This is a genomic window from Amycolatopsis sp. NPDC034160, from assembly GCF_055575355.1.
Genome location: NZ_JBVISU010000012.1, coordinates 87,271 through 202,613, shown reverse-complemented (window position 1 = coordinate 202,613; position 115,343 = coordinate 87,271). Strand labels below are relative to the sequence as shown.

The following is a 115,343-nucleotide window of genomic DNA, read 5'->3' as shown; positions in this document are numbered from 1 at the left end:
GCCACCCGCGACTTCCCCACCGAGCGCTTCAGCAGCTCGACGGCGTGCTCCTGCGGCAGGGGCGCCATGTCGACGAACCGCGCGCCCTCCGCGTGCAGGCCGTCCAGCCTCAGCCTGCTGGTGACCACCACGACACAACCCGACGAGGCCGGGATCAGCGGCCGCACCTGGGCGGCGGAGATCGCGTTGTCCACCACCAGCAGCAGCCGCAGTCCCGCCGTGATGGTCCGGAACAGCGCGGACTGCTCGGCCAAGCCGACCGGTACCCGTTCCGGCGGGACACCGAGCGCGCGCAGGAACGCGCCAAGGGCGTCCTCGGGCGGCACCGCCGTCTCCGGCGAGAACCCTCGCAAATCCGCGTACAGCTGGCCCGCCGGGAAACGCTCGGCGTTCCGGACCGCCCAGGTGACGGCGAGCGCGGTCTTGCCGACTCCACCGGGGCCGACCACGACGGTCACCGCGGGCGATCGGTCGACCGGGTCGCCCTCCTGGCAGGCGGCAGCCGAGTCGAGCGCCTCGAGTTCGGCGATCCGGCTGGTGAAATGCGCGGGCACCGGAGGCAACTGCCGGGGGACGGGGGGACGCGAAGGTGATAGTACGGCGGTTTGCGGCGACACCGTCCCGATGTCATCCCCCATGGCCGCGCCCCGAACGGTCGCCGGCCGAATCCGATTTGCGCGGCCGCCATTCTTCCCGAAGCGACACCGCATTCAGTGATGGCCGAAACAGCGGTTTTCCGGATGGCGCCCACACTGAAGAACGCATGCTCGTGATCCCCCCACACGGCCGTATTCTTTTGTCCCTGCAACACCCGGACACGGATCCACATCGTGCCGTACCGCCACGCCTCATCCGAGAACTCCAGACAAATCCTCGAACCTCCCTGTCTACCTCGCCAAGCGGGACCTTCCTCCCCGAAACCGGTATATCCACCCGAAAGAAGCAAGACTTGTGCGCGATCGGAAGGGGCGGATACCGCTGAATGCAGGAGCACCGAGTGGTATCGCCACGTACTGTGATCTCGCACACTCAGTCCCCTCATGCATGCTTCCGCGACCGCCAATACCTGCAATCCGCATCGGCGGCGAGCCGAATATCAGCCAAAAAAGGGACGGTACTGGATCCTTTTCCAGAAGCACTTCAGGACAGGCGAATGATTCCCTTTTACGGGGGATATTCCGCCCGAATACCCGGCCGCGGGGTTCAGGACAGCCGGACGCACGACATAGGCGGACTCGTGCCGCTGTCGCAGCACGTCGGCTACTCGGCCATCTACTCGCCCAAGATCGTTTCCGTTGCGTTCATCCCTCGTTCGGGGCAATTCGGACATTGCCCATGCCCCGGAGTAGCCACTTGTGTGACCTCTGTATGCTCCGCTCTCGCTCGATGGGATTACTCATCCCCTGTTCGGGCGAGCCGTTGCGGTCGGGGCCTGTGGTCGCACACGGCACTGACATACGTGGTCCGTATTCGGATGGGAGACACATGCACGGCAGGTCAGTTCTGGTTCGCGGCGGGATCGCGGTGGCTTCCGCGGCCGTCGCGCTGACGATGGCCGCTCCGGCCGCCCTCGCCGACGACGGCGCGGCGCGTGGCCGGGTCATCGACGGCGTCGGCCAGAGGGGCTACAGCGTCAACTTCGGGGATCCCAAGCACTATGTCCCGCAGTTGTTCGAGCTCAAGCTCTCCGACGGCAGCAAGCTCAAGATGTACTGCGTCCAGGTTGAGGTCGGCATGCGCACCGACCAGGACATGATCGAGCGCCCGTGGAACAAGTACCCGGACGCCGCCTCACCGTTCAACAAGAACAACGCGAAGATCAACTGGGTCCTGCACCACGGCTACCCGGCGGTCGCCGTGAAGTCGCTCGAGGGCGCGCTGGGCAAGAAGGACGTCAAGCTGACCGACGGCCTGTCCGTCGGTGAAGCCGTCACCGCGACCCAAGCCGCCGTCTGGCACTTCAGCGACGGCAAGAACCTCGACCGCGAAAAGCCGCTGATCGACGCCGACGCCAAGTCGTCGGCCGACGTGCTGGCCCTCTACGACTACCTCACCGGCAAGGACAACGCCGGTATCGGGCAGCAGCCGAAGCCGACCCTGGACATCGGCCCGGCCAAGGCCTCGGGCGCGACCGGCACCCGGATCGGCCCGTTCAGCGTCGCCACCACCGGTGACATCACCCAGCTGACGAGCAAGCTGCCCGAGGGCGTCAAGGTCACCGACGCCGACGGCAAGGAGATCAAGGCCGGCGCCATCAAGGACGGCACCAAGGTCTACGTCGACGTGCCCAAGGACGCCAAGGACGGCTCCGGTTCGTTCGCGCTGAAGGTCAGCGGGCACCTCGACACCGGCCGCCTGTTCGTGGGCGAGAACTACGCCAAGGTCCCCGCCCAGTCGCTGATCGTCGCGGAGTCCGAGAAGACCTCGGTCGTCGCGAACGCCACCGCGAACTGGAAGCAGGGCGGCGCGCCCGCCACCGACACCCCGGCCCCCACCACCACCCCCGGTGGCGCCGAGTCGGGTGGCGGCGACGAACTGGCGAACACCGGCGCTTCCGCGGCCCTGCCGCTGACCATCGGCGGCGCGCTCCTCGGCGCGGGTGTGCTGATGGTGCTGCTGGTGCGTCGTCGCCGTAGCGAGGCGTAAGAATATCTCGACGAAGAACGGGGTCGGTCCACAGTGGACCGATCCCGTTCGTCGTTCACCGGTCGTGATGCGTACCCGGCGTATGCCCGAAGGCGCGGCGGAAGACGTCGATGAAGGCGCTGGTGGACGCCCAGCCGCAGGCATGCGCCACCGTTCAATGACAGGCGGTCACCGCAGGAACAAGGCGGGGCCGGACGACTGGAAGTCGTTCGGGAAACTGTCGCTGGCCGTCGTCTTCCACTCGATCGTCTTCATCGGACTGAGCACTTTTGTCTCGCTTTACGCCCAGGAGCGGACCGGCGGCGGGACGACGACGGGCAGCGCCGCGCTGTTCCTGCTTTTCCTCGGCGGAGCCGTGGGTACCCTGCTGGGCAGCAGGCTGGCGGAGCGCTGGGAGCGAGTCGCCCTCGTGCGCTGGTCGTACCTCGGCGCCATCGTCGCGGTCGCCGGAGTCGTGTTCGTCCCCGGCCCGGGCTTCTTCCCGTTCGTCCTACTGGCCGCGGTGGGCCTGTACATCCCCTTCTCCCTGCGGATCACGTTGTCGCAGGATCTACCTGCCCACCCGGGTCGGCACCGCCAGCGGCGGCACCCTCGGCCTGACGGTCAGTATCGGCGGCCTCGCGAGCCCCGTCATCGGCACGATCGCCGATCACACCTCCCTGCGTATCGCGCTGATCCCCTGATCGCACTGCCGCTTTTGTGCTGGATCACAACGCGGACCCTGTCGGAGCCGTGCTCGGCCCAAATCGGAATGCCGCGCGTGGAAAACCGTCAAATTCCCGTCGATAAATCATGTACGCCTCTGTACATCATGAGTTACCGGCTGGTAGGTTCCGGATCATCCCACTGTGATCCACTTCATGATTCAAAGGGGAGTCATGATCCAAAAGCCCGCACGCCTGCTGGCCGTCGCGATCGCGTTCGTCCTCGCTTTCGTCGCCGCGCCCGCCGCCACCGCCGCTCCCGGAACCGATTCCTTCTACCGCTACGACGGCAGTGAACCGTTGTCGTCGTACAGCCCCGGAACAGTGCTCAAGACCCGGACGCTGAATTACCACGTCATCGGCATTTCCACGCCGCTCAAGGTGACCCAGCTGCTCTACCGGACCACCGACGCGCTGGGGAAACCGTCCGCCAACGTCACTTCGGTGCTCCGCAGCCTCACCGGCGACAGCACCAAAGCCGTTTCGTACCAGTCGTTCTACGATTCGCTCAACCCCGAGCACGGGCCGTCGCGCGCGATCGCCGGTGACGTCTCGCTCGGTGGCCTGATCGCGAACGCGGAGTCGCTGCTCATCGCACCCTCCCTGCTGCAGGGTTACAACGTCGTCATTCCCGACACCGAAGGACAGGACGCGAACTTCGCGGCCGGGCCGGAATACGGCACCAACACGTTGGATTCCATCCGCGCCGCGACCCGCGCCCCGGAAACGGGAATGAACGACAAAACGCGCTTCGGTCTCCTCGGTTATTCCGGAGGCGCCATCGCGACCGGCTGGGCGGCGGCACTCGCGCCCGGTTACGCGCCCGAGGTCAACAAGAATCTCGTCGGCTTCACCGAAGGCGGGGTGCTCGTCAAACCCTCGCACAATCTCAAGTACGTCAACGGAAGTGTCGCGTGGACCGGCGTCATCCCGATGGCGCTCATCGGTATCGCCCGGTCGTTCGAAATCGATCTCAAGCCGTACGCGAACCCCTATGGCCTCCAGGTGCTCAAGGACATGGAGAAGGCGTCGATCGTCGACGCGATCGGCCGCTATCCCGGGCTGACGTGGGAAAAGTTCGTCAAACCGGAATACGTGAACCCGAATACCGTGCTGCCGTACGTCGAGGCCGTGAACAAGGTCAACCTCGGTTCGGCGCCGACGCCCACCGTCCCCGCCTTCATCGCGCAAGGCAACAACGGCGTCCTGGAGGGCACTTTCGGCAATCCGCCGGGCATCGGGACCGGCGACGGCGTGATGGTCGCGGGTGACGTGCGCGCGCTCGCCCGGCAGTACTGCGAAACCGGCAACAAGTCGGTCAAGTACGACCAGTACAACACGCTGAGCCACGTCGGGGCGGCCGTCGTCTGGGCGCCGCTGGCGATCGGCTGGCTCAACGACCGGTTCGCGGGCAAGGCCGCGCCGTCCAGCTGCGGGAAGATCGCGCCCGGGAACTCTCTCGCGCCGGAGGTGCCGGTCGGCTGAGGCGGTCCACTGGTCGTGAGTGGTAATGACGGTTCTAACCGTCATTACCACTCACGAGGCTCTGGATCGGTACCGTGCTGCGGGTGACCGAGCGAGACCCCGCCGCCCTTCCGGCGCGCCGGAAGCTGCCCAAGGGGCCGCACAACCTCAGCCGCGACGAGGTCGCGGGCACCCAGCGCGCCCGGCTCATCGACGCGGTCCTGGAGAACACCGGAACCCGCGGCTACGTCGCCACCACCATCGGCCACATCACCGCCACCGCGGGGGTGTCGCGAACGTCGTTCTACGAGCAGTTCACCGACAAGCAGGACGCGTTCCTCACCGCCTACCGCCAGACCACCGCCGAATTCATCGCGCAGGGTGTCGCCGTGGCTGCCGAAGCCGCGACCCCCTTGGCCGCGGTCACCGCCTGCTGCGACTTCCTCGTCGACTACGTGCACCGCCGCCCGACGGCCGTCCGCGCGGTCCTGCTGGAGATCTACGCGCTGGGCGACGCCGGGCTCGAAGCGCGTGAAACCACCTTGCGCGCGGGGGAAGCCGTCTTCGAGCGGACGGCGAAATGGCTGCGTGCCACCGATCCCGCGCTGCCGGCACCGCCGCCGTTCACCGCGCGGACGGTCGTCGCCGCGACGATCGAGCTGATCACGCAGGCCATCTGGAACGGCACCGAAGACGCCTACGGTCAGGCGCGGGAGGCCGTCCGCTACACCTGGCTGCTCGGATTGTTCGGGCACCAGGGCATCGACGCCGCCCGGCCTTGATCACGAGCGGGCGAAGCGCCGCCGTTCGAAGTCGACGATCAGCTTCGGGTAATGGCGCGGGAACAGCCGGACGAGCCTGTCGACGAGTTTGGCGTCGTTGCCCACGAGCACCCGCGGTTTCCCCGCTTCGACACCGTCGACGATGATGCGGGCGGCCCGTTCGGCCGGCATCTTCAGCAGCTTTTCGTTGTACAGCCGGACACGCTCCAGCTGCTCGGCGGTGGGCTCGATGCCGCGGGCCTGGGCTTCTTTCAGCGCCGACGAGGCGATGCCGGTCTTGACCCCGCCCGGGTGCACCACCGTCACGTGCACGGGATGCCGGTCGCGGATCATTTCGGTGCGCAGCGCCTCGGTGAAGCCGCGGACGCCGAACTTGCTGGCGCAGTACGCGGTGAGCGTCGGCTGGGCCATGAAACCGTTGAGGCTGGAGACATTGACGACGTGTCCGTCACCGGAGTCGATCAGGTGCGGCAGGAAGGCCTTGGTGCCGTTGATGACGCCGAAGAGGTTGACGACCAGCGTGCGGTCGTAACTCTCCCAGTCGGTTTCGAGGATCGTCTGACCGCCGCCCGCGATTCCGGCGTTGTTGTAGATCTGGTGCACCACCCCGAATCGCCCGGCAACCGCGGCCGCGTACGCCACGAAGGCCGCCCGGTCTCCGACGTCGAGCGTCGTGCCTTCTACTTCCGCTCCAAGGGCCTTGACCTCGGCGACCGTCTCGGCGAGACCGGTTTCGTCCACATCGGACACCGCGAGCCGGGCGCCGCGCCTCGCCAGTTCCAGCGCCAGCTGCCGTCCGATTCCGGAGCCCGCGCCGGTGACGACGGTGACCTTGCCACGAACGGTGTTCATCGGGCTTCTCCTGTCGGGTTCGAGGCCAGTCCGGTGGTGAGCTCGACGAGCCGATCGACCAGATCCGGGGCGATGTGGTGGCCCATCCCGGGGATTTCCACGTAACGAGCGCCCTTCACGGCCTTGGCGGTCGCGCGCCCGCCGCTGTGGTGGACCATGCGGTCGCTGTCACCGTGGACGACGATCGTCGGGCAGGTGATGCGGCCGAGTTCGGCGGTGCGGTCGCCACTGGCCTGGATCGCGCCGATCTGGCGGGCGATGCCGCTGCGGGCGCGCCGCCCGCCCGCCCGCTCCCACAGGCCGGTGGCCCAGGCCGTTTCGACGTCCTTGTCCAGCGGGAACGAGGCCGAGCCGAGGTGGCCCATCATCGCCAGATGCCCGACCACCGATTCCTCGACCGTCCGGGCGGGCCGCCTTGCCATGCGCAGCAACGTCGACCGCGCCGGCTGCCCGACCCTGCGGTGCCCGGTGGTGGAGAAGATCGACGTCAGCGACAGGACGCGGCCGGGGTTCCTGGCAGCGACGGTCTGCGCGATCATGCCGCCCATCGACATACCGACCAGGTGCGCGCGCTCGATGCCCAAATGGTCCAGCAGACCGACGGTGTCGGCGGCCATGTCGCCCAGGTCGTAGGCACCCGGGAGGGGTTTGGCCAGCAGTTGCCGGAGTTTGCCCGGATTCGGCGCCTTGATGCGATCGGAGCAGCCCGCGTCCCGGTTGTCGAACCGGACGACGCGGAATCCCTGGCCGGTGAATCCGTCGATCATCCGCCGCGGCCAGGAAGTGAGGTCGAGCCCGAGACCGGCGATGAGCACCAGCGGGGTGCCGTCGGCGGGCCCGTCCTGGCGGTAGCAGATCCGCGGGCCGCCGGGAAGGTCGGCGAACTCGTCGGTCATGAGTTCACCGGTTCCCGGACCTCGGCGCGGGAGAAGTGCAGCTCGGGATCGGTGATGTCGTCCGCGCGCAGCAGCTTGATGTCGGAGTGGTAGCTCATCGAGGTCAGCCATGGCATGCGGTCGCCTTGGCGCGGGAGCTGGTCGAGGGCGCGCTGGACGTATCCGGCGGCGAAGTCCAGGAACGGGCGCGTCGGCATGTCCGGGTCGGCGGGGACGGGACGGCAGACGTCGTGGCCATGGGCGTCCATATGCGCGAGCAGGCGGCAGAAGTGCTCGCACAGCAGACCGATCTTGAGCGTCCACGACGAGTTCGTGTAGCCGATCGCGAACGCCAGGTTCGGCACGCCCGAGAGCATCATTCCCTTGTAGGCGACGGTTTCCGAGAGCACGACCGGTTCGCCGTCGACACTGAACGAGGCACCGCCGAACACCTGGAGGTTCAGCCCGGTGGCGGTGACGATGACGTCCGCCTCCAGCTCCCGTCCGGATTCCAGCAGGATCCCCTTTTCGGTGAACGTGGCGATCTTGTCGGTGACCACGTCGGCGTCACCCTTGCGGATGGCGGCGAACAGGTCGCCGCCGGGCACCGCGCACAGCCGCTGGTCCCACGGGTCGTACGGCGGGTTGAAGTGCTCGTCGACCGGATAGCCCGCGGGCAGCTGCTTCTTGTTGACGTAGCGGATGAGCGAGCGGGCGAGCTTGGGGAACTTCTGACAGAACTGCCAGACCGCGAGGCCCTTGCGGATGTTCTTGCGGCGGGTGAGCGCGTAGGCCCGCTCCTCACCGAGGATCTTGCGGAGGCCGTTGGCGATCTTGTCCTCGCGCGGCACCGGCATCACGTAGGTCGGGGTGCGCTGCAGCATCGTGACGTGCGCCGCGGTTCCGGCCATCGCCGGGATCAGGGTGACCGCGGTGGCGCCGCTGCCGATCACGACGACGCGCTTGCCGGCGTGATCGAGGTCTTCCGGCCAGTGCTGCGGATGAACGATCGTGCCCTGGAAACGGTCGCGACCGGCGAAGTCCGGGGTGAAGCCCTCGTCGTAGCGGTAGTAGCCACCCGCGTTGAACAGCCAGCCCGCGCTCAACCGGGTGCGCTCACCGGTGTCGGTCCGTTCGATCTCGAGCAGCCAGTGGGCCTCGTCACTCGACCAGTCGGCCGAGACCACCTTGTGGTGATACCGGATGCTGGGTTCGAGGCCGTTCTCGGTGACCGCCTCCCGCAGGTACGACAGGATTCGCGGTGCGTCGGCGATGGACTGCTTGTCCCGCCACGGCTTGAACTCGTAGCCGAACGTGTGGAGGTCGGAGTCCGACCGGATGCCGGGGTAGCGGAACAGGTCCCAGGTGCCGCCGGACGCGCCGCGGGCCTCCAGGATGGCGAACTTCTTGCCCGGGTTCTCGGTCTTCAGGTAGCGCGCGGCCCCGATCCCGGAAATCCCGGCACCGATGATGACCACGTCGAGGTGCTCGACGGGTGTGCTCGTCGTCATGCGGTACTCCAGCCTCGTCTCGGTTCCCTCCACGATGAGGGTTCACCGAGGGATTGCGCTAGTGCTATCTGCACCACCATCATGGGCCCATGGTGCACAGTGCCGCAGCGCGATGGCCCACCCTGTCACCGGAGGCGCGGGATCTCTTCCGGCGCGGGGCGGAGATCGTCCTGCATCCGCGCGCCGAATGGATCGAGGAGCTGCACGAAGCTTCGCTCGGCGGGGACAGTATGCGCGCGGTCGCCGAAGACCCCGTGCTCACCGAGGGGACCAAACGCGCGAATCTGGCGAACCTCCTGCACTGGGCGGCCGCCAACGTGCAGCATCCGGGCAGGCGGGTCCCCGCCAACCTGAACCAGGAAGTCCTCGACGGCGCCCGCGACATGGTGCGCCGGGGCTTCGACTCCGGCGGCCTCGACGCCTACCGGCGCGCACAGGGCGTGGCCTGGCGGCGGTGGATCGAGATCTGCTTCGATCTCACCGCCGACCCCGTCCTGCTCCGCGAACTGCTGGACGTCTCGTCGCTGTCGATCACCACCTTCATCGAGGACACCGTGGCGGCGGTGTCCGAGCGGATGGCCGCCGAACGCACCGAACTGACCCGCGGCGCCCACGCCGAACGGCGCGCCGCGGTCACCCTCCTGCTGGAAGGCGCGCCCATCAGCCGATCGCGGGCCGAAGCGCAGCTGGGCTACCCGCTCGCGGGCCCCCATACGGCCGCGATCGTCTGGAGCGGCTCGGCCACGCCGTCGTCCCAGCAGCTCGAAACCGCCGCGGAAACGCTCATGCGGGCCAGCGGCGCTTCGCACCGGCTGACCGTCGTCGCCAGCGCCGCCGCCCTGTGGGTCTGGCTGCCCGGCCGGACCCCGCCGCGAGCGGACCGGCTCGCCGAAGAACTCGCGCCGCACCCCGACGTCCGGGTGGCGCTGGGACGGCCCGGCAGCGGCATCGACGGCTTCCGCCGCAGCCATCTGGACGCCGCCGCCACACAGCGGATGCTCGCCCGGCTCACCTCACCGCAGCAGATCGCGCGGTACCAGGATATCCAGCTGCTCGCCCTGCTCACCGGCGATCCGGCCCAGGCGGGCGAATTCGTCGCCGACACCCTCGGCGAGCTCCGGCACGCCGACGCCGAAACGCGGGAGACCGTCCGGTCCTATGTGTACGAACTCGGCAACACGACACGGACCGCCGAACGGCTCTACACCCACCGGAACACCGTCGTGCGGAGGCTGGCGCGGGCCGACGAGCTGCTCCCCCGGCCGTTGGCGGAGAACGCGGTCAACGTGGCCGTCGCACTGGAGACGTTGCGGTGGCTGGGAAGTGGGGCTTGAGGACCGGAACCGCGGTGGCCGTTCGGTACCGGTGGTCGTGAGTGGCGATTCGGGTTCTAACCCGAATCGCCACTCACGACCCGCGGGAGGTCCAGGTTCCGCAGCATGGCACGTTGTTCCTCCGTCAACTCAGTCTCCACCGTGATGGTGAACGGTGGTGTTTCGTTGCGGGAGAGCAGAAAATTGCCCCAAGCGATGCCGAGGTTGGCCAGGCCGGTCAGGGAGCCGATGGACATGCAGATGACTTCGAAGGCTCCCATGTGGCCCGGATGCCGCGAACCCGCGGTGCCGATCGTCGCGGTCCGGACCACGTCCGCGTCGTCGCGAAGCCAGTCGTAGAACTCTTTCAGCGCTTGTTCGTCACCGCCGGCGTTGATGGTCAGCTCCACGGGACCTCCACTCGAACATGACTTTCCTAAAGGTCGCCGTCAGGGCTCGAGGCGTAACAAGAATCCTGTCCTGAGACCTGACGGTGATTCCCGTCGACCGGCTCGGCGTCCTCGCGGCGGCGTCGTGGGCGGCGCTCTAGATTGGAGACATGGTTTCCACCGCCGACAAGGCCACCCGACTGCAGGAACTGCACGCCGCCCCCGATCTGCTGCTCGTCGTCAACGTCTGGGACGCGATCACCGCTAAGGTCGTCGCCGAGACCCCCGGCACTCAGGCCCTCGCCACCCCCAGCCACGGGATCGCCGCCGCACGCGGCTACCCCGATGGCGAGAAGATCCCCCGCGACGAGATGATCGCCGAGGTCGCCCTCATCGTCCGCACGGCGGGCGATCTCCCGGTCACCGCCGATCTGGAGGCAGGCTACGGCGACCCGGGCGGCACGGTCGCCAGGGCGATCGAGGTCGGGGCGGTCGGCTGCAACCTCGAAGACCAGATGAAGCCGCTGGACGAGTCCGTCAAGGCCGTCGAGGCCGCTGTCGCCGCCGCTCAGTCCGCTGGTGTCGACTTCGTGCTCAACGCGCGCACGGACGCCTTCCTCAAGGCGGGCGACCGCGACCCCGAAGAGGTGCTCGCCGAGGCGATCACCCGTGGGCGTGCCTACTTGGACGCGGGCGCGTCGAACGTCTTCGTACCCGGCGGCTTGACGAAACGCAGGTCGGCAGGCTGGTCGAGGCGCTGGGCGACCGCAAGGTGAACCTGATCGGCATCCCCGGCTCGATCCCGCTGGCGTCCGCGCGGGAACTCGGCGTCTCCCGGGTCTCCTACGGTCCGTGGAGCCAGAACGTCGCCCTCACCGCGCTGGCCAAGCTCGCCGAGGACGTCTACGCCGGTGGCGGTCTGCCCGCCGACACCCGCAAGCTGAACTGACCGGCTCGTGAGTGGTAAGGACGGTTCTAACCGTCATTACCACTCACGAGACCCTCCGGCCGCCAGAGGATGTGACGAACCAGCGGCGATCTTCACGTCGCTGTAGGGTTTTTCCATGGTGCGCGGAGTCGGCCGGACCGAGGGAACGCTGCTGGCCGGCGTGGTGGTCGTGGTACTCGTCGCGACCGGGCTCCAGGCCGGCTCACCGGGCACCTGGTTCATGGAAGTCGTCTGGGTGCTGATCGGGCTGCCGCTGGTGGTGGCGCTGCGCCGCCGTTTCCCGTTGACGCGGCTGCTCTGCTGGCTGCTGGTGCTGCACGCGATCGTGCTGTGTTACGGCGGCCAGTACACCTACGCGGAAACCCCGGCCGGGGAATGGGTGCAGCACCTGCTGGGCACACAGCGGAACAACTACGACCGGTTCGCCCACGTCGTCCAGGGCTTCGTCCCCGCGGTCGCCGTACGCGAGGTACTCCTGCGCCGCACACCGCTGCGGCCCGGTGGGTGGACCGGGTTCCTGACCGTCTGCGTGTGTCTGACGATCGCCGCCGGTTTCGAGTTCGTGGAATGGTTCAGCGCACTGCTCGCCGGGTCGGGCGCGGACGATTTCCTCGGCACCCAAGGAGATGTCTGGGACACGCAGTGGGACATGTTCCTCTGCCTGTGCGGCGCGGTGCTTTCCCTGCTGGTCTGGCGCCGGGTACACGACCGGCAACTCGCCGGACGGTAGCGGTCCGCCCGTTGCGCCCGTCGTGGATGATCGCGCGGGTTAGAGTGGCTCGCGAGCTTTCGGCCGGGTGACGGGGGAACTGTATGGCGCCGCGGGTCGGTGAGGACTTCGGTGGGTTCCGGATCGACGGGATCATCGGCCGCGGTGGCATGGGCGTGGTCTATCGCGCGTGGCAGCACCGCATGCGGCGCCCGGCGGCGCTGAAGGTGCTGCCACCGCATTACGCCGAAGACCCGGTCTACCGCGAGCGGTTCGGCCGTGAGGCGGCCGCGCTGACCCGGCTCGATTCGCCGCATGTGGTCGCGGTGTACGACCACGGCGAGGTGGACGGCAGCCTGTACCTGGCGATGCAGCTGGTCGACGGCCCCGATCTGGCCAAGGTCCTCGAAGCGGGTCCGATGACTCCGGATCGGGCGCTGACGGTGGTGGATCAGGTGATCTCCGCGCTCGGTGACGCGCACGCGATCGGCGTCGTGCACCGCGACGTCAAAGCCGCCAACGTGCTGCTGCGGCCCCGTGCCGCGCACCACGACAAGGACTTCGTCTACCTGTGCGACTTCGGCATCGCGCGCTCGACCGAGATCGACAAGGGCGCGGAGACCAGCGGGGTGATCGGCACCGTCGGTTATCTGGCGCCCGAACGGCTTCGCGGCGAACCCGCCACGGCCGCGTCGGACGTCTACGCGGTGGGTTGTCTGCTGTGGGTGACCCTGACCGGCGAACTGCCCTATCGCGGCAGCCAGCCCGAAGTGATCGTCGCCCACGACAGGGCGCCGATCCCGCAGCTGGTGGTCGACGACCCGCGCACCGCGGCGGTCAACACTCTGCTGAAGTCGTTGCTGGCCAAGGATCCTCAGGACCGTCCGACGGTGCGCGAAGTGCGTGACCGGATCCGGCTCGTGCGTGCCGACGCGCCTGCCGACGCTGTCGCCGTCGAGGCGCCTCGACGGCGCCGGACCGGTTTGGTGGCGGGCTTGGTGACCGGCGCCGCACTGCTCGTCGCGGCCGTCCTCGTGGCGATCTTCCTGATTTCGCCGGGGGTTCCGGCCACCGACCGCATCGGCCGCAGCACGCCCGCGGGGCTCACGTGCGCGCCGGTGACGGCTGCCGACGAAGGAGTGCGCGCGCAGGTCGTTTGCCAAACCGGCGGCGAGACCGGCGAACTCCGGATCTCCGCACTCGACGACACCGACGCGGCCGCCGTCTACCTGCGCACCGGGGCGGGCACGGACCCGGCCGGGCTCACCGCGGGCAAATGCCCCGGAGACCTGCCCGCCAAGCAGTCCTGGTCGCGTGACGGGCACCAGGGCACGCTCGTGTGCACGGTACTCGGCACGACCACCCGGTACGCCTGGACCGACGACGAGCACGCGACCGTGTCGGTGCTCGACGGCCGGGTCGGCACGCCTTATCCCGCCGATTTGCCCGCGGTGGAGGAATTCTTCGCCGCGCTCCGCTTCAAGTGATTCACCGTGAGCCGCGCTGCCAGCGTTCCAGCAGCGCCTCCGGCGAAGAACCCGGTGCGCCGAAGAACAAGCCGTAGACCAGTCTGGCGTCGTCGTCGAAATAGATGGTCGGACTGTGGTCGTCCGCCGTGACGAACCGGGAGAACTGCCCGACGACCGGACCACCGAGCCGGTTCCAGGTCCGTACCTCGACACTGCCGGGGACCACGCCGCCGTTCGAGGCGTTCTCCGTGCGCAGCTTGGTCAGCGCCTCGCGGTCGGAGGCCGTGCTGAACACCAGCATCGCGCCGTCGGACAGCGGGCATTTGACCGTCTCGGCCGTGCCGGTGGTGGCGGGGACCGCCTGACATTTCGCCGACTGTTCGTTGAGCACGTGTGCCTGCGCGAAATCCCACAGTGTGCCGGAGGAGAACGCCACCCCCGGCACTTCCGGGCGTTCGAGCACCCCGAACCGCCGCGCGTCGTAGAACTCCACCAAGGCCGGGAGACCGGTCTTCTGCGCCGTCAGCGTCGCGCTGACCGGACGGGGACTGTCGACGTCCCAGTAGACCGTCGATTCCCCGGAGGGGAGTTCCCGCATCGCGAACGCCGCGCCGTTACCGAGGTTGCCTGCCGACCGCAACGCGCCGGCGGCGCTCGCGAGCTCCCTGGACCGGGTGAGCCTGCCCGGCACGTCATAGGTGACGAGGGTGAGCGCGTACAGCCCGGCGTCGCAGCCGACTCGTTCCGTCTCACCGGGTTTCGCGGGCTGCTGCGCGCACCGGACGGCGCCGTCGAGCAGCCGGGCGCCGAGTGCCCGGTACCGGACGGCGACCTGGTCGAGCGCGTACCGGTCCGGCGGTGGCGCCGGGGTCTCTTCCTTGCCCTGGACGAAAAGCACCACCCCGGTCGCGATCGCGGCCACCAGCAGTACCGCCCCGCCGAGGAGCCACCATCTCGTGCGTGCGCGCGAGGGAAGCTGCCGCGTCGGGCGGTTCTGACGGTCGCCACTCCAGGTGAGCCGGTTCTCCGCGAGCGTCGGGTTCAGCGGTGGCCCGGTCGGTTCGGAATCGCGCGGCAGCGCCGCTTCCAGCGTTCCCGAATCCCGCGACCGGGCTACCAGCGCGTCGATTTCTGCCGCGCTGAAGGCGTTTCCGGATTGTCGCAGCGCGGAGCGCAGCGCCACCGGATCGGTCAGCGCGTGCCGCCCGAACCGGCGCGCGACTTCGGCGAGACGAGGGTCGTTGTCGTCCATCACGCGTCCGGATCCGCCCAGAACTTGCGGAGCACCTGCTGGTCGTCGGTACTCGCCTGCATGTAGACGGCGACCCCGGTGGCGTCCTCGTCGAAGTAGAGCCGGGCGTAACCGTTTTCCGGCTCCAGGAAGCGGATTCGGGTGCCGTGTCCTTCGCGCGGGGTGCCTACCGGGATGCCCGCGCGGATCCCCGGCCGTCCCGGCACGTACTCCCAGCGCAGCGTCCGGATCGAACCGGGCCGCGCACCGTCGTTGTCGGTCTGCAGCACCTTGCGCAGCGCGGTGAGCTGTTTGGGGAAGAACAGCACGCGGAAACTGGCGATGATGCCGGAGCCCAGCTCGCAGTTGACGGTTTCCCGGACGCTCACGATGGATTTCGCCACCTCGCAGCGAACGTCAGGGTGATCGAGGTACGGCTTCGCCGCGGCGAGCAAGCTCGGATCCTTGAAGGCCGCGGCCGCTTCCTGGGGAACCGGAGCCGAGGAAGGTTCCGCCTGGGGCGCCGACCCCATGGGCCCGGAGGGGAGCACGGACGACGACGGGGGCTGCTGCGTGCTGGGCGGTCCGCCGGTGGCGCTCGGTTCGTCGTTCCTGGTGAGCGCGATCGTCACGCCGGTCGCGGCGACGGCGGCCACCACCACAGCGGCACCGGCGAGCACGGCGATTCGTTTGCCGCGCTTCGGCTTTTCGCTGGTCAACACGGTGGTCAGTGCGGTGGTCGGCTCCTCGGACCCGGTGTCACGGGGAAGATAGCCGAGGGCCGCGCCGAGTTGCCCGCACGCCCGTTCCGCCTCGGCACCGCCGCCACAAGCGACCGTCGCGGCCCGATGCGCCTCGGCCGGAGTACCCCCTCTTCGAGTACGGCGCGCATCCGCTCGGCCGCGCCCGCACCCGCCGCCGCGGCGAGTGCGCTGATCTCGGCATCGGAGGGCGGGTCGGGGAGACTGCGCAAAGCCCCGGTGAGCACGATCGGGTCGGACAGCGCGGAGCGTCCGTGCCGGTCCACCACGTCCTCGAGTGCGGTCACTGTGGTCATGCCGGTCAGTTAAGCCCATCGCGCTTCAAGATCGCTTCAAGCCGCTGGAAGAACCTGAGATGATCGCCTCCGTGACGGTTGAAGTGCGGTTGCTGGGGCCGGTGGAGCTGACCGTCGACGGCGTGTCCGTCACCCCCGGCGGGCTGCGCCCGCGTGCGGTGCTGGCCGTGCTCGCCGCTTCCGGCGGGGCCCCGGTGAGCGCGGGCAAACTGGCCGAGGCGATCTACTCCGACACCGGGAAACCCGCGTCCCGCTCCACCGTCCAGGTCCACGTGCACCATCTCAGGCAAACCCTGGGGAGATACGGAGAATCGTTACGGCACGGTCCAGCGGGTTATCAGCTTTCCGGCGTCCGTGTCGACGTCCGCGAAGCAGAGGACGAGATCGGCCGCGCAAGAGCCGCCGAACAGGCACGCGACACCCTGGCCGCGGCGGCCGGATACCGGCGGGCACTCGAAGTGTGGCGAGGTCCGTTCTGCGCCGATCTGCCCGACCACACCGCGCTCGACCCCGCCCGCACCCTCTACGCGGAAATGCGCTGGGAGGCGCTCGAGGCGCGGATCGCCGCGGATCTGCGCGCGGGTGAGGTACCGGGACTGGTACGGGAACTCGAGGAACTGGTCACGGCTCATCCGTTGCGGGAACGGTTCTGGGGTCAGCTGATGGTCGCGCTCTACCGGGAAGGACGCCAAGCCGAGGCGCTGGACCGTTTCCGGCAGGCACGCCGGGTACTGGCCGAGGAGGCGGGCGTCGATCCGGGGCCGGCGTTGCGGGAACTGGAACGAGCGGTACTCGCCCACGCGGGGACGGCGACTCTGCTGCGCGTCGCCGCCCCCGGCGCCGCCGGAGCCGGACAACCGGCGTTGACCTGGGTCGACGGCGCCGGACGGGCCCGCGTCCGTGAGCTGCCCGCACTGGGACGCCTGGTCGTCGGCCGGGACGCGAGTGCCGATGTCGCGCTGCGCCACGACGGTGCCGTCTCCCGCGACCACGCCGAAATCACCGTCGGCGCGGACGGTCCGGTCCTGGCGGATCTCGGTTCCCGCAACGGAACCTTCCACAACGGCGAGCGGATCGCGGAACCGGTCTCGCTCGCCCCTGGCGACCTCATCCGCTGCGGCGACACGGTGCTGGCGGTGACGAGTGGTGAGACGTCGCCCGGTGTCGTGGACGGGACCACGCGTTCGCGCTCCGAACACTAGGATGCCCGCATGCTCATTTGCTAGCATGCTGGCATGACTCAGGTCGCCAAACGGCAATTCAACGTGTATCTGCCGGCCGACCTCATCAGGCGGGTGAAGCACGCGTCCGTGGACGCCGACGAATCGCTCTCGGCCTTCGTAGAGCGCGTACTCGAGGACCACCTGCGACAGAGCCATTCCCCCAGCGAGGAACGATCTTGATGCGAGTGATGCCGATCCGCTACAGCTCGGATGTCGCGGCCATGACCCGGTTCTACGAAGCGCTCGGCCTGCGCGTCGGGTCGACGTCGCGCCCCGGCGGATGGATCGAAATGCCCGCGGAAGGCGGCATGCTGGCAATCCATCGCGCGTCCGGCGAAGACGTCGGCCGCTGCGAACTGGCTTTCGCAGTCGGAGAACCGCTCGAGGACGTCGCGGAACGCTTGCGGTCAGCCGGTTTCGAGCCGGAACCGCCCGTCGACGAAGGCTTCGGACACTCCCTACGCGTTCAGGATCCCGACGGCGTCTGGGTACAACTCAACCTGTACGACCGCGACCTCTACACATGACCGAAGGCCGCCTCGCGGGGCGAACGAGACCTCTGGCCATCGCGACGGGCGTCGTCCTGCTCGAGTTCGCGGCGGCCGTGACGGGCTTCGTCGCTTCCAGCCTGCTTCCGATCGTCGCCGGCGATCTGGACGCGAGGAGCGATCTCGGCCTGCTGATCGCCGGTTCGTCGCTGGGCCTGTTCGTCGCGCTTCCGTTGGCGAGCCGGGTGTCACGGCGGCTGGGACCGCGCGGCACCCTGGCCGCCGGGATGTGCGCCTACCTCGGCGGGCTCGTGCTCGCCGCCTGCGCCCGGGCCGCGTGGATGTTCGCGCTGGGCCAGTTCGCCGCCGGACTCGCCAGCGGGCTCCTCGCCGTTTTCGGGATCGGTTCGGCGATCCGGCATCTCGACGAGCGGCTGCGGATCCGGGTGATCGCGGCGTCGTCGGCGATGTGGATCCTGCCCGCACTGCTGGGTCCGGCCGCGACACTCGCACTGGAACATCTCGTGGGGTGGCGCTGGACGTTGCTGCTGCCGGTGCCCTTCGTCCTTTTCGGACGGTTGCTGATCGTGCGCGTCATCCGGGACGTTCCGGCCGAGGAGGGCCGGCCGCGGCCGCTGGGCAGGACTCTGCTGGTGCCCTTGGGGGCGGCGGGTGTCGTGCTCGGCATGGGATGGTGGCCGCTCGCGGTCCTCGGTGCGGTGATCACGGTGGCCGGGATGATCGCGATCCTGCCCGCGGGAACCGCGCGTCTGCGGCACGGGACTCCCGCCGCCCTCGGCGCGATGGTGTTGTTCGCGGTCGGCTATTTCGGTGCCGACAGCCTGATCACGGTGCTGTTGACGCGCGGGTTCGGGGTGAGTCTCGGGCAGGCGGCGATCGTTCTCGCCGCCGCACCGCTCTGCTGGGCGGTGACGAGCCTGGTGGCCACGCACTTCACCGCGGCGCGGAACTTCCCCGTCGTCGGCTTGAGCTTGACCGCTCTGGCCACGGCCGTCCTGGCGATCGAACTCGCCGTCGGCGGCGCGTTCGCCGTGGCGCTCGCCGCATGGGCCTTGGGCGGAATCGGGGTCGGACTCGCTTATCCCGGTTTGTACCTCCGAGCGACCACCTCGGGAGCGAGCGGCTTCACCGCCGCGGAACTGGCCACCGCCGTCATCACGGCCGAGTGCCTCGGGCAGCTCTGGGGACGCGCGGTCGGCGGCACCTTGAGCTCGTCAGCCGGCACCGGAGGGCTCTTCGCCTCTTATGTGCTGTTCGCGGTCGCTCTGCTCGCTTCCGCGTGTGCGGCGAGCCGGAGCGGCGCCGGTCCAGCCTCCTGTGGTGGTCGCGTCGCGCGACCACCACAGGAGAAGGGGCCTTAGACCGCGGTCTTCTTCTTCCTGGGCGCACGCTTGCGCGCCGGAGCGTCATCGACGGGCTTCGGCTTGGCGGCAGCCTGCTCCGCGGCGTCGAAGGCCTCGTAGATGTCGTTCGGGATCCGGCCGCGTTCGGCGATCGAGTAACCGTTTTCCGCCGCCCAGGCGCGCACCCTCTGGTTGCGCTCACGGTCGGTCGGCTTCTTCGCACCGTCGAAGGCGCCGGGCACGGTCGCCTGCCCCGCCGCGACCTTGACGCGACGTCCGCCGACGCGCTTGCCGTTCTCGACGTACCGCGCGAACTCCTCGCGCAACGCGTCGGCGTTCTCGTCCGAGAGATCGATCTCGTACGTGACACCGTCGAGCGCGAAAGGAACCGTCTGCGTCGCGGTCCCGCCGTCGAGGTCGTCCACGATCTGGACGACGACTTTCTGAGCCATGAAGAGCCTTTCACCAGGTCCGCGGGAGTTCCTCCGCATCGACAATCGCTGGTGAGCCTAGCGCGAATTCGCCGAACCGGCGCCGTGACACCCGTCCGCCGGCACGAGGCGTTGCCCACAACCCGTTTTCCGCGACGTCAACGGGTTCTCCCCTGACTACTGTTCGATGTGGACACAAGCCGGGGGAATCGGCCGAGATTCCTTTGTCTCACCGAGGCCCCAAGAATTCGGCGAGAGCGCGGCCGATCGGGTCCGGGGCGTTCTCGGTGGGGATATGGCTCGCCCCCGGGATGCGGATAAGGGTGGTTCGCGGCATCTCCAGAGCGAACTTCTCGGCGTATTCCACCTTTTCGAAGCGGTCGTCCTCACCCCAGATCAGCAACTTGGGCGTCGTGGACCGTCGCAGCGCGGGAACGAGATCCAGGGTGTAGCGGCTCGCGGCCGCGCTCGCCATGGCCAGCCAGGAGCGGCGGACCCGCGGATCGGTCCACGGGTCCAGGTATTCGGTGATGCGCCCTTCGGTGGCGGCACCGGCCAGGTCCGTTGTCAAAGCCTTGCGTCGAGCGGTGAGAAACTCTTCGCCGGTCGCCTCCGCGGCGAGAAGCCGCGCTACGTGAGGAGCCGGCCACGAGCCGTACATGACCGAGTTGACCAAGGCCAGCCGAGAGATCGGTATCAGTTCGTGCGCAAGGAGATGCTGCGCGACCGCGCCACCGATGTCATGCCCCACCACGGCGATCGGCCCGGACACCTCGAGTGCGGCCACGAAGCGTGTCGTCCACTCCGCCAGGGCCGGGACCGTGGCGGTCTCCGGGGTCAGCTCTCCGCCCGACCGTCCCATTCCGGGGAAATCGACCGCGAGGGGCCGCAGCCCCGCCCTCGCCAGACCGCTCAGCACGGGAAGCCATACGCGGCTCCAATACGTGCCGTGCAGCAGCAGCACGACCGGACCGTCCTGGCGCACGGTGAGGTAGCTGGCCGTCTCGCCCTCGACCCGAGTCACCTCTCTCAGCACGCCTGATTCCGTCTTACCCATGAGACCACTGTGACCGGGACCGGCTTCCTGGCCCAGTATCGGAAAAGACATCTCCCGGCACATTTCTGCCACTCCACCGGCCCAGCGTGGCCGCCTGCGGGCAGCCAGTTACTCTCTACTGAGATGATATGAACATCTGTTGACAGCATCTGGAGTGTGGTCTGCTGACATGCGCGTACTCTTCACCAGCCTGGCGTCACCCGGCCATACGTACCCTCTGATCCCGCTCGCGATCGCCGCCAGGGAAGCCGGGCACGAGGTGCACTTCGCCGCCGGTGAGCACGTCCACGCGCCCCTGCACAGCAACGGGCTCCGGCCCTTTCGCCCGGCCGACTCTTTCTACGAGATCTACGCCGAGGATCTCGAACCGGAACTGGCCCGGCTACGGCCAGACCTCGTCGTACACGAGTGGGGGCAACCAGGGGCGGCCATCGCCGCGCAGCGCGCCGGGATTCCCGGACTCTGGCACGGATTCGGCCGCATGTTCCCCGAGGGGATCGGTCTCCGGCGCCCGGCGGCTCCCGTCCGGCCACATCTCGACATCTGCCCACCGTCCATCCAGGACAAGGACTTCCTCACGACGGCCGAGCGCATCGCACTGCGCCCGATCCCCTATGCCGAACCGGGCCCGCTCCCGTGGCGTTCCGAAGGCATTTCGCGGCCGTTGATCTACCTGACCCTCGGCACCGCGTTCGGCACGCCGGAACTGCTCACCACGGCCATCCGCGGCTTGGCCGTGCTCGGCGCGCACGTCGCGGTCGCCTCCGGCCGGATCCGCCCGGACCAGCTCGGCCCGGTGCCGGACAACGTCACGGTGCGGGCCTGGATGCCGCAAGCGGACCTGTTGCCGCACGTCGACGTGGTCGTGCAGCACGGTGGCAGCGGCACGACCCTTGGCGCGCTCGCCGTCGGCGTCCCTCAGCTCCTCCTCCCTCAGGGAGCCGACCAGTTCGCCAACGCCGAAGCCCTCAGTACCGCGGGTGCCGCGCTACGCCTCTTGCCCGCCGAAATCTCCGCGGACGCCATCGCCGACCACGCCCGGAAGTTACTGCCACAGCACGGAAACACCGCCCATCGCGACGCGGCCCGCGCGATCGCCGAAGAGATCGCCCGTATGCCCTCCCCCGCCGAGGTCGCCCGCGACCTGCCGGCCTGGGCCGAACACGCGGCGTGAACAGCCCTCCTCGACACGGGGCGGGGTCGTGGCCAGGGTGACTGGCGCCGTCATGCGTGGTCTGAGCCGGGTCTCGCGTGCTTGGTGCCGGGACGCCCGAGTGCGGGATCCAGGCACGCGTGTGCCGCGCTTGAGCACACGAGTCCCGGCGTTCACGGACCTCCCGGCCTAAGGCGTCCGGTGACGAGTGGGTCGGGTTGGTCGTGAGTGGCGATTCGGGTTCTAACCCGAATCGCCACTCACGACCACCGGTACCGAAGCCGGCCGGTACCGTTCAACGAATCGCCTGTAATCCAGGTAACCAAGCAACGATCTCCTGTTCTGCGTGTCCGGCACGGCAGATACGGTCCTCGGCATGACTTTGCGAGCCGCGGCGGTGCGGCGGAAACCGGTCGCCGATCTGATCGCCGACAGTGCTCACGGCACGCTGAAGCGCTCGCTCGGGCTCGGGCAGCTGACGATGCTCAGCATCGGCGCGACGCTGGGCAGCGGGATCTTCGTCGTGCTCGGCGAAGCGGTACCCGTGGCGGGGCCCGCGGTCGTGCTGTCGTTCGTGCTCGCCGGGATCACCGCGCTCTTCTCCGCGCTTTCCTACGCCGAACTCGCCGGGATGATCCCGGTGTCCGGATCGTCCTATTCCTACGCTTACGCCACGCTCGGCGAGCTGGTCGCCTGGGTCTGCGGCTGGTGCCTGGTGCTCGAGTACGGCGTCTCGGTGGCGTCGGTGGCCGTCGGCTGGGGGCAGTACCTCAACGAGTTGCTGCGGCTGGCGTTCGGTTTCGCCATTCCCGACGCGTTCAGCCAGCCACCGGGCTCGGGCGGGATCGTCAACGTCCCGGCCATCGTCGTCGTCCTGCTCGCCATGTTCCTGTTGCTGTCCGGAGCGAAGGAGAGCGCGCGGGCCAACGCGATCATGGTCGTGATCAAGGTCGGCACGCTGGTGCTGTTCTGCGCGATCGCGTTCTCCGCGGTACGGGCGGCGAACTTCGCCCCGTTCCTGCCGCTCGGCCTGGCCGGGCTGAGCGCCGGCGCCGCGAAACTGTTCTTCTCCTACATCGGTTTCGACGCGGCCTCCACGGCGGGCGAGGAGGCGAAGAACCCGCAACGGGATCTGCCGAGGGCGATCCTGCTCTCGCTCGCGATCGTCACCGTGCTGTACTGCCTGGTCGCCGTGGCGGCCGTGGGCGCGCTGCCGTGGCAGGAGTTCGACGGCAAGGAGGCCGCGCTCTCGCACGTGCTGGGTGCCGTGTCCGACAACCCGCTGTGGGCCGGGCTGCTGGCCGTCGGCGCCATCGTCGCGATCTCCAGCGTCGTATTGACCGTCCTCTATGGACAGACACGCATCCTGTACTCGATGTCCCGGGACGGCCTCGTCCCCGCCTCGCTGTCCAAAGTGGACCCCAAGACCGGCACTCCCCGGGTCAACACCCTCGTGGTCTCCGGCTTCGTCGCGGCGCTGGCCGCGTTCATCCCGCTCGGGAGACTGGCCGACGCCACCAGCATCGGCACGCTGTTCGCCTTCGGGTTGGTGAACGTCGCCGTCCTGCTGCTGCGAAGGCGGCAACCGGAGGCCCCGCGCTCGTTCCGCGTGCCGTTCTCCCCGGTCACGCCGATCCTCGGGGTGCTGTGCTGCGGTTACATGATGCTCAGCCTCGACGGCGAGACCTGGATCGTCTTCGCCGGCTGGATGGCGCTCGGCCTGCTCATCTACTTCGGTTACAGCATGCGCCGGTCCAGGCTCGCCGGGACCGGCGAGCGGGCCAACGCCGATTCACCCGTTCGCCGCCATGATCCCTAGCCAAGCGGCGTAGGCCGAAACCGTTGTCAACACTGTGTTCTCGCGGCCGTAACCTGCCGCACCGGTGAGACCGAGGTCAACTTGAGTCCGCGGGGTGGGGGTGGATAATTCGGCCCATGACGAACGCCGCCTTGGGAAAGGCAGCCCCGACCTTCAAGGCGATGCTGAAGGCGTACCGCGTTCGCGCAAACCTCACGCAAGAGGAACTCGCCGAGGGATCCGGGGTGAGTGTCCGGGCCATCAGCGACATGGAGCGCGGGATCGCCAAGAGCCCGCAACGCCGGACGATCGAAGCGCTCGCCGCGCCGCTGACCTTGACCGACGAAGAGCTGACCGGCCTCCAGAAGGTCGCGAGGCTGGGCCGTGCCCAGCCGATCGCCGCGCCCGGGCCCGCCGGGATCTACGAAGCACCGCTGATCGGCCTGCTGCCGGCGGACGTCGACGACCTCACCGGACGCGAGGGCGTTCTCGACGCGTTGCGTGCCCTCTCCGCGGATCTGCGCGACGGTGGCCGCCGGTCGGGCCGGGTGGCCATCCTCAGCGGACCTCCTGGAACCGGCAAGACCACCCTCGCCGTCCGCGTGGCGCACAACCTCGCCGAGGAGTTCCCCGACGGCAGGCTCTTCCTGAAACTGCGCGGCATGTCGGCCGAACCGGCGAATCCGGCGGACGCGCTGCACCTGATCCTGCGCTCGCTGGGTGTCGACGCCGTCCGCATCCCGGCCGACGCGGAGGACAGGGCGAGTTTGTGCCGCTCCCTGCTCCGGGATCGGGCCACTCTGATCGTCCTCGACGACGCGGCCGACGAGGCCCAGGTCCGTCCGCTCCTGGTCGGCGGGCCGCGGTGTCTCACCCTGATCACCAGCCGTCAGATGCTGGTGGGCCTGGAAGGCACGAGCAGGCTCCCCCTCGACGTGTTCGGCGAGGACGACGCGGTCGCCTTGCTGTCGACCATCATCGGGGCGGGCCGGGTCACGCGGGAGCGGCGGGCGGCACTCGAACTGGTCGAACTGTGCGGACGGCTGCCGCTGGCCTTGCGCATCGCGGGCAACCGGCTGGCGAGCCGCCCCGCCTGGCCGCTGTCGCGGCTGGTGGACCAGCTCCGGGACCGCAGCAGGCGGCTGACCACGCTGACCGCCGGCGATCTCGACGTGCGCAGTGTGTTCGAACTGTCGTATCGCCAGCTCAGCCCGAACGCCGCCGCGGTGTTCCGGCGGCTGTCGCTCGTCCCGGCGGCGGACTTCTCGGTAGGGGCCGCGATGACGCTCATCGAGGCGTCCGACGAGGACGACGCCGCCGTGTTCCTGGAGGAACTGGCCGACGCGAGCCTGTTGCAGACGTCGCAGGAGAACGGCCGGTACCAGTTCCACGACCTCCTCCGGGTTTTCGCGACCGAACGACTCGCCAGGGAGGAAACCCCCGAAGCCGTCGAGGCGGCGGATCACCGGCTGGCCGACTGGCTGGTGCACACCGCGACGGCGGCGGGCCGCTACTTCCATCCGACGGACGGGGTCAGCCCGCTTCCGGTCGCGACGCCGTCGTTCGACGAGTACACCGGAGCGGGCAGGTGGCTGGAGGTCGAGCTGAAGAACTGGCTCGCCGCGGTCAAGAGCGTCGCCGCCCGCGGTGACCACCGGCCGGTCCTCGACCTCGCCGAAGCCATGCACTGGTACTCGGAGATCGGCGGGAACGCGAGTACCTGGTACGACGTGTTCGGGCTCGCCGTGGACTCGGCCATCGCACTCGGCAGCAAACGGGACGAGGCGGCGCACCGGAACTATCTGTCCTGGGTGCACGCTTCGCTGGGCGATCAGGCGGAAGAGGCCGCCCGGATGGCCCAGCTGGCGTGGGACGCCGCGGTGGAAGCGGGCGACCACCGCGAACAGGGCTGGGCACGGGTCTACCTGACCAACGCCCACGCCCGCGAGGTCGGCCGCACCACGTCGCCCAAGCTGTTCGACGAAGCGACGCGCCTGTTCGAAGAGGCGGGCTATCCGCTCGGGGTCCATGTGGCCAGGACGATGCGGGCTTCGTACTGGTACCGCAACGGCCGGTTCGACGACGCCGCCGAAGAGTTCGACGTCTGTGTCCGCTATTTCTCGCCGGAACACGGCGGCTCGCGCACTCCGGTGGACGACACCAACTACGCGTACATGCTGCTGCGTTCGGCCCAGAACCTGGCCGCGCTCGACTCGTTCGATCGGGCACTCGCCCAGTGCGAGACGGCACTCGGCCTGTTCCGCCTGCACGGCGCGGCCATGGGCCAGGCTCGCGCGCTCCAGCAGACCGGACGGTTCCTGGTCCGCCGGGGCGACCACGCGAACGCGCGCCGCCGCCTGTCCGAGGCCGAGGGACTCTACGAGCGCATCGGGCTGACACAGGCTCAGATCGACACGCTCTGCGACAGGGCGGCGTTGTCCGAAGAGATGGGCGATCCGGCGGCGGCGCGCGCCGACCGGGAACGGGCGATGGGTCTCTGCGATCGGCTCGGCCGGTCCGAAGGCAGCAGACTCCGGGAGAAGCTGGCCGAACGCCTCAACGCCTCGTAGCCCGACGGTCAGGCGGAGGTGCGGGTCAGTTCGTCCCAGGTGATGTGCCCGAGCAGGACGTCCTGGATGGTGTAGCGGGGCGTGGGTTCGAACTCGGCGATGACCGCGGACCCGCCTGCCCTCGGCAGCCCGGCGGCCGCGGCGATCCGGCCACCGAGTTCACCCGCGTCCAGGTCACGGATGTCGTCGCGGGAGACGTAGACGGCCACCATGTCCTCTTCGGACCGGTCGGGGCGACCGTGGAAACCTCGGATTCGTAGCGACACGTCAACTCCTTGGTGTTGAGCGGTTCTGCGACTCTGCATTCAGTTAACGGCACCCGGCTCCCGGTCACCATGAACAACCACCAGCAGAAGAACCGGAAGGAAGGTCCCGCCGGGTCAGCCCGCGCTCCACACCGGCGCCCGCCCGGCACCCGGTGGCGCCAGCACGAATCCGGCCGCGCGACCGACGACGTCCGGAGGCACCGGCGCCGTGGACGGCCCCCGCTCCCGGAGGTGGCCGAGCAGGCCCGGCTCCGGCGCCAGTCCGTGGTGCTCCAGGTAGTAGGTGACGGTGTCGGTCCAAATCCACGTCCCGTCGGTGCGGAAATTCGCGGGCACGACCGCCGTCCGGTCCGGGTCGAGGACGTCGTCCAGCAAGGACGGCGTGACCAGGACGGGGGTGCCGCCGGTCAGGTACGCGACCAGCGCCCGCAGTTCCTCGGGGTCCTCGACCCGGGGATGGCCGGGTGCGAAGCCCGGGCCCGTCACGGGGTCGACGAAGTCGAACACCTTGGCCAAGGTGAACTCTTCCGCTCTGGTCATCGGGTACCTCCTGCTGACGGGCATGGGTTCGCCACCTCAGCAGACCGCACCGACGATTCCGGCACCAGGCAGGAGAGGCGGCAGAACCGCCCGCCGGTTCCCCCGGTCCGGCGCGGGTCAGTTCCCCGCATCCGGCACCAAGACGTCGAAGATCCAGTCCGAACCGGGCGCCGGATCCGGGCTGTGCGCGACTTCGTCGGCGACCTGCGCGGTCACCGGCCCGCGCGAGGAGCCACCCTGTGCCGGGACCACCACGGTGGTGGCGAGCCGTTCCCGTTCTTCGGCCACGGCCTGGTCGAAGAGCGCGAGAAGATCCTGGTACTTCTTCTCGTAGGCGCTGGTATAGCGGAACCGGTGTTCCTCGGTCACCAGCACGTGCGCACCGTCCACCACCTCCACGCCGGTCAGCTTGTCGTAGCCCTCCTGAATTTCTCCGGTGGTGTGGTTGACGAACTTCGCCTGCGCGCTGTACGAGGAGAAATCGGCCTGGTAGTACTGGTGGAACTCGCGGAACAGGTTCCGGACGTCGACCGCTGTCGGTGTCCCGCCGCCCGGACGTCCCACGTGCACGGCGAGCGTGCGCACGAAGTCGTAGACGCCACCCGCGGTCATTCCGCCCATCCCCCGGAAGTAGTAGCCGAACGGATCCGAGTCCACGAACGCCCGCGCCAGCTCGAAATCGCGCTTGCTCGCCCACAGCCCCTCGTGCCGGTTCAGGTAGCCGACCGCGCCGCGGTGCTCGGGTTCCCGGTCGTGGCTGACCTGGGCGTCGCCGTACTGGTGCTTGGAGTTCACCTTGTCCATGTCGTGGAACAGGATCGCCTTGACGATCGCCTCGCGCCGGACGAACCGGTCGGCGTCCTCGTGGCCGGTGGTGAGCGCCAAGTACCGGTCAAGCACCATCTGGGCGTGCTCGCCGAAGGTGTTGGGTTTCGTCTCTCCCGGGGCCCGGTCGGGCCGCCCGACGGGGTCGGGCTCACCGGGCCGCACCGGCTGGATCTTGACCGTCTCGGCGAACTTGCGCGCCAGCTTGTCGTGCTCGTCGGTGACGCCCTCGTCGAGTTCCTTGAGGAGCTTGTCCAGGATGTCCTTGCCGGAACGCACGCCGGGTTTGTCGAGTCGGACACGGATCGTCTCCGCCAGGTCGTCGCCGATCCGCCGGTGGTCGCGGAAGATCGCCGGATCCTGCTTCTGGGTGTGTCCGAGTTCGTACCGGCGCCAGCGGCCGTAGTCGTTCGCGAACGGAGCCCCTTCGATCGCACCGTCGACAAGGCGGCTCTTGCGCGTGTCGAAGTCGACCTTGATCCGTCGTTCGTCGGTGGCGATGACCGACCCGATCTCCGCCTGTGTGGCGTATTCCGGCAGCAGGGCCATGAACTCGTTCGCCTGCGCGTAGCTCACCGGAGTGAGCTCTTCGTCATCCACCAGGTCCGGATCCCGCACCACGGCGGTCGCCTTTTCGGCCAGTTCCCGGCGGCTGTTCTCCTCCCCGAACCTGGCCGCGTTCTTGTGCGCCAGTTCCGCGGCCAGCGCCTCGGCCACGGCCGCCTGCTTGTCGCGGAAGCGAACGCCGAGTCCCGTCACGTCGAGGTCGACCAGATCGCTCTTGGTGATGGGCTCCAGCGCCTTGGGGAGGATGCGGGCCTTGAACTGGGCGGCGAACGAATCCGGGCCGATCCTCACTTCCGTATCGCGCACCAGCTTCTTGAGCTTGTCACCGCTGACCACGTCCGCGACCACGGCCTGGGTGAACACCTCGCCCCGGGAACCGGAAAGAAACGGCTTCTCGCGCTTCTTTTTTCCTTCCTCCTTGACCTCGTGCGGGTCTTGCGCTGTCTTCACCTCGGGCGGCTCTTGGACGCTTTCGACCTCAGTGAACTCCTGCGCCGCCTCGGCCTGGAGTGACTCTTGCTCGTCCTTGCCCTCCCTTTTCTTCTTCTTTTCTTCCTTTTTCTTCCTCTTCAGCTCTTCTCTTATCTTCTTCTCCGCGTCCCTTTCCTTCTTTTCCTCCGCTTTCCTCTTTTTGTCTTCGTCCTTCTGCCGCGCTTCCTCTTCCAGTTCCTCGGCCCACCGCGAGTTCAGGCGGTCGAACCGGTTTCGCACGGCCGTCTCCACGATTTCCCCGATTTCCCGGCCGAACTGGCTCTCCAGGGCCTCTTGCCCGAATCCCGTCGCCACCGCGTCCCGCACCGCGGCGGCGCTGACCTTCGCCGCCCTCCGCGGAATGTCCGGATCCGCTTCGAGGGCGGCCTTGATCTCGGCGAGGGTGCCGACCCGGGGCGGATCCTTGTCCTCGGCCGTCTTCTTCGTCGCTTCGACGAGCACCGAATGCGGGTTGTTCAAGGATTTGTTGAGCTGGCCCGTCACGGTCGCCCTGAGGTCGTTGTCGCTCACTTTGACGCCGTCTCCGGCATGCGCCCTGACCACCACCTCCAGCTTCTGCCACAGCTTCGCGGCGAACTGCTCGACCAGTCCCTTTCCCGGACCGTTCGTGTTGAGGAAGGCGTTCATCTCCTCTCGACGGCGGGCGGCGTCGTCCGGCAGGCCCTTTCCGGTCGCCGGGGGGAACTCCGGGATGACGTCGGCCGCCGGGCTGAAGAAGGCGTCGGGCGAGCGCATCCAGGTGTGATAGTGATTGCTCAGCGTCCTTGCCAGGCTCCGCAGGGCGTTCGCGTCGTTGCGGAAGTACTTCTGGCCGTCGGCGGCCCAGCTGAACCACGGGTCGTTCTCCTGGCCGAGTGCGGCGGAGTCGAAGTCCGGTCGCAGGCCGAGCCGGACGAAGAGATCGGAGAGCTCCTCTTGGCGGCCCGCGACCTCCGGCATGACGGTCACCTCCCCGCCGGCGGTGTAGGTGACGAGTGAACCGGGGAGCGCGTCCTGCCGCAGCCGCGTGAACTGCGAACCGCGGAGGCCGAACTGGTTGGTGTCGCCGTTCTGGTCGACGTTCATCGACAGCTCGTTGTCCCCCGCCGCGACCTCGACCACCGACTGCTCGGTGACTTCGAGGAAGCTCTTGTGCGGCACGAGGAAGGACCGCAGCATCGGCTGCATGCCGTCCTTGAGGTTGCCGTCGGTTCCGTACTTGACGATCCACTGCACCGCCCGCAGCGGCCGCCCGCCGCCGACCCAGAAGACCTTCGGTCCGGTACTGCCCGCGCCGCTGAACGGCGTGACCGTTCCGTCCGCGCCCTGATGCACGTCCTTGAACTCGGATTCCCGCGTCGCCGGGGTGAGAACCGCGGTGTAGAGCCGGACGTAGTGCTCGCCCTTGATCGTCTCGATCTCGAACTCGCCGCGGTGCACCACCTTACGGCCGTGTGAGGTCAGCAGCACCGTCGGACCGGGGTAACGGACGTTCGGGCGTCCGATGTGGACGTTCTCCCTGGTGCCGAGGTACGTCTCCGCGCCGTCGACCTCCGCGCGGACGAGGTGCACCGGCCGCGCCGTCTCCCCGCCGTGACTGGTCCACGTGCCGTCCTGGCCGAGCACGTGAACCCGCACTCCGGCGGCTTCCGCGATCGCCTCGAGGTCGGTGCCGTCCGGATGGTTCGCCACGAATTCGCCGAGCCTGGCGATGATCCGGGCGCGTTCGCGTGGCGCGTCTTCCGGCAGGCTCTCCATGAGGGCTTCGCGGAACGCGTCGTGCGGCGTGTTCCCTTCGACCAGCACCGGTTCCAGGCCATGGACGGCCAGCACGTCACGCTGCGCGGAGTACAGGACACCGCGGCCGAGCACCCGGCCCGGATACGGATAGCTGATCTCGATGGAGTTGACGCTGATCGACGACTTCGACGAAAGCTCGGAGAAGTTCCGGTCGACCGGCGCCGGCCTCGGCGGCGAGGTGAGGCCACGACCGTCCTGCCCGGTGGAGCCGAGATCGCCGTCGGCGGACGGCAACCGGTCGAAGGCGGTGGCGTCCACCGTCGCGGTGACCCTGCGGCGCCTGCGCGCCGTGTGGTCGTCGACCGAGATCTCGAACAGCGGCCGTCGATCGGAATCGGCCAGCTTCTCGGGCACGATAGGGAAATCCGCCGCGGACAACCGCGCGTCGGCGGGCCCGGAGAGCCGCTCGGCGAGCAGTTCGCGCAAGGCCTGGACGACAGCCTCACCACGCCGCTGTCCCATGAGCACCGCACGACCGAACGGGTTGTTCCCGTCCCTGAACCCGACCCGCAGCACGGGCGGCGCGACTCCTTCCGCGGCCCGCCACCGGGCCAGCGCGACGACGCGGTCGACGAAGGGCCCGAGCGACCGCGAGACCTCCGCCCCGAGCACCGCCGCCCCTTGGCCGAACTCGCCCTCGAAGCGACCGGCCGTCTCGTGCCCGGTCATCACCGTCGTCAACGCGTCGTCGAAGAGCGCGCCGGGACCGGACGTGAAGAGCTCGTGGAAACTCTGGCCCACTTCGGCATCGACGAGGCGTAGCCGCACTTCCCGCGTGCCGGGATGGACCTCGACGATCAGCTTGCCACGGCCGTCCGTGCTCTCCGCGACCACCGGCCCGAAGTAGCGGCTGAGCCGGAGCCCGTCCTTCTTTCCGACCGGTGCCAGCACATACGTCTCACCGACCTTGGCGACGGCGTGTTTGCCCACGCCCAGCCGTTTCGCCGCCTGATCCAGCGCGGGCGCGAAGGCGGGATCCGCCAAAGCCTCACCGTATCCGGAATACGGTTCGTCGTTCGTCAACCCGGCCTGGGAGATACCGGCGACGACTTCCAGCGGTGAGAGTTCCCCGGCACCATCGTGCGCCGCCGCGACCAGGACCTTCGCCAAAGCATGGCTGCCGTCGACCCGGTCCGAGACCTGACCGGGCATCGTCGCGAAACCGCCGTCTCCGCGCAACACCGTCTGCCATGGCTTTCCACCGATGACGGTTTCCGCGACCTCCAGGGGATCCGCCCCCGGCGACAGCGGGGACCCGTCGGCCCGGACCACCCGGACCCGCTGCCGCCCGTCCGGTCCCACCGGGTCGGCCACCAGCCGGATTCCACTGCCCACCAACGCAAGCCGGGCGTTCGCCGCCGTCACCACCGAGGGCGACGCCTGGAACACCAGCGCCCCCGCGTCGGCATCCACCAGCAGCGATCCGTCCGAAGAGGACCGGTTTTCCTCGGTGATGGTCAGCTCCGGCCCGGAATCCGCGGAGAGCCGCACCGCGCCGTCCAGTGCGCCCACGGACTTCCCGAGGGCGTAGCCGGACGGCCGCGCGGTGGTGCGCCAGTCCTCTCCCGCTTCGACCACGACGTGGGCGCCGATCGGGCGCGCTCCGCCCGCCGAGCCGGTCAGGTGCACCCAGTTCCCCTTCGGCGCGATCACCGGACGTCCTTCGGAATCGACTCCCACGTTCCCGGTCACCACGAGGTGGCCCGCTCCGGCCGGATCGGCCGTGTGGGGCACGAAGTACACCGGCCCGTCGGGAGCGACCGCCTCCACGTCGACACCCCGCGCCCGCAGCTCGGCGAGCACCTCGGCCGCGAACGACTCGCGGCCGCCGGAACCGGCGCCGCACGACGCGAACATCACCGGCTTCGCACCGTCCCACCAGCCCTCGTCCTTGGCACGCACCAGCATCGCGGCCACCTCGGTGGGGATCAGCTGCCTGCTCCCGATCCCCGGGACGTCGTGAACCGGAGCACCGTTCACGTCCCCGTGCGCGAGAAAGGTAAAGAACCTGTCGTCCGCCGGGAAACCGCCGAGGGCTCCGGCCAGCCGGGGGTCGTCCAGCCGGATCCCGCGGTTTCCTTCGAGCGGGACCATGGTGATGTCGTTCGCGGCGACCGGATCCGGCCGCACCGTGATGATCACGCGGCGGCGGCGTTCCTCCGGGGTCAGCCGCGGATCGTCCGGGGCGCCGGTGAGATCGCGCCCCTTCGACCGTGCCGTGACCCGGATCGTCGGAACCCCGTCGGTCACCGGGTCGGCCGCCGAGGCGACCTTGACGATCTGTTCGTCTCCCTGCAGACGGGCCAGCTCTTCACCGATCTCCCGCACCATCCGGTCGCGGACGACGTCGGCCCGTCGCTTGCCCGTCTTGACCGCCTGCGCGGGCACGAGCCGCCGGCCGTTGCCGTAACCGGTCACGGTCACGACCGGCATCGGGCGCTCGTTGTCCTGCCTCCACAGCGCCGCCCTCGCCACGCGAGTCGCCACCGAGGCGAAGGTCTGCCCGTCGGACTCCCGGATCACGGCCGATCCCTCGTCGAAGGAAACGTGGGAGGACCAGTCGGTGGCCGGGCCTTGACCGGCCGCGACGACGACGGTGACCAGGTTCGGCATGGAGAACGCGTCCGGGTTGTGGTACGCCGCCAGCTGTTCATGGAACGTGTTCCCCGGGTTCTTTCCGTACCCGTGGAAATGCCAGTTGTCTCGTTCCTTCGGCCAGGTGGCGAGGTTGTACACGGCACCGCGCACCTGGTCCATGGCGACTCCCGCGTCCGGATGCTCGTGTCCCTTGGCGGTCAGGACCTCGGCCAGCGCCTTGAACTTCTTGGCCGCGTGCAGCTTCAGCTCCACGGTTCTGGCACGGGGATCGCCCGCCGCCCGCGCGGCCCGCAGTTCGGCGTCCAGATCGGCTTCGAGCAGATCCCACGTCCCCCGATGATCACCCAGTACCCGGATGATCGCCTCGTCGACGGCCTGCGTCCGTGCCACGGTGTGCGGCGAATTCTCCAGTGAGATGTTGAATTCACCGTCCAGGCTCGTCGCGACCACCGCCGCGAAGTGGTAGCCCCACGGATTGCCGCTGGTCGCGATTCCCTTGGCGAAGTCGATGTTCATCGAAGGCACGCCGGTTTCGTCGTCGTAGGGCATCGAGTTGGCGCAATAGGCCTCGCCCACCGACGGCCACGCGTGTTCGTTGACCCCGATCGCCTCCGCCAGCCGGTCCATGGCCGCCCTCCGCCCGGCGTTCGACGGCTGATGGCTCATCACCCGGCCGTATTCCCGGCCAGGCCGCGGCGCGCCCGGTCCCCCTCCGCTCGGCCTGGTGTCCTTGACCAGCTGGGTCACCCCCCACCGCGAATCGACCGCGTCGGGATCGTCCGCTCCGCCGTCGACCGTGGTCACCAGCGCCTCGGCGAGCATGCGCGTACCGGTCACCTCGATACCGTTGGTGGAGCTGATGTTCCCGACCGCGGCGGGTCCACGCGTACCCCGGAAGACGGCCGCGTCCGGAAGGCCGCCGATGATCTCCTGCGCCATGTCGCGGCAGATCTCGGAAGGCTTGTCCCAGAACTTGACCGTCACCCGGTTCAGCCGGCGTTCGACGCCGTCGTGCTCGACCACCAGGGCGACGTCGTGCACGACGAGTTCGATATTGCTGTTGACCTTCAAAAGCCCGGCTCGGGCTTTCGCGATCACTTCGGGCACCGCGAAGAATTCCTTGTTCTTCGAGGCGCCGACCGCGATCGAAGCGTCCTTGGAGATGGTCAAGGGACCGTGCTCCGTGCTGATCAGCTCCTGCACCGGAGCGACGAAGGGCGCCGACCTCGAAGTCACCTCGGACACGTAGCCGGACGGATGGGTGAACACCGGGCCGGTGCTCGCGCCCGGCCCCTTTTCGACCCGGAAGTCCGTGGTCACCAAGAGGTTCGGCCGAGGGGCACGAAGGTGCGCGACCGCCATGTCGTCACCGTCGATCCGGACCCGGTACTCCCCCGCCCCGCCCGCCGGGGAATCACCGGTCGACACGACGACCTCGCCGGTGATCTCGTCCCGCTCGTCGTCCGTCAGGCCGTCCCTGGCCGAGACCTCCTCACCGATCAGTTCGTAGAGCGTCGATTCCAAGGCGCTGTACCGGCGTTCGTCGAGATCCGCGTCACCGGTCGGCACACTCGACAACTCGACCGAAGGCGCCGGGAGGGTCAAGTACGGATGCAGCCGAAGACTCTGCAGGACATCGATCAGCTGCCGCGCGATCCGGCCCAGCTCACGACGCTGCCCCTCCGTCAGTTCATCGGAACCCTCGGCGAAGTCGACCACCACCGGGTCCAGGAGATCGTCGTACTCCTTCACCGTCGCACGGCGATCCGCGGCCGCGTCCTCGATGACGTCGTCTTGGCGAGACGGGGCGTTCTGCACCGCCACGAGCTCGTCGAACACGGACTGGGCCCACGAGATCCCGGGCTCGGGTTCACCGTCGGCCTCGTCGGCGGGAAGGCGGGTGCCGCCGGGCAGCCGGGGCCGTTCCAGGAGGGAGGTCTCGCTCCATTTCCGGAACGCCTCGTCCAGCTTTTCCGGATCGTTGCCCCAGGCGCGAAGGTCGTCGGTCGCCTTGGCGACGCCGTCCCGCGCGACTTCGAGCGCGGTTTCGGCGTCCGCGAGGTGCCCGGGATCCCGGGAGCTTCCCGCACCGCCCTGTTCAAGACGCGACCGGAGTTCGGCGTGCTCCTCCTTGGCCCGGCTCAGTTCCCGGCGCGCGCCGAGGAGATTCGCCCACGCGTCGCTCCGGGTGGCCGGGAATCCCTCGGTGGCCGGGCCTTTCAGCTTCGGCCAGGGGTGGCCGCCGGCGTCCCGGTCGAGGATCTCGCTCCAGTCCTCGGCGTCCCGTAGCCAGGCTTCGGCGAGGAGCGCGCCTGCCGACGGTGGCGGGACGTCGACGACCTTTTCGGCCTGTTCCTCGACAGTCCTCGCCCGTAAGCCCGGCGCGATCTGGTCGGTGACCCTGAGCGGGTCGGCCTGGCGCAGCCGGATCACCGACGGCTCGTACCACTTGGCCGCCCTGCTGACCTCGATGACCTCGAACGTGGAACCCGGCGGCAGGATCCGCTCGTCCTCCACCGGCACGGCCAAAGCGTCGTCGATGACGAACGTGACATTGCCCGGCTCGCCACCGGCGACCAGCACGGTCGGTTCGGTGACGAAACCGCCCTTCCGGAAGAGGTCCAGTTCCGCGGCCGAGCGCCAGGTGTGCACCGTGATCCGGGTCCGCTCCCCGGCCTCGGACAGCGCGTGCCTGCGGGCGCGCACGATCTTGTCCCGGTGTGCCCTGGTGTCCCGGCTCGCCAGGTCCGGCGCCAGTTCCCGCGCGTCTTCGACCACGTTCTTCAGGGCGACCATGTCGAGGAAGTACTTCGGGGCCGGGCCGTCACCGGGGTGGCCGGTGAACGGCGTCCCGGCCCGGGCGGGTGTGGCGCCGATCTGGCGGAGCGTCACATGGAGCTTGCCGTCCCGCTCCTCGACCTTGAGCACGTCGAACGTGGTCCCTGGCGGAAGCAGCACCTCTCGTTCACTGGGGCGCACGGACGCCGTGGGGATGTAGGCGGCGTCGTGGACCAGCGCGTGGACGATCACCTTGCGCTCGCGATAGAGCACGCGTTCGCCTTGCACGCCGCGGAAGAAGCTCCGGTCGGTGAACCGCTCCCCCTTCTTGAAGAGCTCCTTGCCCGCCGGGATCGACAGGTCCATGGCCCGGGTCGCCGATCCGGTGTGGCGGGCCGGGAACCGGGTGACCGCGGACGCCAGCAGCCGGGACAACGACGCCGCGTATCCCGGGCCCGTCCCGGTCTTCAGATGGGCGTCGATGGCCGGGGTGTGCGAATGGCTGTAGGCGCGGATGGCGGCCAGTTCCGCCTCACCCACCGACGCCAGCTGCGGGTGGTTCTTCAGCACCTCGGGGACCTGCCGCAGATACGCCGCCATCTCCTGCTGGGAACGGAATTCCTGTTCGTCCGCCGCGGAGGCGAGGAAACCCGGTTCGTGCTCGGTGGCCCGGCGCGACGGCGGAGCCGGGCGGGGGTCGTCGCCGACGAGGGCTTGAGCCCGGTCGGAAAGCAGCTGGAGGTTACGGGGTTCGAGGACGACGTCGCCGGTGACCGCGGCCGCGGTCATCAGGCCCGGTCCGGTCGCGACCCGGCCGGCGCCGTCGGTGTGCTGGAAGACCGGCGCGTCCGGCGAATCGACGAAGTACTCGTCGTGCAGGCCGAGGAAATGGCCGAGTTCGTGCGCGAACTGGACCTCGGTCCCGTCCGAGGGCCAGTGCCGTTGATCGGCCGGGGTGCCGGGGCCGGTCACGAAGACCGTGCCGTGGGCGTCTTCGCGGTCGGTGAACTCGACCTCGACCATCAGCTGCTCGCCGCCGGGCAGCCGGTAGCCCTGGTTGAAGTACTCGTTCACCCCGGACCTGACCCTGGCCTCGAAGGCCGTCATGTCCACTTCGGACTGTCCGATGTCGTCCAGCCGCAGTCGGACGGTGTGCAGCCGGACCCGGACGGGTTCTTCTCCGCCGCGTTCGATCGTGAACCGGCGCAGGTCGTAGCCGATCGTCGCCCGCCACGGGCGTCCCGAACGGCTCAGCCCGCCGTCTTCGGAGCGGACGGGCACCGGCGGCGTCTCCCGGTGCGCGGGTCCGACGTCCGGACTGGTCACCGGATTCGCGATCCGGTGGTCGACGGTCACCGCCGGATCCGCCGCCCGCCACCAATCCCGTGCCGCGCCCTCGCGGGTCCACGGCTTGCCCGCCGGTCGGCTCACCGCGGTCGGCGACGCGCCGACGGAGCGGCGGACCTCCGGATCGGCGGGCACCGGCGCGGCGAACAGCAGCGCCACGGCCCGGTCGGCGGCCGCCGTCAGTTCCTCGGGTGACGCGTCCGTCGTCCGCTTGCCGATCTCGCGGTGGAGCCGGTTCAGGGTCGTCGACGCCGGGACCGCGTCCCTGTCCCGTTCGGTCGCCGCGAAAGCGCGCTCGAAAGCGCCTGAGGCGGCGAACAGGGCGTCGGCGATCGCCTCCGGGTCTCGCATCAGGTCCTGGAACAGCGGGTCCTGACGCAGGGTTTCGGCCACGACCGGCGGCGTGTCCATCAGCACGAGCTCGACCAGCCTGCGCGGCAGCGGGGCGTTCCGGTCGTAGTCGAGACCACGCCACGGCGAGCCCTCGGCGATGAACGGATCTTGTCCATTGTGGATGATCGCGGCGACGTCGGACAGCGCACTCCGCAGCCGTCGCGGCGTGACCGGTTCCAGCACCGTGCCGTCGCGCGATGGTGCCAAGGCGGACACCAGCACGGCGTCGTTGGCCAGCGCCCGCACGTTGCGCGCGAGCTGCCGCAGTCGTGCCTTCTCCTCGGTGGCATCGGCGTCACGGGCCCGGGTTTCCAGCTCACCGAGGGCACTGTCCAACTGTCCCAGCGCCAGGTCGTTCTCGCGTCCCGGGGTGAGCTCGCCGGTGCCCGCCAGCCGGGAGAACTCGGCGAGAGCGGTGTCGAAGTCCTTGCCGGACAAGCGGAAATGCGAAAGGCCCGCGGTGGCCGCACGGTACCTCGCCTCGATGTCCGCGGCCGGTACGGGATCGGTCCGACGCGGTGGGGCGGCCGGGACGGGGCCGGCCGGGAAGGCGGCGTCGTCGGCGGGCCGGACCGTGACGTGCGACGCGCCGGCGCGGAGGGTGCGTTCGAGGTCGGTCGGGCCCTGGACCCAGCGACCGGCTTTCGGCGCGGGCGCCCCGACCACCGCCGAGTACACGTCCTGCACGAAGGTCGTGCAGTTGTGGCTCGTCAGCTTGTACTGCCTGCCGGACAGGGCGAGCACCCGCTCCAGTCCCCGGAGGACGTCGTTCGCGCTCACCAGGTGGTCGGCGGTGTAGGTGGTGGGTTTCTCCCGGGCGGGGCCCACGTGGACCGTGCCCGGCACGGTCGCCCACTGCGGGGAAGGCGGATTCTCCGGCGCGAAGTCGATGAGGGTCCCGTCGCCGAGGGGATCGTGGATCTCGATCCACGCGTGGCCCGAATACCGGGCGGCCAGGTCCCGGTGCCGGGTCTTCACCTGGAACCGGAACGCCGGCCGGTCCGGGTTCAGCAGCCGCATCCGGTCGAGGGCTTCGGGAAGGCCGGTCCGCATGAAGTACTGCGCGACGGTCCGCTGCTGCACGACCTGCGATCGGGTGGCCCGGTCGGACAACCAGTTCTGCACCGATTGCCCTTGCGGTACGTGCCCTCCTTGTCCGTTCTGGACGAAGGCGACGAGCGCCGATTCGGTGCCCGTGTCGTCCTGCTGGTACGTGATCGTGATCGGCCGGAATTCGAGCACGACACCGTGCTCGTCTGTCGCGGTCCGCAGGGCGGTGCGCAGCGCGGCTTCCAGATTCGCCCCCCGGCGCGTCGCCAGTGCTTCGTCCTGCCCGCGTTTCACGACGATCTCGATCCGCCGTCCCGCGACCGGTCGCGTGAGCAGTTCCTGGGCCAGGGACCGCACGAATCCCTGGAAGGCCAGCGGATCGACGGTGTCCGTCCCGGGCCGGAACGAGACCTTGGTGTACGGATCGAGCAGTTCGACGTCGTCCAGCTCCGCGATGGCTCCGACGGCCTCCCGCAGCTGCTTGTGCAGCTCTTCGGGGCCGGTCACCAGCCAGCCCGCCGACGGAGCGGGCGTGCCGGTGGCGCGCTCGAACAGGCCAGCGGCGAAGTGCAGGGAGTTGAACGACAGGGTCTGGTGCGGGGTCCGCAGGTTCCGCAGCGCGTGCTCGAAGGCCCGCAACATGCCTTCCGCGGAGATCCACACCTCGTAGCTCGCGGTCGCGGTGTGGCCGGTGCCGCCGAGCCGCACCGCCGGGTCTCCGTCGCCGCCCGGGTGGAACCCGATCGTTTCCCGGGTCCCGTTCGGCAGCTCGAACTCGACCCAGGCGTGACCGCGGGCGCCGACGAGCGGGGAAAGCCGCGGCGCGGGACCGCCCGGATCGACCGACAGCCGCAGCACGGTGTTCCGATCCCGCGCGGTGGGCAGCGGCAGGTGTTCGTCGAGGTAGGCGATCAGCGGAGACGAGGCCCAGAGGTTCGCGTCCTCGCCGAGCAGGGTCGCCGTCCGCGACAGCCACGACTTCACCGTCTCGTCCGGCAGAAGACCGAGTTCCGTGCGGAGGTCGGCCTCGTCGGTCCGGATCAGCGCCATGGTCACCGAACGGCGCCGGGCGGCCGGGTCGTTCGACACCAGCGGCGGAAGACTGCTCCGGTGCGCGACGACCGGTTTGACCTCAAGGGACGCCTCGGACAGCTGTAAACGCAGCGCTTCGGCCACCGCGTTCGCCCTGGCGAGCGCGGTCTCCCGCCAGCCGACGATCGCGTTGCCGTCGCCCGCGACCTGGATCCAGGGCGTGGGCAGCGACGCGTCCCGCCTCGTCATCACGTCGGCCGCCGCTGGGGCCCAGGCGGCGAACCGCCCCACCGTGGCGAGGGCCTCGTCGTCCAGGACGCGTGATCCCTTGGCGAAGGTGACCGCGGTGCCGACGGCAGGCGAGGCCGCCTCCGGGCCCGTTTCGGTGACGTCTTCGGGGTGGCCGTCGATCTCGACGAACTCGCCGTCCTTGTCCACGTTGACGCCTGCCAGCGCCTGGACGAGGTTGATCGTCTGGGTCGGCGCGTACACGGTCCGGTGGTGGCCCAGTGTCGCGAGCTCGTGGCGGAAGTCGTAGCCACCGCCACCGGGTTCGTTCCGCTGTCCGGATTCACACGCCAGCAACACGATCGGTGCTTCGGGCCGGGTTTCGAGGGCCTGCCGGAAGTCCGCGTCCTCGAGCGCCCGCCGGGCGAGCTCCGCGCCGGTGATCCGCTGGGCGAGGAATCGTCCGGGGATCTTGACCCGGAACCGGTCCGGACCGGCGTGGAGATAGAGGAAGATCGGCTGCTTCGCGACGTCTTTCGCGGCCCACGGGGCGGGCCTGCTCACCGACCGGGGCGCTTCCGGCTGCGACGATTCGGGCTGGTTCTCCGGTTTCGGGCTCAGGCTGCTGTACTCGACGACAGGCCGCGTCGCGGTCGCGCCCGACCACATGCGGGCGATACCGTCGTCCCCTTTCTTGCTGGGGAAGGCGATACCGACGACTTTGCCACCGGCGCCGGTCATGGTCTTGACGACGGCCGTGCTCGTGGAACCCTCCGGGGCGGGTCTCGAAGCCGTCCTCGTATCCGTGTCACGGGTCGCCAGGACCCTTGCCGTGGCGAAGAAGTCGGCCGACGGTGACAACGCGACCCGCACCGGCTCGCCGTCGCCGGGCCCGAGCCTGACCGTCCTTCCGTCCTCGGTCAGCAGCTCCAGGTGGACGCCGAGCGCGACCGCGACCTCCTCCGGCGTGGGTTCCCGCAGCGAGGCACCACGTTCCCGTAGTTCCGCCCGGCGCGCGGCGGAATCGGGCGCCAGTGTCCGGGCGATCGCCTCGACGAGGTTCGCGCCCAGGGTGTCGCCACCGACCTGGACGACCTCCCGGCGCTCTCGCGCGAGCGCGGACCGCTGCGCGTCCGTCAATCCGGCGCCGTCGGTGGGCCGGGTACCCGGCAGCGCGTCCTGGCCGGGGTCGGTGAGGCGATGGCCGGGGCCGAGCTGGCTGTGCAGGACGTGCTGGATCATCCAGGTGTGGCGGGGCATGAGCTTCGGGATCACCCCGGGCTTGACGACGTCCTTGCCCATGATGCTCTCGTCGCCGGTGACGACACCGGTCGTGCCGTCGTCCTCCCGGCTGAGGAACACCCGGTCCTTGTCGTGTTCCTCGTCGGCCGCGCCGAGGTAGTGCAGCAGTTCGTGGGCCAGTTCCTCCGGCGTGGCGTCGGATCGCCAGGTGGTCTGGGTGGTGCGTTCGTCGTCACCGGCGACGACGTCGTACGCGCGGTACCGCGGGTTGCCGTCCCGGTCGGTCAGCCGGTCGCCGGTGAACTCGATCCGGACGTGCAACTGGTCGCCGTTCGGCAGGCCGTGGCGTTTGTTGAGCAGCCGCTCGACGCCTGCCGTGGCACGGTCCCGCAGTTGTGCGAGTTGCTCGTCGGTGATGCCGCGTCCGGCCACGAGGTTGATCGGCACGGTGAACTCGGTGACCCGGCGGTCGCCGACCTGGAACCGGCTGACGCCGTACCGGATCACGCCGTCGTAGCGTTTGTCCTTCCCGGTCCGCACCGTGGTGAGCACGTCGGCGGTCTCGGTGGCCACGGACCGCCTCGGCGTGGTCGCCCGCAGCGGCTCCCACTGCGCCGGGTCCAGCGGGTTCGCCACCGAGAACCAGGGCGCGTCGGTCGCCCGGCTGTGCCGCCACTTCTCGTCGTCGGCAGACCCCGGCGGCGCGGTGAGCCGCGCGAATTCGGCGTCCAGCGCGCCTTTCGCGAGCCACCAGGCGTCCTGTTTGGTGTCCACGAAATCGAGCCACGCGGCCTGCAGGGTGGCCTGGGTGCCGATCAGTTGCTCCACCGCGGCGGCTTGCTGCTCCCGTGCCTCCGCCGCCGCGGCCTCGGCGGCGGCCAGCGTTTCCCGTTGCGCGGCAAGGATGTCGCGGAACAGGTCGCGCCGGAGTTTCGCGTCGGCCCGCTCCCGGATGAGCCGCCGGACGTCGTCCAGCGCCTCGGCGAGCTCCTGATTCCCGTCGGCGAGATCCACCCGGCCGCGTGCCGCCGCCAGTTCGGAGGAGAGCACCCGGAAGGCGCGTGCCGCGTCTTCGGCGCCACGGGCGAGGTCGTCGAGATCGGCGGTGCCGAACTCCAGCGCCGCCCGCGCCTCGTCGGCGGCCGCGGTCACCCGGCCGTGGTGAAGCCGGGCGGCTTCGGCGAGGTTTTCGGCCTCCCGCAAGGCAGTCTCGGTCTCGCGGGCGTACTTGTGGTGCCGTTCCTCCAGCGTTCCGGGACGGCGGACCCGGGCCGCGTCGACGGTGGCGTTCCAGTCGACGCCGACACCGAGGGTCTTGACGAGTTCTTCGGCCCGGCGGCGGTGACCTTCCGCGCCGACCTCCGCGTCCCGCCACGCCTTCGCGGTCCTGGCGACCCTTCCCTGCCTGGCCTTCAGGCGGCGCGGCGTCTTCTGCCCGGTGACCTCCGCCAGCCCCTCGATCGGCATCCGCACGTCCGCCGAACCGGGCAATGAGACGTCCACGACCTCGGTCCGGCCGTCGACCTTGACCACGATCCGGTAGTCCACGTCGAAGCGCACGAGCGCGGTGCGCCCGACCGGTTTGAGGTTCGCGACGGCGGACACGGTCGTGCCGTCGACCGTGGCGTCGGCGGGCTCGCTGGTCCACCGCGCGTCGACGCCGGTGACCAGGCCGCCGACGTTGTCGCGTTCGTCGACGGGGGTGACCGTCGGCCCGGTGACGCCCATTTCGCCGGTCTCGGTGACCTTCCGTTCGGCCGAGCGGGCCGTCGTCGAGTTCTTCGGGTTCTCCATGTTGACGCCGTCGCTCAGCGCGATCGTCCGCGGTTTGCCGAGCCTCGCGTGCACCTCGACGTCCGCCCGCTTGCCCCGCAGGACGGCCGCCTCGCGCAAAGCGGGCACGGGCAGGGTTTTCGTCGTCATGGCCGGCAGGAACGCTTGCAGCACCTGAGGACTCAGGCTCGACCAGAGCGCGTTGACCGGCGCGGTGCCGTAGCCGGTGATCCCGCTGTCCGCCCCGGCCTTGGTGAGGGTGTCCCGGACGACCTCGCGCAGCCGCGCGGCGGCGCGCACGGATTCGACCGACGCCATGTCGGGCAGCTTGGTGACGGTCCCCCGCCGCCAGTTCTCCAGCGCCTCGGGCGTGGCGTCTTCGGCGGACAGCGGATCGGGAGCCGCGTCGTCACCGGTGCCCTGGTCCCGGCCGTCGCCGGTGGTCAGGTTGTCGGCCTGCAGCCGGATGCCGAGCGTGCGCTCCCCGGTGCCGACGGACGCGACCGTCTCACCGTCACGCCGCACCTCGAGGGTGAACTCGATCGGCACGTCGAACAGGGCGGCGGGGCCGGTCCCGGTCCGCAAGTGGGTTTCCTGTTCGGTGCGGACCTCCGTGACGCCGGTGACCTTGGTGGCGCCGACGCCCTTGGTGACGGCGCCACCAACCGACGTCGTCGTGGCGGAGCCGTCGTCCTGGTACTTCTGCTGCCCGCCCGCCCGGATCGCGGCCGACCACGCCTTGGCCGTGCTGTCGGCGTGGCTGGTGCGGACCGCGCGGACGGTGCTGTGTTCGACGGTCCGCCCGTCGTTGACCACTGCACGGAAAGCCGGTTCTCCCAGCGTTTTCGCGGTCAGCAGGAGCTGGTGACCGCTGTCGGTGAAGAGTTTCGGCAGGTGGGTGTGCAGCGGGATCCCGCCGTCCAGCGCGCTGTCCACCAGCCCGCGCACCCCGTCCGGCGAGACGAGGGCGGTCAGCCGCGTCCAGTTGTGCATCGCGTCGTCCAAGGACACGCCCGGCAGCAACGGGATCTTGGCCTTGGCCAGCTTCGCGGACAGTTTCGGCACGAGATCGGACAGGTCGGGCAGCCGCTCGACGGCCCCCAGCCCCAGCGCGCCCGGCTTCCCCGGCGGCAGGGTCGAAGGAGCCGCGAGCCGCTCGTCCCGTGGCCGTGGACCGGCGGGCTTGGCGGGGAGGAGACCGTGTTCCCGGGCCTGGTCTTCGGTGAGCCACACCTGAACCGCGCCGGGCAGGTGGACCGACTGGGCGGCGACCCTGGCGTCCGGCCGGATGAGCGCGGTCTGCTGCCGCGCCTCGGCGAGCACGGTGAAGTCGACGTCGAACCGGGCCAGCACCCGCGGCGTACCGGCCGCCGTCGTCAGGTTGCGGTCCACGACCGCGGAGATGTCGAGGCCGTCGGCCTTCGTGGTCGTCTTCGCCCACGGTTTGCCGGACAGGCCACCGGTCGCGGAACCGGTGGGGTCGTCGGTCACCGAGCCGGTGAGCGTCACCCCGGCGGTGATCGCCGGGCCGGTGCTCTCGCTCGTGCCGCCGTCGAACCGGAACCCGCCCGACGCGGACTGTTCAGCGGCCGCGTCGTCGGCCATCCGCACCAGAGTGGGTTCGCTCAGCTTCGCGTGGACGCCGATCCTGCCGACGCGATCCGCCAGCCGCCGGGAATGGACGAGGTCGGTGCTCATCGCGCCACGGGTGAACGACCGCAGCGCCGCCTTGATGTTGTCGGTGCTCAGCATCGCTTGGACGCTGGTCCAGGCGTCGCTGCCGGGCAGGGCGAGCGCCTTGTCGCCGTCCGACGCCTCCACCAGCGCCGCCAGCGCGGCCTCGCCGACGTAGCCGGTGTGGGCGATGCTCTCCACCCCGATCCAGTCGCCGACGACAGGCGGATCGAGTTCCTGGAAGTGGCCGGTGATCGACCGTGGCGGGTCGACTTCGCTGACCCGCGGAGTGCCGGGCGTGACCTGGCCCGCTTCGGTGGGCAGGGTCAGGCTGTCCGACATCCACACCGTGAAGTTCGCCGGCAGCGGGACAGACCCGTCCGCCGCCTGGTCGGGAGTGCTCCAGATCCGCCGGACTTCCGGCACCTGGAGGCCCGGCAGTCCGGGCAGCATCTGCCGGACCGTCGCGTTCAGCCGGGAGAACCCGGTGATCGACACGACGAACCGGCCTTCGTGCGCGAAACCCTCGGAGTCGGCGCTGCCGATGTCGAGGTCCGTCGACTCGGTGACCGGGCCCGCCCCGGTCCGGGTGCCGTCACTGCTGCCGTACTTCGCCGAAGCCGTCACTGTCGCCCCGAAGGTCACCTTGCCCTCGGGGCCCGCCGTCCAGCCTTTGGTCGTCGCGGAGGAGGTGCCGAGCGCCGGTCCGGTGGTCGTGGCCTTGCGGACCACCCGTCCGGTCGCCCGCCCGATGTGCTGGGGGGACTTCGTTTCCAGCCGCACCGTGATGGTGACGTTGTCCTGCCAGAGGACGCCCTGGCGTTTGAGGGTCACCGACACCCCGGCACCCAGCAGCGCGTCCATCCGGTTGCGCAGCGCCGACGGGGACAGCACCGCCTGCAGCCGGTGCTCGTTGGCCAGCATCTCCAGTGTCCGCGCCGCACCCGGGCGTTTCGCCTGTGTGGCCCGCTCGTCCCAGTCGGGCAGCAGATCCTTGTACTGGCCCGCCTTCCGGAGTTCGCCGCGGATCTCCGCCAGCACGGCGTCGGCACCGGTGAACTCGCCGACGCGCACGTTGCCCGCGGCGAGCCCGGCGGCCAGATGCGCGGGCGGGAACTTCGTCGCCGACGGCGGCGTGATCGCGTCGCCTGTACCGTCCGGGACCGGCAGGCCCTGCTCGGCGGCTTCGGCCATCCCCACCCGGGCGTAGACCGTCGCCGTGGTGGTGACCTCCTTGCCGTCCAAGGCCTGCACGACGATCTCGGCTTCGAACCGGTAGAGACCGATGTCCCCCTTGAGCTGGATCCCCGATTTCGCGGTCGACGTCCGGCCGGACACGACGGTGTCCACCGTCCGCGCCGAGTAGCCGCCGCCGAGCCCCGCGGCGATCTTCACCCCGCCGACGCCGCCACCGCCGCCGAGCGAAAGGGAAGCATCGAACCCCCGTTTGGTGAACGCGGAAACGGTCGAGCCGGTGGTCGCGGATTCGTGCAGCCGGAGCTGGGTCCCGGTGGTGGGGCCGACGAGTTCGGCCTTGGTCAGCACGGCTTTCATCCGCACGGCGGCCACATTGCCGCCGTCCGTGCTGAGCAGGGCGGGCGAACTGACCCAGCCTTCCAGCATGGCGCCGAAGTTCTCGCGGATCCCGGCGTTGCCGAGGAACGCGCGCAACGCGTCCCGGCCGGGGGCGCCGAACGCGGTGACCGGCCGCGGCAGCAGCCGCGCCGTCCCGGTGAACACCTCGGCGAGCTCGGTGACCGCCTCGGGCACCGGGTTCTGCAGTTTGCGCCCGACGTCGGCGGTCAGGTCTTTCGCGGCCGACCCGGCCGGTGGGGTGACCCGGACCAGATCGTCCGGCAGCCGCACGGTGACCTTTCCCGGCACCGGTTTCGCCCGCTCTGCACCGGTGGGCGGGCCGACTTCGGCACCGCTTTCGTCGTGGACGCTGACGGTGAACTCGACGTTCAGGCCCACCCGCCGGGAGCCCTCGCCGGACCGGATCGCCCGCTGGTCCGAAGTGGACACGGAAACGGTCTGCGTCGCGCCGGGCGCCGCCAGCGCGACCTTCCCGCCGACGGTGACATAAGGACCGGTCGGCGCCTGCACGGTCGCGGCGCCCCCGAGGTCGCCTGCCCGGAGGACGGCCAGGTTCTCCGCGTTCGACGTGCCGCCCTGGACCGTGAGATCCGCCTTGGTCTTCTCCCGCCGCTCGCTCACCACGTCGCCGCCGAGGGTGGCGCGGATCCGGACCTCCCGCCAGCCCTTGTCCGTGCGCAACGGGAAATACAGGCCGCTGAGCGCCGACTCGAAATCGTCGTGGACGGCGTTGCCGATCGTGTCGAGCTGCTGCTTCCCGGCACCGGGCAGCAGACGGGCCAGTTCGTCGCGAAGGGCGCCGGTGCCTTCGATCGCGAGCACCGGTGCCGAACCGAGCGCCTGGCCGGCGGCGAGGAACGGTGGCAGATCCGCGCGCGTCAGCTCCTGTTCGTCCTGGGCCGTCTCGGTAGTGTTTTCGGTGGTTTCGGTGGTGTTTTCGGTGGTTTCGGTGGTCTCCGGGATCAGCGGACCGGCGTCCTGGCTGTCTTCCCGGTGGAAGAGGTCTTCCGCCAGGAAGGGCTCACCGAGATCCAATTCGATCGCGGGTGCCGGGGCGTCTTCGGTGACCGTCTGCTCGATCTGAGCGTCTTCCGAAGTGGTGCGCGGCGGAGCGGGACGGGTCAGCGGGCGTTCTTCGTCCTCCGGCTGCCCTTCGTACGCCGGGGCCTGCTCGGAGACGGGCGGAGCGTCCTCGGCCGGTCCCGCGTCGGAAGTGGTCCGCACGGCGGTCGGCGCGGTCTCCGTCTCCGCCGTTTCGACGTTCCTCTTGCCAGACGAGCTCGTCTTGACCTCCGACGGCGGTTTCGTGTCCGAAGTGGACTTCGTACCCGAAGCCTTGGTCTCCGAAGTCTTGGTGTCCGAAGCCGTCTTGTTATCCGAAGCGGTCTTGGTGTCCGAAGTGGACTTCACGTCGGCCGGGGATTTCACGTCGGCGGTGGCTGCCGAGTTCGGCGCCACCGTGGGAACAGCGCCGAGCGAACCCGTGCCGGTGAAGCTCTCCTTCATCGACGTGATCGCCGAGTCGAGGGCGCGTTCCCCGATCCCCTCGAGTTTGTGACTGACCGCGCCGCCGACCACGCCGCCGGCGAACCCCATCCCGTATTCCGCGGCGGACACGGACTCACCGTTGAGCGCGGCCATCGCGGCCTGGCTCATCACCCCGGAGACGCCCTCGAAGAGGAAGACCGTGCTGAACTCGAAGGCCTTGGCGGCGAGGTTGCCGCCGAGCCGGTCGGTCGTGTTGCGGGTCAGGACGTCCGGCACGTGCTCGGTGAGCAGGCCGACGGCGTCCTTGCCCAGTTTGTCGTTGTGCGGCGCGAGCACCTTGCTCAGGCTGTCGTTGAAGGCCCCGCCGCCGCCCAGGCCGTGTTTGCTCCAGCTGTCCACGAAGGTGCGCGCGTAGTCCCGGCCGAGTTGCCGGGCCGCGTCGTCACCGAGGGTCTTGCCGAACGCGGTGACGAACCGGTCGGCGACCTCGTCGCTGAAACCCTCGATCGCGCGCTTCGTGAACGCGGTCGCCGGGTCGGTGAGCTGTCTGCCCGCCCGGTCGGTCAGCGTCCGGCCGATGTCGCGCACCCAGTTGTCGGGGAGCGCGTCCCCGTTGGGAAGTTTGAGGTCCTTGACCAGTTTCAGCAGGTCGTCGGTGGCGATCTTGCCGAAATCCTTGCCCAGCAGGCCGCCGAGCTTGCGGCCCAGTTTCTCGCCCAGCTCACCGACGGCGCCGCCGAGCACTCCGCCGATCGCCCCGGAGATCGCCGTCTGCTTGGTGGATTCATCGTCCCATTCGGTGCGTTCGCGTTGCAGGCGCTGCACGGCGGCGTCGATGATCAGCCCGCCGGTGATGCCGATGAACATCTCGAACACGATCGCCCGCACGAGCATCTTGAACAGGACGAGCAGGTAGCCGCGAGTGAGGGCGTAATGCCAGGTGAGGTTCGCGAGCGACGCGCCCGCGGTGACGGCGGAGAGGGCGTACTCCATCGCGATCTCGTACGCCAGCAGGAAAAGCTGGCCGATCGCGGAGAATTTCGTGTACTCGACGTCCAGCGCGATCTTGCGGCAGCCGTCGGCGATACCCTTCGTTCCCTCTGCCAGCTCCCCCAACAGGTTCGGTGACCCGCCGGTGAGCGGCTTCATGCTCTTGTCGAACGCCTCGCCCGCCTCGGGCATCGACAGCTTCTCGTCGATCGACCGTTTGACCCTGGCGATATCGTCCGGAAGCTCCTTCAGCAGTTCCGTGACGATGTCGTATTCCTGCGCCGCCCGCCGGAACTTGTGCTGATTGGCGGCCGGCCAGTCGACACCGAGGACCTGGAGAAGTGTCCGCGCCCACTCCGGCACGTCGCCGAAGTCACCGCGATCGACCTTGATGGGCACGGATCACCTCCTGACCGGTTCACCGGAGCCAACGCGGCCCGGGGGCCGAACGGTTCACCCCACCGGGTCCCGGCGAAGTCGCCCAAGGTCCCGTCCCACTGTGTCCCTGGACTGTCCATAAGGGACACTTTTCGACACAAAGGTGCCCGATTCGGGTGTCTTGCCCGGTTTCGCGAGTAGCTCGTGAGTGATTTGGGTCGTTCTCTCGAGAAGAAAGACAACCGTGTCGTGGTTGCGGGCGGGCCTGTTCGTCAAGGTGAGGGGCAGGGCGAAGGCGTAACACGCGTGCTCAGAGACGTAACTCGCGTGCCTGGACCCCGCACTCGGGTGTTACGCCTCCAGGCACGCGAGATCTGGCTCCAAGCACGCGAGTACGGCGCCGCGTCACCCAAGCCACCATCCCGCCCGTGCAGGTGGTCGTGAGTGGCGATTCGGGTTAGAACCCGAAACGCCACTCACGACCCCGTCTCACGCCTGGCATTTGGCCTTCACCATCGCCGCGGCGTGATGCGCGTAGGTCTTGGTGGAACCCGACCAGTCACGGCCCCGGTTGAGCAGCTGGACGGCCAGTTTCGCGCCGTTGATGCGGAACGTGCCGACGTTCACCCACCGGCCGCGGTTGCCGATCTGGTCGACCTGGAACGTCCCGACCGGGGTTCCCTTGTCGACCGCGAACCGGTCGTACACGCGATAGACCGACGGGCTGCCGCCCACCGCGGTCACGTCGCCGTTCGGGACGAACACCGAGACCGCGCAGGAGCCGGCGGTCACCGGGCCGGTGTTGAACGTCCACAGCCCGTACGCGCTCGTGTCGTCCTTGTTCGCGTCGCCTGACATGGGGATGGAGACGAACGACGTGCCGCAGCCGCCGTTGCCGTGATTCACCCAGCCCGACTTCCCGTCGCTGTACGCGCCGACGCCGGTGAATCCGGTGCCACTGCCGCATCCTCGTCCGGCCATGCCTTCGTAGGTCACCATCTTGGCGCCCGGAGCGGGCGGGCCCTGGGGCTGCTGGGCGGCCGGCGGGGCCTGATGCTGTTGCGGTGCCTGAGCCGGACCACCGCCCGCCGCCGGGGGCGGTCCGCCGGGAAGACCCGCGGTTCCGGGATCGGCGGGCGCCCCCGCCTGGCCGGCCGGTATCCCGTCGGCCACCTGCCCCGGCAGCTGATTTCCGGGTTGGCCCGCGGGGACGCCGGCCGCGTCGGCGGGCGGCGCGGCGAGCCCCGGCACGAACCCGCCGTCCGGCGGAAGGTCCTTCGAGTAGCCCGCCGATCCAGGCCCCTCGCCGGGTTCGGCGTCGCCGAGCAGTCCGCTGAGCGCCATCGGGAGGGCGACCAGCACGACACCGGCGACCGCCGCCGCCACGATCACCGGTTTCGACATCCGTCCGGGCGGCGGCGATCCGGTGTCGGCGCCCGCGTCCACGACCGGCGGCACGGCACCGGCCGCGACCGTCCCGGTCGCCGAGGACGGCGTGGTTTCGGTGTCCACCTTGGTTTCGGGGGCGGCGGGCGCCGCCGCCTCCGCCGTGGCGACCGCGACGCCGGTGGACTCTACTGCGTCCGAGGACATGATTCTCGCTTCCTTTACTGGCTGAGGTTGGCCGGCGGCCGCCGGACGGTCGCTAGCGTTTGAGTCCTCTGTGGACGTTGTCGATGTTCTGGCTCTCCGCCACGGCGAGTTTCGTGGCCATCCCCTTGGTCACGTTGGTCTGGTTCGCGACGACTTCGCCGATCGAGACGAAGGCGCCTTCGATCTTCGTGACCGGGTCACCGAGGTTGGTTTTGATCTCCTCGCCCATCTCGTCGTCACCGGCGGCCTCGAAGATCAAGTCCCGGCGATCGCCGCCGAGTTCGCTGATCCTGCTCATCTTGGCGCCGATGTCCCGGTACGCCTCGGCAAGGGCTTGCATGGCCCGCGGGTCCGCCCTGAAATCCGTCATGATCCCGCCTTCATCCCGTGGTGGTACCGGTGCTCTGCCCGGCGCCTTCGCCGAATCCGAAAGTGTGGTCGCGCTGGGTGTCCGCACTCAGCCGAGTGCTGCCGGGGCCGCGGTTCCGGCGTTGCCGCCTGCCGAGTACGCCCGGAGCGACCGTCGGGTCGGTGCCCCAGGTCTCTTCGTCCTCGGCGATCCAGGTCGTCCGGTCGCGTTCGGACTTTCCCTGTCCGGCACCGCCCGCCCCGCCCGCCGAGGGCGGATAGAACGGCACCCCACTCCCGTTCCCGGCCCCCGCCGCCGTTTTGGGACCGCCGAGTGTCGGCGGGCTCGCGGGCTTCCCTCCCGGCGATGGGGCAGAAGGCGACGGCAGGTCCGGCGACACCCCGATCCGGCCACCGCCGAGCGCGCCCGGTCCACTGTGGAAACCCGACTGGGGATCGAACTTCGACATGGTCATGGGCAGCGTGTCGGGGGCTCGCAACGGCGGTATCGACGTCGGGTTGCGCCGCAACGACTTGAGATACCGCTCCAGGGCCGACTCCCCGGGATCGCCGGAAACGGTCGTGCCCGGCGGCGGGTATGCCTTGCGCAGCCGGTCTTTCTGCTCCAGGTTCCCGGTGCCCCTCGGCCCGATGATCTCGCCGTTCCCGTTCACCCGGGACCCCGGCGGGACGATGATCGGCCTGCCATCGGACCCCAGTACGGGTTTTCCGTCGGGTCCGATGACGGTGCCGTCCCGGCCGACGTAGGAACCGGTGGGCACCTTCAGGAAGTTGTTCGGTCCACCCACCTTGGTGATCGGCGGGGGGAACGAGCCGCCGGGGCCGTTGACACCGACGTGGGTGACCGGCGGCGGCGGTGGTGGCGTGGACGAGGTGGGGCCAGGGCCGCCGTCCCCGGTCGATCCGTCCCCGCCACCGGGTCCGGTGCCGTCGCCGCCGGACCCCGTCCCTCCGTCCCCGGCACCGCCGGAGCCTCCCGAGAGATTCAGATGGACCGGCGTCCGGAGCGTCGGCAAGTACGGAAGGGACTGGCGGTAGGTCAGGTCGAGCAGCCAGGCCACCGCCGCCCCGTTGGCGTCCGCGACCTTCAGGTGTTCCTGCCAGACCCGTTGCGCGGCGAGCTCCAGCTTCTCGCGCGGAGCGGTGTTGCCTTCGTCCAGCACACCGCCGAGGAAGGTGCTCTTCGGCCAGCCGTCCTTCTCCCTGGTGTATTTGGGAGGCGGATGACTGGCGAAATCCGCCGCCAGCTCGGGTGCCTGCCAGATCGCGCGCACCACGCCGCTCGGGGTGTACAGCGCGGATCCCGGCGCGGTGACCGCGAATCCCAGCCCGGTGTCATAGGTGAAGCTTTCGCCGCCCTGCCACCGCGCGCGTCCCTCGTCGAGCACTTCCCCGGCACGTTTCAGCAAGCCGCCTGCCAGGTGCAGCGTCTCCCAGGTCGTGCGGTCCTTGGTCAGCTGGGCGACGAGACCCTTGCATTTGACGGCGAGCCCGTCCAGCACGGTCCAGAACGCGCCCGCGCCGGTGCCCTGGAAGGCGTCACCGCGGTGGCCGGCGTTGTTGCGCCAGGTTTCCAGCGGGCCGACCTGTGCGGTCAGCCAGTTCGCCACCCCGCCCACGGTGATCGACGCCCGCTCGAAGGTGGCGTGTTTCCCGATCGGGTTCGTTTCGTCCCGCAGGGAGTCGACGACCTTGTTCCCGGTGGTGAAGTAGGTCCCGGCCGCGCTTTCCAGTTCCTTGCTCGGGTCGGCGACGGCGTACCAGGACGTGAAGAACGTCATGCCCTCCGCGTGGATCAGATTCGTCGGCACCTTGTTGCTGGGGCCGCGAAGATGGGTGTACACGCGCCACGACAACCACGGCACCCCGAGGACGGTCGACCGCGGCGGCACCACGGGAACCTCGGGATCGCGGGTGAAGATGTTGAGCGCTTCCTCCCACACCCATTTCGTCGTGTCCGGCCCACCCAGCGCCACCGGGGATCAGTCCCTTCCCCTGCCGAAGACGTCCGAAGGCGCCTCTTTCCACAAAGCCGAGAACACCTTGTCGACCTCAGTGCCGCCCGTCATGGCCGCACGGAGGTCGTCGCGCTGGTCCATGAGCGGGCCGAAGACCTCCACGACGGTGTCCGCCATCTCCCCGCGGGCGCGTTCCAGGACGTCGAGCAGCGTCCTGGCGAGCTGCTCCGGCGGCATGGTCCGGTACTTGGTGGTGTTGAACTTGAGCCCCACCACGGAGTTCTCCGCGTTCATGGTCACCGTGACCATCCGGTCCGGTGAAGTCGCGGACGTGGTCCGGGACGCGAGATCGGCCTTCGCCGCCTCGATCCGGTCACGCTGATCCCTGAGCGTGACCATGGTCTGGTGAAGTTGCTCCTCCAGCCAGTCGGCCATCGTTTCCTCCCTGTCCGTAGTCGCGTGTACCGCCGGCACCCCGGCCGGCCGTCCTGCCTCGTCGCCTGCGGCCGCCGAGTACCGAAGGCGGCAGCTTCGGATCGGTGCCCCAGGTCTCCTCGTCCTCGGTCAGCCAGGTGGTGCGGTCGCGTTCGCCCTTGTTCTGGTCGCCACCCGCTCCGGCACCGGCCCCGCCCGCGGTCGGCGGGTAGAACGGGACGCCGCCCATGCCGGTCTGCGGGTTCCCGGCGCCCTGCTGGTTCTTGAGCAGCGACGGGCCACCCTCGGTCGTCACCGGCTTCTCCGGCGGCGCGGGCGTCTCGTGCCCGCCCGTCATCCCGAGCCCGCCCGGTGCGCCGAGCGACCCCACGCCGGTCTTCGGCACCGACGGTCCATTGTGGAGAGCCGGTGCGCCGCCGGAGGACGTCGACAGCGCCGGGGATGCGAGCAACGTCGGCATCGACGGGGCGTTGCCGCCGCGCAGGGACTTCAGGTACCGGTCCAGATCCGACTGCGGTGACTCGTCCTTCTTGACCGGCTCCGCCCGCGCCAGCCGGTCCTTCTCGGCGAGCTTGTCGCCCTTCGGCCCGATGATCTCGCCGTTGGGCCCGACCCGGGAGCCGGGCGGCACGACGATCTGCCGCCCGAGCGGGTCGAGGAGCGGTTTCTTGTCCGGCCCCAGTACGACGCCGTCGGGTCCGACGGACGAACCGGACGGCACCTTGAGCGGCTCGTCGGGCTTCGGCGGGGCCGGCGGCGGTTTGGGGCCGCCCTTCGGCGGAGGCGGAACCGGTGGGGGCGGCGGGGGCCCGCCGTTGGGTCCCTTCTTGTCCTTGTCACCCTGGGAACCCTTGATGTCCTTGGTGGGATCCGGAATCTTCGGCGGGGCCTTCGAACCGGGCGGCGGTTTGGAGCCACCACCCGTCCCGGGCGGAGGAGGGGGCGGAGGCGGGCCCTGTGAGCCGGGCGGAGGCGGGGGCGGTGCCTTGTGGAGGTTGAGCCGCCTCGGCTCCCTGATCTGCGGCAAGCGCGACTTCGCTTGGTCGTACGTCGGCGGGAGGCTCGTCAGCACGGAGTCGGCCGCCGGGTCCAGGACGTTCACGATGTGGTCGATCCACAGTTTCTGCGCCGCGGCCGCGATCCCGTCCCAGAAGGCGGGGTTTCTGGCGTCCGCGCCGAGGAGGGTGCTCCTGGGGTAGCGCTCGCCGCCGGTCCCGCTCCAGTCGTGGTCTCTGGCCTTGCTCAAATCTTCCTTGAATTTCGCGGAGGTCCAGATCGCCGTCAGGCACCCGCCCGGCCAGGCCAGCTGGCTCCCCGGAAGGTCCAGCGAGCCGAACACGCCGGTGTCACGGGTGAACACCTCGGAGGACATCCACCTCGCGTGGGCTTCTTGAAGCTTCGCGAAAGCCCACTCGAGTCCGCTCTTGCTCTCGTCCTTGTCCTTCGTCGCTGGGTTGTCCTTCCCCTGGGCGTCCCCCAGCGCACCGGGCGAGGCGTCCAGCTGCCTGACCAGGTCGGTGCACTTGAAGATCAGGCCGTCCAGCACGTCACGGAACGCACCGGCGCCGGTCCCCTGGAAGTCGTCCCCCTTCTTCCCGACCCCGTTCCGGAAGGTGGTCAGTTTCCCCGCCTGTCCGGAAAGCCAGGTCTTCGTGCCGTCCAACGCGTCGAAGGCCCTGGTGAACGTCCAGGGCCGCGCCACCGGGTTGGTGTTGTAGGGCCCCTGCATGGACTCGAGGATGTCGTCCATGTTGCCGTAGAACTTGGTCATCACCGGGGTGAACGCCTCGTAGTTGGCACTCGCCACCGCCCAGTACTCCATCCACCACGTCTCCGTGGAGGCGAAGAAGTCCCAGCCCTTGGGGTCGGGAAGACCTCGGCTCTTCGCGTAGACGTCCCATTTGAGCCACTGGATTCCGGTGATGGTCTCACGGCTCGGCACGTGGGTGTCCGCCGCGCCGGGGTCGACGAAGATCTTGAGCGCCTCTTCCCAAGGCGTTTTCGATCCGTACTGTGTGGAAGGCATCGAAGATCAACCCCCTGAGCCGCCGTTACCGGGGGGAGCGGGGGCGGGAGCGGGAGCGAGGATCTCCCCGAGCTGACTCATGTTCAGCTCGGTGGACAGCTTGATGTTCTCGTCCTCACCGCTCATCGCGATCCCCACCACCTGGGTGATGCTGTCGTCCAGCTTGACGAGCTGCTCCTTGATCGCGCTGACCTGGGCGTACAGCGTCGGCCCGGTGCCGATACCGGGCGCCTCGTATTTCTCGATCAGCAGCCTGGCGGGCTCCCACGCTTCGGAGCCGGCCAGCAACCGTCGTTTCCCGGCGATACTGCCCACGGTCTGCTGCAGTTCCGCGATGTCCTTGTTGCTGTTCAGCTCTTCGACCATGGTGTGCAGCACCTCGTCCTGGAACTTCTTGAGAAAGCTCACCGTGATCTTGATATCGCCGCTGTCCGGCTTGTCCGCCACGCCCCTACTCCCTTTCCCGAAAGCAGCCCGGAATCAGATCTGGAACTTCGCCCCGATGTTCTTGTCGGTGCGCTGGTAGTTCTCGAAGGACATGGCCAGGGTCTGATGTCCCTTGGTGAACCGGCCCTCCATGGCCTTGGTCGTGGCGTGCCAGCGGCGCTGCAGGTCCTCGTAGGCCGTGGCACCCTGACCGATCCAGCTGCTGGTCATCGGCTTGATGGCCTGCTCCAGGTCGACGAGTGCGGCGTCGATCTGCTTGCTCAGTCCGACCATCCGCTCGGCGAGGTGCGGAACGTTGCCGCTGACCGCGAAACCGTCATAGGGGACGCTCATGATCGTTTCCTTTCGAAATCGGGGAAAAAGTCTTCAGGCCAGCGCGTCGAAGATGCGGTTGCCCTCGTTGCCGCCGAACGCCGTGACCGCGGTGAGGTTGATGTCCTCTTCGCTGGTGTTCATGTTCTTGTCACTCTCGCTGACCAGGTTCTTGATCTCCGTGAGCATGTTGAGCACCTGGAGGTAGTCCTGCTCCCACAGTTCGAGCTGGTTGAGGAAGGTCTGGGACGCCGCGCCCTGCCAGTCGGCCCTCAGGTCGCTGCGGACCGTGGTCACTCCCGTGTGGATGGTCTTGCACGAGGACTCGCACTCCTCGATGGCGGCGATGCCGCCCTTCATCCCCGTGTCGGTCTTCTGGAACTGCATGGTCATCTTCTCGCCCGTCCTTCCTCGCGGTCTCGCGGACTTTCACCGGTCCACGACAAGGACACCAAGTCCGGCACCGGCAGACCATGCGGAACGACCGGCAGAAGTCGCCGCCGCGGATTCCTCCGGTCAGGAACCGCAGGCCGTCGCCGACGGCAGGACCGTTCCGCCGTCCCGCAAGGTCGCCGGATCCAGCGGCGGCCCGGTCGGCAGCAGGTTCAACAGCGTGGTGGGCAGCCCATTCGCGGCGGCCCCCTCGAAACCGAGCGCCTTCGCGCCTTCGGCCGGGACCGGGTACTTCACCCCGGTGTCGGTCACCAGGAAGAGAGCGTCACCGGCCCGCCCCGACGCGGCCGAGGCCCGCACGAGGGCGCCCGCGCCGGGCCGCACCGCGATCCGGTCGACCCGGGAGCAGGGCGCCGCGATCCCGGGCTGCTCGGCCGGCACCTGCCCCGACGGGGTGAACTTCTCGGCCACCGCCACCTGGGTGCGCGGCGCGTCGCCGTCCGGGGTGACGAGAGCACACAGGCCTTGTCCACTGTGGAGCGTCGCGGCCTTCGGCGGTTTCGCGGGCGGCGGCTGCTCGACCGAAGCCAGCCGCTCGCTGACCACCCGCCCCGGCAACGCGGCCACCGCCACGTCCCCGCCGCCGTACGCGGCCCGGCGGATCTCCGGATCGGCGGTCAGCAACCGGGCGTCCAATTCGGACAGTGGGGTGAGACCGGCCTTCGTCAGCACGTAACGCCGCGCGGGTTCCCCGGAGACGGTGTAGAGCCTGCCGATCCGCGATTCCGTCCCGCCGAGCGCCGGTCCGGCGTCGCCGAGCCCGTCGAGGGCGAGCGGCGCGAAATCCGGTCCCGCGGGCAGCGCGTCCAGCAACGACGCTGGCACCTTGACCGGCTGGAGCACCCCGTCCACCGCGTCGAGCGCACCGCGATCGGTCGCGACCCGATGCCGTTTCCCCTTCCACAGCAAGAACGTCGTCCCGTCCGGGGTGACCGCGACGACCGCGGCTTCGTCACCGAGGGGGTCCGCGGTCGCGCCGTCGACGCGCAGCGCGGTCGGCCCGGCCCGATCGCGGTCCACGGAAGTGCACACCTCCCACGGATCACCGGCGAGCACGGGCAGCGAGTCCGGCGCGCCGATAAGCCCCAGCGGTTCACCACGCGGGACGTCCTTCAGCGAGGCTTCGGAGGCGTGCTTGACCGCGAGTTGCTTCCCGGCGACCAGTTTCGCCGAAGTGAAGTTCAGCACCGGCAACAGCTTTCCGCCCGCGTAGAGGAACCGTGCCCCCGACGAGTCGGCCACGACGAGCGCGCCCTCCACTCGCCAGGACTTGTTCCCGCCGGGTGAGATCAGCCCGAACACCAGCAGGCCGAGGCAGGCGAGGACGGCGATCAGCATGCCGATCACGCTGCCGCGGTAGGTCCGGTGCAACGGGCTCTCCGGCGCGTCGGGATCGACCCGCAGCAGCGCCGAAGTCAACCGCCCCAGCATGAACCGGTGTGCCTGGACCTGATCGGTTTTGGCGTTCATGCTCAGCCCCCGAAACCGCGGACGAAGGCGAACACGCCGAGCAGCCACAACGCGAGCGGCAGCAGCGATATCGCGGCGAGGGTCTCCGCGAGGTCCGCGAGCCTCCCCCACTGCGGCAGCATCCGGCGTCCGGGCAGGGTCCAGCGCGCCACCAGCACCAGCGCGGCCAGCGCGAACACCCCCGCCACCATCGGCAGCGGAGAGGCCGAATCCAGTTGGATGGCCAGCAGCAGGCGCAGCACGCCGTACACCCCGGGAACGATCACCGAGAGCCGTTGCCAGACACTGCCCAGCGCACGGCCGTGCACCAGCAGCAACATGCTGAGCAGCGCGGCGAACGTGACGGCCTGCCACGACCGGTCACGGGCCACGAATTCGAGCGTGACCAGGCAGGCCAGCCCGATCGCGGCGAACAACGCGGTCACGAAGGCGTCCGCGATCAGGCCCTTGCCGACGACCTCGTCACCGGGATGCGGGTCGAGTTCCTCCTGCAGTTCCTGTGCCGTGGTCGGCAGGCCCGGCAGCCGCAGCCCGGACAACCGGAAGGCGATCCTCGGCACGAAGGCGCCGAGCAGGACGGCGATCACCGCGATGATCGTCGCCGAAGCGGCCGCGGATCCGCCGCCGAGCATCAACACCAGGCCACCGGTCGCGCACAGCAGCCCGAACGTCGCGACGGAGACGAACACCGGCGCGAAACCCGCCACCGCCGCCATCCCGAGCGCGGCGGCTCCCGCGCCCGCGACACAGGCGGCCAGCAGCCGCGCGCCGGTCAGCACCGGGCCCTCGGGACCGTGCGGGACGAGCGAACCGGCCAGGCCGACGAACGGGACCGCCGCCAGCGCCAAGGCCAGCGCCGCGGGGCTGTCGCCGAGCGCGCGGGCGGCCGTCGCGGCGCACACCAGCAGGAAGAAGGCCGCTACCCCGGCGGACAGCAGGATCGGCCAGGCAGGCGGCGCGGTCACCAGCGACCAGAACGCGAGCGCCACCGCGGCCAGCACGCCGCCGAGCATCGTCCACCGGGTGGCGTGCGCGCTCCACGAGTCCGGCCGCGCACGGGCCTCGGTGGACAGGCCGTCGATGATGTCGTCGAAATGCACCGCGGGCAGTTGCTCCCGCCGCGGCCGCAGGTGCAGGGTCTCGCCGTCACGCAGTTCGAGAACGTCGACAGTGGACTCCTGGTCCAGTGGTGGATCGCCGAGCCGTTGGAGGATCCAGCCGTCGTGGTCCACACCGTCCTCCGCCAGCTCCTGGCCCGCGTGGGCGAGGATCGTCGGCATCAGGTCGATCAACGGGATGTCCACCGGGACGGCCAGTGCGAAACTGGTCGCCGGAGCACGGACACGGAGCTTGCACAGCCCTGAAGTGGTCGCCATGGCACACGCCTTCGATCGGGCGACCGACGCGCGGAATCGTGAGTGAACCGTCGCGTGGTCGGATTTCGTCACCTCTAGTGGAGCTGCCACCACAGCGCGTCCGAGAGGGAAGGAATCCGGGCTTGAGTGTAATCACATTCCGCAAGGGGCCGCGACGGCCAGGACCGGAAATGCCCGAGGGCGAGCTGAGTATCCAGGAACCGCCCACGCTGCCCGAAGTCCAGCGCAGCGCCGGCGCGGTGATGATGTACCTGCCGATGGCGCTGTCGTCGACGGCGACGGTGCTGTTGTTCGTCCGGCCGGGCGAGAACGGCGCGTTCAGCTACCTGGCCGCCGGGCTGATGACGGTGTCGTCGATGGCCATGCTGGTCGGCCAGCTCGGCCGCAGCGCGGGCGAACGCAAACAGAAACTCAACGACGCCAGGCGCGACTACCTGCGCTACCTGGCCCAATCGAGGCGCAAGGTCAGGGAAGTGGTGACCAGCCAGCGACAGGCACTGGCCTGGCGGCACCCCGACCCGACCGCACTGTGGTCGTTGCCCGGCACGACCCGCATGTGGGAACGGGACGCGCAGGACGACGACTTCGGCGAGATCCGCGTCGCACGGGGACCGCAACGCCTCGCGTGGCGGCTGAATCCGTTGTCCACCAAGCCTGTCGACGACCTCGAGCCGCTGTCCGCGCACGCGCTGCGTCGGTTCATCCACGCCTACGGCACGGTGCCCGATCAGCCGGTGGCGGTGTTCCTGCCGTCGTTCGCCCGGATCCTGGTGCAGGCCACCGGCGAGGAGGGCGAACGGATCCGCGCGCTCGCCCGGTCGATGATCGCGCATCTCGCGGTCTTCCACTCTCCCGCGGAACTGCGGATCGTCGTGCTCACCGCACCGGAACGCCGGACGGGGTGGGAGTGGGTGAAATGGCTGCCGCACAACCTGCACCCCAGCGAGACCGACGGGGCGGGGGAAGCGCGGCTGGTGGTGGAATCCATCGCGGAGCTGGAGACCGCGATGGGGGACGAATTCGCCGTCCGGCCCGGGTTCGATCCGGACGCCCTGCCCGACCTCCACGAGCCCTGCGTGATGCTGTTCGTGGACGGGGTCACCCTGCCCGCCACCTCCCGGCTCGCCGGTGAGGGCTACCGCAACACCACGCTCGTCGACCTGTCCTCCGCGCTGTCCATTCAGGACGATCCGCTGACACTGCGGCTCCGCCTGGAGGACAGGACGCTGAAGCTGATCACGGTCGACCAGCACAACAAGGAGGTCGCCGGCGACCTCGGCCGCCCGGACGGGATCGGCCTCAACACGGCGACGGCGCTGGCGATGCGGCTCGCGCCGTACCGGGTCGGCGCACGGCGGAAATCGGCCGAACCGATGGCCGTGAACTTCGACCTGACGGCCATGCTGGGCATCAACGACATCCAGACCTACGACGTCGCCGCCGGCTGGGCGGCGAAACGGCCGGGCGGCAGGCTCCGCGTGCCGCTCGGCATCGGCCCGGGCGGCCAGAAGGTCGACCTCGACATCAAGGAATCCGCGCAGGCCGGAATGGGCCCGCACGGCATGCTGATCGGCGCGACCGGTTCCGGCAAGTCGGAGCTGCTGCGCACCCTCGTACTCGCGCTCGCGCTGACGCATTCGTCGGAGATCCTGAACTTCGTCCTGGTGGACTTCAAGGGTGGCGCGACGTTCCTCGGCCTCGACGGGCTGCCGCACACCTCCGCGGTGATCACGAACCTCGCCGACGAGGCCGCGCTGGTCGGCCGGATGCGCGAGGCGCTCAACGGGGAACTGGTGCGGCGCCAGGAACTTCTGCGCAAGGCGGGTAACTACAGCTCCGCGCTGGACTACGAACGGGCGCGGGCGAACGGGGCCCCGCTCGCTCCGCTGCCGACGCTGTTCCTGGTGGTGGACGAGTTCAGCGAACTGCTTTCGGCGCATCGCGACTTCATGGACCTGTTCATCATGATCGGGCGGCTCGGCCGCTCACTCGGCGTCCATCTGCTGCTCGCCTCCCAGCGGCTCGACGAAAGCCGGATCCACCAGCTGGAATCGCATCTGTCCTACCGGATCGGCCTGCGTACCTTCTCGGCGATGGAAAGCCGCGGTGTGCTGGGCGTGCCGGACGCCTATCAGCTGCCGTCGGATCCGGGGAACGGGTTCCTCAAGAGCGGCACCGCCGCGCTGGACCGGTTCAAGGCTGCCTACGTCTCCGGCCCGCACCGGGTGGTCCGCCGCAACGTCGAGCAGGCGCTGGTGGCCCAGCAGATCGTGCCGTTCACCTCGAAATTCGCCGCCCGCGCCGAACCGGTGCCCGAACCCGAGCCGGTGCTCGCCGAACCCGAGCCGGAGGGTTCGGTGCCGAGCCTGCTGGAACTGGCCGTCGACCGGCTCCGCGACGCCGGTCCGCCCGCCCATCAGGTCTGGCTGCCGCCCCTGGACGCGCCCAGTTCCCTCGGTGAACTGCTGCCGCCGCTGGTGGAGACCGCCGGAGGCCTCACCGCGCCGGAGTGGTCCGGCCGCGGCGCGCTGACCGTCCCGATAGGACTGATCGACCGGCCCTTCGAGCAGGCACGGGATCCGCTGCTCGTCGACCTGTCGGGCGCGGACGGACACGTCGCGATCGTCGGCGGCCCGCAGAGCGGCAAGAGCACGGCCCTGCGGACCCTCATCACCGCGCTCGCGCTCACCCACACCCCGGCCGAGGTCCAGTTCTACTGCCTCGACTTCGGCGGTGGAACGCTGACCAGCCTGCGGAAACTCCCGCATGTCGGCGGCGTGACCGGCAGGCTCGACGTCGAACGCATCCAGCGCACCATCGGCGAGGTCACCGCACTGCTCACCCGCCGGGAGCGGTTCTTCACCGACAACGACATCGACTCGATGGCCACCTATCGGCGGAAACGGGCGGCCGGGGACTTCGCCGACCAGCGGCACGGCGACGTCTTCCTGGTGGTGGACGGCTGGTCCACGATCCGGCAGGACTTCATGGAGCTGCTGCCGACGTTCGTCGAACTGGCCTCACGCGGCCTCAACTACGGCATCCACCTGATGATGGCGTCGAGCCGGTGGAGCGAGATCATCAGCGCCGTCCGCGACCTCGTCGGCACGCAGCTGGAACTCCGGCTCGGCGACCCGGTCGATTCGGTGATCAACATGCGCGCGGCGGCGACCGTGCCGAAGATCCCCGGTCGCGGCCTCACCGACAAGGAACTGCACTTCCTCACGGCGCTGCCGTCGATCGACGGGGTGGACCGCGACGTCGCCGAACACGTCGAGACCCTGGTGGACCGGATCGTCGCGGCCTGGCCCGGCCCGTCCGCTCCCCCGGTGCGGATGCTGCCGCCGGTACTGGACCGGACCGAACTCCCCGACCCGGACGCGGACCTGCGGCTCGCGCTCGGCCTCGACGACCAGCGGCTCGAGCCGCTGTGGCACGACTTCGAGGACAACCCCCACCTGTTGGTCGTCGGCGACGTGGAATCCGGGAAGACGAACCTGCTGCGGCTGGTGATCGACGGCATCACCAAGCGGTACACACCGCAGGAGGCCCGGATCATCACCGTCGACTATCGCCGCGGCCTGTACGACGCCGTGCCGAAGGAATACCAGCTGGGCTACGCGGTTTCCGGGGATTCGGTGCACGACATGATCGACGGCGTCGCGCGGGCGGTACAGACCCGGCTGCCCGGCCCGGACATCACACCGGCCCGCCTGCGGTTGCGCGACTGGTGGACCGGACCGCAGGTGTTCGTCGTGATCGACGACTACGACATGGTGGCGTCTTCGTCGAATTCCCTTTTCCAGCGACTGTTCGACCCGCTGGCCCAGGGCAACGCGCTGGGCCTGCACCTGATCGTGGCCAGGGGCGCGAACGGGATCGGGCGTGGGGCGAACGATCCGCTGCTGCGGCGGCTCACCGAGGTCAACACCCCGATGATGCTGCTCTCGTGCCCGCTTTCGGAAGGCATCGTGTTCGGCGAGGTACGACCGCGCGTCCTGGTCCCAGGCCGCGCGCAATACGCGACGCGGCGCGGCACGACCATCGTGCAGACGGCCCTCTCGGCCCACGAGGCGGCGCTCGTCGCGAAGTGACCGGACCCGCCCTTCCGCCGCCGCCCCCCTCAGCGGCGGAAGGGCCTTCCCGGCGGGCCGTGGCGGTGACACGTCGGTCCAGGTGGTCGTGAGTGGCGATTCGGGTTAGAACCCGAATCGCCACTCACGACCAACTTGACCCACCCCACACCGCAGCCTCAAGCCCGGGAAGTCCGTGAAGGTCTCCTTCCCTACCTTGAAAGTAGGGAAGGAGGCCTTCACGGACACGCCACCGGCACCACTGAGTGCCCGAAGCGCCACTCACGACCCGGCACGCCACCTCCGACGCCGCCCCCGCGGCACCACCACGGCCGCCGCGCCCAGCAAGGCGACGGCGACCACGACGACCGCGACCACCGTCCAAGCCGCCTGCTTCGCGGGCGCCAGGTCGGGGCCGGGCGTCACCACCACCGGTTCGCGGCGCGCGGTGGCGGCGCCCGCCGCGGTCGAGACCGACGTCAGCGCCGCGAGCGGGTCGAGCACGGTGACCCCGGCCTGCGGGGCCGCGGTTTCCCGCAACCGCCGGGCGAGGTCGGCCGCGGTCGTCTCCGGCCGGTAAGCCCGGATCAGCGCCGCCGCGGCCGCCACGTGCGCGGCGGCGAACGCGGGGCCCACCCCGATCACGGCACCGCCGCCCGGCCCCGTGCCCACCACGAGATTTCCCGGTGCGGCAAGGGATCCGGGAGCGGCCTTGGCGGCCGGTTTCCCGTCCGGCCCGATGGCGGACACCGCGAGCACGCCGGGAAAAGCGGCCGGGTAGTACGGGCCGGACGGGACGTCGCGCGCTTTGGTCACGTCGAGGCCAGCCGCCGCGACGATCAGCGCGCCCGCCGCGACGGCCCGGTCGACGGCTTGTTTCAGCGCTGGATCCGCTTCGGTGACCGCGGTGGCGACACAGATGATCCGCGCGCCCGCCGCGACCGCGCCGTCGAGGGCGCCCGCGATAGTCGCCGCGGTCGTCGCACCGGACTTGTCCGTCCCGCGCACCGCGAGCACCCGCGCCCCGGGCGCGAGCCCGGAGACCCCGGCGCCGTCCGCCACGCGCGCCGCGATCAGGCTCGCGACGACGGTGCCGTGCCCGACACAGTCCGTTCCGGCGTCACCCACCTGCTGGACCGGCAGGACCGCTTTGTCGACCCCGGTGTCCACCACGGCGACGGTGACGCCTTCGCCGGTCGACAACCCCCGAAGCCGGTCCGCGCCGAGATAAGGCAGCTGCCACGGCACCGAAGGGATCTTCTTGCCCGAGGAGGAAGTGCACGCCTGCCCGGCTTTCAGCGTCTGCGGGATCTGCGGGAGTTCGGTGTCCTGCGCGGCCGCGAGGCCGCCGTTCGCCAGCAGAACGAGCGTCGCGCACGCCACGGTCAGGTGTCGCCTCATCGTTCCAGTCCAGCACGGACCGCGCGGCGCGCCCAGGAAGAACGACCGGCAGGATCGCCGGGGCGATGAACCCAATGCGCCCTCCGCCGCGTTGTCCAGTGTGGAGCCCGACGGCCGGTTCCGATCGGAGAACGACGAGGGGAGCGCTCGTGTCACGGCACGTGCTCACGGTGGACCGCGACCAGGGCTATCGCACCATTTCGGCCGCGTTGCAGGACGCGCGCAACGGCACGGTGATCTCCGTGCTTCCCGGCCGCTACGACGAATCCCTGGTCGTGACCAAGGTCGTCACGATCGCGGCGAGCGACGCGCGCGGAACCGTGGAGGTCGTGGCACGCCAGGGCAGCGCGGTCCAGCTCGCCGCCGAAGCCGTCAAGCTCACCGGCCTGGTGCTGCGGGGGCAGCACGAGAACCTGCCGGCGGTCGACATCGCACGCGGACAGGCCGCGGTGGAGGACTGCGAGATCATCGGCGCGGCCTGGACGGCGGTGCTGGCCCGTAATTCCGGTTCGCTGGCGATGCGGGGCTGCCGGGTGACCAACCCCGGTGGCGCGGGCATCGTGGTCACCTCGCCCGCGCCCAGCACGATCGAGGACTGCGTGATCGAACACGTGGAGACCTCGGCCGTCGTGATCGCCGAACGCGGCAACCCGATGGTGCGGGACTGCACCCTGAGGCACGCCAAGGGAAACGGGGTCTGCGCGAACGGGCAGGCACAGGGCACCATCCAGCATTGCGACATCTCCTCGACCGGCAGGCCGGGCATCGCGCTCGAAGAAGACAGCGCGACGAAGGTGCTCGACACCACCGTCCGTGACACCGCGAGCGGCGTCTTCGTCAGCACGCACTCCTCCCCCGTGCTCGAAGAGTGCCGTACCACCAACACCACCGGTGACGGGATCACCGTGGCCGACGGCGCCGACCCGGTGCTGCGCCGCTGCCGTACGGCGAAGACCGGCGGCGTGGGGATCCGGGTCACCGGACGCTCCCGCGGCACTTTCGAAGACTGCGAGATCTCCGACGCGGCGGGCGCGGGAATCCACGTCGACGAGGCGAGCGGCCCGGCGTTCAGCCGGACGACCGTGCGCGGCGGCGCGGCGGAAGGGCTGGTGGTCGTCGACGGCGCGACGGCCGAATTCGACCGGCTGGAGATCCGGGACGTGGCGGGCAACGGGGTGCTGGTGCGGGCCGCCGCGAACCCGTTGTTGCGCCGGGCGGCGCTGAACGCCTGCCGGGGCAACGGAATCGAGGTCACCGGCAACGGCCGCGGCCGCATCGAAGACTGCGAAATACGCGATGCCGGGAAAGCCGGGCTCAGTGTCTCCGAAGGCGGAAGTCCTTACGTCAGCGCGCTTCGGGTGCATCAGCCGAAACTTTCCGCCGTCCTCGTCGGCCCTGGCGGCGTCGGTTCCCTGCGGGACTGCGAAATCGCCGAGGCCGGGGAACACGGTGTGCTGGTGCAGGACGGCGGGGAGCTGATGTTGTCCCGTTCCTCCGTACGGCGTTCCCGCGGCCACGGCGTACTCGTGGAAGCGGGCGCACGGGCGAAGCTGACCGCCGACGAGGTCAGCGGGAATCGCCGCGACGGCGTCCGGATCGAGTCGGGCGAGACGGTGAGCGTGGTGGACTGCACGGTTTCCGACAACACCGGCGGTGGGCTCCGGACGACCGTGCCCGGCGCACGGCTGTCGGTGGAGAACCTGACCAGCGAGGCCAACGGCGCCCCGGACACCGACGGCACCCCGGCGACCGCCGAGATCACCGCGGTCACCGATCCCGGCGGAACACCCCAGAACACCGAAAGCGACAGCGGACCGCTGGCCAGGCTGGAGGAGCTCGTCGGCCTCAGCGGCGTCAAGCATCAGGTGAAGACGCTGGTGAACCTGAACAAGATGGCGCGGCGGCGGGAGCAGGCGGGCATGGTCGCACCGCCGACCAGCAGGCATCTGATCTTCGCCGGCCCTCCCGGCACCGGCAAGACCACCGTCGCCCGGCTCTACGGCAGCATCCTCGCCGAACTCGGCGTGCTGCGCGAAGGGCATCTGGTCGAGGTCGCCAGGGCCGACCTGGTCGCGCAGATCGTCGGCGGCACGGCGATCAAGACCACCGAGACGTTCACCAAGGCCCTCGGCGGGGTGCTGTTCATCGACGAGGCGTACACGCTGAGCGCGCAAAGCAAGGGCAGCGGACCGGACTTCGGCCGCGAGGCCATCGACACCCTGGTCAAGCTGATGGAAGACCATCGCGACGAACTCGTGGTGGTCGCGGCTGGTTACTCGCCGGAGATGTCCTCGTTCCTGCAGTCCAACCCCGGGCTGGCGTCGCGGTTCACCCGGACCATCGACTTCGAGAACTACAGCACCGACGAGCTGGTGACCATCGTCGAGAAGATGTGCACCGCCCACCAGTACCAGGTGCCCGAGGACACCCGGAACGCGCTCGCCGTCCACTTCGGACAGATGGACCGCGGCACCGACTTCGGTAACGGCCGCACCGCGCGCAAGGTGTTCGAGGAAATGGTGGACCGGCAGGCTTTCCGCCTCGCGAGCGATCCGGACGCCGACGACCAGAGCCTGTCGCTCCTGCTGGCCGCCGACGTCCCCGGGGACGCGGGAAAGGCCGCCCAGGGCGGCGACGACGACGAATTGACGGTCCTGCGGACGAAACTCGACTCGATGATCGGCCTCACCGGGGTGAAGGACGCGATCAACGACCTGGTGAACCTGATCTCCACCGCCCGGGCCCGGCGCCAGGCCGGGCTGCCGGTCCCCGCGATCAGCAACCATCTCGTCTTCGCCGGCGCGCCCGGTACCGGCAAGACCACGGTGGCCCGGCTCTACGGCGAACTGCTCGCCGCGCTCGGCGTGCTGCGCAAGGGACACCTGGTCGAAGTCGCGCGCGCCGACCTGGTGGGCCGCTACGTCGGGCACACCGCACATCTGACCAGGGAGGCGTTCGACTCCGCCCGCGGCGGCGTGCTGTTCATCGACGAGGCGTACGCCCTGACCCCCGAAGGCGCCACGGGCGGCGACTTCGGCCAGGAAGCCGTCGACACGCTGGTGAAACTGATGGAGGACCACCGTGACGACACCGTCGTGATCGTCGCCGGGTATTCAGCGGAGATGCGCTCGTTCCTCGGCTCCAACGCCGGTCTCGCCTCGCGGTTCTCCCGGCACATCGAGTTCGAGAACTACTCCACCGACGACCTGGTCACGATCGTGCACCGGATGGCCTCGTCGAACGGCTACGAATGCGCGCCGGAGACGGTCACCGCGCTGCGCCGTCACTTCGCGGGCGTCGAACGCGGCGAGACCTTCGGCAACGCCCGCTACGCCAGGCAGGTGCTGGAGATCATGATGACCCGCCAGGCGGGAAGGCTCAGCACGAGCGGGGCGCCCACCATCGCGGACCTGCGCCTGCTGTCGCCCGCCGACCTTCCCTGAGCTCCCTCTCGACGAGCCGTGACGTTCCGCCGCCGGACGTTCACCCGTGCCATGGCAGGATTGCCCCGGCACGGCCGTCGTTGAGAGGAGTTCCACGCAGCGTGGACAAGACCGCGTTCGGAGACTTCCTCCGCTTCTACCGGCTGCGTGTCCCGATGACGCAGGAGGAACTGGCCGAGCGCACGGGGATCAGCGTGCGCAGCATCAGCGACATGGAGCGCGGACGGGTCCGCACCCCGCAGCGCCGTACCGCCGAACTACTGGTCGAGGGGCTGGGACTGGCGGGCAAGGAGGCGGGCGATTTCGCCGACCTGGCCCGTTCCGGGCGCCGTCCGGCGCTCGTCCCGGAGGAGCCCGCACCGGTCGAGGCGGCCCGCCCCGTCGTCGCCGCCCTGCCGCCCCACCTCACCGAACTGACCGGCCGGAAGGCCGAACAGCGGCTACTGGACGAGGTCGCGGAGTCCGCCGCCTCCTCGTCCCGGCTCCAGACAGTGGTGCTGCACGGACTGCCGGGTGCGGGCAAGACCGCGCTGGCCGTGGACGCCGGGCACCGGCACGCCCACCGCTTCGCCCAGGGCTGTCTGTTCCTCGACCTGCGCGGCATGGATCCCGAACCCCTCACTCCGGACCGGGCCGTGCACCGGCTGCTGCGCGGGCTGGGACTCGACGAACGCCAGTTCCCCCACGATGCCGAAGACCGGCTCGCGCTCTACCGGTCGCTGATGCACGACCGTGAGCTCCTGCTGATCCTGGACAACGCCGCCAACGAACCCCAAGTGCGCCCGCTGCTCGCCACCAGCCCCGGCTCGATGGTGCTGGTGACCAGCCGGAGCACGTTGACGGGGTTGAACGCCCGGCACCGCGTCGCCCTCGACGTCCTGTCCGGCGACGAGGCGGTGAACCTGCTCGGCGTGGCCGCCGGGGAGCCGCGGCTGAAGGCGGAACCGGCGGCGGCGCGGCGGGTGGCGGAACTCTGCGGCGGGGTGCCGCTCGCCCTGCTCATCGCGGGCAACCGGCTGGCCAGCCGTCCACAGTGGACGATCGCGCATCTCGCCGACCAGCTCGAGAACGAGCGGCGGCGGTTGTCCGTGCTGACCGCGGGCGATCTGCAGATCCGCACCGCCTTCGCCCTCTCCTACCACCATCTGGCCCCCGAAACCGCACGGGTGTTCCGGCGGCTGGCGCTGGTCGACGGCGGGTGCGTCTCCGTCGAACTCGCCGCGGTCGCCGCCGGCAGTCCCGCCGACGAAGTCGAAGCGGAACTGGAAAAACTGGCCGAAGCCAGCCTGCTCGGCTTCGGCGGCGCTTCGGGGCGGTTCACCACGCTCGATCTGCTGAGGGTGTTCGCCAAAGAAAAGCTCGAAACCACCGAAACCACCGAGGACGTCCAAGAGGCGACCGCGCGAGTGCGGAACTGGCTGCTCGCGGTGGCGACGAAAGCGGCGCAGTACTTCGATCACGACCGGACCGAAGTGACCTTCACCGTCGACGGGCCCGATCCGGTGCACGACCGGGAGTCCGCCGCCCGGTGGCTGACTGAGGAGCAGCACCATTGGCGCGGGGCGCTACGGGCGGCGGCGGCACGCGGCGAGCACGGGCCGGTCCTCGAACTGGCACGGTCCATGCACTGGTACTCGGACCTGCGCGGCACCGGCCCGCTCTGGCGCGAGGTGTTCGGCGCGGGCGTGGCGGCGGCCGAGGCACTGGGCGACGTCCGGGCAATGGGTGAACAGCTGAATTACGTGTCCTGGGCGCACTACGCGCTCTGCGGGGATCCCCACACCGCACGCGAAGCACACGAACGCGCGGTGGCCGCGGCCACCGAAGCGGGCGACATGATCACGCTTGCCTGGGCCTGGTACTACGGATCCGCCATCGCCCGGCGGCTCGGCTCGCCCCACGAGGCCGTGCTGCGATGCCGGAAGGCCGTGGACCTGTTCGAGCGGGCCGAGTATCCGAACGGCCACTATCTGGCTCGCTCCCTGCTGGGCTTCATGCTGTACAACGTCGGCGAATTCGACGAAGCCGTTGCCGTGCAACGACAAAGCGAGGCCTACTACCGGGGTTCGGCCACCGCGCCGGGCAACGACGAGCTACTCTCGATGGTGCTGACCCAGCTCGCCGACAGTGTCGCGGCGACCGGAGCCGTCGCGAACGCGTTGGACCTGCTGGACGAGGCCGAGTCGCTGTTCCGCAAGCACGGCGCGGAGTTCGCGGTGGCGAGGGCGCAGCAGGCGCGCGGCCGGATCCTGGTCAAGGCGAACCGGCTCGCCGAGGCCGAGGAACAACTGCTGGCCGCCTTGGCCGGAGCACGCTGGTCCGAACCCAGGATCGAGATCATGATCCAGCTGGCGAAACTGGCCGAAGCGGCGGGAGAACCGGCCGAGGCCGAGGCTCGCCGGGTGCACGCCCTCGCCGAATGCGCCCGGTACGACACGCCGCTCGCCAGGAAGATGGGTCGCGAGCTCGCCGCCGAACTCGGCGTCGCGGTGCCCTGACCGGCCTGGGCCGCCGTCACCAGCCCGCGGCGGTGACCCCGCTGCACGCCAGCACCTCGGTCATGGCGATCGTCGCGTGATGCACCCGGGACTTGACCGTCCCCACCGGCACGCCGATGCTCGCGGCGGCCCGCTGCCGGGTGCGGTCACGCCGGTAGACCTCGTCGAGTGCTTCGCGCTGGATGAGCGTCAGCTGAGCCAGTCCCTCTTCGACGAGGCACCGTTCGACGACCTCGTCGGCGAAGTCGGTGTCACCCGGCAGCAGGTCGAAGTCGTCGTCCCCGAACACCACCGGGCGGGCCTTGTCGCGGCGGGCCCAGTCGACGATGAGGTTGCGGGCGACCCTGAACAGCCACGGCCGTGGCGGGATACGCTTCTCGATCAGTGTCTCGCTGTTGCGCCACGCGCGGAAGAGGCACTCCTGCACGACGTCCTCGGCCCGATGCGGGTCGGTGGGCAGCAGGCTGCGGGTGAACCGCAGCAGATGGTCCCGGTGCTCGGCGTGCAACGCCGCCACGAAAGCATTTCCCTCGGCCGACGGCGCCCTGTCCGCCAGCGAAGTCACCTGAGTATCGCGGTGGCCTGCCACGCCGACCTCCCTGACTAGTTGGCGTCCTTGGCCTCGATTCCACCGGCTGGGGCGGCCCGCGACCATGAGGAAGGACCGGCAGAACTCGGTGACGGCGGGTTCTTCCGGTTCGTCTGCCGCTCGATCCGCGCGATGCCGCGGCCGGTGTCCATTGTGGAGTGTCGCGGCGGATGATCTCGCCGGACGCACCCCGGCGGGGCGTCGTCACGCATAGGATCGCCATGGCGTGGACCGGGCGTCCCGATCCCGGCGGAGAGCGGTGAAAGGCAAGGCATGTCAGACCTGGTGTACACGGTCATCGAAGCCATTCCACGGGTGTTGCTGCTCGTGGTGGGAATCCTCGGCCTGATCTTCTCGATCAAAGGACGCGCCAACGGCGTCTCCGGCCTGATGGTGGGTGCCTTCGTCGTCATGCTCGTCACCACGGCCGCGAGCATCATCTGGCAGTTCGTGGTGTTGAACGTGTCGTCCTGGGTCGCGTCCGAGCAGCTCACCGGCGACGAAGTCCGCTTGATCTTCATGGGCGTCGGCGTCCCGCTCGACGCCGCCGCGCTGCTCTCCTGGCTCCTGGTCGCGATCGCGGTCCTCAAGAGCGGCCGTTCGTCCCGGCAGCCCGGCGTCGCGCCGTACACCGGGCCGGTCGACTATCCGATGGCCGCCCAGCCGGGTTTTCCGAACCCTCAGCCCGACAACACCCAGCCTGGTCACCCGCACTAGCGCTCGGCCGTCGGGAAGAGGACCGTGGGGTTCATGGCCTCCGTCCAGCCCGACCCCGAAGCACTCGCGACCGCCGCCCGTCTCGTCGACGCCCTCGCGGGGCGAGCGGCGGTGAACGAAGCGATCGGGATTCTGCGGGGCTGGCAGGGCTGTGACGCCGCGCAGGCGCTGGACAACCTGACCGGCGACGCCGGGCCGGCCGAGCGTGACGCCGAGGCCGCCCGGATCGTGGCCGTCGTCAACGCCCAGGCCGACGGCTCCGCCGATCCCGACTACGGCGACTGGGCCTGATCCGGCTCGGCTACATCGGCCGGGTCCAGCGAGCCTGCCGTGATCGCTCCCGTGACTTCCCGCAGGACACGGCCGTGCTCGGCGGCGTAGGCGACGATCGCGGCGCGGGCGGCCGCGGGGTCGATGCCCAGCGTCCCGGCGACGAAGCCGACGGCCTGCCCGAACTGGGCCCGGTCGTTCAACGCGGCGATCGAAGACTCCAGGAACCGGTCCGACCGGCGCTCACCCCGCTCCTGAACCAGCGCGAGAACGGCCAGATCCGACACGACCTGCGCCAGCTCCAGCTCCCATTGCCGCAACCTCACTTCGGTGTCGAAGAGCAGATTGAATCCGCCCATCGCCTGACCGTCCAGCCTCAGCGGCACGGCGACCACGGACCGGTAACCGGCCGCGAGCGCGGCGGGAACGAAGTCCGGCCACCGTGCCTGATCGGCGGACAGATCGGGCGAGATGACCAGGGTGGCGACGGAGATGCAGTCGACGCAGGGCCCCTGGTCGATGTCGGTCTGGAGCGACTCGAGGAAGTGCGCCGTCTCGTCGGAGGCGGCCACGACCATCAGGCCGCCGTCGGCGCGGGTCAGCAGCACACCGGTCGACGTCGCGCCGAGAAGCTCGGTGCCGACCTCGGTGATCAGGCGCAGCACGGTGGCGTTGTCCGGGGTGTTGACCAGGCGGGTGGTGATCGCGGCCAGGACACCGGTCAGCTCGGGGGACGGCATGCCGGGGTCTCCGCCGGGGGTTCGGTGACGACTCATGTTTCCTCCAGGTCGGCGGGTCATTCGGCGAGCTCGTCCAGGACGATGCGCAGCTCCAGCACGTCGCGGGCGACGTCCAAGATCGACCGGTTCTGGCCGTAAGCGTGCGCCCGCAATCGGGTGAAGGCGTCGTCGAGACCGATGTGCAGCCGCGCCGCGAGCATGCCCGTGGCCACGTTGACGTCGTGAAACGACCGGACCTGATCCGGGGCGAAGGAATGGCCCTCCGCTTCGGCCTGCCGGGCGTGTCTCAACAGCGCCGCGGCACCGAGATCCGCCGCCAGCGTCACGTCCCGGAGTTCGTCGCTGGGGAGCCCGCCGGCGCGATGGCGGTACAGTTCCAGCGTGCCGAGCCGGATGGCACCGAATCGGAGCGGGAACGCGAACATCGCCATCGCGCCCTCGGCCAACGCGGCCTGGGCGAAACCGGGCCACCGCACCTGCTCGACGCTCAGATCGGGTACCAGCACCGGACCGTCACCGACGAACGCCTCCACACCTGGCCCTTCACCGACGGTGTACTGCGTTTCGGCCAGATCGGCCGCCCAGGAATCGCTGGCCCCCAGGACCTCTTCGGCGTGGGAACGATTCCGCAACGTCAGCGTCGCGGCATCGGCATGGCTCAACGTTTCCACACAAGCGAGGCATACCGTCTGTGCCCAGCCTTCTCTGCGGCCCTCTTGTTCGGCGGCCGCGGCTATCGCCCGCCATAAGGGCTCCCGATGCCGCCCATCCACCGTCGTGTCCCCTCCGCTCCGCGGGCTGGCCGGGACATCACCCGGAACCAATCACCTTACGAGACGGCGCCCGCGACGGCGCATCCAGCGCTTCACCGAGACCCGGCTCCGATCGGCCGAAGCGGGTCGCACGGATTTGAGTGAGCTTGTCGCGTGATATCGGCGTCAGCGGGTATGCCGGAGGACAAGTCGTGGTGATGCCCGGGGATCACCGTGGCCAGGCTCCGCCGGTTGATTCCACAGCCGGCGGAACCGCCCCACTCCCGCTTACGCCGCACAGGCCGCCGCTCGTGCGCATTTCCGATTACGGCCGCCCCACAAAGAATCCCCGTTCGGCGAGCGCGCGACTGTCCATCGGGGCCTGTCCCTCGTGAGTTCGATCGTGACCGGCTCTCGGATACCCGGCCCGCGAATGATGCTCAGGGTCGCGGTCCCGCGACGCGAAAGCACCGGAGCGGCCTGCCTTTCGCGGGTCGGCCGCGGGATACTCCGCCGCGACGGCACCGCTGTCGAAGGCGAGGTGGAAGCCGCTTGAGGTGTGCCGGTGGAGGTGTGGGGAAAGAGAGACGTTGAGCCTCCCTATTTCCCCACACCGGTCACGCTCGGTCACTTCCCCGCCTTCACGGCGAGCGAAGCGTCCCCGAATCCGCCGCCAGGCTTGCTTTTGCCCACAGTCGCTTCTTAAAATTCCTTCGCCTTGTGGCGCGGTTCAACCGGCAGCTGTCGTCACCACCAGTCAGGAAATGCGCAAGGCGGTGGTGTGATGAACCTCGGTTTCGACATGGCATTCGAGGCGCCGGAGGTGCAGGAACTGCATTATTATCTGCACGCCGTCACCGTGGCACTGGGTCTGACCGGTGACGCGTACTACCTCAACGAAGAACCTCCGCTGAGCGCGTATCTGCCCTTGGACAGCCACCTGCCGGAGTATCGCGATCGCGACGCCGCCCTCACCTGGAACGAACGGCAAGGCTGGGCGCTGGCCGTCGAGAGCGATTGCGGAGAGGAATTACTTCTGCTCAGTCACTTCGAAACCGACCCGCTGCCGTCTCCGGAGCTGGTCGCCGCTTTCGTTCGTCGATCATGCGGCAACGCGACGCTCTGAGAAATATCGAGGGAGCGAGCTGTCAGCTCTTCCGATCGCCGGCGACCGCGGTCGCGATGTCGGATTCCCTGTCGGCACTCGGGTTCGAGCCGAACCAGTCGAGGCAGACGATCATGGCGTCGTCGGCGGCCAGGTCGCCCTCGCGGCGCGCGCGCAGTTCGTCGAGGACGGCGCCTGGGACGTGGGAAGCGGGGAGGCTCGCGGTCGCGACGACAGCCTGGACGAGGTCACGATCGCCGTAGGGTTCCCCGTGCGCTCCGGGCACGTTGTACACGCCGTCGCTGACGAAGACGAAGCGGTCGCCGGGCAACGCCTGGAGGCTTTCGATGGTGTAGGTGGTGTCTTCGAACGTGCCGAGCGGGAGTTGTTCGTCGAAGACGAGCCGTTCGACTTCGCCGTCCCGCAGCCGCCACAGGCGGGGCGAACCGGCGTCGACCGCGTCGATCTCCCCGGTCGCGAGATCGAATTCCAGCAGGAGGGCGGCGACGTGCTCTTGGCCGCGGTACTGGGCGTAGACGGCCTGATCCGCGAGTTCCGCCTGGGCGTCGAGGCCGATGCCCGCCCGCCGGGCGTTGCGCAGCGCGTTGACCGCGAGGTTGGTCAGCAACGCCGCGCTGGTGCCCTCCCCCATGCCGTTGATCAGCGTGACCGCCAGCTTGTGGGCGGAAGCCGACCAGTCGAAGCAGTCACCGTAGATGGCGTACGCGGGTTCAAGCTGACCTCCCAGCGCGAACTCGGGGCGGGCACAGGCGCGGCCGGGCAGCAGCTGCCATTGCATTTCGGCGGCGAGCGTGAGCCGGGAGGACCGGCGTGCTTGCACGTAGAGGTCGGTGTCGCGGTCGGCGACGAAGACCTCGTGGCCGAGCGCCTCGGCGAACCGGCTCAGCTCGGCCCACACGGGCGGCTCCGGCTCTTCGGGCAGGGTGACGACCAGGACACCGATGCCATCTCCACGGACGGTGACCGGGAGATGTGCCCGTACGCCGGTCTCGTCCGTGTCGAACGTCGCCTGCTGGGCGGTGAAGGCCTTGCCCGCCGTCGTGCCGGAGACCGGTATCGGCTCCGCGGTGTAGGGCAGCGACGTCACGCGGCGTAGTTCGGTGAGGCTGTAGTCGGCCATCAGCAGGTCGACGGACCTGGCTCCGAAATGCTCCTGCAACGCCGAACGCAACCCGTCGAGCAGTGCGTGGGGCTGGACGCCGCGCAGAACGCGTTCGACCGCCAGGGATCTGTCCACTTCTGGTGCCTCCTGCTCACCGGAACCGGTGCCTGACCTGGGCACGCGGTATGTGTCGGCGCCGCTCCGTCGGACCTGTGGCAGGACGCGTCGCAGTGAGCTGAGCTGACAGCCCAGCATAAGGATGCGAGAGTGGCGGTGTGAACTGGTCCCCCGAGCAGCCTGACACCGAAACGGTGGCGGCGGCCGTGGCCGAGACGGCCGAGCTGCTCGAGATCATGTTCGAACGAGCCCGCGAGGCTTCGCCTCGCCCGCTCTCGACGTCCCAGGTCCGCGCGGTGGTCGCGCTCGACCACCACGACGGTCTGAACCTGCGCGCGCTCGCCGAACTGCTCGGCTCGACACCTCCGCTGGTGAGCCGCCTGTGTGACCGGCTCGAGGCTGTCGGGTTCCTCGAACGGCTGCCCAGCAGCCGCAGCCGCCGCGAACTCACGCTGAGACTCAGCGACCGGGGCAAGACCTACCTGCGCAACCTCCGTGACCGGCGCCGCGAAAGTCTCCAGGCCGCGCTGGTGAAGATGTCCCCGGAAGCCAGGGCGTCGCTCGCCACCGGTCTGCTGGCGTTCCAAGAGGCGGCCGGCTCCCGGACACCGGGCTGAACTGCCGGGACCACTCCAGTAGGGTTACTGTTGTCATATGACAACAGTTGCGGACGCACCGGAGCTTCGCGACGGCGATCTGCTGGGAGGACGCGTTGCACGGCACGGAAGAAGTTGCTGCCCGGGACCTGCTGGCGCGGATCTTCGAGGCGGATCAGGACCTGCTGATCGATGACTGGGTCCAAGTGCAGCTGGCCGATTCGTCTGCCCAGCTCGGCGAGGAAGGGCTTCGACGCGAAGCCAAGGAACTAGTGGGAGCGCTCCGCGGCGCCCTCGGCACCGAGGTTCCGCCGGGTCAGGTCGTCGAGCGGGATGAAGTGGTCCGCTCCGCCCTGCGAGGACTGTCCGAGCGGCGAGCCCGCGCGGGCACTGCTCCCTCGGCCACCGCTCAGGCGATCTTCGCCCTCAAGCGCACCGTGTTGACGGCGCTCGAACGACACACCGACGACCCCGCCACGCGCTACACCGCCGCACAGGCGGTCAACCAGCTCCTCGACGCCGCGGGCCTCCTGACGTTCTCGGTCTATGTCGAAGGGCGCGAGGAAATCATCCGCCGCCAGCACCAGCAGATGGTGGAGCTGTCCACCCCGGTGGTGCGACTGTGGCGGCAGGTGCTGGCCGTGCCCCTGATCGGCACGCTCGACAGCGCCCGCACCCAGGTCGTGATGCACAGCCTCCTGGAGGCGATCCAGACCCACGAAGCCCGCGTGGCGATCATCGACATCACCGGCGTGTCCACTGTGGACACCGCGGTGGCACAGCATCTGCTGCAGACCGTCAGTGCCGTCCGGCTCATGGGCGCCGACTGCCTGATCAGCGGGGTCCGCCCGTCGATCGCCCAGACCATCACCCAGCTCGGCATCGACCTCTCGCACATCGTGACCCGCGGTTCGCTGGCCGACGCGCTGGCCACCGCGATGACCCTGCTCGACGGCCGTCCCCACGCGGTGACCGGGTGAGCCCCGGCGCCGGCCTGCCGATCCTGCGGCTCGGGGACATCCTGATCAGCGGGCTGCTGGCCGACCTCGACGACACGACCGCACTCCGGTTCACCGACGAACTCACCACCCGGATCTCCGACGAAGGGATCCGCGGCGTCATCCTCGACATCTCCCGGCTGGAGATCATCGACTCCTTCGTCGCCCGGGTGCTGATGCAGCTGGCCGCCACCGGGCGCCTGCTCGGCGCGCGGATGATCGTCGCCGGAATGCGCCCGGCGGTCGCGATCACTTTGTCCGAACTCGGCCTCCAGCTCACCGGCGTGCAGACCGCGCTCAACGCCGAACAGGCCATGGCACTGCTGGGGTGGCGCCCTCCCACCGAGGCCGCCGAAGAGGCGCCTCATGCTTCCTGACGAACTCACCGACCAGGGACCGCGCGAACACTCCGTCCGCGCCGAAGAAGACCTGCTCTCCGCCCGCCACGCGGTACGGGCCGACGCGGTCGCGGCCGGCTTCTCGATCGTCGACCAGACCAAGATCGTCACCGCCGCCAGCGAACTGGTCCGCAACGCCTACATCCACGGCGGTGGCGGGACCATGACGATCGCCGTCGTGCGAGACGGCCGGGGCCGGGTGGGACTGAACCTGTCCGTCCGCGACGAGGGACCCGGCATCGCCGACGTCGACCAGGCCATGACCGACGGCTTCTCCACCGGCGCCGGCCTCGGGCACGGCCTCGGCGGCACCCGGCGGCTCGTCGACCAGTTCACCATCGACACCGCCCCCGGTAAGGGCACCACGGTCACTGTCGTGCGCTGGAAACGATGACCGTCACCGTCGCGCAGGGCACGGCGCTGATCCGCATCGACCACGCGAGCGCGGTCTACACCGCCGTACGGGCGGCCCGTGAGGTCGCCGCGAAGGCGGGCCTGCCCGAAGTGCTCGCCGAACGTGCCGCCGTCATCGCCTCCGAACTGGCGGGCAACATCGACAAGCACGCCAGCGACGGATCCGTGTTCGTCCAGCAGTCCCTTCCCGGGCACGGGATCGACATCTACGCCACCGACGCCGGGCCGGGCATGGCGAACCTGGATTACTGGCGGATCGATGGGCACACCACGACGGAGACGCTCGGCACGGGACTCGGCGCCGTCGGCAGGCTCGCCACCGAGTTCCGGATCCGGTCGGCACCCGGAGCCGGCACCATCGCGGTAGCCAGGGTGCTCGCGCCCGGCATGCCGGGCGCCGGGATCGCCCACGTCCGGTTGCCTCGTGAAGGCGAAGAGCGCTGCGGCGACGCCCTCGCGCTGTCGACGGGACGCGGTGTCCGCACGATCGCCATCGTGGACGGGCTCGGCCACGGCCCCGAGGCGAGCGACGCCGCCGAAGCCGCGATCGAGGTCTTCGGCCAGCGACCGGGCCGTTCGCTGTCCGAGCAGCTGACCGCCATGCACCGACGGCTGCGGCAAACCCGCGGTGCCGCGGTCGCCTTGGCCCGCGTCTCCGGTGACCTCCTGGAGTTCTGCGGGGTCGGCAACATCAGCGGCCTGGTACTGACACCCGGACGGAGCCAGCCGCTGTTGAGCACGCCCGGCGTGGTCGGTTTCAGCCTGCCCGCCACGCACGTGCGCTCCCTCGCCCTGGCAGGCCCCCGCGTCGTCGTGCTGCACACCGACGGGATCGGCACCCGGTGGCGCGGTCCCGCACCCCTCGGCCCCCTCCCGGAACCCGCGCTGCTCACCGCGGACCTCGCCCAGCACCACCGCGATCCCCGCGATGACGCCACCGTGATCGCGTTCGGCCCGGGTGGTGACACGACATGACGCACCCCCACGTGGCCTCCTTACGCCGACGGCTGCGCCAGGTCTGTGCCGCCGCGGGCGTCCCGGCCGAGGACAGGGCCCGGCTCGTCCTCGCCGTGACCCTGCTCGCGGAGGCCGCGGGGGACGCCGTCGGACAGGCCGGACTTTCGTCGTCCACAGTGGACAACCGGCTGGCCGTGACGATGCGCTTGCCGCATCCCGTCGGACAACGGCGACGCAACGCCTTGCCCCTCCTGCCCGATGCCGGGGACAGCGCGACCCTGACCTGGTATCTCGGCACCGGCGACGGCGCCGTGGCCGTGCCGGACGACGACGAGGCGGCCACGCGGGAGGAGATGCTGGCGCTGGCCGCCCGCGCCGACGTGATCGCCAAAGAGCAGCGCGAACTCAAACACGAGCTGGCCGAGACGAACAGCGGCGTGCTCGCCATGTACGTCGAACTCGAGGAACGGGACGAACGACTGCGCCGGGCGCACGCGGTGATCTTCCGCGAACTCGAAGACGCGCTGCGCCCGCCACCGCCTCACGTCGACGGGTTCGAACTGGCCGTGCACTACGCCCCCAGCGAGCCGGACTCCCCCACCGGCGGCGACCTCTACGACTGGTTCGTGCTCCCCGACGGGAACGTGCACATCACCCTCGTCGACGCCGTGGGTCACGGTGTCACCTCGACGCGGCACGCGCTGACCGTCACCCACGCCATCCGCACCCTCGCCCTCGAAGGCCACCCCCTCCACGACCTGATCGCCCGCGCCGCCCGCACCCTCGCGACCATCGAACCCGACCTCATGGCGACCGTCCTGCTGGCGAGGCTCGACCCGGCCACCGGCGGCATCACCGTCGCCAACGGCAGCCACCCCCGCCCCGTCCTCCTCACCGCCGCGGGCGACACAGAGCTCCTGGTGCCCGCCGTCATCGGCCGAGGCGTCGGCTTCCCGGACCCCGGCAGCGGCAGCCTCGTCCGCCGCACCCTCGCACCGGGCGACCTGATCCTCCTCTACACCGACGGCTTGACCGAAAGCCGCAAAAACCATCAGGAAGGCGAAGCCCGGCTCCTGGCCGCCGCCCCACGCCACGCCGGAACACCCACGGCGACGATCCCCAGTGCGCTGGCCACCGAGATGCACGACGTGGTCCTGCACGCCGACGACACCGTCGTCATCGCGATCCGACGCGAACCGGTACCTCGACTTATCGCACCCGAGACGCCGGGCCGATGAAGGAATCCTCCCTCCCTTTCGAGTGATGCCGTACGCCGCTTCCCCGCCCTGACCTGCGAGTCTTCCGCAACGACGGTTCTCATACAGCGACACAAGAGAAAATCTATGGTCGCGAGGGTAGACATTCGGCGTCGGATGCATGTAGTGTTCTTCTTGTACCGAGAGAGACAACGTCAAGCAGGCGCGGGAGATGACGGAACTACCCGCGAGGTGAGACAAGACGGTCAGGCAGGACGAAGCCGATCAGTGAACAGGTTTCGACTGGTGGCCGGTGAAGTACCGGGATCGTGGAACTGAAGACGTGAACAGCAAGGCCGATCCCGGCGAGGTAGTGCAGTAAAAGCAGTGCAGTAAGCAGTAAACGAAGTACGCAGTTGCAAGAGCAGTACAAGCAGTAGCAAGTCAGTAAGTAGTCACGGCAAGACCGGTATGACGCGTGCTGGAGCCGATCAGGGAAAGGGTTCCAGCCGGTCATCCCGTGGACTCGCAATACAAGCAGTACCCAGCAAGAGAGAAACCGGAAAAAGGAAACGGGAACATCATTGGATCGCCCGCCGCGGCTGGGCAGTAGTGCCGCGCGGGTACCGCAGGCCCATCGGATTGGAAGGTGGTTCTCGGTTACGAATAAGCGATCTCCGCATCGTCCGCCTCTCGGACGGACACCGCGGATGCAGGACATCGGCCTCACGGCCGGTTGACAATGGTGAAACCCAACCCTGGGGACCCCGGGCGCCACGAGTGGCACCCGGGGTCCCTTGTGCTGTGGAGGTGGAATGATTCCTGACCAACGCGAGACCCCCGATCCCGGTCCGGGCGGGGCCGACAAATTCGACGACGACCACTACCCCGCGTACACCATGGGCCGCGCCGCGGACATGCTGGGCGCCACTCAGAATTTCCTGCGCGGTCTCGACGAGGCCGGCTTGATCAGCCCGCAGCGCTCCGCGGGCGGGCACCGTCGCTACTCCCGGCACCAGCTGCGTATCGCCGCACGCGTGCGAGAACTGGTCGACCAGGGCACAGCTGTCGACGCCGCCTGCCGCATCATTTCGCTCGAAGATCAACTCCGCGAAGCGCGGCGCCGGAACACCGAACTCCGCGCCGCCGAATAAGCCGACAGGTCACTGTTTCCTGGTGGTCAGTCCAGCCGGAGGCGGCGGGTGAGGGCGTCGCGAGCCAGTTCGGTCAGCGAGCGGTCGTGGCGAAAGGCGTGTGCGCGTAGCCGGGCCAGTGCCTGATCGGGCGGGATGGCGAGGGCGGTGGCGAGGAAACCGGCGGCTTGCTGGACTTCCGCTCGGTAGTGGCGGAGGCCGCCGCCATTGCCTTCGGGGTCGCTGATCGCCGAAATCGGCGCGCTCTGCATCAGCAAGGGCAGCAACCCGTCCCGGACGCGGTGAAAATCGTGTGACTGCGCCGCGGTCATGGCGCCGGGCGTGGCCCGGTAACCGGTAAGGGCACCAAAAGTCCCCTCGTGGCCTCGCAGCGGCGCGGCGATGACGGCTCGGGCCGGGGACTGCATCGCGGCGGGCAAGAACAACGGCCAACGAGCCTGGTCGGTGGCGACCAGATCGGGTTCGGACACCGTGTAGCCCTGCTGGACGGCTTCCAGGGTGGGACCGTCACCGAGGGTGTATTGCAGAGTGTCCAGGTCGTGGCCTGGCCCGTCCGCCGGGTCGCACCACACCAGTTCCAGTGTGCCGGTGCTGTTGATCAAGTCGATGGTGAGCGCGTCGAGGCCGAGCGGCTCGGCGATCCGCAGGGAGGTGACGGCGCCGAGATGCTGCCGGTCGGCGGCCGCGCGGTGCAGGCGAGCCAGTACGGTCTCGACGTCGTCAGGCGGTGTCATACCGTCACCGCGAGATCTGCCGCGGGGGACGCGGTCTCAGCGGCGACGAAGCAGCGTTCAGTGTTGTGCAATCGGAGTCACCTGTCGGGTGGTTTCCTCAACCGCGGTGGCGTGGATCCAGCCGTCGGCGAGCTCAGGAGCGGTTACCCGCAGAGGGGTCCGTCATGCCCGCTGGCAGGTGCTCGGCTCGCCTCATTCTCGGGTGGCCCGCCCGAGGCCACATTCCGACCGGTTCCACACAGTCTGAACGACCTCACGATACGTGACTCATTGTAGCGCTTCCGCCGGAACGGAGGAACGCGGCCGTGCCCTCAGGCGATCGACACCGAATCGCCCCTGGTACCCCGAACACGAAGAAGCCCAGGCCGCGTGGCCTGGGCTTGTGCTCCCCCGCTTGGACTCGAACCAAGAACCCTCCGGTTAACAGCCGAATGCTCTGCCAGTTGAGCTACAGGGGATTGTGCTCCGTACCGGCCGGATCGCTCCGACCGATGAGAGAACTTTAGCCCATGGCCTCCGGCGGCCGCGCACCCACCCCCACTTTCGCGCGCGACCTCGTCAAGCTCGCGTTTTGAGGGACAATGGCAGTCGAAGCAAGATCGAACGGAGGCGTTGACTCGGATGAAGATGTTCCTGCTGGGTGCGGCCGCGGGCTATGTACTGGGCGCGAAGGCCGGCCGGGGACGGTACGAGCAGATCGTGCGGACCTACCGCAAGATCGCCGACCACCCCATGGTGCAGGGCGCCGCCGGGGTCGCCCGCGCCAAGGTCGGTGAGCGGTTCGGGCGGCCCCAGCGCTGACCCGGATACCCGAGACAGACCGAAGGGGCCCTTCGCCGCACTTGACGCGGCGAAGGGCCCCTTCTGACGTCAGGGGACGACGGCGACCACGAAGACGCGCCGGAACTCGAACCAGGTGGTCCCGTCAGGGCGCGGCGGATAGGCCTCGTCCAGCTCGCGGGCGAGCTGCGCCCGGAAGTGGTCCCAGTCGGCGCCCGGGAGGGCTTCCCTGACCGGCCGGAGTGAGGTGCCGGTGATCCATTCGAGCACGGCGTTCTCCCCGGACAGCCGCTGCAGATAGGTCGTCTCCCAGGCGTCGACGGCGCATCCGGCGTCGGCGAGCAGATTTCCGTAGCCGAGCGGGCTGTCGACGGCCTCGTTCTCCCGCAGGACGACGTCGGCGAGGCGCGATGCCCACTCCTCGGTGCGCGCGAGCGCACGGACCAGGGCGTGCGAGGGGGCGTCGAAGTTGGCGGGGACCTGAAAGGCGAGCGTCGCCCCGGACGGCAGGAGATCGACCCAGCGCCGGAGCAGGACCCGATGCTCCGGGACCCACTGGAGGACGGCGTTCGAGAGGACGATGTCGGTATCCGGTTCGGGCACCCAGTCGTTGACGTCCAGCACGCGCGCGTCGACGCCTCGCGAGCGCGCGGCCTCGACCATTTCGGGGGAACTGTCGCTCGCCTCGATGATCGCGTCCGGCCAACGTTCGGCCAGGCCGGCGGTCAGGTTTCCGGGGCCGCAGCCGAGGTCGGCGACCCGGCGGGGTTTCGCGGCCGGTATCCGCCCGATGAGGTCGTGGAACGGCCGGGCCCGCAGGTCGGCGTAGTCGAGGTACTTGACCGGATCCCACATGGCGCCTCCCAGCGATACAGTACGAGCGTACTGCTAGCCGGATGGCTTGACCAGTTTCCGGGCCAGTTTCTCCGCCGCTTCCTCGGCGATCGCCTTGACCACGTCGACGTCGGTGCCGGGATCGGGCCGCACCTGCAGCACCGTGCCGTCCTGGCCGGGGATCTTGCGTTCGACGAACCACGCTCCGCCGGTCCCGAAGTCCTTGCGGTGCCGTTCCCGGACCGAGCCGTCGACCCGCTGCCGCAGCAAAAGCGGCACCTTGCCCGGCCGGGGGAGCTTGAACCGCACCGGTGCCTTGTCGGCCAGCAGCACGGCCTTTCCGGCGGTGCCGGTCTCCTGGGACTCGGTCAGCGTGAGCACCCCGTCGGACCACGCGGCCTTGCCGACCAGATGCCAGCCGATCCGGCGCGACCCCGCCTCGGCCGGGATCCAGAGCCCCAGCGGCGTGACGAGCAGGTAGCCGCCGCCCTCGACGGCCGCGCTCCCGACGACGTGTTCGCCGTCGTCCAGCGAGCCGTCGAAATCCGCCGGGACACGGTCGCCGAGCAGGTGACGCAGCCAGCCCATGAGCACTCAGTCCAATCCGCCGATGGCCTGTTCCTTCAACGCCTTCCGGTACTGCTCGAGCGCGACGAGGTCGCCGAACAGCGCGCGGTAGTCGTCCGGCGCCTCGACCGGGGAAAGCCGCTGGAGTTTCGACTTGATCTCGTTGATCTGGCGGCCGACCAAGGCTTCCTGCACCGCCGCGAGCTGCGCGGAGATGTAGCGCGAGTCGACCTCGCCCTTGGCGCGCAACGGTTCCACCGAAAGCTCGCTGAGCACGCGGCGCACCGTCCCCTGTGGACAGTGCGGGGTGGCGGCGTCGAGCAGGGCGGGCCCGGTCAGCCCGGAACCCGCTCCCCCGGCGGCCAGCAGTGCCTTGTGGATGGCGATATACACCGGATGAGTGAACGCGTCCTCGGGGAGCGCGTCGTACTCCGCGCCGGCGAGCATCGGCTGTTGCAGCGCCGCCTTGAGGGCCTCGCGCTGCGCGATGAACCGCGGGTCGCCGGGCGCGGGCCTCGGCAGGTCCTCCTCCATGGTGGCGGTGGCGGCCTGGGCGGGGCGCCGGACCTCGATCGTGTTCGAGCGTTTCGCGGTGGCGCCCGCGCTGCCGCGGACCCGGTTCACCACCTGCGCCGCGTCCTGCCAGCCGACCCACCAGGCGAGCTTCGACGCGTAGCCGTCACGGCTCGCGCGGTCCTTGATGCCCGCGACCATCGGGACGGTCTTCTGCAGCGCCGCGACCTGGCCGTCGACCGAGTCGAGGTCGAAGCCCTTGAGCATGCTCTTGATCGCGAACTCGAACAGCGGGATCCGCCGCGCGACCAGATCGCGCACGGCGGTGTCGCCCTTGGCGAGCCTCAGTTCGCAAGGATCCATGCCGTCGGGGGCGACCGCGATGTAGGTCTGCCCGGCGAAGGTCTGGTCTCCCTCGAAAGCCTTCAGTGCCGCCTTCTGGCCTGCTTCGTCACCGTCGAAGGTGAAGATGACTTCGCCGCGGAAGGCGTCGTCGTCCATCATCAGCCGGCGAAGCACCTTCATATGGTCTTCACCGAACGCCGTCCCCGACGACGCGACGGCCGTCGGCACCCCGGCGGCGTGCATCGCCATCACGTCGGTGTAGCCCTCGACCACGACGACCTGGTGCCGCTTCGCGATCTCGCGTTTGGCCAGATCGAGGCCGAACATCACCTGCGACTTCTTGTAGATCGGCGATTCCGAGGTGTTCAGGTACTTCGCCGAGACCCGGTCGTCGTCGTACAGGCGCCGCGCACCGAAGCCGACGACCTCGTTGCCGACGTCGCGGATGGGCCAGAGCAGCCGCCGGTTGAACCGGTCCATCGGGCCGCGCTGCCCTTCCTTGGCCAGTCCGGCCGTGAGCAGTTCCTTGACCTCGAACCCGCGGTTGAGCAGGTGCTTGGTGAGTTTGTCCCAACCGGCCGGCGCGTAGCCGCAGCCGAACGTCTGCGCGGCGGCGGCGTCGAAGCCCCGCTCGGACAGGAAGTCCCGCGCCGCGCGCGCGTCCGGGGTGAGCAGCTGCTCGGCGTAGAACTCCTGGGCCGCGCGGTGCGCCTCGATCAGCCGGGAGCGGGTGCCGCGGTCACGCTGGACGCTTCCGCCGCCGCCCTCGTAGGTCAGCCGGAAGCCCGCGCGGTCCGCGAGCCGCTCGACGGCCTCGACGAACGAGATCAAATCCATCTTCTGCACGAATTTGATCACGTCACCACCTTCCCCACAGCCGAAACAGTGGAAGGTGCCGTGGGAGGGGCGCACGTTGAACGACGGGGTCTTCTCGTTGTGGAACGGGCAAAGCCCCTTCAGGCTGCCGCCACCGGCGCTGCGAAGGGCGACGTAATCACCGACGACCTCGTCGATCCGGTTGCGCTCGCGCACCTCCGCGATGTCGCTGTCCCGAATCCGTCCTGCCACGCTCACCACTCTAGTTGCCGCTCGGGGAGGGGTGTGCGGCACACTCGGGGAATGAGTACCGCCCTGGATGAACTCGCCGGGAAGTTCGCCGAGCTGCGCCCTCACCTGGTGTCCGTCGCCTACCGGCTCACCGGCACGCTGTCCGACGCCGAGGACGCGGTCCAGGAGTCCTGGCTGCGGCTGAGCGGCCTGGACGCCGATCGCCGCGCGGCGATCGAGGACCACAAGGGGTGGCTGACCACCGTCGTCAGCCGGATCTGTCTCGACCGGCTGCGGTCGGCGGTGGTGCGCCGCGAGCGGTACGTCGGCGAATGGCTGCCCGAGCCGGTGCTCGGCCCGCTGGGCACGCCGTCGTCGGAGGACCCGCTCGCCGTCGCGGTCCGCGACGACGGGATGCGGATGGCTGCGATGGTGGTCCTCGACCGGCTGACGCCCGAACAACGCGTCGCGTTCGTCCTCCACGACGCGTTCTCGGTGCCGTTCGGCGAGATCGCCGAGATCCTGGGCTGCACCACCGAGGCCGCCCGCCAGCACGGTTCTCGCGGCCGCCGTGCGCTCGCCGACGCCGAACCGCCGCCGCGGACGGCGCTCGCCGAGCAGCAGCGGATCATCGAGAAGTTCATGACCGCGATGCTCACCGGCGACATCCAGGCGGTCGCCGAGGTGCTGCATCCGGACGTCGTCCTCGTCGGCGACGCCGGCGGCAAGGCGCGCACGGCGGTGCGCACCGTCACCGGATTCGACAAGGTCACCCGGCTGTTCCAGGGCCTCATGCGGATGTACGACCCGGCCGGGATCGAGAAGGCCAGGTTCGCCCTCGTCAACGGCGACCTCGGGCTCTACATCCCGCCACAGGAGGCCTCCGGCGAGTACCGGGCGCTCGACGAGCACGTCGACGCGTTCGTCATCCGCGACGGGAAGATCGTCACGATCTACGACATGGCGAACCCGGACAAGCTCACCACCGCGCGGGCCCGCGTCGGCGCCTGACCGCGTTTCGTCCTCTGAACGCGGTCCTTGCGTGTGCAACTACCGCATTAAGAGGACGAAACGCAGCGTGTCAGGAGGCGGGATCAGGGAAGCGGGATCCGGCAGGCGTCGCCCGAAGTGAAGCCCTGGGCGGTGATGTCGAGCGCGCTGTTCATCCGGGCACGCATGTTCTCCAGCCCGATCTGGTAGGTCAGCTCGATGACGCCCTTGCGGCCGAACTCGCGTTCCAGTTCGGCGACCTGCTCGTCGGTGACGGTCACCGGGCTCGCGGTCATCGCGTCGGCGTAGGCGAGCGCGAGCCGTTCCTGAGCGGTGAAGGCGGGCGACTTCGCGTAGTCGTCGATGTTCTTCAGCCGTTCGATGTCGAGTCCCTCGTGCAGCTGCAGCATGGTGCCGAAGTCGATGCACCACGAGCAGCCGAGCTGCGTCGCGACGCGGTACACGGCCAGCTCGCGCACGTTCGACGGCAGCGTTTTGCTGGCCTTCTCCGCCAGCATTTCGTGCATGCCGTTGGCCCGGAGCAGTGCCGGGTGGTGCGCGTAGACGGCCATCGGCTCGGGGACGGCGCCGAACCGTTTCCCGGCGAACTTGTAGATCAGCTTCAGCAGGAAGCCGGCGTCGGCGGTTTTGACGGCGGGAATGCGCGGCATGGTGTCCTCCTCGTGCGGTTGCGATCAGAAGGTGGACGAGGCGCCGGGCGGAGACGTGACAACCACTCCCCGGTGGCGTGGGCCACGGCTGGGGACGGAGCCGATTTAGCCTTTTCGCCGGAACCGCCATTCGATCAATGAAGGTACGCTTACGCTCAGCGATCCCTTGGACACAACCGATGCCTGCGCTTCGGTCTCTTCGACGATCCCTCCGCACTCTCCCACCGGAGGAACCACATGACCCGTCCGAGGCTCGCCGTCGAAAACCCCGCGACCGGCCGGCCGATCACGACCATCCCGGACGACGGCCAGGCCGATGTCGACAAAGCGGTACGCGCCGCCGGCGGCGCGTGGCCCGCCTGGCGCGCCGCGGACCGGCACGCGGCGTTGACGTCGTGCGCGGTCGTCGTCGAGGAGGCCGCGGCGGTACTGGCTCCGGTGCTGACCGAGGAGCAGGGAAAACCGCTCCAGGAAGCCAAAGCCGAGTTCGCCGAGGCCGCCGCGTTGTTCCGGTACTTCGCCGGCGCGCGGGCCGGATCGCTTTCTGTCCCTGGACGAGCCCCGCGTTTAGTCCTCTGGGTGCGTAGTCGCGCGTGTCCGGGCTTGAGGCTGCCGGTGTGGGGTGGGTCAAGTTGGTCGTGAGTGGCGATTCGGGTTCTAACCCGAATCGCCACTCACGACCAAACGCGGGAAGGGGTCAGGGGGTGATCGCCCGCACGTCCCAGATCCAGACGCCGTCGACGAACTCGGCGGGCTTCCGCAGCAGCAGGTCCACCGTCGCCCGGAAGGCGTCCTGGTGTTCGCGCGGGATCAGCACGAGGACGTCGGCGTTCCAGTACCGCAGATCCTCCAGCGCCTGCACGCGCTGCGACTCGGTGATCGTCGCCGGCACGCCGGTCTGCTTGATCTGGTCGAAGATGACCGACGTCGGCCGCTGGATGGCGCCGTAGCGGCCGCGTTTGTCGTCCGGTCCGCTCGGCCCGACGAAGTAACCCTCGGGCATCGAGTAGCCGAGTCCCGCGTCGATCTGCCAGTGCAGCGGCTCGGATTCGCCGGAACTCGGCAACGGGACGGGCACCACGGTGCCGCCGGGCGCGACGTAGGTCCGCCAGGTGCCGTCGGCGAGGAACCGCGGTGTGGGCGGCCGGTCCTTCACGATCAGCTGCGTCGGCGCGATCGGCAGCAGGACCGCGAGGACGGCGCCGATCCACACCAGCCGCAACGGGAATCGCCGCTCTCCCGGCACTTCGGGCAGTTTCGCGGCGACCGACCAGACCCGCTCGGTCGCCAGCGCCAGCAGGGCGCCGATGAGCGGGATGCAGCCCATCGCGAGCCGCGATTCCAGCAGTGATTCGAACAGCGGCAGTTCCGACAGCAGTTTCCACGGCCCGGGAACGCCGGTCTCCTCGTGCACCACGACGAGTTGCACACCGAGCGAAAGCCACGCCATCACGAGCATCGAGATCGCCAGCGCCCGCGCGAACACCTCGCGCCACAGCCAGCCGGTGATCACCACCATCAGCACGATCAGCGGCCAGCCGAAGAAGGCGTTCTCCTCGGTGCGGTTCATCGACACGTCCGCCGCGGCCTGCGGCTGCCCGGCCACCGACTGCGTCGCGAACCGGGTGAACGCGGCCGTGTCGTTGCCGACGGAGCCGTGCTCGATCGCCTGGTAGCTCTGCGGGCCGAAGAACTGCCACCACAACGGGAAAGCGCACAGCACCAGCGCCACGAGGACGCCGATGCCGACCCCGATTCCCAGCGGTTTCGCCATCGACGGGAACTCGCGGTAGTTCGTCGCGAAGTAGGCGATGGCGAAAATCGCGAACGCCATCGCGAAGATCAGCAGCGGCTCTTCGCCGAGAAAGATCTGGTACGCCGCCAGGAGACCGAGGAAGATCCCGTTGCGGACCGGGCGCTCGCCACGGGCGATCTTGAAGACCAGCAACGCGATGAACGGCAGCACGAACCACGCGACGAAGTTCGGATGCGCGTTGCCGTGCGAGATCATCGGCGGGGCGAACCCGCAGAACGCGCCGCCGATCGCCGCGCCGACCCGGTTGGTGACCAGATGCCGCGAGAAGACCCAGTACCAGGCCGCGGCGGTGCCGGCGAGACCGCCGGTGAGCGCGATGGCCCAGGTGACCGTCGGGCCGAAGGCGAGCGTGACCGGCGCCAGCGGGATGCCGATGCCGAGCATGGCCGTGTTGGCCATCAGGTTGACGCCGAGCGGATGGTTCTGGAAATGCGTCGTGAGCGGGTTCCTCAGGTGCAGCACGTTGTCCGCGGTGACGGAGAAGAACCACTCCCACAGGTTCTGGTCCGACGCGCTGTTCCAGAGGTAGCCCTCTTCGAGATCGAGCCAGAGCCCGTTGTAGAGCAGGAAAGCGAACAGCAGGAAACCGCCCATGATGGCGGCGTCGGCACCGGCGAACCGGCGAGGTCTCGTGGGAGTCTCCCCGGCCTCCACGTCCGCCGCCTCAGCCTGGAAAAGACTCACTGACCATCCTCACGGCTCGACTACGCGGGCGAGAAAGTAGATCACACCCGTCGAGGCGTGCCTCACGAGCAGAAGGAAGGGGCGATCGACGGTGACCTCGAGCGGTTCATCGACGATGAGCGACGTCAACCGCATCAGCACCGCGGTCGCGGCGGCGCCTTCGAGACCCTGTTCGTCGATGCGAAGCACGGACTGGTGGACGACCTCGGACACTTCGAGCCGGTCGTCGTCGGCGAGTCCGGTGAGATCGGCGCGTCCGGTGAACATGGTCCGCACGCCGAGTTCCTGCAGCTTCCCCGTCAGCGGACTGGCCACGTCGAGCTTCAGCTTCGGCAGCGACAGCGCGATCGTCTTGGATCGGGTGTTCTCCAGCAGCCGCGCCAGCTGGCCGGCGTCGAGTTCGGCGTCGTCGAGGTCCCCGTCCGGGAGCAGGACGACCGCCTCCACGCCGCCCTCCGCACCGAGCCGGATGGCCTGCCAGCCGTCCTCGTGGGTGTGGTCGAGCTGCTTTTCGAGCCACATGGTCGGTATCTTGCGCGTTCCGGACGGCGCGTGGAAGTCCGCGTCCGCGGTGTTGTCACGCGAGAACGGATTGGTCCACGCGGTTTTGAGATACAGCGCGTTGACGATGGCGGCGACGGTGTCCGGGGCGACCGTCCCCGGCTTCAGCAGCTCGGGGATCAGCTCGCGGGTGGCCTCGGCGACGTCGGCGTTGATCAGCCGTCGCGCGGCCTCCGGATCGTCCTTGAACGGGGCGCTGGCGACCTTGCCGCCCGGCCACGTCGCCAGTTCCTCGCGGAACGAGTCCTCGAGCGGGAGCCCGTCCCAGGCCCAGAGCGTGTTCGCGACGGCGAGTACCGGTCCGTCGTCGAGCAGTGACGAGGCTTTACCCAGCAGGTCGGCGAGTTCGTCGGGATCGCCGAGCAGGGCGATCAGCTCTTCTCTGGTCTTCCCCTTGGCGGCCTGGGTCACCAGGCCGAGCGCGCTCGCGATCGAGTACGGCGAGAAGCACGCGTTCTCCGTGCGGCTCGCCAGCACCCGGTAGAGGTCCAGACCAAACCGGAGGTGGCTTTCGACAGCGCCCATGCCGCAGACCGTACCGTGGACGGGCCCGTCCGTCTCCTGTCCGAAAGTTCCCTTCAGCCGTGCCTGCCGGTGTGCCAGGCATGCCACGCGTAGGCCTGCGCGTCCGTGAGCGACGCCACCTGGTCGACGACGACGCGCAGACGGGCCGCGTCGTCCGGCGCCGCCTCCCACGCGGGCAGGAACAGGCCGTCCAGCGCTTCCGGCGCGCGGTGACACAGCGCCCCGACCAGTTCGGCGAGCGTCTGGCGCTGGCCGTCCTGCATCGCGAGCCGCCGCCTGTCGCTCATCACGTACCGCAGCGCGAGCGCCTTGAACAGCGCGACCTCGGCCGCGACCTGCTCCGGGATGACCAGTTGCGCGGCGTAGCGGCTCAGCTGGCCCTCGCCGTGCACCTCCCGTGTCGCGCCGACGACCGCCGTCGCGAACCGGCCGACCAGCTCGCTCGTCAGCCGCTTCAGCGCGACCTGCGCCTTGAGCGATCCGTCGAGGCCGGGCTTGATGAGTTCCGCGACCACCGGCAGGTCGAGCAGTTCCTTCGCCGCACCCTCCAAAGTGGACTGGGATTGGTCCGAGAACCTCCGCGCCGCCTCGGCCACGGCGGCGCGTTCTTCCGCGTCGGCCAATACCTGCAACGAGATCCGGCCCGCCAGTACCCCGTCCTCGACGTCGTGGACCGAATACGCGACGTCGTCGGACCAGTCCATGATCTGCGCTTCCAGGCAGGTGCGCCGCTCGGGAGCGCCGTCACGGACCCACGCGAACACCTCGGCGTCGTCGGCGTACACGCCGTACTTCGGGTTGCCCTCTTCACGCGGCCACGGGTACTTCGTCGCGGCGTCGAGGCAGGCGCGGGTGAGGTTCAGCCCGCCGACCAACCCGCCTTCGAGCAGGACCTTGGGCTCCAGCCTGGTCAGAATCCGCAGCGTCTGCGCGTTGCCCTCGAAACCGCCGCACGGCCGCGCGACCTCGTCCAGCGCGCGTTCGCCGTTGTGCCCGAACGGCGGATGCCCGATGTCGTGCGCGAGCCCGGCGGTGTCCACCAGGTCCGGATCGGCGCCCAGCTCGTCCGCGATCCCCCTGCCGATCTGGGCGACCTCCAGCGAATGGGTCAGCCGGGTGCGCGGCACGCCGCTGACCTCGGCGCCTTCACCCGGACCGACCACTTGGGTCTTGCCTGCCAGCCGCCGCAGCGCGGCCGAGTGCAGCACCCGCGCCCGGTCACGGGCGAAGGCGTTCCGCCCGTCCTTGGCGCCTTCCAGCGCCGCGCCCTTGGGCCGCTCGGGCAGCAGGCGCGCGGTGTCGGCCTGGGTGTAGGTGTCGCTCACCAGCCAAGCTTAAGCGCGGTCACCGACACCTATCGGGTGTCAGACCTCGCCGGTGCCGAACAGCGCGTCCGCCGGGGACTTCGTGAGCCGGTAATACAGCAGCGCGCCGGTCTCGCGGACGATGTAGCGCGCCTGCGTCTCGCGGGTCTGCACGATCGGGCCGCGATGGGTGGGTGAGGTCCAGGTCTCCAGCCCGAGGTCGTCGGCCATCACCCGGGCGCGGAAGGAATGCCACGGGTCGCTGACCAGCACGGCGGTCTTCCAGCCCCGGTTACGCACCTGCTCGGCGACCGCCCGCAGGCTGCGCAGGGTGTCACTGCCTTCACCCACCGGAAGGGTCGCCGACTCGGGGACACCGCGTTTGCGCAGCCACCGCGCGCCCGCGTCGGCCTCGGTGTAGTTGTCGTCGGCCTTCTTGCCGCCCGCGGTGACGATCGTCTTGGCGACACCCTGGTCGTAGAGCGTCTTCGCCTTGGCCAGCCGCGCCTCGAAGATGCCCGACGGCCTGCCGTTGTACTGGGCGGCACCGAGCACCACGATGACGTCGGCCCGGTCGCGCACGTCGTCCCGCGCGACCTGCCAGACCCGGAACGCCGTCCCGCCGATCACCGCGAAGACGATCAGCAGCACCCCCGCCACGATCCGGCGTACCCGGTTCGCGCGAGTGGGTTTCGTCCGTTCGGCGGTACTCACGGTGGTGATTCTCGCAGAGGCGGGAGTGGATCTCAGAGCCAGCCGCGTTCTTCCGCGAGCCGCACCGCCTCGGCCCGCGTCCTGGCCCCGGTCTTGCCCATCGCGGCCGAAAGATGGTTGCGCACGGTGCCGTCGGAAAGGTGCAGCACCTTGGCGATGTCGGCCACCGTGCTGCCGTCCTTCGCCGCGGTGAGGACGTCGTGCTCGCGTCCGGTGAGCGGGCTCGCGCCGGTGGCGAGGGATTCGGCGGCGAGCGCGGGATCGACCACCCGGAGTCCACTGTGGACTCTGCGGACGGCGTCGACGAGTTGCTCCGGAGGGGCGTCCTTGACCACGAACCCGGCGGCGCCCGCCGTCATCGCGCGCGCGAGGTACCCGGGTCTGCCGAAGGTCGTGCAGATGATGATCCGGCACGACGGCAGCGCGCGGTGCAGCTCGGCGGCGGCTTCGAGGCCGTCCTTGCCCGGCATCTGGACGTCGAGCAGCGCGACGTCCGGGGCCGTTTCCTTCGCCAGCTGGAGCACTTCGTCGCCCGAGCCCGCCTGGGCGACCACTTCGATGTCGGTTTCGAGGCCGAGCACGGTGGCCAGCGCCCCGCGCACCATCGCCTGGTCATCGGCGAGCAGGACCCGGATCACGCACACTCTCCAGCTGTTTCGGTGAACGACGCACGCGGATCTCTCACCACGGCGGTGGCCGGTACCTCGGCCCGGACCAGCCATCCTCCTCCTGGCCGAGGGGAGGCCTCCAGCGTCCCTCCGACGGCCTCCAGCCGTTCGGTGAGCCCGTGCAGGCCGTTGCCCGCCGGGGCATCGACGGCCTGCCCGTCGTCCTCGATCTCCAGCCATCGCTCACCGAAGCGGACTTTGACCCGCTTCGCCTCGGAATGCCGGAGCACATTCGTGACCGCTTCCCGCAGCACATATCCGAAAGTGCGCTGCAGGCCCGGTTCGACGTTGTCCACCGCGTGCGGCAGATCGCCGTCGATCTCGGCCGCCCGCAGCGCCGCCCGCGCCCCGGCGAGCTCCGCCGAAAGCGACACCTCGCGGTACTCCGAGACCGTGGCGCGGATATCCGACAACGCACTGCGGGTCAGGCCTTCGACCTCGCGGATCTCCTCCAGCGCGCGATCGTCCTTGCCGCTCTCCAGCATCCGGCGGGCGAGCCCGGCCTTCACCGTGATGGTGGTGAGGCTGTGGCCGAGGATGTCGTGCAGGTCCCGCGCCAGGCGCTCGCGTTCACCCGCCACCGCCAGCGTGGCGATCTCCCGGTTCGCCGCCTCCAGTTTCCGCACCGCGCGGACCAGGTTCGCCATGAAGAACATGGCGAACGTGACCGCGGTGATCGTCACGAGGTCACCGATTTCCGGCAGCCCGGTGCTGAGGCTGGCGGCCAGGACCGACAACAGTGCCGAGCCGCTGAAGATCACCGCCCACCCCGGCGGCAGCGTGAAGGCCACCGTCGCGGTGGCATAGACCAGGACGTAGGGGTTGGTCCCCATCAGGAAGGTCAGCGCGAGCCCGATGAGCAGGATCACGCCCGAGAAGGCGAAGTTCATCCACCGGCGGGACGGCCGCAGAAAGAACGGGAAGAGCAGATAGCAGGCGCTGTAGCAGATCAGCAGCCCGAGGCTCACCGCTTTCTCGGCGGTCAGGCCCGTCCTGGCCAGGTCGATCCCGGCCGGAACGAGCAGCGGCAGGACGAACGCGAGGAGGAACACGACGCGGCGCACCGGGCGCCGCTCCCCGCCGGCGCGCGGCGGCATGTCCGCCCACCAGTTCTCACGGCTGGTCAAGCCCGTCTTGACCCTGCCCGGGTAATCGTTCACCGGTTCACCCATTCCTCAGACCCGCGCACTGTCCTTACGGTAACGCCTGATCACCAGCGCCCCGAGGACCGCGGTCCACGCCGCCAGCACACCGAGCGCGGCCGGGAGGCTCACCGTGAGATGGTCGGTGACGACCGGGCGGACCAGCTGGATCAGCCAGTACGTCGGCGTCACCTGGGCGAGGTCGGCCATCCAGGACGGCATCCCGTCGATCGGGATCCACAGCCCGCCGAGGAAGCCCATCCCCATCGTGACGACCATGGACACCGGCTGCATCGAATCCGGCGTGGCGACCTGCCCCAGCAGCAGACCGAGCAACACCAGCGGGAGCGCGCCGATCCAGATGCCGAGCACCAGCCGCAACCAGCCGGAGGCGTCGAGGTGGACGCCCTCGACCAGGACGCCGATCAGCGGCACGACGAGCAGCGCCGGAAGGGCGACGAGCATCGCCGAGAGCCCCTTGCCACCGAGGTAGCCCGCGCCGGTCAGCGGGGTCAGGCGCAGCTGCCGCTGCCAGCCCGTGGACCGTTCGATGGCCAGCTTCGCGCCGCTCGTCATCGCGGCGGAGAAGGTGCCGAAGGCCATCATGTTGACCATGATCACTCCGGCGATGTGCCCGTCGGCCGCACCGAAAACGTTGACCTGCAACAAGAACATCAGCACCGGGAACGCGATCGCGAAGAGCACGAACCGGGTGGAGCGGAAGGTGCGGACGATCTCGGTCTTGAGATAGGTCGGGTTCATCGGACGGGTTCCTCGGTGCTTTCGGCGGTCAGGGAAAGGAAGGCGCCTTCGAGGCCGACGGCGCTGATCTCGATGTCGTGCGCTTCGGGCACCTGGGTCAGCAAGGCCCGGAGCGTGGTGTCGGAATCGGAACTGGAGATGGCGACGCGGCCGCCCCGCAGTTCGAACCCGGTGACCGCGGGCAGTGCCGCGATCACCGGGTCCGCCGTCGCGGGCACGGCCGCGCGGACCGTGCGTCCCCCGGCCAGCGCACGGACCTGCGCGACCGAACCGTCCGCGACGATCCGCCCCGACCGCATCAGCACGACACGGTCGGCGAACTCTTCGGCCTCTTCGAGATAGTGGGTGGCGAACAGGACCGTGCGACCGGAGTCCGTGTACTCGTACATGGACTTCCAGAACTCGCGGCGCGTGCCGACGTCCATCGCGGCCGTGGGCTCGTCGAGGATCAGCAGGTCCGGGTCGCTCACCAGCGCGACGGCGAACCGCACGCGCTGCTTCTGCCCACCGGAAAGCCTGGTGGACCGCCGGTTCGCGAGGTCTTCGACCCCGGCGCGACGCAGCGCTTCCCGGACGGGCATCGGCTCGCGGTGCAGCGCGGCGACCATGCCGACGGTCTCGGCGACGGTGAGATCCTCGACGAGCGCGCCGCCCTGCAGCATCGCGCCGATCATCCCGTCGCCGACCGCTTCGCCCGGCTCGCGCCCGAAGACGGTCACGGTGCCGCTGTTGGGCACGGTGAGCCCGAGGATCATGTCGACCGTGGTGGATTTTCCGGCGCCGTTGGGGCCGAGGAGGGCGACCACCTCGCCCGGCGCGATCGTGAGGTCCACGCCGTCGACGGCGTGGACTTCCCCGTAATGCTTACGCAGTCCGGAAAGCCGGACCGCCGCCCCCGTGGTGATGTCTTGTTCTCGCATACCCCGAGCTTGGCGTGCCCGGGGCTCGCGGCCTTGGGCCGCGCGTCACGACCTGGGGGTGACAGTTGTCAGGGGTGGTTCCGACCGCTCCCCCCCCAACGCCATGAAAGGTCCTTTCCTTGCGAAATTTGCAAGGAAAGGACCTTTCATGGCGTTTGCCGAGGGTGTCAGCAGCCGATCAGACGCCCCGCGAGGTAAGCCTCGAGCTTGTCGATCGCGACCCGCTCCTGCGCCATGGTGTCGCGCTCCCGCACGGTCACCGCGAGGTCGTCGAGCGTGTCGAAGTCGACGGTGACGCAGAACGGCGTCCCGATCTCTTCCTGGCGCCGGTAGCGCTTGCCGATCGAGCCGGCGTCGTCGAAGTCGACGTTCCAGTGCTTACGCAGCATCGCCGCGACGTCGCGCGCCTTCGGCGTGAGATCGGCGTTGCGGGACAACGGAAGCACGGCGACCTTGAACGGCGCGAGCCGGTAGTCCAGCTTCAGCACGGCGCGCTTGTCGACGCCGCCCTTGGCGTTGGGGACCTCGTCCTCGTGGTACGCGTCGACCAGGAACGCCATCATCGACCGGCCGACACCGGCCGCGGGCTCGATGACGAACGGGCGGAACCGCTGCTTCGAAGCCTGGTCGAAGAACGACAGGTCCACGCCCGAGTGGTTCGAGTGCGTCGTCAGGTCGTAGTCGGTGCGGTTCGCGATGCCCTCGAGCTCGCCCCACTCCTGGCCCGCGTTGAACGCGAAGCGGTACTCGATGTCGACGGTGCGCTTCGAGTAGTGGGAGAGCTTTTCCTTGGGGTGCTCGTAGAGACGCAGGTTCTCCGGCTTGATGCCGAGGTCCTTGTACCACTCGGTGCGCGCGTCGATCCAGTACTGGTGCCAGGTCTCGTCCTCACCCGGCTCGACGAAGAACTCCATCTCCATCTGCTCGAACTCACGCGTGCGGAAGATGAAGTTGCCCGGCGTGATCTCGTTCCGGAACGACTTGCCGATCTGGCCGATGCCGAACGGCGGCTTCTTCCGCGCGGTGGTCTGCACGTTGAGGAAGTTGATGAAGATGCCCTGCGCGGTCTCCGGGCGGAGGTAGTGCACGCCTTCCTCGGACTCGACCGGGCCGAGGTAGGTCTTGAGCATCATGTTGAAGTCACGCGGCGCGGTGTACTCGCCGCGGTTGCCGCAGTTCGGGCACGGGACCTCGGACAGGTCGTCCTCGGTCACCTCCTTGCCCGTACGCGCGGAGAAGTCCTCGGCCAGCTGGTCGGCGCGGAACCGCTTGTGGCAGGACAGACATTCGATCAGCGGGTCGGTGAAGACGTCGAGGTGACCCGACGCGACCCAGACCTGGCGCGGCAGGATCACCGAGGAGTCGAGGCCGACGACGTCGTCGCGGCTCTGCACGACGGTCTTCCACCACTGGCGCTTGATGTTGTCCTTGAGCTCGACACCGAGCGGACCGTAGTCCCACGCCGATTTGGTACCGCCGTAGATCTCTCCACACGGGAAAACGAAGCCTCGACGCTTGCACAGGCTGACGACGGTCTCAATGGTGTTGGCGGGCACTCCACGCTCCGAAGCATGCGGGGACGGGTATCGGACTAGAACGACAAGACTAACCGCCCGTCCCCGCACGACCTCCGGCGAGGTTGGAACGGGTCAGGGCCGGCTGACCAAGGACGCCGTGACGATGCGGTTGTCCTCGTAGCCGTCGGTCCCGCCGACGTACTCACCACCACAGGTGACCAGCACCAGCCGATGCGGACCGTCGGGTCCGAACAGCTTCTCCGCCTGCTCGGCCAGCTTCGTCTTGTGCACGGTGACGACCTCGCCGATCTGGTAGACCCATTTGCCGCCGTCGGTGTCGACGACACTGACCTCCTGGCCGGTCTTGAGCCGCCACAGTTCGTCGAACGGGCCCTTCTTGCCCTTCCAGTTCACATGCCCGGAAAGCAGCGAAGCACCCTGGTCTGCGCCCAGTTTCGAGCCCCACCAGGTGGCTTCGTCGAGACCCTCGGGGATGGGGAGGGTCCCGTCGGCGGTCAGTTCCTTGCGAATCAGTTTCGCCGTGCCGCCACCGGGCAGTTTCACCGTGCCGGGCGCCTGGCCCTTGTCGACCGGGACCTCCGGCGCCTGCATCGCGGACGTACCCGCCTGGCCCTCGGCGGCCGCGTTCACCGGGTCACCCTTTCCGGTGAACAAGACCACCGCGACCACGGCCGCCACCACGAAGATCGCGGCGCAGGCGAGGATCCAACCCGGGCCGGAGCGTTTCTTCGGCTGCTTCCCGCTCGCCGCACCGTCGTCGAACTGTCCCACCATCGGGTATTTCTCCTTGCTCGCTTCAAGCCGCCGGAGCGGCCGGTGTCGCTAGACACGCGACGCGAGCGGAGGTGGGTTGCACCCACTTCCCGCATTTCGTCCTCTAAACGCGGTAGTTGCACGCGCAAGGACCGCAATTAGAGGACGAAATGCGCGGGGTCGGGCAGGGCTCAGGCGGGTGGACCGGTGACGGGGGTGGCGACGACGATCCGGTTGTCCCGGTAGCCGTCCGTCCCGCCGAGGTAGTCGCCGCCGCAGGTGACGAGCACCAGCCGGTGCGGCCCGCTCTGCGCGAACAGCTTCGCCGCCTGCGCGGGCAGCTCGTCCTTGTGCACGGTGACGATTTCGCGCACGCGGTAGACCCAGATCCCGCCCGCCGCGTCGCTGACGGCCACCTCCTGGCCGTCCCGCATCCGCCACAGCTCGTCGAACGGCCCTTTGGCACCGCCCCAGTTGACGTGCCCGGAGATCAGCGCCGTCCCGGATTCGGCACCGAGCCGCGCACCCCACCAGGCCGCGTCCCGGAGACCGCGCGGGATCGGGAGGACGCCGTCGGAGTTGACCTCTGAGCGGACGAGTCGCGCCGTTCCGCCTTCGGGCAGCCGGATGGTGCCGGGCCGCTGCCCGCGCGTCGAACTGTCGGCGGGCAAGGCCAGCGGGGCCCCGTCCTCCCCCGGGACGACCGCGGGTTCGGCGAACGAGACCGGCTGCTCCGGCGGGATCCAGGTCAGCACGATCACGCCCGCTGAGATGGCGAGCGCGGACACGACGGCGGAGAGTCCCGCCAGCCAGTTCCGCACGGGACCGCTACTTCTCCCGCACCGGAACGGGGTCGCGACGGCGGTAGAGCAGCATGGCCGCCGCGCCGAGCACGATGCCGCCGCCGAGCAGCCCGAGCCCCACCACGGTCCGCGTCGGGTCGGCGGTCTGCGGCGGGACGCCGCCCGCGGGCACCGTTCCCGGCACCGACGGCTGCTCGGGCGCCGCGCCCGGCCCGGTACCACCGGCGGGCTTCGCGACGAAGTTCTTCGGGATCGAGCAGCTCACGCCGCCGAGCACGATCGTCGCGCGGGCCTCGCGCAGGTCCTTGCCCTCCGCGTCGCGCACGTGCGTGACGATCTCCAGTTTCCAGCCCGCGGCGGCGGTGACGTCGCCGCCGCGCCAGCCGTCCTGCCGGATCAGCTGGTCGAAGGCGGTCACCCGGGACACGGTCAGGTCGGAGACGGTCTTCTCCTTGCTGACCTTCTCGGCCTGGACGGTCGACACCGGTCCGAGCTTGAGTCCCTTGATGTCGACCCCCGAAGCGCCGGCCGGCTTCAGCGCGCCGTTCTCGTCGCGCACCCAGATCTTCGACACGCTCGTCGACGACGTCGGCTTGCTCGGCGACGAGCAGTCGACGGCGCTCTTCGCGCCTTCGAGCACCAGCACGGTGTTGTCGGCGGGCTTCGCGCCGCCGCGTCCGTTGTCGATCAGGGCGTAGTTGCTCTCCGCGACCGCCGTCGGGACGGTGGTCTGCTGCAGCGCGGCGAGCACGTTGTGGTCGCGGCTGGCGATACCGCTCGGGTACGGGTTCGCGGACGAGCCGTAGCGGCCGAGGTTGACGTCCCAGTTGCCGCCGAAGGTCTTGCGTTCACCTTCGTCACGGGGGACGACGGTGCGATCCGGGGAGAGCTTCGACTGGCCGGGGGTCAGCGGCGACCGCTGGGTCTCGGTGATCAGCGAACCCGAGTTCCCGATCCGCGCGGACGCCACGTTCGCGAACGACACGGGTCCGGTCTTCTCATCGACGGCCTGCGTCGTCTGCGCCGAGGCGAGCCCCGGAACCGACGCCAAAGCGAAGGACGCCGTCACGGCGGCCAGCTTCGTCACGAAACGAGTCATGTCTCCCCACTGCCTCTCCGGGCCCTGCGAGCGCGGTCGTCAGCGTACGAGAAGCGACGAAACGCTCCGCGACAACCTTGCACCGTCAGCGACCACATGCGAAGCGGAATGGTCATTTCTTTGCGAAGTCACCCGATTGGAGCAGTAACACCGCCGCCGAGTGGTCGCCCGGTCGGCGAACAGACCACTTGAGGCGGGAACACTAAGATGGGGTGCACTGTTACTGGCAATGACTTCGGAAATCATGATGCACTTGGAGGCGGCGATGGCTACGGTGACCCCGGACTCGGCCGCCCCGGGCTTCACGGAAGACCCCGGACCGCATTCGGCCGCCCGTCCGCCCGCCGAGCCCGCCGCGTCGGCGTCGGCCGCCGCCCTCGCGGACGCCGGTGACCTGCTCAGAGCACTCGCCGCCCCCGTCCGCATCGCCATCGTCCTGCAGCTGCGCAGCGCCGACCGGTGCGTGCACGAACTGGTGGACACCCTCGACGTCGCGCAACCGCTGATCAGCCAGCACCTGCGGGTGCTGAAGACCGCGGGCGTCGTCCAGGGCGAGCGACGGGGCCGTGAGGTGGTGTACCGGCTGGTCGACGATCACCTTGCGCATATCGTGGTGGACGCCGTAGCCCACGTTCAGGAGGGGAAGTGAGCATGAGTCCCACGACGGCCAACGGTCCCGCGCCGGTGCCGGGTCGCCGGTCGACGAAACAGCGGGCCGCCGTAGTCGAGCTGCTCAAGGAGATCGACGACTTCCGTTCCGCCCAGGAACTGCACGACGAGCTGCGCAAACGCGGCGACGGAATCGGGCTCACCACGGTGTACCGGACGCTGCAGTCGCTGTCCGAAGCCGGCGAGATCGACACCCTGCGCACCGACACCGGCGAGGCCATCTACCGGCGCTGCTCGTCGCACCACCACCATCACCTGGTGTGCCGTCTCTGCGGTAGCACCGTCGAGGTCGAGGGACCGGCGGTCGAGCGCTGGGCCGAGAAGATCGCTTCGGAGCACGGCTTCTCCGACATCAGCCACACCGTGGAGATCGTCGGCACCTGCTCGAACCACTGACGCCCGTGCAAGGAAGGGGCCTTTCATCGCGAATTTCGCGATGAAAGGCCCCTTCCTTGCGTCTGCGACGCAGCGCGGCCAGACCGACCTGAGGGCAGCAGGACCGACGCGCCTCGCGAAGTGTCACTCCAACCACCGGCTCGCTCCGGCGAAGGGGCCCACGGCGCAAGCGCTCAGTACTCGTACTGGTCCTTCGGCGCCGGCACCTGCCGCACCGAAGTGAGCGTCAAGTCCGGCATGTAGCTGTTCTCCCGCACCGCCGTGCCCGGCACCACCGTCCCGGTCACCTCCAGCCAGGTGTCGTTGGCGAAGCCCGAAACGCCGTCGCCCACCAGCCGCACGGTGATCGGGTAGGCGTCGGCCGCGCAGCAGCCGATGACCAGCCTGGCCAGCATCGTGTTGCCTTCGTTGTGCACGACGAATCCGGACAGCCGCACCGTGCGCCCGTTCAGGGTCCCGCTCTTGTCCCAGCCCGCGCGGCTGACGAACTCGTTGACCTCCAACGGCACCACGTCTCCGGCGGGTAGCGGTGGGAAGGCGGCCGCGTTGCCGGCCGAGGCGCTTTGCGGCGCCCTGGCTTCGGTCCGGGTCACCGAGTCGGCGCCCAGCGCGGGCGGCGCGACCAGGAAGACGGCCAGCACCGGGACCATCAGCAGCCACGCCGAACGCGTGTTGTGGTCGTGCGCGTGGACGTCGCCGGAGACAACGGCGGCGGCGCGCGCGGCGAGCAGGTCGCGGACGATCGCGACCGCGCCCAGCGTGACCATCACCGCGCCGCCCGCGATGATCCACGGCTGCTGCGCGGGTTTGACGTAGCGCAGGTAGTCGCCGTTGATGGTGATCTTGAGCAGCGCCCCGCCGAGCAGGATCAGCAGGATGTTCTGGGTCTCGCGTTTCACGCGCCACCTCCGAGGATCAGCACGCCGGAGACCACGGCGCAGGACAACGCGACGACGAACGTCACCGGCGCGAAGCGCAGCGCGAAGGATTTGCCGAAGGTACCGGTCTGCAGGGCGAACAGTTTCACGTCGATCGCGGGACCGACCACCAGGAACACCAGTTTCGGCAGCAGGGGCATCGCGGTCAGCGACGCGGCGACGAAGGCGTCGGCCTCACTGCACAAGGCCAGCACGACGGCGAGCACGGCCATCACCAGGATCCCGAGCACGATCTGCTCCCCGAGCACACCGAACCATTTGGCGGGCACGAGCACGTTCATCGCGGCGGCGATCATCGCGCCGAGCACGAGGAATCCGCCCGCCTCGACCAGATCCGCCCGCGCCGTCTCGGCGAAGGTCTTCCAGCGCGAACCGTGCTGGACCTCCGGAAGACGCCGCAAAGCGCGCTCCGCGATCCACTCGAGCTTGCCCCACTTCGCCCACAGCCAGCCCATCACCATCGCCGTGGCGAGCGAACCGGCGAACCGGGCGAACACCATCTCCGGGTTCCCGGGGAACGCCACCGCCGTCGCGACCAGCACCACCGGGTTCACCGCGGGCGCGGCCAGCAGGAACGTCAGCGCGGCCGCGGGTGCCACACCCTGGCCGATCAGCCTGCGCGCCACCGGCACCGAGGCGCATTCACAGCCCGGCAGGGCGACCCCGGCCAGACCCGCGACGCCGACCGCCGCGCCCGCGCGCCGCGGCAGCACCTTCTCCAGCACGCGCGCGGGTACGAACGCCGCGATCGCGCCGCTGATCAGCACCCCGAGCACCAGGAACGGCAGTGCCTGCACGCACACGGCGACGAACACCGTCGAGCCGGTCCGCAGCGCGGGCACGTCGAACACCTGCTGGAGCCAGCTCTGCCCGAGGATCGCGATCAGCAGGATCGCGCAGAGCACTTCGATCGAAGTGATCTTGAACCGCCGGACCGGCTTCTGCTCCGGGGCGCTCGTGGAAATGGTTTCCATGCGCGAGATGATGCCAGGTGACCCTGTGTTCCCGAGGTCAGTCCCCGGAGGTCGTGCCCAGAAGATCGCTGCGCAGCTGCGAAGCCGTCGAGACGACCAGCATGAGCAACGTCCCCAGCGGCGAGGCTTCCATCCCTTCGGCCGGGAAGGCGTACCGCAGGGTGATGTCGATCCCCTTCTCCGAGCGCACGACGCCGAGCGTGCCGAACAGGCCCTGACCGGCGCGTTCCGCCGCCGAGGCCGCGATCGCCGGGTCGTCCGGCAGATCCCAGGCGACGACGCAGGTCAGGCTCAGCACGGTCAGCCCTTCGGCCAGCCGGGTCGCCTGGATGACGCAGGGGACGTCCGCGTGCGAGAAGGTCAGCGCGCCGTCGTCGTCGACGTGGACTTCGAGATAGCGCTCGAGGGCTTCCCGTGCCGACGTCAGCAAGGCCGCCGTGTCCGCCGCTTCGGTGGTCATGAGGTTCCTTCCGAAGCTTTGTCGATGGCGCCGCCGAAGCGGCGGTCCCGTTTCGCGAATTCGAGGCACGCCCGCCACAGGTGGGTGCGGTCGAAGTCCGGGAAGAGTGTGTCCTGGTAAACCATCTCGGCGTAGGCCGATTGCCAGAGCAGGAAGTTCGACGTCCGCTGCTCCCCCGACGGCCGCAGGAACAGGTCCACGTCCGGCATGTCGGGCTGGTACAGGTACTTCCCGATGGTCTTCTCGGTGACCTTGTCCGGGTTCAGTTTCCCGTCGGCCACGTCCTGGGCGATGCGGCGCATGGCGTCGCCCAGTTCGGCGCGACCGCCGTAGTTGACGCACATGGTCATGTTCAGCGCCGTGTTGTGCTTGGTCTTCTCCTCGGCGACCTGGAGTTCCTTGATCACGCTCGCCCACAGCTTGGGACGACGCCCTGCCCAGCGGATGCGGACACCGATCGAGCCGAGGTAGTCGACCTGACGGCGGATGGTGTCGCGGTTGAAGCCCATCAGGAAACGGACCTCTTCCGGGCTCCGCTTCCAGTTCTCGGTGGAGAACGCGTACACCGACAGCCATTTGACGCCGAGTTCCACGGCACCGCTGGCGACGTCGATCATCACCGCTTCGCCGCGCTTGTGGCCTTCGATCCTCGGCAGGCCACGCTGGTTGGCCCAGCGGCCGTTGCCGTCCATCACCAGCGCCACATGCTTCGGGAGGAGGTCCTTCGGGATCTCCGGCGGCCGGGCACCGGACGGATGCGGCTCCGGCGCGCGAAGTTCGAATTGTGACGCCTTGTTCTCGCGTCCCCTGCGCAGCACCTTCGAGCCTCCTGATCGAGTGAACCTGTGCCTGCGACCCTACTGCGCTCCGGTGGTGCTCTCCCGCGCACGCCTCTCCACCAGCGGCAGCGACCGCAATTGACGCTCCAGATGCCATTGCAGATGCGCCGCGACCAGGCCGGACGCGTCCCGCCGCGGCACCGGCAGCGCCGCTTCGGCCACCGGCCACTCCCCGTGCAGGAGCGCCGCGAGCAGGGTCAGCACCTCCTGGGAGGGGTGGACACAGCCGGGGACCCGGCAATCCGGGCACATCGAACCGCCCGCCGACACACTGAAGGCCTTGTGCGGTCCCGGCAGGCCGCAGCGGGCGCATTCGGTGATCGCGGGCGCCCATCCCGCGTAGGCCATGGCCCGCAGGAAGAAGGCGTCGAGGACGAGGGAACTGTCGCGTTCGCCGCCGGCGAGGGCCCGAAGTGCGCCGACGACGAGCATGTAGAGCTTGAGTACCGGTTCGCCCTCTTCGGCGGACAACCGGTCGGCCGTCTCGGCGATGGCGCTCGCCGCGGTGTAGCGCTGATAATCGGCCACCAGCGGCGACGCGAAGGCGTCGACCGTCTCGACCTGGGTGATCACGTCGAGGGAACGGCCGGTGTAGAACTGGACGTCGACGTGCCCGAACGGCTCCAAACGCGCTCCGAAGCGCGACGACGTCCGACGCACGCCTTTCGCGACCGCACGCACCTTGCCGTGCCGCCGCGTGAGCAGGGTGATGATCCGGTCGGCCTCACCGAGCTTGTGCGTCCGCAACACCACTCCGGTGTCGCGATAGAGGTTCACCACCCCGACATCGTCCCATCCGGGACCGACATCGGGGTGGTGTGCCCCGGAATCAGCAGTAGCTGCCGTAGCAGCTGTAGGTCGCCGTCGAAGCCGCGACGATCGAGATGATGATCATCACGATGGCGAAGGCGCAGCCGACACCACCGATGATCGACGCGATCATGCACATGGTCCTCGTCGACCTCGACGCGTCCGCGGCGGCGGCGTAGTTGCCCTGCATCTTGTAGGTGTTGACCTCGTTGGACTTCATGATCGCGAAGATCGCGATGATCCAGCAGAGGAAGATGCAGCCGATCGCCCAGCCCTTGTAGTCCTTGATGGCGTTGATGTCGCCGCCACCGCCGGGCATGCCGCCCGGCGCACCGTAGGGGGACGGCTGACCGTACGGGGCGGGCTGGCCGTAGGGAGCGGGCATGCCGCCGGACGGGGGTCCATAGCCAGGCTGCTGCTGACCGTAGGGCTGCTGCTGGCCGTAAGGGTTCGTCATCTAAAAGGTCCTCGTTGTTGTTTCGGGGTTAGAACGCCGTCGCGATGCCCACGATGATCCAGAGAAGGGACAAGAGGCAGCCGACGCCACCGATGATCGACGCGATCATGCACATGGTCTTCGTCGACTTCGACGCGTCCATGGCGGCGGCGTAGTTGCCCTGCATCTTGTAGGTGTTGACCTCGTTGGACTTCATGATCGCGAAGATCGCGACGATCCAGCAGAGGAAGATGCAGCCGATCGCCCAGCCCTTGTAGTCGGGGATCGAGTTGATGTCCCCGCCGCCGGGCATGCCGCCCGGAGCACCGTAGGGCGCGGGCTGGCCGTACGGCGACGGCTGACCGTAAGGCGCCGGCTGGCCATACGGCATGGGGTTCGCCCCCGAAGGCTGGCCGTACGGTGCGGGCGTGGCGCCGGACGGAGGTCCGTAGCCGGGCTGAGGCTGCTGGCCATAAGGCTGCTGCTGGCCGTAGCCGGGCTGCTGACCGTACGGGTTCGTCATCGGGTTCCCCACTTTTGTCGTGCTTCCCGGCGGGTGGATCCCGCCGGTCATTTCTTACTGTTGCGGCGTTCCGGGCCCGTTCGGCCCGTCCGCGCCGGGCAGCTGCTGCCTCAGCTGTTCCGGCGTGATCTTCTGCGTCGGCTCGGCCTCGTCGAACGCGGACGGCGCCTGCTGGGACTGACCGGGGCGGAGCACCTGGGTGGGCTCGGACTCGCCGAAGCCCGGTTCGGTCGGGGACTCCGAGGACGGCGTCGCGATTCCCTGCGGCTGCTGCCCGAACGGCTGCGACTGCGGTGCGGACTGCTGACCGAACGGCGACGGCTGCTGCGGCTGACCGAAGGCACCCGACGGGGCCTGCTGAGGCTGACCGAACGGCGACGGCTGCGCGGGGAACGGCGACGACTGCGGAGCGGGGAACCCGGACTGGCCGCCGAACTGCTGCTGCGCGCCGGGAGCCTCGGCGTCGGCGGGGAGCACGATCGTGCCGACGATCTTGTCCGCGAAGGTCTGCCGCTTCAGGTCCCACAGCGGCCACCAGTAGCCGAGACCGAAGAGGAAGTTGTCGAAGAAGTGGCAGAACTCGCGGGCGATCGTCATCCCGATGCCGAGCGGCTCGCCAGTGGTTTGCTTGACAAGCTTGATCTTCAGGAACCGCTTGCCGAGCGACTGCCCGGTCGTGCCCATCAGGATCCACCGGTTCCAGATGGTGAAACCGATGAAGACGATTCCGGCGATGCCCAGCGCGATGCTGGCTTCGGACTTGGTCACCAGGTAGTAGATCCCGCCGATCAGGTAGACCAGGAGGATCGGGCTGAAGTCGAGCAGCATCGCGGCGAGCCGCTTGCCCCAGTGCGCATACGCGTGCGAAGGCAGGGCGTACGGCGAAGCCTGGCCAAAAGGCGCCTGCCCGTACGGCGGCGGCTGCTGACCGAACGGCGGCTGGCCGGGCTGCTGGCCGAAGGGTGACTGCTGTTGCTGCGGCTGCTGGCCGAACGGGGATTGCTGGGCCTGCTGGGCCTGCTGGGACTGGGCCTGCTGGCCGAACGGCGAGGACTGCTGTTCGGCGGGCGCCTGCTGCCCGAACGGCGAAGGCTGCTCCCCCGGCGGAGGCCCGAACCCGGACGGCGGCTGGTGTCCCGGCGGCTGCTGGCCGTAGGGAGTGGTCATCGAAATCCCCTCGCTGGTTCATCGCCCCCTGGCGCACGGGGCCCTCGTGCGGCGACCCGGCCTGAATCTACGGCATGGGTACACACCGAGCAGACCGGTGCGCGGGAGCGTACTCGGTGCCACCGACGATCCGGGCCTCGGCCCGTCACTCAGACGTAGAGCGAGGTGAACGGGGCGAAGGGCAGGTTACGGATGACGAACCAGACGACGAACACGACGCCGAACGCGAGCGGCGTCCAGCGCCAGTGCAGCCAGCTGTCCACCGGCCTGCCGCGAAGCCTGCCGATCGTCCAGGCGACCGTGCTCCAGACGAGCAGCAGAACGACCACAAAGGACACCGCGTTGTAGTGCAGCGCGGCGGGGATGTCCCCGTGCAGCGCGCTGTAGACCATGCGCATGCCACCGCAGCCGGGGCAGGCGATGCCCAGCAGTGATTTGGTGGGGCAGACCGGAAGCGGCCCGCCCGGAGTGGTGGGATCGCCCAGCCACAGTGCGACGCAGCCGAGCCCGGCGCCGGCCGCGATGGCCAGCGGCGGCCCCAGCGCGCGGGCCTTTGCCTTGAACCCGCGCGCCGGGAATCCCGTGTAGACGGACGTCGTCACGGTGTGAGGCTTCCCGCCGACGCGCCGATGATGATCATCACCACGACGAAGATGATGTAGAGCAGGAAAAGTCCGCCGGTGGCGATCGCTCCCCACATCGACCATTTCTTCGCGTCGTCGGCGGCCTTCTGGGCTTCGGCGTAGAAGCCCTGAGACCACAACGTTTGCACCTGGCTCGACTTCACGATCGCCACGATACCCAGCGGCAAGCAGCACAACACCGTGCAGAGAATGGCCCACACGAGGTTGTTGTCCGGCGGCGGGCCGTAGTTCGGCATGCCACCGTAATAAGGCTGCTGCGGCGGAGGCCCGCCCGGAGGCGGGTAGTTCGGGTACTGGTCGGTCATGAGGTCTCCCCCTCTATCGCCGCTGTCAGCGGTAGTTGTTCGGGTCGACGGACGCCGCGAAGACACCGAGGACGAGGAGAAGAACGTAGAGGATGGCGAGCACGGCACCGACGATCGCGGCGATGATCGACCACTTCTTGGCGGCGTTGGCCGCTTCCTGCGCGGCGGCCGGCTGGCCCTGCGCCCAAAGGGTGTTCACCTGGTTCGCCTTGACGATCGCGACGATACCGAAGGGCAGGCAGCACAGGATCGTGGTGAGGATGGCCCACACCAGGTTGTTGTTGGGCGGCGGGCCGGGGTTGTTGAAGCCGCCCCCGCCCTGAGGGTCGCCGGAGTAGTTGGGCAGGCCCTGGTTGTCGGTCATTTACCGCTTTCCCTTCACGAATGATGATCTGCAGATCGACCCGCACGCCGCCGCCCGATCAGCGATCAGCGGAGTCGAGGAGTGAGACTCTAAGGTCACCCGTCCGGTTCCACACCATCAACCGGTCTCCGCGATCGAATCGAGACATACCGTTCAGGCAAAAGCAGTCAGAAACCCAGCCGTCGCAACTGACGGGGGTCGCGCTGCCACTCTTTGGCCACCTTGATGTGCAGGTCGAGGTAGACCTTCGAACCGAGGAGCCCCTCGATCTGCTGGCGGGCGCGGGCGCCGACGTCCTTCAGGCGTTCACCCTTGTGCCCGAGGATGATGCCCTTCTGGCTCGGTCGTTCCACATAGAGGAACGCGTGGACGTCGATCATGTCGTCTCTGCCCTCGTGCGGCAGCATTTCCTCGACGGTGACGGCGATCGAGTGCGGAAGTTCGTCACGGACGCCTTCCAGCGCGGCCTCGCGGATCAGCTCGGCGACCAGGATTTGCTCCGGCTCGTCGGTGAGTTCGCCGCCCGGATACAGTTGCGGGCCTTCGGGAAGGTGCCGCACCAGCAGGTCCGTGAGCGCGCCGACCTGAAAACCGTCCACAGCGGACACCGGGATGAGTTCGGCGAACTCCATGACCTCCTGCAGGGCGAGCAGTTGCTCGGCGACCTGTTCGGGTTTCACGAGGTCCGTCTTGGTCACGATGCCGATCACCGGGGTGCGTTGCGCGATCTTCTTGAGTTCGGCGGCGATGTACCGGTCACCGGGACCGACTTTTTCGTTGGCGGGCACGCAAAGCCCGACAACGTCCACTTCGGACCAGGTGGAGTGGACGATGTCGTTGAGCCGCTCGCCCAGCAGCGTCCTCGGCCGGTGCAGCCCCGGTGTGTCGATGATCACCAGCTGGGCGTCGTCGCGGTGCACGATGCCGCGGATGGCGTGCCGGGTGGTCTGCGGTTTGCTGGAGGTGATCGCCACCTTGCTGCCGACGAGCGCGTTGGTCAGCGTCGACTTGCCCGCGTTCGGCCGCCCGACGAAACAGGCGAAGCCTGAGCGATGCGGTGCGGCCATCAGTTCAGCACCTTGCCGCTGGGATCGACCAGGTGGATCGGGGCGTGCTCGGCGATGTCCCGCACCGCCTGAACCGAAGCGCCCTTCAGCAGACCCTCGGGTGTGACCACGACGGCGGCCTCGATTCCTTCCGCCCCACTCGAAACGGCGGCCGCGACGGCGGCCTGCAGCGCGGTGAGCTTGAAGGACGGCTGATCGACCGTGCTCGCCGCGTAGGTGCGGCCGTCGGTGTCGCGGAGCGCGGCGCCTTCGGCGGCCTGGGTGCGGGCTCGCGCGGACCTGGCCAAAGTCACCAGCTTCTCGTCCTCGGCGTCCAGCTCAGGCATGTTCGACACTCCTGTCACTTTCATCGGGCTGCGGGATCCGGGTGCGGCGCCTGCCTTGCGCCGCGTCGGTCACCGCGTCCGCGTCGGCGGGGTGGACGACCACCGTGGTGATCCGCATCCGCCCGCGCCGGTCCTTACCGCCTTCGGCGAACAGCCGAAGTCCGGCGACCTCGGCTTCGGCCCCCGGCAGCGGGACCCTACCGAGTCGCTCGGCGAGCAGCCCGCCCACGGTCTCCACGTCATGGTCTTCGAGGTCGATTCCGAACAGTTCGCCCAGGTCGTCGACCGAAAGCCGGGACGAGACGCGGACCGCGCCGCTGTCGAGCTCCTCGACCTCGGGGCGTTCGTCGGTGTCGGATTCGTCGGTGATCTCGCCGACGATCTCCTCGAGGATGTCCTCGATGGTGAGCAGGCCCGCGGTGCCGCCGTACTCGTCGACCGCGATCGCCATGTGGTTGTGCGAGACCTGCATCTCCTTGAGCAGTTCGTCGAGCCGCTTCGAGTCCGGCACGAAACCCGCCGGGTTCATCAGCTCTTCGACCTGGCGTTGCTGGCCGCCCTCGGCCATGTACGCCTGCATGAGGTCCTTGATGTTGACCACGCCCGCGATGTCGTCGACGGATTCGCCGATCACCGGCAGCCGGGTGAACCCGGTCCGCAGGGCCAGCGCGAGCGCCTGGCGCACGGTCTTCTCGTGCTCGATCCACACGATCTCCGTCCGCGGCACCATGACCTCGCGCGCGACGGTGTCGCCGAGCTCGAACACCGAGTGGATCATCTCGCGTTCGGATTCCTCGACGACGCCGCGTTCCTGGGCGAGGTCGACCAGTTCCCGCAGTTCGACTTCGGAGGTGAACGGGCCTTCGCGGAAGCCTCGGCCGGGGGTGATGGCGTTACCGAGGACGATCAGCAGTTTGCTGAGCGGACCGAGCACCGTGCCGAGGACGCGGACGGGCCCCGCGACGACCAGGCCGATCCGGTACGGATGCTGACGGCCGAGGGTGCGCGGGCCGACGCCGATGAGCACGTAGCTCACCACGACCATCACGGCCGCGGCGACGACGATGGCGAGCCACAGCGGCCGGACCCAGCCGAGGATGTCGACGGTGACCAGCACGGTGGCGGTCAGCTCGCAGGTCATCCGCAGCAGCAGGATCAGGTTGATGTGGCGGCGGCGTTCGGCGATGACCAGCGCGAGCTGGCGCGCGCCCGGCCTGCCCATCCGGACGAGGCCGTCGGCGCGGGCCTTGGAGACGGTGCTGACCGCGGCGTCGGCCGCGGCGAACACCCCGGCGAGCAGGATCAGCGCGATGGCGATGATCAGCAGTGCCGCGGGACTACCCATGTCTGCGAGCCGCCTAGGCGGGAGGTTCGTCGGCGGGCACGGTGTCGAGACCGGCGGTGCCGAGGAGCCGGTCGTCCGCGGTGCGCTGCGCGTCGCGCCGGTTCACCGCGGCCACGGCCGCCTGGAACTCACCGAGGATCCGCTTCTGCAGACCGAACATCTCCCGTTCCTCGGCGGGTTCGGCGTGGTCGTAGCCGAGCAGGTGCAGCACGCCGTGGGTGGTGAGCAGGTGCAGCTCGTCGATCAGCGCGTGCCCGGCCGTCTTGGCCTGGTCCTTGGCGAACGCCGGGCAGAGCACGATGTCGCCGAGCAGCGCAGGCGACGCGTCGGGCGCGTCCGGGCGGCGCGACGAGTCGAGCTCGTCCATCGGGAAGGCCATCACGTCGGTGGGACCGGGCAGGTCCATCCAGCGTTCGTGCAGGTCCTCCATCACCTCGAGGGTGACGAGCAGGATGGACAGCTCGGCGAGCGGGCTGACCTCCATCTTGTCGAGCGCGAAGCGGGCGGCCGACACGATCGAGCTCTCGTCGACGTTCACGCCCGATTCGTTGGCGATCTCGATGCTCATGAACGCCGCTGACCTTTCCAGCCGTTGCCCTTGTCCTGGCTGTCCTGCAGTGCCTGCCACTTCTCGTACGCGTCGACGATGTCGCCGACGAGCCTGTGCCGCACCACGTCCTGGCTGGTGAGCTGGGCGAAGTGCAGGTCGTCGACGCCTTCGAGGATGTCCCGGACCACCCGCAGGCCACTCTTCTGGCCGGTGGGGAGGTCGACCTGGGTGACGTCGCCGGTGACGACGATCTTGGCGCCGAACCCGAGCCGGGTGAGGAACATCTTCATCTGTTCCGGCGTGGTGTTCTGCGCCTCGTCGAGGATGATGAAGGCGTCGTTGAGAGTGCGGCCGCGCATGTACGCGAGCGGCGCGATCTCGATGGTGCCCGCCTGCATCAGCCGGGGGATCGACTCGGGCTCGACCATGTCGTGCAGCGCGTCGTAAAGCGGGCGCAGGTACGGGTCGATCTTCTCGTTGAGCGTGCCCGGCAGGTAACCGAGACGCTCACCGGCTTCGACCGCGGGCCGGGTCAGCACGATGCGCGTGACCTGCTTCGCCTGCAGCGCCTGGACGGCCTTGGCCATGGCGAGGTACGTCTTGCCGGTACCGGCGGGGCCGATGCCGAAGACGATCGTGTGCTTGTCGATGGCGTCGACGTAGCGCTTCTGGTTGAGCGTCTTGGGCCGGATCGTCTTGCCGCGCCGGGAGATGATGTTCATGCTCAGCACTTCGGCCGGTGACTCGTGGTCACCGGTGGAGAGCATGCCGACGGTGCGGCGGACGGTGGCCGGGTCGACCTGCTGGCCACGGCCGGCGAGCGTCACGAGTTCGGCGAAGACACGCTCGGCGAAGGCGACGTCGGCGGGTGCCCCGGTCAGGGTGACCTCGTTGCCCCGGACGTGGACGTCGGCGGCGAGGAGTTCCTCGACGACCCGGAGGTTTTCGTCCCTCGAGCCGAGCAGGCTGAGCGCGGCGGCTTCGGGGATGGGGAATCGGGACTGGGCCGCTTCGGTGACGGTGGCCTCGTCGGCCTTCGCTGTGACGTCCAGGGGGACGTCGGGGCGGGCGGCTTCACCCGGTACGGTTCCGGCCACGTGGCCTCGGGCCTACTTCCTGCGCTTACGCTGCGATTTTCAACGACACTGACAAGGTCGATGCTACTGGTTGCGGGTGGCGGCACGCAGTTCGGTTTCTCCCGGCAGTGCGGTTCAGCGCCCGAAATGGCCCAGCTGCTCGCCACCGAGTACGTGCGCGTGCACGTGGAAGACGGTCTGCCCGGCGTCACCGTCGGTGTTGAACACCACCCGGTAGCCGGATTCGGCGATCCCTTCGAGCTCGGCGACCTTCTTGGCGGTGGCCGCGACGTCGGCGAGAAGCTGTGGTTCGGCGGCGGCCAGCTCGGCCAGGTTCCGGTACCGCTTCTTCGGCACCACGAGCACGTGGACCCGCGCCTGCGGCGCTATGTCACGGAACGCGTACGTGGTCGCGTCCTCGTACACCTTCTCGGACAGGATCTCGCCCGCGATGATCCGCTCGAACAACGTCTCCGCGTCACTCATTCCCCCACCCTAACGCCCACCCACGCCCCCGCCCCGCAGTAGTCGTGGGGGGGGGAGGCGGGGGGGGAACAGAACGACCACCCCCGACACCCCCACCCCCGGGCCCCCCCCCCCCCAAGCAAGGGAGGCCAAGACCAAAGACGCCCC

At 69.3% G+C, this 115,343-nt stretch carries 96 protein-coding genes, 1 tRNA gene and 1 pseudogene (1 of these 98 running past the window's edge); 34 read left to right on the top strand and 64 right to left on the bottom strand.

The annotated features are described in order from the left end of the window. Positions 1-554, bottom strand: partial view of a tetratricopeptide repeat protein gene (locus ACZ54P_RS24070; protein ID WP_465463813.1) — the 5' portion only. It extends 1,468 nt beyond the left edge of the window; only the first 554 of its 2,022 coding nucleotides appear in the window; it begins with the start codon at positions 552-554; its stop codon lies off the left edge, out of view. 931 nt (positions 555-1,485) lie between these two features. Between ACZ54P_RS24070 and ACZ54P_RS24065 the strand changes: the two genes are divergently transcribed. Then, positions 1,486-2,646: a thioester domain-containing protein gene (locus tag ACZ54P_RS24065; RefSeq protein WP_465463812.1), complete on the top strand. Its 1,161-nt coding sequence runs from the start codon at positions 1,486-1,488 to the stop codon at positions 2,644-2,646. Positions 2,647-2,701: 55 nt separating this feature from the next. Here ACZ54P_RS24065 and ACZ54P_RS24060 read toward each other — a convergent pair. Further along, positions 2,702-2,797: pseudogene (locus ACZ54P_RS24060) on the bottom strand (AraC family transcriptional regulator); the annotation flags it as partial. A gap of 72 nt (positions 2,798-2,869) precedes the next feature. On the opposite strand from ACZ54P_RS24060, the gene ACZ54P_RS24055 reads away from it, so the two are divergent. The 3 genes from ACZ54P_RS24055 (at position 2,870) to ACZ54P_RS24045 (ending at position 5,596) form a co-directional block, all read left to right on the top strand. After that, positions 2,870-3,646, top strand: a complete 777-nt coding sequence (locus ACZ54P_RS24055) for a hypothetical protein (RefSeq protein WP_465463854.1) — start codon at positions 2,870-2,872, stop codon at positions 3,644-3,646. Beyond that, positions 3,528-4,835 carry a lipase family protein gene (locus tag ACZ54P_RS24050; RefSeq protein WP_465463853.1) on the top strand — a complete coding sequence of 436 codons (1,308 nt, stop codon included), beginning with the start codon at positions 3,528-3,530 and terminating at the stop codon, positions 4,833-4,835. Before ACZ54P_RS24055 ends, ACZ54P_RS24050 begins: the two co-directional genes overlap by 119 nt. Positions 4,836-4,918: 83 nt before the next feature. Next, positions 4,919-5,596 (top strand): TetR/AcrR family transcriptional regulator, encoded by a 678-nt coding sequence (locus ACZ54P_RS24045; protein ID WP_465463811.1) that lies wholly within the window; start codon positions 4,919-4,921, stop codon positions 5,594-5,596. Here the strand turns inward: ACZ54P_RS24045 and ACZ54P_RS24040 are convergent, their stop codons facing one another. From ACZ54P_RS24040 to ACZ54P_RS24030, 3 genes are read right to left on the bottom strand one after another with little or no spacing between them, the layout of a single operon-like run. Continuing rightward, entirely contained in the window at positions 5,597-6,448 is an 852-nt protein-coding gene (locus ACZ54P_RS24040; RefSeq protein ID WP_465463810.1) for an SDR family NAD(P)-dependent oxidoreductase, read from the bottom strand. Then, positions 6,445-7,344, bottom strand: a complete 900-nt coding sequence (locus ACZ54P_RS24035) for an alpha/beta fold hydrolase (protein WP_465463809.1) — start codon at positions 7,342-7,344, stop codon at positions 6,445-6,447. The genes ACZ54P_RS24040 and ACZ54P_RS24035 overlap by 4 nt, the downstream gene beginning before the upstream one ends. Continuing rightward, positions 7,341-8,834, bottom strand: a complete 1,494-nt coding sequence (locus tag ACZ54P_RS24030) for a flavin-containing monooxygenase (protein WP_465463808.1) — start codon at positions 8,832-8,834, stop codon at positions 7,341-7,343. Before ACZ54P_RS24030 ends, ACZ54P_RS24035 begins: the two co-directional genes overlap by 4 nt. 89 nt (positions 8,835-8,923) lie before the next feature. On the opposite strand from ACZ54P_RS24030, the gene ACZ54P_RS24025 reads away from it, so the two are divergent. Further along, complete coding sequence (locus tag ACZ54P_RS24025; protein WP_465463807.1) at positions 8,924-10,168, top strand: PucR family transcriptional regulator; 1,245 nt, start codon at positions 8,924-8,926, stop codon at positions 10,166-10,168. A 56-nt stretch (positions 10,169-10,224) separates the two neighbouring features. Here ACZ54P_RS24025 and ACZ54P_RS24020 read toward each other — a convergent pair whose 3' ends face one another. Beyond that, positions 10,225-10,557, bottom strand: coding sequence for an effector-associated constant component EACC1 (locus ACZ54P_RS24020; RefSeq protein ID WP_465463806.1), 333 nt, complete (start codon positions 10,555-10,557; stop codon positions 10,225-10,227). Positions 10,558-10,706: 149 nt separating this feature from the next. On the opposite strand from ACZ54P_RS24020, the gene ACZ54P_RS24015 reads away from it, so the two are divergent. The 4 genes from ACZ54P_RS24015 (at position 10,707) to ACZ54P_RS24000 (ending at position 13,681) form a co-directional block, all read left to right on the top strand. Further along, positions 10,707-11,312 (top strand): isocitrate lyase/PEP mutase family protein, encoded by a 606-nt coding sequence (locus tag ACZ54P_RS24015; RefSeq protein ID WP_465463805.1) that lies wholly within the window; start codon positions 10,707-10,709, stop codon positions 11,310-11,312. After that, positions 11,309-11,485 (top strand): hypothetical protein, encoded by a 177-nt coding sequence (locus ACZ54P_RS24010; RefSeq protein WP_465463804.1) that lies wholly within the window; start codon positions 11,309-11,311, stop codon positions 11,483-11,485. Before ACZ54P_RS24015 ends, ACZ54P_RS24010 begins: the two co-directional genes overlap by 4 nt. Positions 11,486-11,600: 115 nt before the next feature. Beyond that, positions 11,601-12,215, top strand: a complete 615-nt coding sequence (locus ACZ54P_RS24005; RefSeq protein ID WP_465463803.1) for a DUF2238 domain-containing protein — start codon at positions 11,601-11,603, stop codon at positions 12,213-12,215. Positions 12,216-12,298: 83 nt separating this feature from the next. Further along, positions 12,299-13,681, top strand: a complete 1,383-nt coding sequence (locus tag ACZ54P_RS24000; protein WP_465463802.1) for a serine/threonine-protein kinase — start codon at positions 12,299-12,301, stop codon at positions 13,679-13,681. A gap of 1 nt (position 13,682) precedes the next feature. On the opposite strand, the gene ACZ54P_RS23995 is transcribed toward ACZ54P_RS24000, so the two are convergent. Genes ACZ54P_RS23995 through ACZ54P_RS23985 form a run of 3 tightly spaced genes read right to left on the bottom strand, consistent with a single transcriptional unit; the run spans position 13,683 to position 15,951 of the window. Beyond that, a complete protein-coding gene (locus tag ACZ54P_RS23995) occupies positions 13,683-14,915 on the bottom strand; it encodes a hypothetical protein (protein WP_465463801.1) in 1,233 nt (410 codons plus the stop codon). After that, the gene (locus ACZ54P_RS23990) at positions 14,915-15,616 is read right to left on the bottom strand and encodes a hypothetical protein (RefSeq protein WP_465463800.1); all 702 of its coding nucleotides are present in this window, start codon (positions 15,614-15,616) and stop codon (positions 14,915-14,917) included. The genes ACZ54P_RS23995 and ACZ54P_RS23990 overlap by 1 nt, the downstream gene beginning before the upstream one ends. A gap of 5 nt (positions 15,617-15,621) precedes the next feature. Then, positions 15,622-15,951, bottom strand: coding sequence for a hypothetical protein (locus ACZ54P_RS23985; protein WP_465463799.1), 330 nt, complete (start codon positions 15,949-15,951; stop codon positions 15,622-15,624). A 71-nt stretch (positions 15,952-16,022) separates the two neighbouring features. Between ACZ54P_RS23985 and ACZ54P_RS23980 the strand changes: the two genes are divergently transcribed. Genes ACZ54P_RS23980 through ACZ54P_RS23965 form a run of 4 tightly spaced genes read left to right on the top strand, consistent with a single transcriptional unit; the run spans position 16,023 to position 19,044 of the window. Further along, positions 16,023-17,153 (top strand): BTAD domain-containing putative transcriptional regulator, encoded by a 1,131-nt coding sequence (locus ACZ54P_RS23980; protein ID WP_465463798.1) that lies wholly within the window; start codon positions 16,023-16,025, stop codon positions 17,151-17,153. A gap of 33 nt (positions 17,154-17,186) precedes the next feature. Beyond that, complete coding sequence (locus ACZ54P_RS23975; protein ID WP_465463797.1) at positions 17,187-17,354, top strand: CopG family transcriptional regulator; 168 nt, start codon at positions 17,187-17,189, stop codon at positions 17,352-17,354. A gap of 8 nt (positions 17,355-17,362) precedes the next feature. Further along, positions 17,363-17,701, top strand: a complete 339-nt coding sequence (locus ACZ54P_RS23970; RefSeq protein ID WP_465463796.1) for a VOC family protein — start codon at positions 17,363-17,365, stop codon at positions 17,699-17,701. After that, complete coding sequence (locus tag ACZ54P_RS23965; RefSeq protein WP_465463795.1) at positions 17,698-19,044, top strand: MFS transporter; 1,347 nt, start codon at positions 17,698-17,700, stop codon at positions 19,042-19,044. The genes ACZ54P_RS23970 and ACZ54P_RS23965 overlap by 4 nt, the downstream gene beginning before the upstream one ends. On the opposite strand, the gene ACZ54P_RS23960 is transcribed toward ACZ54P_RS23965, so the two are convergent. Both ACZ54P_RS23960 and ACZ54P_RS23955 read right to left on the bottom strand, forming a co-directional pair. Further along, complete coding sequence (locus ACZ54P_RS23960) at positions 19,041-19,478, bottom strand: histone-like nucleoid-structuring protein Lsr2 (RefSeq protein WP_465463794.1); 438 nt, start codon at positions 19,476-19,478, stop codon at positions 19,041-19,043. The genes ACZ54P_RS23965 and ACZ54P_RS23960 overlap by 4 nt on opposite strands. A gap of 208 nt (positions 19,479-19,686) precedes the next feature. Beyond that, positions 19,687-20,514, bottom strand: coding sequence for an alpha/beta fold hydrolase (locus ACZ54P_RS23955; protein WP_465463793.1), 828 nt, complete (start codon positions 20,512-20,514; stop codon positions 19,687-19,689). A 169-nt stretch (positions 20,515-20,683) separates the two neighbouring features. On the opposite strand from ACZ54P_RS23955, the gene ACZ54P_RS23950 reads away from it, so the two are divergent. From ACZ54P_RS23950 to ACZ54P_RS23940, 3 genes are all read left to right on the top strand, one after another. Continuing rightward, positions 20,684-21,688, top strand: a complete 1,005-nt coding sequence (locus ACZ54P_RS23950; RefSeq protein ID WP_465463792.1) for a glycosyltransferase — start codon at positions 20,684-20,686, stop codon at positions 21,686-21,688. 355 nt (positions 21,689-22,043) lie between these two features. Next, entirely contained in the window at positions 22,044-23,486 is a 1,443-nt protein-coding gene (locus ACZ54P_RS23945) for an amino acid permease (protein ID WP_465463791.1), read from the top strand. Between the two features lie 116 nt (positions 23,487-23,602). Then, positions 23,603-26,035 (top strand): ATP-binding protein, encoded by a 2,433-nt coding sequence (locus ACZ54P_RS23940; RefSeq protein WP_465463790.1) that lies wholly within the window; start codon positions 23,603-23,605, stop codon positions 26,033-26,035. 8 nt (positions 26,036-26,043) lie between these two features. Here ACZ54P_RS23940 and ACZ54P_RS23935 read toward each other — a convergent pair whose 3' ends face one another. The 13 genes from ACZ54P_RS23935 to eccD all read right to left on the bottom strand — a co-directional run bounded on the left by ACZ54P_RS23935 (position 26,044) and on the right by eccD (position 59,510). After that, on the bottom strand, positions 26,044-26,301 hold the full coding sequence (locus tag ACZ54P_RS23935; RefSeq protein WP_465463789.1) for a hypothetical protein: 258 nt from the start codon (positions 26,299-26,301) through the stop codon (positions 26,044-26,046). Positions 26,302-26,415: 114 nt separating this feature from the next. Further along, positions 26,416-26,841, bottom strand: a complete 426-nt coding sequence (locus ACZ54P_RS23930; protein ID WP_465463788.1) for a hypothetical protein — start codon at positions 26,839-26,841, stop codon at positions 26,416-26,418. 117 nt (positions 26,842-26,958) lie between these two features. After that, positions 26,959-49,092: a WXG100-like domain-containing protein gene (locus tag ACZ54P_RS23925; RefSeq protein ID WP_465463787.1), complete on the bottom strand. Its 22,134-nt coding sequence runs from the start codon at positions 49,090-49,092 to the stop codon at positions 26,959-26,961. A 468-nt stretch (positions 49,093-49,560) separates the two neighbouring features. Next, the gene (locus ACZ54P_RS23920) at positions 49,561-50,664 is read right to left on the bottom strand and encodes a hypothetical protein (protein WP_465463786.1); all 1,104 of its coding nucleotides are present in this window, start codon (positions 50,662-50,664) and stop codon (positions 49,561-49,563) included. A gap of 52 nt (positions 50,665-50,716) precedes the next feature. Continuing rightward, positions 50,717-51,034: a hypothetical protein gene (locus ACZ54P_RS23915; RefSeq protein ID WP_465463785.1), complete on the bottom strand. Its 318-nt coding sequence runs from the start codon at positions 51,032-51,034 to the stop codon at positions 50,717-50,719. 10 nt (positions 51,035-51,044) lie between these two features. After that, positions 51,045-53,009, bottom strand: coding sequence for a hypothetical protein (locus ACZ54P_RS23910; RefSeq protein ID WP_465463784.1), 1,965 nt, complete (start codon positions 53,007-53,009; stop codon positions 51,045-51,047). 6 nt (positions 53,010-53,015) lie between these two features. Next, positions 53,016-53,426 carry a YbaB/EbfC family nucleoid-associated protein gene (locus ACZ54P_RS23905; protein WP_465463783.1) on the bottom strand — a complete coding sequence of 137 codons (411 nt, stop codon included), beginning with the start codon at positions 53,424-53,426 and terminating at the stop codon, positions 53,016-53,018. After that, positions 53,365-55,452 carry a hypothetical protein gene (locus tag ACZ54P_RS23900; protein ID WP_465463782.1) on the bottom strand — a complete coding sequence of 696 codons (2,088 nt, stop codon included), beginning with the start codon at positions 55,450-55,452 and terminating at the stop codon, positions 53,365-53,367. The genes ACZ54P_RS23905 and ACZ54P_RS23900 overlap by 62 nt, the downstream gene beginning before the upstream one ends. A 6-nt stretch (positions 55,453-55,458) precedes the next feature. Next, positions 55,459-55,899: a hypothetical protein gene (locus tag ACZ54P_RS23895; protein ID WP_465463781.1), complete on the bottom strand. Its 441-nt coding sequence runs from the start codon at positions 55,897-55,899 to the stop codon at positions 55,459-55,461. Positions 55,900-55,932: 33 nt separating this feature from the next. Continuing rightward, positions 55,933-56,232 (bottom strand): WXG100 family type VII secretion target, encoded by a 300-nt coding sequence (locus ACZ54P_RS23890; RefSeq protein WP_465463780.1) that lies wholly within the window; start codon positions 56,230-56,232, stop codon positions 55,933-55,935. A 33-nt stretch (positions 56,233-56,265) separates the two neighbouring features. After that, a complete protein-coding gene (locus tag ACZ54P_RS23885) occupies positions 56,266-56,604 on the bottom strand; it encodes a WXG100 family type VII secretion target (RefSeq protein WP_465463779.1) in 339 nt (112 codons plus the stop codon). Between the two features lie 123 nt (positions 56,605-56,727). Continuing rightward, positions 56,728-58,134 (bottom strand): type VII secretion protein EccB, encoded by a 1,407-nt coding sequence (eccB, locus tag ACZ54P_RS23880; RefSeq protein ID WP_465463778.1) that lies wholly within the window; start codon positions 58,132-58,134, stop codon positions 56,728-56,730. Between the two features lie 2 nt (positions 58,135-58,136). Further along, on the bottom strand, positions 58,137-59,510 hold the full coding sequence (gene eccD / locus ACZ54P_RS23875; protein WP_465463777.1) for a type VII secretion integral membrane protein EccD: 1,374 nt from the start codon (positions 59,508-59,510) through the stop codon (positions 58,137-58,139). 122 nt (positions 59,511-59,632) lie between these two features. Between eccD and eccCa the strand changes: the two genes are divergently transcribed. After that, entirely contained in the window at positions 59,633-63,604 is a 3,972-nt protein-coding gene (gene eccCa / locus ACZ54P_RS23870) for a type VII secretion protein EccCa (RefSeq protein WP_465463776.1), read from the top strand. 261 nt (positions 63,605-63,865) lie between these two features. On the opposite strand, the gene ACZ54P_RS23865 is transcribed toward eccCa, so the two are convergent. Beyond that, on the bottom strand, positions 63,866-64,984 hold the full coding sequence (locus ACZ54P_RS23865) for a S8 family serine peptidase (RefSeq protein WP_465463775.1): 1,119 nt from the start codon (positions 64,982-64,984) through the stop codon (positions 63,866-63,868). A gap of 149 nt (positions 64,985-65,133) precedes the next feature. Here ACZ54P_RS23865 and ACZ54P_RS23860 point away from each other — a divergent pair, with 149 nt between their 5' ends. Continuing rightward, positions 65,134-68,427 carry a right-handed parallel beta-helix repeat-containing protein gene (locus ACZ54P_RS23860; RefSeq protein ID WP_465463774.1) on the top strand — a complete coding sequence of 1,098 codons (3,294 nt, stop codon included), beginning with the start codon at positions 65,134-65,136 and terminating at the stop codon, positions 68,425-68,427. 101 nt (positions 68,428-68,528) lie between these two features. Then, the gene (locus ACZ54P_RS23855; protein ID WP_465463773.1) at positions 68,529-70,925 is read left to right on the top strand and encodes a helix-turn-helix domain-containing protein; all 2,397 of its coding nucleotides are present in this window, start codon (positions 68,529-68,531) and stop codon (positions 70,923-70,925) included. Between the two features lie 16 nt (positions 70,926-70,941). Here the strand turns inward: ACZ54P_RS23855 and ACZ54P_RS23850 are convergent, their stop codons facing one another. Then, on the bottom strand, positions 70,942-71,514 hold the full coding sequence (locus ACZ54P_RS23850; RefSeq protein ID WP_465463772.1) for a sigma-70 family RNA polymerase sigma factor: 573 nt from the start codon (positions 71,512-71,514) through the stop codon (positions 70,942-70,944). A gap of 273 nt (positions 71,515-71,787) precedes the next feature. Between ACZ54P_RS23850 and ACZ54P_RS23845 the strand changes: the two genes are divergently transcribed. Next, a complete protein-coding gene (locus tag ACZ54P_RS23845; protein ID WP_465463771.1) occupies positions 71,788-72,231 on the top strand; it encodes a hypothetical protein in 444 nt (147 codons plus the stop codon). A gap of 33 nt (positions 72,232-72,264) precedes the next feature. Beyond that, positions 72,265-72,522 carry a hypothetical protein gene (locus ACZ54P_RS23840; RefSeq protein ID WP_465463770.1) on the top strand — a complete coding sequence of 86 codons (258 nt, stop codon included), beginning with the start codon at positions 72,265-72,267 and terminating at the stop codon, positions 72,520-72,522. On the opposite strand, the gene ACZ54P_RS23835 is transcribed toward ACZ54P_RS23840, so the two are convergent. Both ACZ54P_RS23835 and ACZ54P_RS23830 read right to left on the bottom strand, forming a co-directional pair. Further along, positions 72,504-73,277 carry a GAF domain-containing protein gene (locus tag ACZ54P_RS23835; protein WP_465463769.1) on the bottom strand — a complete coding sequence of 258 codons (774 nt, stop codon included), beginning with the start codon at positions 73,275-73,277 and terminating at the stop codon, positions 72,504-72,506. The genes ACZ54P_RS23840 and ACZ54P_RS23835 overlap by 19 nt on opposite strands. A gap of 20 nt (positions 73,278-73,297) precedes the next feature. Further along, entirely contained in the window at positions 73,298-73,912 is a 615-nt protein-coding gene (locus tag ACZ54P_RS23830) for a GAF and ANTAR domain-containing protein (RefSeq protein WP_465463768.1), read from the bottom strand. Positions 73,913-74,777: 865 nt separating this feature from the next. On the opposite strand from ACZ54P_RS23830, the gene ACZ54P_RS23825 reads away from it, so the two are divergent. Then, positions 74,778-75,119 carry a DUF6292 family protein gene (locus ACZ54P_RS23825; RefSeq protein WP_465463767.1) on the top strand — a complete coding sequence of 114 codons (342 nt, stop codon included), beginning with the start codon at positions 74,778-74,780 and terminating at the stop codon, positions 75,117-75,119. A 22-nt stretch (positions 75,120-75,141) separates the two neighbouring features. Here ACZ54P_RS23825 and ACZ54P_RS23820 read toward each other — a convergent pair whose 3' ends face one another. Next, positions 75,142-76,356, bottom strand: coding sequence for a PP2C family protein-serine/threonine phosphatase (locus ACZ54P_RS23820; RefSeq protein WP_465463766.1), 1,215 nt, complete (start codon positions 76,354-76,356; stop codon positions 75,142-75,144). A gap of 140 nt (positions 76,357-76,496) precedes the next feature. Here ACZ54P_RS23820 and ACZ54P_RS23815 point away from each other — a divergent pair, with 140 nt between their 5' ends. The 7 genes from ACZ54P_RS23815 to ACZ54P_RS23785 all read left to right on the top strand — a co-directional run bounded on the left by ACZ54P_RS23815 (position 76,497) and on the right by ACZ54P_RS23785 (position 82,051). Further along, entirely contained in the window at positions 76,497-76,955 is a 459-nt protein-coding gene (locus tag ACZ54P_RS23815; protein WP_465463765.1) for a MarR family transcriptional regulator, read from the top strand. Between the two features lie 47 nt (positions 76,956-77,002). Continuing rightward, complete coding sequence (locus ACZ54P_RS23810) at positions 77,003-77,914, top strand: STAS domain-containing protein (protein WP_465463764.1); 912 nt, start codon at positions 77,003-77,005, stop codon at positions 77,912-77,914. Then, positions 77,911-78,309: an STAS domain-containing protein gene (locus ACZ54P_RS23805; protein ID WP_465463763.1), complete on the top strand. Its 399-nt coding sequence runs from the start codon at positions 77,911-77,913 to the stop codon at positions 78,307-78,309. The genes ACZ54P_RS23810 and ACZ54P_RS23805 overlap by 4 nt, the downstream gene beginning before the upstream one ends. After that, positions 78,299-78,724 carry an anti-sigma regulatory factor gene (locus ACZ54P_RS23800; protein WP_465463762.1) on the top strand — a complete coding sequence of 142 codons (426 nt, stop codon included), beginning with the start codon at positions 78,299-78,301 and terminating at the stop codon, positions 78,722-78,724. The genes ACZ54P_RS23805 and ACZ54P_RS23800 overlap by 11 nt, the downstream gene beginning before the upstream one ends. Further along, the gene (locus ACZ54P_RS23795; protein WP_465463761.1) at positions 78,721-79,719 is read left to right on the top strand and encodes an ATP-binding protein; all 999 of its coding nucleotides are present in this window, start codon (positions 78,721-78,723) and stop codon (positions 79,717-79,719) included. Before ACZ54P_RS23800 ends, ACZ54P_RS23795 begins: the two co-directional genes overlap by 4 nt. Next, a complete protein-coding gene (locus tag ACZ54P_RS23790) occupies positions 79,716-80,939 on the top strand; it encodes a PP2C family protein-serine/threonine phosphatase (RefSeq protein WP_465463760.1) in 1,224 nt (407 codons plus the stop codon). Before ACZ54P_RS23795 ends, ACZ54P_RS23790 begins: the two co-directional genes overlap by 4 nt. A 773-nt stretch (positions 80,940-81,712) precedes the next feature. Next, positions 81,713-82,051 (top strand): MerR family transcriptional regulator, encoded by a 339-nt coding sequence (locus tag ACZ54P_RS23785; protein WP_465463759.1) that lies wholly within the window; start codon positions 81,713-81,715, stop codon positions 82,049-82,051. Positions 82,052-82,077: 26 nt separating this feature from the next. Here ACZ54P_RS23785 and ACZ54P_RS23780 read toward each other — a convergent pair whose 3' ends face one another. Together ACZ54P_RS23780 and ACZ54P_RS23775 are read right to left on the bottom strand one after the other, a co-directional pair. Further along, positions 82,078-82,785, bottom strand: coding sequence for an ANTAR domain-containing protein (locus ACZ54P_RS23780; protein ID WP_465463758.1), 708 nt, complete (start codon positions 82,783-82,785; stop codon positions 82,078-82,080). 385 nt (positions 82,786-83,170) lie between these two features. Next, a tRNA-Asn gene (locus ACZ54P_RS23775) sits at positions 83,171-83,243 on the bottom strand. A gap of 163 nt (positions 83,244-83,406) precedes the next feature. Between ACZ54P_RS23775 and ACZ54P_RS23770 the strand changes: the two genes are divergently transcribed. Beyond that, entirely contained in the window at positions 83,407-83,586 is a 180-nt protein-coding gene (locus ACZ54P_RS23770) for a hypothetical protein (RefSeq protein ID WP_007031230.1), read from the top strand. A gap of 69 nt (positions 83,587-83,655) precedes the next feature. On the opposite strand, the gene ACZ54P_RS23765 is transcribed toward ACZ54P_RS23770, so the two are convergent. Genes ACZ54P_RS23765 through dnaG form a run of 3 tightly spaced genes read right to left on the bottom strand, consistent with a single transcriptional unit; the run spans position 83,656 to position 86,901 of the window. Further along, positions 83,656-84,420 carry a trans-aconitate 2-methyltransferase gene (locus ACZ54P_RS23765; RefSeq protein ID WP_465463757.1) on the bottom strand — a complete coding sequence of 255 codons (765 nt, stop codon included), beginning with the start codon at positions 84,418-84,420 and terminating at the stop codon, positions 83,656-83,658. 33 nt (positions 84,421-84,453) lie between these two features. After that, positions 84,454-84,987, bottom strand: a complete 534-nt coding sequence (locus tag ACZ54P_RS23760) for a hypothetical protein (RefSeq protein ID WP_465463756.1) — start codon at positions 84,985-84,987, stop codon at positions 84,454-84,456. Positions 84,988-84,993: 6 nt separating this feature from the next. Then, positions 84,994-86,901 carry a DNA primase gene (dnaG, locus tag ACZ54P_RS23755; protein WP_465463755.1) on the bottom strand — a complete coding sequence of 636 codons (1,908 nt, stop codon included), beginning with the start codon at positions 86,899-86,901 and terminating at the stop codon, positions 84,994-84,996. A 42-nt stretch (positions 86,902-86,943) separates the two neighbouring features. Between dnaG and ACZ54P_RS23750 the strand changes: the two genes are divergently transcribed. Beyond that, on the top strand, positions 86,944-87,882 hold the full coding sequence (locus tag ACZ54P_RS23750; RefSeq protein ID WP_465463754.1) for a sigma-70 family RNA polymerase sigma factor: 939 nt from the start codon (positions 86,944-86,946) through the stop codon (positions 87,880-87,882). 83 nt (positions 87,883-87,965) lie between these two features. Here ACZ54P_RS23750 and ACZ54P_RS23745 read toward each other — a convergent pair whose 3' ends face one another. Further along, complete coding sequence (locus ACZ54P_RS23745) at positions 87,966-88,532, bottom strand: carboxymuconolactone decarboxylase family protein (RefSeq protein ID WP_465463753.1); 567 nt, start codon at positions 88,530-88,532, stop codon at positions 87,966-87,968. A 237-nt stretch (positions 88,533-88,769) separates the two neighbouring features. Here ACZ54P_RS23745 and ACZ54P_RS23740 point away from each other — a divergent pair, with 237 nt between their 5' ends. Next, positions 88,770-89,174, top strand: a complete 405-nt coding sequence (locus ACZ54P_RS23740; protein ID WP_465463752.1) for an aldehyde dehydrogenase family protein — start codon at positions 88,770-88,772, stop codon at positions 89,172-89,174. Positions 89,175-89,229: 55 nt separating this feature from the next. Here ACZ54P_RS23740 and ACZ54P_RS23735 read toward each other — a convergent pair whose 3' ends face one another. From ACZ54P_RS23735 to ACZ54P_RS23680, 12 genes are all read right to left on the bottom strand, one after another. Then, positions 89,230-91,032 (bottom strand): glycosyl transferase, encoded by a 1,803-nt coding sequence (locus ACZ54P_RS23735; RefSeq protein ID WP_465463751.1) that lies wholly within the window; start codon positions 91,030-91,032, stop codon positions 89,230-89,232. Positions 91,033-91,041: 9 nt separating this feature from the next. Then, positions 91,042-92,118, bottom strand: a complete 1,077-nt coding sequence (locus tag ACZ54P_RS23730; protein WP_465463750.1) for a serpin family protein — start codon at positions 92,116-92,118, stop codon at positions 91,042-91,044. A gap of 53 nt (positions 92,119-92,171) precedes the next feature. Continuing rightward, positions 92,172-93,443, bottom strand: a complete 1,272-nt coding sequence (locus ACZ54P_RS23725; RefSeq protein WP_465463749.1) for a deoxyguanosinetriphosphate triphosphohydrolase — start codon at positions 93,441-93,443, stop codon at positions 92,172-92,174. Between the two features lie 39 nt (positions 93,444-93,482). Further along, positions 93,483-94,136, bottom strand: a complete 654-nt coding sequence (locus ACZ54P_RS23720; RefSeq protein ID WP_465463748.1) for a YdcF family protein — start codon at positions 94,134-94,136, stop codon at positions 93,483-93,485. A gap of 32 nt (positions 94,137-94,168) precedes the next feature. Then, positions 94,169-94,774 (bottom strand): response regulator, encoded by a 606-nt coding sequence (locus tag ACZ54P_RS23715; RefSeq protein ID WP_465463747.1) that lies wholly within the window; start codon positions 94,772-94,774, stop codon positions 94,169-94,171. After that, positions 94,771-95,964: a sensor histidine kinase gene (locus tag ACZ54P_RS23710; RefSeq protein WP_465463746.1), complete on the bottom strand. Its 1,194-nt coding sequence runs from the start codon at positions 95,962-95,964 to the stop codon at positions 94,771-94,773. Before ACZ54P_RS23710 ends, ACZ54P_RS23715 begins: the two co-directional genes overlap by 4 nt. A gap of 15 nt (positions 95,965-95,979) precedes the next feature. Then, positions 95,980-96,708 (bottom strand): ABC transporter permease, encoded by a 729-nt coding sequence (locus ACZ54P_RS23705; protein ID WP_465463745.1) that lies wholly within the window; start codon positions 96,706-96,708, stop codon positions 95,980-95,982. Continuing rightward, positions 96,705-97,628, bottom strand: coding sequence for an ABC transporter ATP-binding protein (locus ACZ54P_RS23700; RefSeq protein WP_465463744.1), 924 nt, complete (start codon positions 97,626-97,628; stop codon positions 96,705-96,707). The genes ACZ54P_RS23705 and ACZ54P_RS23700 overlap by 4 nt, the downstream gene beginning before the upstream one ends. Before the next feature lie 167 nt (positions 97,629-97,795). Continuing rightward, positions 97,796-99,184 (bottom strand): glycine--tRNA ligase, encoded by a 1,389-nt coding sequence (locus ACZ54P_RS23695; protein ID WP_465463743.1) that lies wholly within the window; start codon positions 99,182-99,184, stop codon positions 97,796-97,798. 93 nt (positions 99,185-99,277) lie between these two features. After that, complete coding sequence (locus tag ACZ54P_RS23690; protein ID WP_465463742.1) at positions 99,278-99,940, bottom strand: class F sortase; 663 nt, start codon at positions 99,938-99,940, stop codon at positions 99,278-99,280. Positions 99,941-100,110: 170 nt separating this feature from the next. Continuing rightward, positions 100,111-100,740: a class F sortase gene (locus tag ACZ54P_RS23685; protein WP_465463741.1), complete on the bottom strand. Its 630-nt coding sequence runs from the start codon at positions 100,738-100,740 to the stop codon at positions 100,111-100,113. A 7-nt stretch (positions 100,741-100,747) separates the two neighbouring features. Continuing rightward, positions 100,748-101,821, bottom strand: a complete 1,074-nt coding sequence (locus ACZ54P_RS23680; RefSeq protein WP_465463740.1) for a hypothetical protein — start codon at positions 101,819-101,821, stop codon at positions 100,748-100,750. A 265-nt stretch (positions 101,822-102,086) separates the two neighbouring features. Between ACZ54P_RS23680 and ACZ54P_RS23675 the strand changes: the two genes are divergently transcribed. Then, positions 102,087-102,470, top strand: coding sequence for an ArsR/SmtB family transcription factor (locus tag ACZ54P_RS23675; RefSeq protein WP_465463739.1), 384 nt, complete (start codon positions 102,087-102,089; stop codon positions 102,468-102,470). A gap of 2 nt (positions 102,471-102,472) precedes the next feature. Then, complete coding sequence (locus ACZ54P_RS23670; RefSeq protein ID WP_465463738.1) at positions 102,473-102,886, top strand: Fur family transcriptional regulator; 414 nt, start codon at positions 102,473-102,475, stop codon at positions 102,884-102,886. Between the two features lie 173 nt (positions 102,887-103,059). Here ACZ54P_RS23670 and ACZ54P_RS23665 read toward each other — a convergent pair whose 3' ends face one another. The 17 genes from ACZ54P_RS23665 to ACZ54P_RS23585 form a co-directional block, all read right to left on the bottom strand. After that, positions 103,060-103,785: a TIGR03943 family putative permease subunit gene (locus ACZ54P_RS23665; protein WP_465463737.1), complete on the bottom strand. Its 726-nt coding sequence runs from the start codon at positions 103,783-103,785 to the stop codon at positions 103,060-103,062. Continuing rightward, on the bottom strand, positions 103,782-104,798 hold the full coding sequence (locus ACZ54P_RS23660; protein ID WP_465463736.1) for a permease: 1,017 nt from the start codon (positions 104,796-104,798) through the stop codon (positions 103,782-103,784). The genes ACZ54P_RS23665 and ACZ54P_RS23660 overlap by 4 nt, the downstream gene beginning before the upstream one ends. 37 nt (positions 104,799-104,835) lie before the next feature. Next, complete coding sequence (locus ACZ54P_RS23655; RefSeq protein ID WP_061982749.1) at positions 104,836-105,258, bottom strand: hypothetical protein; 423 nt, start codon at positions 105,256-105,258, stop codon at positions 104,836-104,838. Beyond that, positions 105,255-106,076 carry an isoprenyl transferase gene (locus ACZ54P_RS23650; RefSeq protein WP_465463735.1) on the bottom strand — a complete coding sequence of 274 codons (822 nt, stop codon included), beginning with the start codon at positions 106,074-106,076 and terminating at the stop codon, positions 105,255-105,257. Before ACZ54P_RS23650 ends, ACZ54P_RS23655 begins: the two co-directional genes overlap by 4 nt. A 39-nt stretch (positions 106,077-106,115) precedes the next feature. Beyond that, entirely contained in the window at positions 106,116-106,877 is a 762-nt protein-coding gene (gene recO, locus ACZ54P_RS23645; RefSeq protein ID WP_465463734.1) for a DNA repair protein RecO, read from the bottom strand. Between the two features lie 49 nt (positions 106,878-106,926). Continuing rightward, on the bottom strand, positions 106,927-107,364 hold the full coding sequence (locus ACZ54P_RS23640; protein WP_465463733.1) for a CD225/dispanin family protein: 438 nt from the start codon (positions 107,362-107,364) through the stop codon (positions 106,927-106,929). 28 nt (positions 107,365-107,392) lie between these two features. Continuing rightward, positions 107,393-107,866, bottom strand: coding sequence for a CD225/dispanin family protein (locus ACZ54P_RS23635; RefSeq protein ID WP_465463732.1), 474 nt, complete (start codon positions 107,864-107,866; stop codon positions 107,393-107,395). 54 nt (positions 107,867-107,920) lie between these two features. Next, entirely contained in the window at positions 107,921-109,033 is a 1,113-nt protein-coding gene (locus tag ACZ54P_RS23630; protein WP_465463731.1) for an RDD family protein, read from the bottom strand. 149 nt (positions 109,034-109,182) lie between these two features. Continuing rightward, positions 109,183-109,635 (bottom strand): DUF2752 domain-containing protein, encoded by a 453-nt coding sequence (locus ACZ54P_RS23625; RefSeq protein ID WP_465463730.1) that lies wholly within the window; start codon positions 109,633-109,635, stop codon positions 109,183-109,185. Next, positions 109,632-109,982 carry a CD225/dispanin family protein gene (locus ACZ54P_RS23620; RefSeq protein ID WP_465463729.1) on the bottom strand — a complete coding sequence of 117 codons (351 nt, stop codon included), beginning with the start codon at positions 109,980-109,982 and terminating at the stop codon, positions 109,632-109,634. The genes ACZ54P_RS23625 and ACZ54P_RS23620 overlap by 4 nt, the downstream gene beginning before the upstream one ends. A 25-nt stretch (positions 109,983-110,007) precedes the next feature. Beyond that, the gene (locus tag ACZ54P_RS23615) at positions 110,008-110,346 is read right to left on the bottom strand and encodes a CD225/dispanin family protein (RefSeq protein WP_465463728.1); all 339 of its coding nucleotides are present in this window, start codon (positions 110,344-110,346) and stop codon (positions 110,008-110,010) included. 167 nt (positions 110,347-110,513) lie between these two features. Next, positions 110,514-111,413, bottom strand: coding sequence for a GTPase Era (gene era / locus ACZ54P_RS23610; RefSeq protein WP_465463727.1), 900 nt, complete (start codon positions 111,411-111,413; stop codon positions 110,514-110,516). Then, positions 111,413-111,739 (bottom strand): cytidine deaminase, encoded by a 327-nt coding sequence (locus ACZ54P_RS23605; RefSeq protein ID WP_465463726.1) that lies wholly within the window; start codon positions 111,737-111,739, stop codon positions 111,413-111,415. Before ACZ54P_RS23605 ends, era begins: the two co-directional genes overlap by 1 nt. Continuing rightward, positions 111,732-113,084 carry a hemolysin family protein gene (locus tag ACZ54P_RS23600; protein ID WP_465463725.1) on the bottom strand — a complete coding sequence of 451 codons (1,353 nt, stop codon included), beginning with the start codon at positions 113,082-113,084 and terminating at the stop codon, positions 111,732-111,734. Before ACZ54P_RS23600 ends, ACZ54P_RS23605 begins: the two co-directional genes overlap by 8 nt. A 13-nt stretch (positions 113,085-113,097) precedes the next feature. After that, positions 113,098-113,652: an rRNA maturation RNase YbeY gene (ybeY, locus tag ACZ54P_RS23595; RefSeq protein ID WP_465463724.1), complete on the bottom strand. Its 555-nt coding sequence runs from the start codon at positions 113,650-113,652 to the stop codon at positions 113,098-113,100. Beyond that, on the bottom strand, positions 113,649-114,731 hold the full coding sequence (locus ACZ54P_RS23590; protein WP_465463723.1) for a PhoH family protein: 1,083 nt from the start codon (positions 114,729-114,731) through the stop codon (positions 113,649-113,651). Before ACZ54P_RS23590 ends, ybeY begins: the two co-directional genes overlap by 4 nt. Positions 114,732-114,845: 114 nt before the next feature. Next, a complete protein-coding gene (locus ACZ54P_RS23585) occupies positions 114,846-115,196 on the bottom strand; it encodes a histidine triad nucleotide-binding protein (RefSeq protein WP_465463722.1) in 351 nt (116 codons plus the stop codon). Positions 115,197-115,343: the final 147 nt, after the last annotated feature.

Excerpts from the sequence above, each read along its gene's own strand:
- ACZ54P_RS24065 (WP_465463812.1), top strand. The coding sequence starts at position 1,486 with ATGCACGGCAGGTCAGTTCTGGTTCGCGGCGGGATCGCGGTGGCTTCC.
- ACZ54P_RS24040 (WP_465463810.1), bottom strand. The coding sequence starts at position 6,448 with ATGAACACCGTTCGTGGCAAGGTCACCGTCGTCACCGGCGCGGGCTCC.
- ACZ54P_RS24035 (WP_465463809.1), bottom strand. The coding sequence starts at position 7,344 with ATGACCGACGAGTTCGCCGACCTTCCCGGCGGCCCGCGGATCTGCTAC.
- ACZ54P_RS24030 (WP_465463808.1), bottom strand. The coding sequence starts at position 8,834 with ATGACGACGAGCACACCCGTCGAGCACCTCGACGTGGTCATCATCGGT.
- ACZ54P_RS24025 (WP_465463807.1), top strand. The coding sequence starts at position 8,924 with ATGGTGCACAGTGCCGCAGCGCGATGGCCCACCCTGTCACCGGAGGCG.
- ACZ54P_RS24015 (WP_465463805.1), top strand. The coding sequence starts at position 10,707 with ATGGTTTCCACCGCCGACAAGGCCACCCGACTGCAGGAACTGCACGCC.
- ACZ54P_RS24005 (WP_465463803.1), top strand. The coding sequence starts at position 11,601 with ATGGTGCGCGGAGTCGGCCGGACCGAGGGAACGCTGCTGGCCGGCGTG.
- ACZ54P_RS24000 (WP_465463802.1), top strand. The coding sequence starts at position 12,299 with ATGGCGCCGCGGGTCGGTGAGGACTTCGGTGGGTTCCGGATCGACGGG.
- ACZ54P_RS23995 (WP_465463801.1), bottom strand. The coding sequence starts at position 14,915 with ATGGACGACAACGACCCTCGTCTCGCCGAAGTCGCGCGCCGGTTCGGG.
- ACZ54P_RS23985 (WP_465463799.1), bottom strand. The coding sequence starts at position 15,951 with ATGACCACAGTGACCGCACTCGAGGACGTGGTGGACCGGCACGGACGC.
- ACZ54P_RS23975 (WP_465463797.1), top strand. The coding sequence starts at position 17,187 with ATGACTCAGGTCGCCAAACGGCAATTCAACGTGTATCTGCCGGCCGAC.
- ACZ54P_RS23970 (WP_465463796.1), top strand. The coding sequence starts at position 17,363 with ATGCCGATCCGCTACAGCTCGGATGTCGCGGCCATGACCCGGTTCTAC.
- ACZ54P_RS23965 (WP_465463795.1), top strand. The coding sequence starts at position 17,698 with ATGACCGAAGGCCGCCTCGCGGGGCGAACGAGACCTCTGGCCATCGCG.
- ACZ54P_RS23960 (WP_465463794.1), bottom strand. The coding sequence starts at position 19,478 with ATGGCTCAGAAAGTCGTCGTCCAGATCGTGGACGACCTCGACGGCGGG.
- ACZ54P_RS23955 (WP_465463793.1), bottom strand. The coding sequence starts at position 20,514 with ATGGGTAAGACGGAATCAGGCGTGCTGAGAGAGGTGACTCGGGTCGAG.
- ACZ54P_RS23950 (WP_465463792.1), top strand. The coding sequence starts at position 20,684 with ATGCGCGTACTCTTCACCAGCCTGGCGTCACCCGGCCATACGTACCCT.
- ACZ54P_RS23945 (WP_465463791.1), top strand. The coding sequence starts at position 22,044 with ATGACTTTGCGAGCCGCGGCGGTGCGGCGGAAACCGGTCGCCGATCTG.
- ACZ54P_RS23940 (WP_465463790.1), top strand. The coding sequence starts at position 23,603 with ATGACGAACGCCGCCTTGGGAAAGGCAGCCCCGACCTTCAAGGCGATG.
- ACZ54P_RS23930 (WP_465463788.1), bottom strand. The coding sequence starts at position 26,841 with ATGACCAGAGCGGAAGAGTTCACCTTGGCCAAGGTGTTCGACTTCGTC.
- ACZ54P_RS23920 (WP_465463786.1), bottom strand. The coding sequence starts at position 50,664 with ATGTCCTCGGACGCAGTAGAGTCCACCGGCGTCGCGGTCGCCACGGCG.
- ACZ54P_RS23915 (WP_465463785.1), bottom strand. The coding sequence starts at position 51,034 with ATGACGGATTTCAGGGCGGACCCGCGGGCCATGCAAGCCCTTGCCGAG.
- ACZ54P_RS23905 (WP_465463783.1), bottom strand. The coding sequence starts at position 53,426 with ATGGCCGACTGGCTGGAGGAGCAACTTCACCAGACCATGGTCACGCTC.
- ACZ54P_RS23900 (WP_465463782.1), bottom strand. The coding sequence starts at position 55,452 with ATGCCTTCCACACAGTACGGATCGAAAACGCCTTGGGAAGAGGCGCTC.
- ACZ54P_RS23890 (WP_465463780.1), bottom strand. The coding sequence starts at position 56,232 with ATGAGCGTCCCCTATGACGGTTTCGCGGTCAGCGGCAACGTTCCGCAC.
- ACZ54P_RS23885 (WP_465463779.1), bottom strand. The coding sequence starts at position 56,604 with ATGACCATGCAGTTCCAGAAGACCGACACGGGGATGAAGGGCGGCATC.
- eccB (WP_465463778.1), bottom strand. The coding sequence starts at position 58,134 with ATGAACGCCAAAACCGATCAGGTCCAGGCACACCGGTTCATGCTGGGG.
- eccD (WP_465463777.1), bottom strand. The coding sequence starts at position 59,510 with ATGGCGACCACTTCAGGGCTGTGCAAGCTCCGTGTCCGTGCTCCGGCG.
- ACZ54P_RS23865 (WP_465463775.1), bottom strand. The coding sequence starts at position 64,984 with ATGAGGCGACACCTGACCGTGGCGTGCGCGACGCTCGTTCTGCTGGCG.
- ACZ54P_RS23845 (WP_465463771.1), top strand. The coding sequence starts at position 71,788 with ATGTCAGACCTGGTGTACACGGTCATCGAAGCCATTCCACGGGTGTTG.
- ACZ54P_RS23840 (WP_465463770.1), top strand. The coding sequence starts at position 72,265 with ATGGCCTCCGTCCAGCCCGACCCCGAAGCACTCGCGACCGCCGCCCGT.
- ACZ54P_RS23835 (WP_465463769.1), bottom strand. The coding sequence starts at position 73,277 with ATGAGTCGTCACCGAACCCCCGGCGGAGACCCCGGCATGCCGTCCCCC.
- ACZ54P_RS23825 (WP_465463767.1), top strand. The coding sequence starts at position 74,778 with ATGAACCTCGGTTTCGACATGGCATTCGAGGCGCCGGAGGTGCAGGAA.
- ACZ54P_RS23800 (WP_465463762.1), top strand. The coding sequence starts at position 78,299 with ATGCTTCCTGACGAACTCACCGACCAGGGACCGCGCGAACACTCCGTC.
- ACZ54P_RS23795 (WP_465463761.1), top strand. The coding sequence starts at position 78,721 with ATGACCGTCACCGTCGCGCAGGGCACGGCGCTGATCCGCATCGACCAC.
- ACZ54P_RS23790 (WP_465463760.1), top strand. The coding sequence starts at position 79,716 with ATGACGCACCCCCACGTGGCCTCCTTACGCCGACGGCTGCGCCAGGTC.
- ACZ54P_RS23785 (WP_465463759.1), top strand. The coding sequence starts at position 81,713 with ATGATTCCTGACCAACGCGAGACCCCCGATCCCGGTCCGGGCGGGGCC.
- ACZ54P_RS23780 (WP_465463758.1), bottom strand. The coding sequence starts at position 82,785 with ATGACACCGCCTGACGACGTCGAGACCGTACTGGCTCGCCTGCACCGC.
- ACZ54P_RS23770 (WP_007031230.1), top strand. The coding sequence starts at position 83,407 with ATGAAGATGTTCCTGCTGGGTGCGGCCGCGGGCTATGTACTGGGCGCG.
- ACZ54P_RS23765 (WP_465463757.1), bottom strand. The coding sequence starts at position 84,420 with ATGTGGGATCCGGTCAAGTACCTCGACTACGCCGACCTGCGGGCCCGG.
- ACZ54P_RS23760 (WP_465463756.1), bottom strand. The coding sequence starts at position 84,987 with ATGGGCTGGCTGCGTCACCTGCTCGGCGACCGTGTCCCGGCGGATTTC.
- ACZ54P_RS23750 (WP_465463754.1), top strand. The coding sequence starts at position 86,944 with ATGAGTACCGCCCTGGATGAACTCGCCGGGAAGTTCGCCGAGCTGCGC.
- ACZ54P_RS23745 (WP_465463753.1), bottom strand. The coding sequence starts at position 88,532 with ATGCCGCGCATTCCCGCCGTCAAAACCGCCGACGCCGGCTTCCTGCTG.
- ACZ54P_RS23740 (WP_465463752.1), top strand. The coding sequence starts at position 88,770 with ATGACCCGTCCGAGGCTCGCCGTCGAAAACCCCGCGACCGGCCGGCCG.
- ACZ54P_RS23730 (WP_465463750.1), bottom strand. The coding sequence starts at position 92,118 with ATGGGCGCTGTCGAAAGCCACCTCCGGTTTGGTCTGGACCTCTACCGG.
- ACZ54P_RS23705 (WP_465463745.1), bottom strand. The coding sequence starts at position 96,708 with ATGAACCCGACCTATCTCAAGACCGAGATCGTCCGCACCTTCCGCTCC.
- ACZ54P_RS23700 (WP_465463744.1), bottom strand. The coding sequence starts at position 97,628 with ATGCGAGAACAAGACATCACCACGGGGGCGGCGGTCCGGCTTTCCGGA.
- ACZ54P_RS23690 (WP_465463742.1), bottom strand. The coding sequence starts at position 99,940 with ATGGTGGGACAGTTCGACGACGGTGCGGCGAGCGGGAAGCAGCCGAAG.
- ACZ54P_RS23680 (WP_465463740.1), bottom strand. The coding sequence starts at position 101,821 with ATGACTCGTTTCGTGACGAAGCTGGCCGCCGTGACGGCGTCCTTCGCT.
- ACZ54P_RS23675 (WP_465463739.1), top strand. The coding sequence starts at position 102,087 with ATGGCTACGGTGACCCCGGACTCGGCCGCCCCGGGCTTCACGGAAGAC.
- ACZ54P_RS23670 (WP_465463738.1), top strand. The coding sequence starts at position 102,473 with ATGAGTCCCACGACGGCCAACGGTCCCGCGCCGGTGCCGGGTCGCCGG.
- ACZ54P_RS23660 (WP_465463736.1), bottom strand. The coding sequence starts at position 104,798 with ATGGAAACCATTTCCACGAGCGCCCCGGAGCAGAAGCCGGTCCGGCGG.
- ACZ54P_RS23655 (WP_061982749.1), bottom strand. The coding sequence starts at position 105,258 with ATGACCACCGAAGCGGCGGACACGGCGGCCTTGCTGACGTCGGCACGG.
- ACZ54P_RS23640 (WP_465463733.1), bottom strand. The coding sequence starts at position 107,364 with ATGACGAACCCTTACGGCCAGCAGCAGCCCTACGGTCAGCAGCAGCCT.
- ACZ54P_RS23635 (WP_465463732.1), bottom strand. The coding sequence starts at position 107,866 with ATGACGAACCCGTACGGTCAGCAGCCCGGCTACGGCCAGCAGCAGCCT.
- ACZ54P_RS23630 (WP_465463731.1), bottom strand. The coding sequence starts at position 109,033 with ATGACCACTCCCTACGGCCAGCAGCCGCCGGGACACCAGCCGCCGTCC.
- ACZ54P_RS23620 (WP_465463729.1), bottom strand. The coding sequence starts at position 109,982 with ATGACCGACCAGTACCCGAACTACCCGCCTCCGGGCGGGCCTCCGCCG.
- ACZ54P_RS23615 (WP_465463728.1), bottom strand. The coding sequence starts at position 110,346 with ATGACCGACAACCAGGGCCTGCCCAACTACTCCGGCGACCCTCAGGGC.
- era (WP_465463727.1), bottom strand. The coding sequence starts at position 111,413 with ATGGCCGCACCGCATCGCTCAGGCTTCGCCTGTTTCGTCGGGCGGCCG.
- ACZ54P_RS23605 (WP_465463726.1), bottom strand. The coding sequence starts at position 111,739 with ATGCCTGAGCTGGACGCCGAGGACGAGAAGCTGGTGACTTTGGCCAGG.
- ACZ54P_RS23600 (WP_465463725.1), bottom strand. The coding sequence starts at position 113,084 with ATGGGTAGTCCCGCGGCACTGCTGATCATCGCCATCGCGCTGATCCTG.
- ybeY (WP_465463724.1), bottom strand. The coding sequence starts at position 113,652 with ATGAGCATCGAGATCGCCAACGAATCGGGCGTGAACGTCGACGAGAGC.
- ACZ54P_RS23585 (WP_465463722.1), bottom strand. The coding sequence starts at position 115,196 with ATGAGTGACGCGGAGACGTTGTTCGAGCGGATCATCGCGGGCGAGATC.